Origin of the sequence: Geopseudomonas sagittaria (assembly GCF_900115715.1) — a bacterium.
Lineage (GTDB): Bacteria > Pseudomonadota > Gammaproteobacteria > Pseudomonadales > Pseudomonadaceae > Geopseudomonas > Geopseudomonas sagittaria.
Window position 1 is genome coordinate 1 of record NZ_FOXM01000017.1, and the last position, 97,987, is coordinate 97,987.

Sequence of the window (97,987 nt, forward strand, 5' to 3'; positions counted from 1 at the left end):
GACGGCACCGAGCACCAGGTCGAAGTCACCATCACCGGCGTCAACGACGCCGCCGTGATCGGCGGCGACGCCGAAGGGGCGGTCACCGAAGACGCCAGCTCGCCGAATCTGACCGATTCCGGCAACCTGACCATCGCCGACGCCGACAGCGGCGAGGCCAAGTTCCGCACCGGCGTCGTCGCCGCCCACGGCACCCTCGGCAGCCTGACCATCGACACCAACGGCGCCTGGACCTACAGCGTCGCCAACAGCGCCGTGCAGTACCTCAAGGCCGGCGAGACCAGGGTCGAGACCTTCACCGTCAAGGCCGTCGACGGCACCGAGCACCAGGTCGAAGTCACCATCACCGGCGTCAACGACGCCGCGCTGATCGGCGGCACCAATACCGGCGCGGTCACCGAAGACCTCAACGTCGACGGTAGCGGCAAGCTCAACGCCAGCGGCAGCCTGACCATCAGCGACGCCGACAACGGCGAGGCCAAGTTCCGCACCGGCGTCGTCGCTGCCGACGGCACCCTCGGCAGCCTGACCATCGATGCCAACGGTGCCTGGACCTACAGCGTCGCCAACAGCGTCGTGCAGTACCTCAAGGCCGGCGAGACCAAGGTCGAGACCTTCACCGTCAAGGCCGTGGACGGCACCGAGCACCAGGTGCAGGTCACCATCACCGGCGTCAACGACGCCGCGCTGATTACCGGGAATGCCAGCGGCTCCGTGCAGGAGGACACGACCCTGTCCACCGGCGGCCGGCTCGCGGTCAGCGATGTCGACAGCGGCCAGGCAGCGTTCGTCGCCCAGCAGGGCGTCGTCGGCAGCTACGGCAGCTTCACCATCGATGCCAGCGGCAACTGGAACTATCTGCTGGATAACGACGCGCGCCATGTGCAGCGGCTGACCAGCAGCGAGACCATGGCCGAGCGCTTCACCGTCCAAACGCTCGATGGCACGTCGCGCGTGATCGAGATCGATGTGCGCGGTCTGGATGACGTCCCCCCCACTCCGCCGCAGCCCCCAGCGCCGGCCGTGCCGACGGCCAGTGAGCCGCCTGCCGCGCCCAGCAGCCCGAGCCCGGCCCCCACTGAGGCGCCGGCCATCGGCAACAGTCCGCTGCAGACCGCGCTGGCCGATGCCAGACCGACGATCAGTAGCGGCGGATCGGCAACGGATGCCCTCGACCCGGTGCAGAGCGCGGCACTCAGCGACGTCTACACCAGCAATAGCGGCTTCCGCGTGGTGGTGATGGATGCGCCCGAGCCGACCCTGGCGATCTACCGTGGCATGGGCGACCAGTACGCCGATGCCGGGGCGGCGAGCAGCTTCTCGATCCCCTACGACGCCTTCGTGCACAGCGATCCGCAAGCACGCGTGGTGCTGGCGGCCATGCAAGCCAATGGCGAGCAATTGCCGGACTGGGTGGTCTTCAACCCGCTGACCGGCAAGTTCGAGGTGAGGGCACCTGCCGGCTTCCGTGGTGACGTGGCCGTCAAGGTGGTCGCCCGCGACAGTCAGGGCCGCGAAGTGAGCGCGCTGTTCCGCATCAGCGTCGGCGAGAAACCGAGCACCACCACCGGCAATGGTCGCGCGGGACTCAGCGAGCAGCTGCGCATGGCTGCCAAGCGACCGGCATTCGCTCTCGCCGACCTGTCGGCTGCCAAGACCGCAACCACGGCGCAGGCACTTTGATGGAGCACGTCGGACAGGAAAGCAACCCGTTGGCGATACTGCTCGAGCTGGGGCACCGGGTGCGACATGCCGCATCCGTGCGCGAGCTTGAGTTCATCGCGGTGAACGACAGCCACCAACTGGTGCCCTATCGCCAGGCGGCGCTGTGGTCGTCCAGGCAAGGCATCGCCAGTCTGTCCGGGGTTATCCAGGTCGAGGCCAACGTACCCTATGCCCAATGGCTGGCCAAGGTCTGCCGGCACCTGGCCGACAGCGCACCGATGGTTGCCCGGGTCGATGCCGCCGCGCTGCCCGCACAGCTCGGCGCGGAGTGGGCCGAATGGCTGCCACGCCACGCTCTGTGGCTGGGGTTGGCCGACGACAGCAGCGAGGCCGGACAGGCACCTGCCGACGGCGGATTGCTGCTGGCCCGCGACCTGCCGTGGACGGATCGGGAGCAGGCCCTGCTGGCCGAATGGGCGGACATCTGGCGGCATGCCTGGCAGTCGCGCCGAGCACCGCAGCGCTGGCCATGGGGTCGGCGCAAGGCGCAGACTACCGAAGCCAGGCGGCGCTGGTGGCAGTCGACGGCGTTGCGCTGGGCCGTGGCGGGCGTGCTGATCGCCATGGTGCCGGTGCGCCTGAGCGTGCTCGCTCCCGGCGAGCTGGTCCCGGCACATCCGGCGATGATACGTGCGCCCCTGGAGGGCGTGATCGACACCTTCCATGTCCAGCCCAACCAGGCGGTCAGCCAGGGTCAGCCGCTGTTCGGCTTTGACGAGGCACTGATCCAGTCGCGCCTGGAGGTCGCCCGCCAGTCGCTGGCGACGGCCGAAACCGAGTATCGACAGACCATGCAGCAGGCGCTGCTCGATCCCAAGTCCAAGGCGCAACTCGCCGTGCTTACCGGAAAGATCGAGGAAAAGCGCAGCGAAGTCGTGTTCATCACCGACCAGCTGAGTCGTGCACGGGTACTGGCGCCCCGCGACGGCATCGCGCTGTTCGACGATCCTTCCGAGTGGGTCGGCCGGCCGGTCACCGTGGGCGAGCGCATCATGCGCATCGCCACGCCCGGCGATGTCGAGGTGGAGGCCTGGGTGCCGCTGGCCGACGCCATTCCCCTGGAGGAGGACGCGGCGCTCAGCCTGTACCTGAACGCCAGCCCGCTCGATCCGGTGCAGGCGAACCTGCGCTATCTGGCCCATGACGCCGTGCAACGTCCGGACGGCAGCTATGCCTACCGCCTGCGTGCCCGTCTCGCCGAGCCGACCGGTCACCGCGTCGGCCTCAAGGGCAGCGCCAAGCTGCGTGGCCGCTGGGTGCCGCTGGTCTACTGGATGCTGCGCCGACCACTGGCCAGCATTCGCACGACGATCGGGTGGTAGCCATGGGCTTGCCGCAACTGCGCGAGGAGCTGGACCTGCTGCCCGGTCCCGTCATGGCCGACGGCCAGCCGAGCTGGACGCTGCACGACCCGGTGCGCAATCGCTTCTTCAGCATCGACTGGCCGACCTTCGAGATCCTGCAGCGCTGGTCGTTCGACGATCCCACGGCGATTGCCGAAGCGATCGGGGTGAATACCACCCTGCAGCTGAGCGGCGCGGACGTGCAGCAGGTCGCTCGCTTCCTGCTCGACAACCAGTTGCTCAAGCCCGCCGGCGCAGGCAGTGCGCGCCAGCTGGCCGAACGGCGAGCGCGCCAGGAGGGCAGCCGGCTGAAGTGGCTGCTGCACCACTATCTGTTCTTCCGCGTGCCACTGTGGCGCCCGGATGCCTGGCTCGGTCGCTGGCAGCATCTGGCCGGCCTGTTCTACACCCGCAGCTTCGCTCTGCTGACGCTGCTGGCCCTGACCCTGGGTCTGTCCCAGGTCGTGCGCCAGTGGGACGGCTTCCTCGCATCGCTGGTCGACACCTTCAGCTGGGAAGGCCTCGCGGCCTATGGCGTGGCGCTGGTACTGGTCAAGCTGCTGCATGAGCTGGGACATGCCTTTACCGCCAAGCGATTCGGTTGTCGAGTGCCGACCATGGGTGTGGCCTTCCTGGTCCTGTGGCCGATGGCCTATACCGACACCAACGAAACCTGGCGGCTGACCAGTCGCTGGCAACGCCTGCAGGTCGCCGCGGCCGGCATTCTCACCGAGCTGGTGATCGCCGCCTGGGCTACCTTTGCCTGGGCGCTGCTGCCCGACGGCGAGCTGCGCTCGGCGGCCTTCGTGCTGGCCACCACCAGCTGGGTCGCCACCCTGGCGATCAACGCCAGCCCGTTCATGCGCTTCGACGGCTACTTCATCATCGCCGACTGGCTGGACATGCCCAACCTGCATGAGCGCAGCTTCGCCCTGGCGCGCTGGAAGCTGCGCGAGTGGCTGTTCGCACTCGGCGAGGAGCGCCCCGAACATTTCTCCCGGCAGCGCGAAATCGGGCTGATCGCCTTTGCCTGGGCGACCTGGATTTACCGCCTGGTGGTGTTCCTCGGCATCGCCGTACTGGTCTACCACTTTTTCATCAAGATCGTCGGGATCTTTCTCTTTGTCGTGGAAATCGTCTGGTTCATCGCCATGCCCATCCGTCATGAACTGCAGGCCTGGCAGCAGCGCTGGCCACTCATCCGCAGACGCCGACGCGGCCGGCTCAGCTTCCTGCTGCTGCTCGGCCTGATCGCCCTGCTGCTGGTGCCCTGGCCCGGGCGGGTGCATTCCAGCGGCGTGCTGCGGCCGGTGGAGATCTGGCCATTGTTCGCCCCCGGCCCCGCGCAGGTGGAACGCTTTGCCCTCGGCGAAGGCCAGCCGGTGACCGCAGGAGCGGAGCTGATCCGTCTTGCCGCCCCCGAACTGCAGCTGCGCCGCGAGGGCCTGCTGGCTCGCATCGAGGCGCTGCGCTGGCAGGCCGCCTCGGCCGGTTTCGGCGACGACTCGCGCGCACGCCTGCAAAGCAGCCAGGAAGAACTGGCCACCGCCACGGCAGAGTTGGCCAGCCTCGACGAGGAACTGAGTCGCTACGCCCCCAGGGCGCCCTTCGCCGGCCGCCTGCGTGACGTGGATCCCGATCTGCATGATGGGCAGTGGTTGGCTGCCAAGGAGCCGATTGCTCTGCTGGTCGGCCAGCAAGGCAATCTGGTGGAAACCTATCTGGACGAGTCCTCCGTCAAGCGCATCCGGGACGGCGACCGCGCGCTGTTCATCGCCGATGCCGGAGACGGCCCACTGCTTACCCTGCGGGTCATCAACATCGATACGGATGCCTCGCGGGTGCTGAACACCGGCATGCTCGCAGCCCAGGCCGGCGGGCACATCCTGACCCGTCCGCGCGACGACCAGCTGGTGCCGGAACATGCCGTCTATCGCGTCACGCTGGCCGTCGACTCGCCACTGGGCAGCCTCGCGGGGCAGTCCTGGCGCGGCCACGTGGTGGTGCATGCACGCTGGGAGGCCCCGGCCTGGCATTACCTGCGCAATGCGCTGGCGATTGTGGTGCGCGAGGCCAGCTTCTGAATCGACACAGGCCGCCATGCCGAGAGACATGCGGCCTTTGTGCAGTCGCGCGGCACGGCTACGACAGCTCGTCCTTGTCGCCGATAGTCCTACTCCCCCCATCGAAGAACAAAAACTCATTTGCCCCGCAGCCCGGCAGGCGCGCAAAGCGTCCGGACACACGACAGCGGCCCGTTGCCTAAAGCAAGAACCTATGCGACAAAATCGATTCTGCACAATTACAGCTCGCGAAATCACGGCCGTCCCAACGGGAAAAGCAACATAAAGCGCGTGCCGTGCTCGCCGCTTTCGACCCGCACACTGCCGCCGTGCAGCTGCATGATCGAACGCACGATAGCCAGGCCGAGGCCACCGGTGTCGCCGGGCCGCGCGCGCGAGGGATCGCAGCGGTAGAAGCGCTCGAACAGGTGCGGCAGGTGCTCGGCGCCGATCGGCTCGCCCAGATTATGCACACTGACTTCGAGCCGCCCGTCGCGCAGCTGGCTGGCCACGGTCACCGCGCTGCCCGGCGCGGCATGGCGCAGGGCGTTGGCCAGCAGGTTGGCCAGAGCGCGGCGCAACAGGCCCGGGTCGGCCTGCAGGGTGCCCTCGGCGCGGTTGACCAGCTGCAGTTCGCGCTCCTCGGCCATGCCCTCGAAGTACTCGCACAACTGCTCGACCAGCCCGTGCAGGTCGACCACCTCGCGGTTCACCGAGGCCTGCGGCTGCGCGGTGCGGGCGAGGAACAGCATGCTGTCGATCATCCGCGCCAGCCGCTCGTATTCCTCCTGGTTGGAGGCCAGCAGGTTCTGGTAGTCCTCTACCGAGCGGGGGTGGCGCAGGGTCTGCTGGGTGTGCCCCATCAGGTTGCTCAGTGGCGTGCGCATCTCGTGGGCGAGATCCTCGGAAAAGCGCGACAACTGGGCGAAGCCATCCTCCAGGCGCGCCAGCATCTGGTTCAGCGCCACGCTCAGGCTGCGCAGCTCGCTGACCTCGCGGAGTTCGTCGAGACGCAGGTGCAGGCGCTGCACGTCGATGGCCTGCGCCCGCGCCGCCAGCTCACGCAGCGGACGCAAGCCGCGCAGGCTGACCAGCCAACCGAGCAGGAAGGCCAGCACGGCCCCGGCGGCCAGCGCCAGCCAGAGTTTCAGCCGGTAGGCGGCGAGCATCTGGCTGCGCTCGGCGAGCAGCTTGCCGGCGATCAGGGTCAGGCCGCGGCCTTCGTGTTCGACGTGCAGCCAGGCCAACCGCGCCGGCTCGGCCGCCAGGGCGTCCTGCAGCTGCACCGCCGGCCCGCGCGGCAGCCGCGGCACGGCCAGTGCGGCGGGGTTGATCTCGATCAGCACCTGCCCGCTGTCGCTGACGATCCACAGCAGGCTGTCGCGGTTGCCCAGCATGTTGGCGTACAGCTGCGGCCGCTGGCGCAGCGCCTCGATGCTCGCACTGTCGTCGAGCAGCGTGCGCATGCGTTCCAGGCGCCCGAGCAGGGCCTGGTCGTCGCGCCAGGCGATTTCCCGCTCCAGCGACTGGTACAGGTAGAAGCCGATGGCGCCGAGCAGCAGTACGCCGACCAGGGCGAACAGCAGCGCCAGGCGCAGGCTCAGCGCACGCGGCCACAGGTTCACGGCTGCACTTCCAGCACATAGCCCATGCCGCGCACGGTGTGGATCAGCTTGAGCGAGTAGGGATCGTCGATCTTGGCGCGCAGGCGGCGGATGGCCACGTCGACCACGTTGGTGTCGCTGTCGAAGTTCATCTGCCAGACCTGCGAGGCGATGTAGGCGCGCGACAGCACCTCGCCCTCGCGGCTGAGCAGCAGATGCAGCAGGGCGAACTCCTTGTTGGTCAGGCTGACGCGCTCGCCCGCACGAGTCACCCGGCGGCGCAGCAGATCCAGCTCCAGGTCCGCCACGCGGAACTGCTCGACCTCGCGCGGCGGCCCGCGGCGCAACAGAGTACGCACCCGCGCCAGCAGCTCGGCATAGGAAAACGGCTTGACCAGGTAGTCGTCGGCCCCCAGCTCCAGGCCCTTGACCCGATCCTCCACCGCGTCGCGAGCGGTGAGGAACAGCACCGGGGTCGGCAGCCGGCGGCGGATCACCTGCAGCAGCTGCCAGCCATCCAGCCCCGGCAGCATGACGTCGAGAATGATCAGGTCGAACTCGCCTTCCTGGATCAGGTGCAACCCGTCCAGGCCGTTCAGCGCCACCTCGACCAGATAGCCGGACTCGCCCAGACCCTTGCGCAGGTAGTCCGCGGTCTTCAGCTCGTCTTCCACCACCAGAATGCGCATCGCGGCCTCCCCAAAGTCCCGCATAGGCTAGGCCGTTCCCGGGTTTTCTCCCATTACAAATTGGTAATCCGCCGGCAATCGGTTTGACGGGCGGGCGCAGGCACCATGGCCGCCACTCGCTCCCTGGAGCCCCTTGAAGGAGAAGCCCATGTCCATTCGTACCGCCCGACTACCGCTGCTTGGCCTGGCCCTGTGCGCCGCCAACGCCTTCGCCGCCCCGGCCCAGATCGAGCAGCGCCAGGATGTTTCGCTGGCACTGGCCAACCAGCTGCTCGACGCCACCCTGGCTGCCTGCCATGCCGACGGCCGCTCGGCGGTTGCCGCGGTGGTCGACCGCGGCGGCAACCTGGTGGCGGTGCAGCGCGACGACAACGTCGGCCCGCACAACACCCTCGCCGCCCAGCGCAAGGCCTACACCGCGCTGTCGACCAAGACCGCCACCCGCCTGCTGGCCGAGCGGGCGCGTAGCAACCCGGAAGCGGAAAACCTCAACACCCTCGACGAACTGCTGCTGCTCGGCGGCGGGGTGCCGCTGCAGGTCGACGGCGAAGTAATCGGCGCCATCGGCGTGGCCGGCGCCGGCGGTGCGGCCATCGACGAAGGCTGCGCCCTGCAGGCCATCGCCCAACTGCTACCGCAAACCCACTGAATCAGGAGACCCCCATGAACACGCTCAAGACACTCTTTGCCGGCGCGCTGCTCAGCGGCCTGTCGTCCCTGGCCCTGGCGGCTGGCAACCCCCTCAGCGTGCATGTGCTGAACCTCGAGAACGGCCTGCCCTCGCCGGACGTGACCGTCACCCTGGAGAAGCGGGACGGCCAGCAGTGGACCGCGCTCAACAGCGCCGTCACCAACCAGCAGGGCCGCATCACCGCGCTGTTCCCGGAAGGCCAGGCGCTGGAGAAAGGCACCTACCGGGTGACCTTCAAGACCGGCGAGTGGTTCGCCAAGCACCAGGCCGCGACCTTCTTCCCCGAAGTGCCGGTGATCTTCACTGCCGACGGCAGCGTGCCGCACTATCACATCCCGCTGCTGCTCAGCCCCTACGGCTACTCGACCTACCGCGGCAACTGATCCCTTTCACCACGGTGCCCTGCCCCGTCCGCGACGGCGGCAGGCACCCTGTATTCCACAGGTTCGACCATGAATATGCGCCTCATCGCCCTTCCCCTGCTGCTGGCGGCCGGCCTTGCCCAGGCCAGCGACAACGACGTGCAGCCCTACCGCTACGGCAACCAACTGGATGTCGAGCAGGTACTGCGGATCGATACGCCGGCCAGCCCTCGCTGCGAACTCGTCACCTCGGTAATGACCTACCGCGACTCCAGCGACAGCCTGCGCAAGCTGTCCTACCTCACCACCTCCGAGGCCTGCACACGGCAGAACTGAGTGGCTGCCCCGAAACGACGAAGCCCCGCACATCTGGCGGGGCTTCGTCGTTTCGGGCTATCAGTCCTTGCGATGCGGCGACAGCAGCTCGATCTTGTAGCCGTCCGGGTCCTCGACGAAGGCGAGGATGCTGGAGCCGTGCTTCATCGGCCCCGGCTCGCGGGTGATCTTGCCGCCACGGGCGCGGATGTCCTCGCAGGCCTTGTAGACGTCCTCGACTTCCAGGGCGATGTGGCCGTAGCCGGTGCCCAGCTCGTAGCTGTCCACGCCCCAGTTGTAGGTCAGCTCGATCACGCTGTTGTGCGCCTCGTCGCCGTAGCCGACGAAGGCCAGGGTGAACTGGCCGTCCGGGTAGTCCTTGCGGCGCAGCAGGGTCATGCCCAGCACTTCGGTGTAGAAGGCTATCGACTTGTCCATATCGCCGACGCGCAGCATGGTATGCAGCAGTCTCATCAGGGATCTCCTTGGCTTTTCAGAAGGCACAAAGCATGACCCCGGCACGCGGCCGGGGTCATGGTCAGGCACGGTGCAGACAGCTTATCAGAGCGGGCTGCGACCCTTGCCGGCAGCGATGCGCATGCGCAGCGCGTTGAGCTTGATGAAGCCACCGGCATCGGCCTGGTCGTAGGCGCCGGCATCGTCCTCGAAGGTGGCGATGTTGGCGTCGAACAGCGAGTCGTCGGACTTGCGGCCGACCACGATGACGTTGCCCTTGTACAGCTTCAGGCGCACCACACCGTTCACGTTGACCTGGGAGGCGTCGATCATCTGCTGCAGCATCAGACGCTCCGGGCTCCACCAGTAGCCGTTGTAGATCAGGCTGGCGTATTTCGGCATCAGCTCGTCTTTCAGGTGGGCCACTTCGCGGTCGAGGGTGATCGACTCGATGGCGCGGTGGGCGCGCAGCATAATGGTGCCGCCGGGGGTCTCGTAGCAGCCGCGCGACTTCATGCCGACGTAGCGGTTCTCGACGATGTCCAGACGGCCGATGCCGTTCTCGCCGCCGATCTTGTTCAGGGTGGCCAGCACGGTCGCCGGGGTCATCTCGACGCCGTCGATGGCGACGATGTCGCCGTTGCGGTAGGTCAGCTCGAGGTAGGTCGGCACGTTCGGCGCGGCTTCCGGGGACTTGGTCCAGCGCCACATGTCTTCTTCGTGCTCGGTCCAGGTGTCTTCCAGCACGCCGCCCTCGTAGGAGATGTGCAGCAGGTTGGCGTCCATGGAGTACGGCGACTTCTTCTTGCCGTGGCGCTCGATCGGGATCTCATGCTTGGCGGCGTAGTCCATCAGCTTCTCGCGCGACAGCAGGTCCCACTCGCGCCAGGGAGCGATCACCTTGACGCCCGGCTTCAGCGCGTAGGCGCCCAGCTCGAAGCGCACCTGGTCGTTGCCCTTGCCGGTGGCGCCGTGGGAGATGGCGTCGGCGCCGGTCTCGTTGGCGATCTCGATCAGGCGCTTGGCGATCAGCGGACGGGCGATGGAGGTACCCAGCAGGTACTCGCCTTCGTACACGGTGTTGGCGCGGAACATCGGGAAGACGAAATCGCGGACGAATTCTTCGCGCAGGTCGTCGATGTAGATTTCCTTGACGCCCATCGCCTGTGCCTTGGCACGCGCCGGCTCGACTTCCTCGCCCTGACCCAGGTCAGCGGTGAAGGTCACCACTTCGCAGTTGTAGGTATCCTGCAGCCACTTGAGGATCACCGAGGTATCCAGGCCGCCGGAATAGGCCAGAACTACCTTTTTTACGTCCGCCATTCGTTACTCCACGGGGGGTTGCTACGAAAAAAAGCATTCTAGCCGCCCCTACCGCGAATTTACAGGGGGCGCGCGGCCCCGCACGGCGGCCGGCCGGCGCTGCAGCGTGACCGTCCGGCGGCTTTTCGGTAGCATCACGCCCCACGAGTCACCCCGCCTGGAAATCCCCCGCATGTCCGACCGCCTGACCCTGCTGCGTCCCGACGACTGGCACATCCACCTGCGCGACGGCGCCGCCCTGGCGCACACCGTGCCCGATGCCGCACGCACCTTCGGCCGCGCCATCATCATGCCCAACCTGGTGCCGCCGGTACGCAACGCCGAGCAGGCCGCGGCCTACCGCGAGCGCATCATCAAAGCCCGTCCGGCTGGCAGCCGCTTCGAGCCGCTGATGGTGATCTATCTCACCGACAACACCACGGTCGAGGAGATCCGCGCGGCCAAGGCCGGCGGGCTGGTGCACGCCGCCAAGCTGTACCCGGCCGGCGCCACCACCAACTCGGATTCGGGCGTCACCGCCGTCGACAACATCTTCGCGGTGCTGGAGGCAATGGCCGAGGTCGGCCTGCCGCTGCTGGTGCACGGCGAGGTGACCCACGCCGACATCGACGTGTTCGACCGCGAGAAGCGCTTCATCGACGAGAACCTGCGCCGGGTGGTCGAGCGCTTCCCGACCCTCAAGGTGGTGTTCGAGCACATCACCACCTTTGATGCCGCGCAGTTCGTGCAGGAGGCTTCGGCCAACGTCGGCGCCACCATCACCGCCCACCACCTGCTGTACAACCGCAACCACATGCTGGTCGGCGGCATCCGTCCGCACTTCTATTGCCTGCCGATCCTCAAGCGCAACACCCACCAGGAAGCCCTGCTGGATGCCGCCACCAGCGGCAACCCGAAGTTCTTCCTCGGCACCGACTCGGCGCCGCACGCCCGTCACGTCAAGGAAGCCGCCTGCGGCTGCGCCGGCTGCTACACCGCGTTTGCGGCCATCGAGCTGTACGCCGAGGCCTTCGAGCGCCGCGACGCGCTGGACAAGCTGGAAGGCTTCGCCAGCCAGTTCGGCCCGGACTTCTACGGCCTGCCGCGCAACACCGACACCATCACCCTGATCCGCGAGGACTGGGTCGCCCCGACCGAACTGCATTTCGGCGACCACCAGCTGGTGCCGCTGCGCGCTGGCGAGAAACTGCGCTGGCGCGTACAGGAGAGCAAGGCATGAGCGAGCAGATCGATTACGAAGAGTACGAACAGGAAGTCCACGGCGGCGGCCTGAAGCCACCGATGGCACGCCGCTTCCGCGGCTTCCTGCCGGTGGTGGTGGACGTCGAGACCGGCGGCTTCAACTGCGCCACCGACGCCCTGCTGGAGATCGCCGCGACCACCATCGCCATGGACGACGACGGCCTGCTCTATCCCGAGCACACCTCGTTCTTCCGCGTCGAGCCGTTCGAGGGCGCCAACGTCGAACAGGCCGCGCTGGACTTCACCGGCATCAAGCTCGGCCACCCGCTGCGCATGGCGGTCAGCGAGGAGCAGGCGCTCGGCGAGATCTTCAAGAGCGTGCGCAAGTCGCTGAAGTCCAGCGGCTGCAAGCGCGCGGTACTGGTCGGCCACAACTCGAGCTTCGACCTCGGCTTCCTGAATGCCGCGGTCGCCCGCACCGGCATCAAGCGCAACCCGTTCCACCCGTTCTCCAGCTTCGACACCGCCACCCTCGCCGGCCTCGCCTACGGCCAGACCGTGCTGGCCAAGGCCTGCCAGGCGGCGGACATCCCGTTCGACAACCGCGAGGCGCACAACGCCCGCTACGACACCGAGAAGACCGCCGAGCTGTTCTGCGGCATCGTCAACCGCTGGAAGGAAATGGGCGGCTGGATCGATTTCGACGAGTGACGCCGTCGCGTTGCCACCTCCCGAAAACCCGGCCCCGGCCGGGTTTTTCATGCCTGCAATCCGGGCGCCAACCGCCGCACCCACACGACAAATGGTCATTGCTCGTGTTTGACAATACTTCTCATTAAAACTAGGATCGATGCATCAACCGACTGCTTGCGGGTAGCGCCATGTACGTCTGTCTTTGCCTGGGTGTCACCGACCACCAGATTCGCGATGCCATCTACGAGGGCTGCTGCAGCTATCGCCAGGTGCGCGAGGCCACGGGTGTCGGCACCCAGTGCGGCAAGTGCGCCTGCGAGGCCAAGAACCTGGTGCGCCACACCATCCACGACGTGCATCAGGCCCAACTCGCCCTCGCCCACCCGGCGGCCTTCGCCGCCGCCTGAATCCAGTCCCCCGGCATCCTGGCGCTCCGTTGCACGGAGCCCGCCAAGCTTGCAGCCGCCTGCATTTGACAGCCCCCCAAGCCCGACACAGACTCCTTGTCTATCCATAACCGGCAAGGCGGGCCCCGGCATGAAAGGCGACAAGAAAGTCATCCAGCACCTGAACAAGATCCTCGGCAACGAACTGGTAGCCATCAACCAGTACTTCCTGCACGCGCGCATGTACGAGGACTGGGGCCTGGAGAAGCTCGGCAAGCACGAGTACAAAGAATCCATCGACGAGATGAAGCACGCCGACAAGCTGATCAAGCGCATCCTGTTCCTCGAGGGCCTGCCCAACCTGCAGGATCTCGGCAAGCTGCTGATCGGCGAGAACACCAAGGAAATGCTCGAGTGCGACCTCAAGCTCGAACAGAAGGGCCTGCCCGATTTGAAGGAAGCCATCGCCTATTGCGAGAGCGTCGGCGACTACGGCAGTCGCGAACTGCTGGAAGACATCCTCGAGTCCGAGGAAGAACACATCGACTGGCTGGAAACCCAGCTCGACCTGATCGGCAAGGTCGGCCTGGAGAACTACCTGCAGTCGCAGATGGGCGAGTAAGCGCCCACAACGAAAAAGCCCCTCATGGCGAGGGGCTTTTTCGTATCTTTATATGTAGCGCGCGATCACTCGCCCTTGTTTACCGCCGCCTTGATCAGCGGCTGCAGCTCGCCCTTCTCGTGCATTTCGAGAATGATGTCGCTGCCACCGACCAGCTCGCCGCCCACCCACAGCTGCGGGAAGGTCGGCCAGTTGGCGTACTTCGGCAGGCTGGCGCGGATTTCCGGGTGCTGCAGGATGTCGACATAGGCGAACTTCTCGCCACAGGCCATCACCGCCTGCGAAGCGCGGGCGGAAAAGCCGCACTGCGGCGCGTTGGGCGAGCCCTTCATATACAGCAGCACGGGGTTGCTGGCGATCTGGTCTTTGATGGTTTCGATGATGTCCATGGTCTACCTCAACTGAAGGTTTTCCGGTCCCTGACCGGCGGGATGCGCCGATTGTAACGGAAAGCCAAGCACTGCGCTCGGTCTCTCGAGATGCTTGCCGCGACCACTGCGTGCCCCGACTGGCGGGCAGCGCCGCCCCGTGTGCCGGTTTGCGCAGTCGCATTATTTCCTTATAAGATCGTTTCTTTTTCGAGTACCGCACAGTGCGGTCCCGCCGCAGTTTTCGCCCGTTCCTAATAAAACCGGACATTTCTGCGGCCTGTCTTACAGGTAGTGAATAATGAGTGTACGGCACTTTCTCTCGCTGATGGACTGCACGCCCCAGGAGCTGGCCAGCCTGATCCGCCGCGGCATCGAGCTGAAAGACCTGCGCAAGCGCAGCGTACTCTACGAACCGCTGAAGAACCGCGTACTGGGCATGATCTTCGAGAAGGCCTCGACCCGCACCCGCGTATCCTTCGAAGCCGGCATGATCCAGCTCGGCGGCCAGGCCATCTTTCTCTCGCCGCGCGACACCCAGCTCGGCCGCGGCGAACCGATCAGCGACTCGGCCATCGTCATGTCGAGCATGCTCGACGCGATCATGATCCGCACCTTCGCCCACCAGAACGTGCTCGACTTCGCCGCCAACTCGCAGGTGCCGGTGATCAACGGCCTGACCGACGATCTGCACCCCTGCCAGCTGCTGGCCGACATGCAGACCTTCCACGAGCATCGCGGCTCGATCCAGGGCAAGACCGTGGCCTGGGTCGGCGACGGCAACAACATGTGCAACACCTACGCCCAGGCCGCCGTGCAGTTCGACTTCCAGCTCAAGGTCGCCTGCCCGCAGGGCTACGAGCCCAAGCAGGAATTCCTCGACCTGGCCCAGGGCCGCGTGACCGTGCTGCGCGACCCGCAGGAAGCCGTGGCCGGCGCTCACCTGGTGAGCACCGACGTGTGGGCCTCGATGGGGCAGGAAGAAGAAGCCGCTGCGCGCATGCAGCGCTTCGCGCCCTACCAGGTCAGCCGCGCGCTGCTCGACCACGCCGCCAGCGACGTGCTGTTCATGCACTGCCTGCCGGCCCACCGCGGCGAGGAAATCAGCGTCGACCTGCTCGACGACCCGCGCTCGGTGGCCTGGGACCAGGCGGAAAACCGCCTGCACGCACAGAAGGCTCTGCTGGAGTTCCTCGTCGAACACGCCTACCCCGCATAGGACGCGCCGCCGCCATGAACCACACCCTGCTGCTCAAACTCCGCGACCTCGCCTGCGGCTACCGTGAACAGCGGGTGGTGCAGAACCTCAACCTGCACCTCAACGCCGGCGACATCGGTTGCCTGCTCGGCCCGTCCGGCTGCGGCAAGACCACCACCCTGCGCGCCATCGCCGGCTTCGAGCCGGTCCATGAGGGCTGCATCGAGCTGGCCGGCGAGGCCATCTCCCGCCCCGGCTTCACCCTGGCCCCGGAAAAGCGCCGCATCGGCATGGTCTTCCAGGACTACGCGCTGTTTCCGCACCTGACCGTGGCCGAGAACATCGCCTTCGGCATCCGCCAGCATCCGCAGCGCGAGCGCATCGCCGCCGAGATGCTCGAACTGGTACAGCTCGGCGCGCTGGGCAAGCGCTATCCCCACGAGCTGTCCGGCGGCCAGCAGCAGCGCGTCGCCCTGGCCCGCGCGCTGGCCCCGGAACCGCGGCTGCTGTTGCTCGACGAACCGTTCTCCAATCTCGACGTCGAACTGCGCCGCAGCCTCAGCCAGGAAGTGCGCGAGATTCTCAAGTCGCGCGGTACCAGCGCCATCCTGGTCACCCACGACCAGGAGGAAGCCTTCGCCGTCAGCGACCAGGTCGGCGTGTTCAACCATGGCCACCTCGAGCAGTGGGATACCCCGTTCAATCTCTACCACGAGCCGCTGACCCCCTTCGTCGCCAGCTTCATCGGCCAGGGCTACTTCGTCCGTGGCCAGATGCTCAGCCACGACACGGTGCAGACCGAGCTCGGCGTGATCCGCGGCAACCGCGCCTACCAGTGGGCACCGGGCACCGCGGTGGACATGCTGCTGCGCCCGGACGACATCGTCCATGCGCCGGGCAGCCCGCTCAAGGCGCGCATCGTCGGCAAGTCGTTCCTCGGCGCCGCCACCCTGTACCGCCTGCAACTGCCCACCGGGACCCGCCTCGAATCGCTGTTCGCCAGCCATGACGACCACCTGGTCGGTGAGGAAATCGGCATCCAGGTCGCCGCCGACCATCTGGTCGCCTTCCCCGCCCAGGGCAGCGTCGCCGCCCAGGTGAGCCTCCCGCAAGCCCGCGCGCTCGGCTGATCGCCCACCGGCACTCGCCCGACACACCAACCGCCCACGCACGACAACCGCGCACGCCTTTCAGCGCCGCGGCCTGAGCTGCGCTGCTCCCCGACAAGGCAGCGCGGGCCGAAGCGGTGCAGCGCCCGCGCCGCAACGGCCCCCCTCCGGCGCATAACCCGCGACAAACGGTAGGCCGCCACCCTGGCACGAGTCCTGCTTTAGCAAGCCCCGGTCAGCACAACGGCGTGTCTGCCATCTTCCGACAACGACGTCACAGCATCTCCCTCGTACAGAGCGGCGGAGGCTGTGGCGTTTTTTCGTTTTGGGCCACAAGGAACGCTCGCAATGCGCATGATGAAACTCTCGCTGCTGTCGCTCGCCATCGCCGCCAGCACGACCAGCCACGCCACCTTCGCCGCCGAGGACTTCGGCAACCTGTTCACCGCGGGCAAGGTCGGCATCGATGCCCGCTACCGCTACGAACACGTCGACCAGAACAATGCCCTCGACCACGCCAACGCCCAGACCCTGCGCACCCGCCTGAGCCTGCAGAGCGGCAAGTGGTACGGCCTGTCCGCGCTGGTCGAGGCCGACAACGTCGCGCGCCTGGGCGATGCCGCCTACAACGACACCCGCAATGGTCAGACCGGCCACTCGGTGGTCGCCGACCCGGACGGCAGCGAGATCAACCAGGCCCTGCTGCGCTACGAGCACAATGTGGGCAACGCGGTACTCGGCCGCCAGCGCATCAACCTCGACAACCAGCGCTTCGTCGGCGGCGTCGCCTGGCGGCAGAACGAACAGACCTACGACGCGGTGCTCGGCCAGCTCAAGCCGCTCGACGGCCTGACCCTCACCTACGCCTACCTCGACAACATCAACAGCATCTTCGGCCCGGACAACGGCCGCTTCGCCAATCGCAGCAATCCGGCCAACATCGAGGGCCACAGCCACCTGCTCAACGCCCAGTACGTGCTGCGTCCGGAGCTGACCGTCACCGCCTATCACTACCTGCTCGGCCTCGACAACCTCGCCCTGAGCGCCGCCGGCGCCTACGGCACGCTGTCCAGCCAGACCAGCGGCGTGCGCCTGAACGGCGCGGTGCAGGGCATCTCCTACGCCCTCGAGTACGCCCAGCAGCAGGACTACGCCGACAACCCGCAGGAGCTGGACAGCGACTACTACCTGGCCGAGCTGGGCTACAGCCTCGCCGGCGTGCAGCTCAAGGCCGGCTACGAGGTGCTCGGCGGCGATAACGGCAGCGGCAACCGCGCCTTCCAGACGCCGCTGGCGACCAAGCACGCCTTCCAGGGCTGGGCCGACCAGTTCCTCACCACCCCGGCCGACGGCATCCGGGACGCCTATCTCGGCGCCAGCACCGCGCTGCTCGGCGGCACCCTGCAGGCCTGGTACCACGACTTCCGCGCCGAGGAAGGCAGCAGCCAGTACGGCGAGGAGCTCGACCTGTCCTATGGCCGGGCGATCCCCGGGATCAAGGGGCTGACCGGCCTGGTCAAGTACGCCCGCTACGATGCCGACGAGTTCTCCGTCGACACCGACAAGTTGTGGCTGCAGCTGCAGTACAGCTACTGATTCAGCGGGCTCCGGAGGAGCCCGTCACCCTGCTGGCGGCGCCCTGCGCCGCCACGTCCAACCCAAGGAAAACCGTCATGATCAAATGCCTTGCTCTCCCCCTGCTGCTCGTCCTGGGCCTGTGCAGCCCACTGACCCAAGCCGCCATCGACAACGCCGAAGCGGTCAACCTGTCCGGCATGCAGCGCATGCTCAGCCAGCGCATCGCCAAGAGCTACCTGATGATCGGCACCGAGGTGCGCGCCGACGAGGCCAACGTCCAGCTCGACCAGAGCATGGCCACTTTCGAGAAGAACCATCTGGCGCTGGTCGAATACGCACCCAACGAAGCCATCCGCAGCGAACTGACCAAGGCCGGCGGACTGTGGCAGCGCTATCGCGAGCTGGCCCTGAGCAGCCCGGACAAGCAGCGCGCCGTCGCGCTGCTGGGGCTGAGCGACGAGCTGCTGGCCCAGTGCGAGAAGGTGGTCCAGCTGATCGAGCGCCACACCGGCAACAACAGCGCCTGGCTGGTCAACCGCAGTGGCCGCCAGCGCATGCTCAGCCAGCGCATCGCCAAGCTGTACCTGGCGCGCAGCTGGCACCTGCCGGTCAACGAGCTGGACGAGCAGTTCAAGCAGGCGGTGAACGAGTTCGGCCAGGCCCTGATCGAACTGCAGAACGCCAAGCAGAACACCCGCGAGATCAGCGCGGCGCTGAGCAAGGCCGACGCCCAGTGGCAGTACTCGCGGGTCGGCTTCGAGCTCTCCGCGGAAGGCCGCTACGTGCCGACGGTGATCGCCATCACCACCGAAAGCCTGCTGACCCAAATGCAGGAACTGACCGTGGCCTACACTGCGCACATGCAGAGCGAGTCGTGACCCGCCGCGGGCATGGGCAAGGCGCACGCCCCTGCCCGTACCAGCGCTAGCGGCCGATGGCCGCAAAGCCGGCCTGGGTGTGCTGTGCCAGCACCTCGGCCGCCAGCTCCACCTCCAGGCCACGGCGCCCGGCGCTGACGAACACGCTCGGGAACGCCCGCGCCGACTCGTCGATGAAGGTGCGCAGGCGCTTCTTCTGGCCCAGCGGGCTGATGCCGCCGAGCAGATAGCCGGTGGCGCGCTGCGCCGCGCCGGGGTCGGCCATCTCGGCCTTCTTCACGCCCGCCGCCTGGGCCAGCGCCTTGAGGTCTAGACTGCCGGCCACCGGCACCACCGCTACCAGCAGTTCACCCTTCTCGCTGGCGGCGAGCAGGGTCTTGAACACCCGCTCCGGCGCCAGACCGAGCTTCTCCGCCGCCTCCAGGCCGTAGGACGGCGCCTTGGGATCGTGGCTGTAACTGTGAACTGTGTGGGGGGCGCGAACTTTCTTCAACAGATCTATGGCGGGAGTCATGCTGGCTTCATGAAAACGGACGAGAATGGAGTCAAAGGTAACGCAAAAGCCAACAGTCGGGCAGCCATGCCCAAGCATCTGGCCATGGACCGACAGACAAGAAAAGGCGCCGCCATCATGACAGCATCCTCCCCCTTCACCGCGCCGCTGGCCGAGGTCTACGACCTGGCCGTGATCGGCGGCGGCATCAACGGTTGCGGCATCGCCGCCGACGCGGCAGGACGCGGCCTGGCGGTGTTTCTCTGCGAGCAGCATGACCTGGCCGCGCACACCTCCTCGGCCAGCAGCAAGCTGATCCACGGCGGCCTGCGCTACCTGGAACACCACGAGTTCCGCCTGGTGCGCGAGGCCCTCGGCGAACGCGAGGTGCTGCTCGGCATGGCGCCGCACCTGGTGCGGCCGATGCGCTTCATCCTGCCGCACCGCCCGCACCTGCGCCCGGCGTGGATGATCCGCGCCGGCCTATTTCTCTACGACCATCTGGGCGCCCGCCACAGCCTGCCCGGCTCGCGCCACCTGACCTTCGGCGCCGGCTGCCCGCTGAAGGCGGAGATCAGCGAAGGCTTCGAGTATTCCGACTGCTGGGTCGACGACGCGCGCCTGGTGGTGCTCAACGCCATGAGCGCCCGCGAACACGGCGCGCACATTCACACCCGCACCCGCTGCATCGGCGCGCGGCGCAGCAAGGGCCTCTGGCACCTGCAGCTGGAGCGCGAGGATGGCAGCCGCCTGTCGCTGCGCGCGCGCAGCCTGATCAACGCCGCCGGCCCCTGGGTCGAGCAGGTGCTGCGCGAGGGCCTCCACCAGCCCAGCAGCAGACACATGCGCCTGATCCAGGGCAGCCACATCGTGGTGCCACGCCTGCACGACGGCGAGCAGGCCTACATCCTGCAGAACACCGACGGGCGCATCGTCTTCGTCATTCCCTACCTGCAGCGCTTCAGCCTGATCGGCACCACCGACCGCGAGTACCACGGCGACCCGGCAGCGGTGCAGATCAGCGACGAGGAAATCGATTACCTGCTCGAGGTGGTCAACGCGCACTTCCGCAAACAGATCGAGCGCCGCGACATCGTCAGCCACTTCGCCGGCGTGCGCCCGCTGTACGACGACGCCAGCGGCAATCCCTCGACGATCACCCGCGACTACCACCTCGAACTGTCCGACGAGCGCGGCAGCCCCCCCCTGCTGTCGGTGTTCGGCGGCAAGCTGACCACCTACCGCAAGCTGGCCGAGGCGGCGCTGGAGCAACTGGCGCCGTTCCTGCCGCACATGGGGCCGCCGTGGACGGCGAGCAGCAAGCTGCCCGGCGCCGAGGAGCTGGAGTCGGTGAGCGCGCTGGCCGAAGCGCTGTGCGACGCCCATGGCTGGCTGGCCAGCGACCTGGCCCGGCGCTGGGCGGGCAGCTACGGCACCCGCGCCTGGCAGCTGCTGGAGGACGTGCACTGCCTGATGGACCTGGGCGAGAACTTCGGCGCCGGCCTGTACGCCCGCGAGGTGGACTACCTGTGCGAGGAGGAGTGGGCGCAGAGTGCCGAGGACATCCTCTGGCGACGCAGCAAGCTCGGCCTGCTGCTCGGCCCGATGCAGCAGCAGAAGCTGGTGCGCTACCTGCAAACGCAAAAAACCGGCGGCAGCGAGGCTGCCCCGGTTGTCGTGCACGGTCGGCTGGTGCCGCGCGCGGTGCCGCCGCAGGCGGGCAACGAGGGGGCATCGCCCCGGCCACTGCAGCGTTAGCTGGCCAGCGGCGGCCCCGCACGGGGACCGTCGCTGCGCTGACGATCAGCTCTTGCGCGAGCGCACGAACAGGTAGAACACCGCGATGCCGGCCACCACCAGCCCCGGCGCCGAGGCGGCCATCACCCCGACGGTGCCGGTGCCCAGGGCGAGCATCTTGCCGGCCACCAGCGGGCCACTCATGGCGCCCAGGCGACCGACCGCCACCGCGGTGCCGACGCCGGTGGCGCGCACCTCGGTGCGGTAGAACAGCGGCGCCAGCGCATACAGCACGCCCTGCCCACCGGTGGCGAACATGCCGGCGGCGAAGCCGGCCACCAGCATGCTGGCGAAGCTCTCGGCCATGCCGAGGGCGGCCAGTGCGGCGAGCAGGCCGAGATAGATCAGTCCGGCGATGCCCAGCGGGCGCAGGGTGTTCATCAGCACGCCGAGCATCAGGGTGCCGACGGTGGCGCCGATCTGCAGGGAGAAGATCACCCAACTGGCCTGCACGCCGCTGAAGCCCTGACCGACCAGCAGGCTCGGCAGCCAGCTGATCAGCATGTACACCACCATCAGAGTGAAGAAGTAGGCGACCCACAGCAGCACGGTCGGCAGCGCCGCGCCGTTGTGGAACAGGCCCTCGAGCACCGGGACACGCGGCTCTTCGCTGGTCGACTCCTGGCGGGCCTTGAAGGCCGCCGACTCGGGCAGCCACAGCGCCAGCAGCGGCACCACCAGCAGCGGCAGCACGCCGCCGACGTAGAACGGCACGGTCCAGTCGTCGAAGTAGCCGACGATGCCGATCATCGCCGCCAGCGCGGCGCCCAGCGGCACGCCGCAGTACATCATGCTCACCGCAGTGCCGCGCAGGCGCTCACCGGCGGCTTCCGAGCACAGGGCGATCAGGTTGGGCAGCGCGGCGCCGAGGCCGACACCGGTCAGCAGGCGCGCGACGATCAGGCTGTTCAGGTCCCAGGCGTGGGCGGTGGCAATGGAGAACACGCCGAACAGCGCCACGGAGGCGATCAGCACCTGCTTGCGGCCGATACGGTCGGCCAGCCAGCCGCCGACCAGGGCGCCGGGCAGCAGGCCGAGGATGCCGGCACTGAACACCCAGCCCATCTGCAGCTTGTCCAGTTCGAAGGCGGCGGCCATGCCGCGGGCGGCGATACCCGGCGCCTGGAAGTCGATGCCTTCCAGTACGGCGACGGCAAAGCACAGGGCGATGGTCACCCAGGTGCGACGGCTGTCTTGATTCACGGCAGTGGTCTCTGTGTGTTGCGCAGTGTAGGTCGTCATTATTGTTGTGCCTCTCATTTGGGGGGGACGACGACGACCGGCCGCCTTACGGCAGCCGGGATGGTTCTTTTTTCAGGAATCAGCGCTTGAGCAGGTCCAGGGCGACGTCGACGATCATGTCTTCCTGGCCGCCGACCATGCGGCGCTTGCCCAGTTCGACGAGGATGTCGAGGGTCTTCAGACCGTACTTCTCGGCGGCCACTTCGGCGTGGCGCAGGAAGCTCGAGTAGACGCCGGCGTAGCCGAGGCCGAGGGTCTCGCGGTCGACGCGCACCGGACGGTCCTGCAGCGGACGCACCAGGTCGTCGGCGGCGTCCATCAGGCGATACAGGTCGGTACCGTGGTTCCAGCCCATGCGCTCGGCGGCGGCGATGAACACCTCCAGAGGAGCATTACCGGCACCGGCACCCATGCCGGCCAGGCTGGCGTCGATGCGGTCGCAGCCCTCTTCCACCGCGGTGATCGAGTTGGCCACGCCGAGGCTGAGGTTGTGGTGGGCGTGCATGCCGGTCTGGGTCGCGGCATCCAGCACGGCCTTGAAGGCGCGCATGCGCTCACGGATGTCCTGCATGTTCATCGCGCCACCGGAGTCGGCCATGTAGATGCACTGCGCGCCGTAGCTTTCCATCAGCTTGCCCTGCGCCGCCAGCTGCTCGGCCGGGATCATGTGGCTCATCATCAGGAAGCCGACGGTGTCCATGCCCAGGCTGCGCGCGTACTCGATGTGCTGCTTGGAGACGTCCGCTTCGGTGCAGTGGGTGGCGATGCGCACCGAACGGGCACCGGCATCAAAAGCGGCCTTGAGGTCGTGGACCGTGCCGATGCCGGGCAGCAGCAGCACGGTGATCTTGGCGTGCTTAATGACGTCGGCGGCGGCCTCGATCCACTCCAGGTCGGTGTGCGCGCCGAAGCCGTAGTTGAAGCTGGAACCCTGCAGGCCGTCGCCGTGGGTGACTTCGATGGAATCGACGCGGGCCTCGTCGAGGGCGCGGGCGATGTCCTGCACGTTCTGCAGCGAGTACTGGTGGCGCACCGCGTGGCTGCCGTCGCGCAGGGTGACGTCGGAGATGTACAGCTTCTTGCTCGGGTCGAAGGTCATGGCGCTTCTCCTCAGGCGTTGATCATGGAAAGCGCCATGCGCTCGGCGGTAGCCAGCGCGGCGGAGGTCATGATGTCGAGGTTGCCGGCGTAGGCCGGCAGGTAGTGGGCGGCGCCTTCGACTTCGAGGAACACCGAGGTCTTCAGACCGGAGAAGGTGCCGTGGCCCGGGATGGTCAGCGGCTTGTCTGCGGGGATGACGTCGAACTGCACCTTCTGCTTGAGGCGGTAGCCCGGCACGTAGGCCTGCACGGCCTGGGCCATTTCCTCGACCGAAGCCTCGACCTTGGCCTGGTCGACCGCTTCGGACAGCACGAACACGGTGTCGCGCATGATCAGCGGCGGTTCGGCCGGGTTCATGACGATGATCGCCTTGCCCTTGGCGGCGCCGCCGATCACTTCGATGGCCTGGGTGGTGGTCTCGGTGAACTCGTCGATGTTGGCGCGGGTGCCCGGGCCGGCGGATTTCGAGGCGATCGAGGCGACGATCTCGGCGTAGTGCACCTTGGCCACGCGGGAGACCGCGGCGACCATCGGGATGGTGGCCTGGCCGCCGCAGGTGACCATGTTGACGTTCAGCGCATCCAGGTGCTCTTCCAGGTTGACCACCGGCACGCAGTACGGGCCGATGGCGGCCGGGGTCAGGTCGATCAGGCGGATGTTCGGCTTGAGCGAGCGCAGGAAGGCGTCGTTCTTCACGTGGGCGCCGGCGCTGGTGGCGTCGAAGACGAAGTCGATGTCCTGGAACACCGCCATGCGGGTCAGGCCTTCGACACCCTCGTGGGTGGTGGCCACGCCCATGCGGGCGGCGCGGGCCAGACCGTCGGAGGCCTGGTCGATGCCGACCATGGCGCCCATTTCCAGATTCTGGCCGTGACGCAGGATCTTGATCATCAGGTCGGTACCGATGTTGCCGGAGCCGATGATGGCGACTTTGAGTTTTTTCATGTTTGGTCTCACTGCTGCACCCGGATCGGGCGAGGAAATCACTCGGCGCTGAAGCTGACGCCGACCTGGCCGATGCCGTCGATCTCGGCCTCGAAGCGGTCGCCGGCGGCCACGCCGACCATCGGGCCGAGGGCGCCGGTGAGGATCACGTCGCCGGCCTTGAGCGGCTCGCCGAGGCGGGCCATGGTGCGCGCCAGCCACACCGCGGCATTCAGCGGATGGCCGAGGCACTCGGCGCCGCTGCCGCTGGACACTTCCTCGCCGTTGCGGGTCATGCGCATGGCGGCCTGGCGCAGGTCGACGTCCTGGATGCGCCGCGCCGGGCCACCGAGCACGTAGCAGCCGCTGGAGGCGTTGTCGGCCACGGTGTCGACGAAACGGATGTTCCAGTTCTGCACGCGGCTGCCGACGATCTCCAGCGCCGGCAGCACCCAGCCGGTGGCGTCGAGCAGTTCGGCGAAGGTGGTGTCGGCGCGCGGCAGGTCCTTTTCCAGGATCAGGGCGATCTCGGCCTCGATCTTCGGCTGCAGCACGCGGCCGAACGGCACCACCTCGTTGTCGCCGTAGCCCATGTCGGCGAACAGGGTGCCGAAGTCCGGCTGGTCGACGCCGAGCTGGGCCTGCACCTTGGGATTGGTCAGGCCGATCTTGCGGCCGACCACGCGGCGGCCGTTGGCCACGCCGTGGGCGATGTTGAGGCGCTGGATGGCGTAGGCCGCCGCACCGTTGTCCACGCCGATCAGATCGCGCAGCGGCTCGACGGCCACCCCGCTCGCCTCGGCCTCGCGCAGGGCGGCGGCCAGTTGTTCCAGGGTCTGTTGGGTCACGCTCATGAGTTACCTCGGGGTGCGCGCAAATCGGGTGCCGCCGCTGATCCGCGAATGCGTCGCGGGCGCTTGGCTGTCGGTGGTCCGGCAGCGAGCGACGGTCAGAGCACGGGGCGCTTGACCGTATCTGCACTGGGGCCTTTGTTGTCGCCGCGAGTATAGGAACGGCCGAAAAAGCCCGACAATGAAAAATCACCAACGCGTGCACTGAGTGCACATCGTTGTTTTAAAAGGATTTTTCCAATAAAAAAGCCTGCACCACCCCATCCCCTGGCTTGGCAGAGGACGGGCGGCACAGGCGGAAAGCCCCTGCATCCGCCTGATGCAGGGTTGAACAGAACAGTACCCGCGCAGTGGCGTCAGCCGACGGCGCGGGCAGCGCTCACGACCAGCCGCAACGGCCGGCGGTGACGGCTCAGTGGGTCAGGAAGTCCAGCACCATGCGGTTGAACTTGTCGGCGTGCTCCCACTGCGCCCAGTGGCCGCAACCGTTGAACACGTGCAGCTCCGAGTTGGCGATGCCGGCGATCAGGCGCAGGCCGGTGTCCATCGGCACGAAGCGGTCGTTGCGGCCCCAGATGACCAGGGTCTTGGCCTTGATCTCGCCCAGACGCGGACTGAAGTCGGGGAACTGCTTGGGGTTGGCATCCAGGCTCTTGACGAAGTTTTCCAGGTGATCGCGACGGTTGAGCATGTTGTCGAGACGGGCCTGGAACAGCTCCTCGGTCAGATCGCTGGTGTCGTAGACGAAGATGTTCATCATCTTCTTGAGGTTTTCGATGGTCGGCTCGCGGTACAGGCCCTGCAGCAGCTTGATGCCTTCGCTCGGCATCGGCACGAAGGGACTCATCCCGCCGGTGCCACCACCCATCAGCACCAGCTTGCCGACGCGCTCGGGGTTGGCGAGGGCGAAGGCGACGGCGCTGTGGCCACCCATGGAGTTGCCGAGGATGTGCACGCGATCAAGGTCCAGCGCGTCGACCAGACCCTTGAGCACGCGGGCGTTGAGGTCGGAGCGCGAGCCGGTGCAGACGATCGAGTCGCTCTTGCTCCAGCCCGGGCAGTCCATGAGGATCACCCGGTAGCCGGCCGCCACCAGCGGCTCGATGTTGCGGTTGAAGTTGGCCCAGCCGCTGGCACCGGGACCGGAGCCGTGCAGCATGACCACGGTTTCGGCACCGTCGCCGCAGTCGTTGTAGTGGATGTTCAGGTCGAGTTCGCCGTCCTGGATGCGGACGAACTTGCTGGTGGAGGCTTCGGTCAGCGCTTGTGCGGTCATCAACAATTTCCTCGAATTCAGGCTTGGGGGGCGAGACGGCGGAAGGCGCCGTTCAGGTACAGGAGCGGCTCGCCGCCCGGCTGGCCGCGGGTGGCCAGGACCTCGCACAGGAAGGCGTGGTGGGTGCTCTCGTCGAAGACCTTGACCACGCGGCAATCGAAGTTGGCGACGGCGCCGTCGAGCACCGGCACGCCGCTGGCCAGGTCGCGCCACTGGCCGTGCTGGAAACGCGCCTCGCCGTGCACGCCCTCGACCATGCCGGCGAACACCTTGGCTTCATGCTCCTGCTCGCCGGACAGCACGTTCACGCACAGCGCGCCGCTGTTGAGGATGGCCTCGCTGGCGGCGACCTTCTTGTTGACGAACACCACCAGGCGCGGCGGCTCGGCGGTCACCGAGCACACCGCGGTGGCGGTCAGGCCGAGATGGGTGTCGCCATCGCGGGCGGTGATGATGGTCACCGCGGCGGCCAGGTTGCGCATGCCGACACGGTGGTCGTCGGCGCTGACCACCGGCAGGGCGGCCAGGTCGGCGTTGGGGATCCAGTCCAGCAGCTGGTTGATCTCTTTGCTCATGGCTTTGTTTCTCACGCAGCGGGCAGATGTGGGCGGGCTCTTTGGCCCGCCCATCGGTTCCGACTCGGGGTCAGGCCTTGACGCCGAACGGGTTGGCCGCCGGCATCGGATTGCCGAGCAGCTGGCCACCGAGCAGGTCGCCGATGTTGTCCTGGTTCTGGGTGATGTGGTTGGCACCGACCAGGATGTCGCGCATCTGCCGCTGCATCGGGCTGCTCAGCCACACGCCACGGGTGGCGGTCTTCTTGAAGATCATGTGCGCCGCATCGAAGCACTCGCCGCCGGTGAACTGGTTGGTGGCGAAGTGGCGCACGCGCACGTCCAGCGGTACCAGCTGGCCCTGGGAGGCGTAGCTCCAGGCTTCGTCGGTGTTGTGCAGCACGCGGGTGGTGGCGCCGAGGATCTTGGCGTAGGCCTCGCCCAGACGGCTCTTGATGAACGGATCGTTGACCGCGGCACCCACCGCCTGGTTGAGGTTCTGGCGCGGCTTCATGTGGTCGACGTACAGGTCGACCATGCCGCGCGCCATGCCGATGATCACCGAGGACACCGCGGCGTAGAACACGTAGAAGAACGGCATCTTGAACAGGTTCTCGACGTGGCCGTGGGAGTGCTGGTCGTAGTCGCCGATCACGTGGCTGCGGTAGGACGGCACGAAGACTTCCTTGATCAGCAGCTTCTTGCTGCCGGTGCCGGCCAGGCCGACCACGTGCCAATCGTCCTCGATCTCGAAGTCGCTGCGCTGCACCCAGAATGAACGGAATTCCATCTGGCCCTGGTCATTGGCCACGCGGCCGCCGAGGAAGGCGCCGCCGGCGGCGTGATCGCAACCGCTGGAGGTCAGCCACTCGCCGTTGAGCAGGTAGCCGCCGTCGACGCGGGTGACGGTACCGAAGGGCGCGTAGGAGGAGGACACCAGACGGGTGTTGTCTTCGCCCCACAGCTCGTCGCCGCAGCGCGGGTCGAGCAGACCGATCTCGAAGGGATGCACACCGAGCACCATCACGTTCCAGGCGCTGGACGGGCAACCGCGGGCCAGCTCCATCAGCACCTTGTTGAGCACGTTGGGGTGCATCTCGTAGCCGCCCCAGCGCTTGGGCTGCAGGATCTTGAAGAAGCCGGCTTCCTGGAAGGCCTGGATGGTCTCACGGGAAACCATGCGCGCCTTCTCGCAGGACTCGGCCTTCTCGCGCAGCCAGGGGATCATCGCCTCGGCACGGGCGACGATTTCGGCTTCGCTGGGGATCTGGGTATCGGTGTGGTTCATGTCTCTGACCTCTTTGTCATCGCCGCGGCACGCGCTGCGGCTGACGCACTCTTGTTGTGGATGGCTGCAACCCCGAAGCAGGGCTCAGTTCTGCTCGGCGCTCACCACGCCATAGCCGGCAATCCATTCGTTGATCGCCCGGTAGTAGTCCTGGCGGGCGGTGTAGGCGCCAGTGGCAGCCAGCGCCGCGAAGGCGGCGACCCAGGTGCGCACTTCGTGGGCCGAACGGCCGGCGGCCTTGGAGATCTCCTCGATCTTGAACTCGTCGATCTCGTCGAGGCGGCCCTGCACCAGCAGGTCGATGAAGGCCAGGTCCCAGTCGGCGTTGAGCGGGGTCTGCAGCGACTCCGCGGTGCCGTAGATCTTGCCGGCGGCGATGGTGCGTGCCTGGCGGGCAGCGCGCGCTTCCGGGGTCGGGTTGCGCCCGGCGATGAGGAATTCGCTGATCGCTTCGGGGGCGTCGGCCAGCAGCGGTACCGGCGGCTCGTGGGACAGGCCGCCGGTGCCGAGGATCAGCACGCGCTTGTCGAGCTTGGCGATGAAGCGGCCGACCGCCTCGCCCAGCTTGCGCACCCGGCGATAGGGGGCGAACGGCGGCGCCACCGAGTTGATGATGATCGGGATCACCGGGTAGCGGTTGATGCTGCCGGTCAGCTCTTCCAGGGTCTGGGTGCAGCCGTGGTCCACCTGCAGGCGGTGCGACAGGGCGATATCGACGTCGCTGTCGAGCACATGACGGGTCAGCTCGAGGGCCAGGTCCTTCTCTACCGACAGCGGGCCGGGCTGGGTCAGGTAGTCGCCCACCGACTCGGCGGCGGTGGCGATCACGAACGGAGGCATCAGGTCGTAGAACAGGCCGTTGTAGTGGTCCGGCGCGAAGATCACGATCAGCTCGGGATCGAAGGCCTCGACTTCGGCGCGTGCCTTGGCCAGTGCGGCATCGACTTCGGCGACGACATTGGCGCCCGGGTCATTGAGGCCACGCAGGGGGGTATGCGACAGGCATTTGAGTTTTACAGTCATGAAACCTCCGTGATCGTTGGAGACCACCCGTCTCCGTCAACCAAAGCGCAACGTGTCAGGAAATTTGCCGTGGATTGCCGGTGTCGCCGCTCATGCGGCCCTGCCATCCCTTCGCCCTCGGGCCGGCCACTGCCTGGTTGTTTTTTGTTCAGAACCTACGCTGGCCATTCTAGGGGCGTGACTCGGGAAGGAAAAAAACTATCTGCCACTTCGTGCACTTAGTGCACACTACTGTTTTTAAAGGTTTTTTTGCTTGCGCCGCTGTGTCTCCCGGGGCCAGCGCGCGCGTTCGGCCGCTCTGGAGCGCGCCAGCTGACGCGCCGACGGGGCTCGGCAGGCGCTGAGCGGGCCGCCACGGGCAGGCGCTCCACAGGGGCGCGAGCAGGGCTTTCCCATCTGGGCTGGCAGGCGCCAGCCATGCTTGAATACGCTGAAAGCGGAGTTGACCCGGTGACTGACAGATGAGCAGCACGCGCGAAACCGAATACAAGACCGTGCGCGGCCTGACCCGTGGCCTGCAGATCCTCAACGCCCTCAACCGCGTGGACGGCGGCGCCAGCCCGGCGCAACTGGCCGAGCTGACCGGTCTGCACCGCACCACGGTGCGCCGCCTGCTGGAGACCCTGCAGAACGAGGGCTACGTGCGGCGCAGCGAGTCGGACGACAGCTTCCGCCTCAACCTCAAGGTGCGCGAACTGAGCGAGGGCTTTCGCGACGAGCAGTGGATTTCCGAGCTGGGCGCGCCGCTGCTGGCCGAGCTGCTGCAGGAGGTGCACTGGCCGACCGACCTGTGCACCCTCGACGTCGACGCCATGGTGGTGCGCGAGACCACCCACCGCTTCAGCCGCCTGTCGTTCCACCGCTCGATGGTCGGCCGCCGCCTGCCGATGCTGATCACCGCCACCGGTCTGGCCTACCTGGCGTTCTGCCCGGAGGACGAACGCGAGCGGATCGTCGAACTGCTGGCCAAGCGCGACGACGAGGAGAGTCGCCTGGCGCGCAACCCGGTGGCGCTGGACAACCTGCTGCGCCGCACCCGCCACCGCGGCTACGGCGAGAACTACGGCAGCTGGAACACCGAGGAGCGCATCGCCTCCATCGCCGTGCCGATCCGCGGCGAAAGCCGCGTGTACGGCTGCGTCAACCTGGTCTACGTGCTCAAGGCAATGACCATCGAGCAGGCCGCCCAGCGCTACCTGCCGGCGCTGCAGCGCTTCGCCGCCACCGTCGAGCAGGGCATCCGCGAGCGCGAGCAGGCTGGGCCGGTGCTGTCCTGAGCCCTGCGCTGGAGACTGGTAGAAGATTGCAGCGCAATCCCTCTACCCTACGATTCGGTGTGAGGCGTAGGGTGGACAACCGCGCAGCGTTGTCCACCGCCAGCCGAGGCGTGGGAAGCGGTAGAAGATCGCTGCGGGAGTCTTCTACCCTACGGAGTCACGCCGCGGCGCGCGCCTTGTCGCGCAACTGGCGCGCCGCGGCGACCATGTTGCCCAGCGCCGCCAGGGTCTCCGGCCAACCGCGAGTCTTCAGGCCGCAGTCGGGGTTGACCCACAGCCGCTCGGCCGGGATACGCTCCGCCGCCTTCTCGATCAGCGCGACCATTTCCGCCACGCTCGGCACCCGCGGCGAGTGGATGTCGTAGACGCCCGGACCGATCTCGTTGGGATACTCGAACGCCTCGAAGGCCTCCAGCAGCTCCATCTGCGAGCGCGAGGTCTCGATGGTGATCACGTCGGCATCCATGGCGGCGATCGCCTCGATCACGTCGTTGAACTCGCTGTAGCACATGTGGGTGTGGATCTGCGTCGCGTCGGCCACGCCGCTGGAACACAGGCGGAAGGCGTCCACCGCCCAGTCCAGGTAGTGCTGCCAGGCCGCGCGGCGCAGCGGCAGGCCCTCGCGGAACGCCGCCTCGTCGATCTGCACGATGCCGATACCGGCCGCCTCCAAGTCCGCCACCTCGTCGCGGATCGCCAGCGCCAGCTGGCGCGCCTGCACCTCGCGGCTGACGTCCTCGCGCGGGAACGACCACATCAGCATGGTCACCGGCCCGGTGAGCATGCCCTTCATGGGCTTGTCGGTGAGGCTCTGCGCGTAGCGGCTCCACGCCACGGTCATCGCCTGCGGGCGGCTCAGATCGCCGACGATCACCGCCGGCTTGACGCAGCGCGAGCCGTAGCTCTGCACCCAGCCGAAGCGGGTGAAGGCGTAGCCGTCGAGCTGCTCGGCGAAGTACTCGACCATGTCGTTGCGCTCGGCTTCGCCGTGCACCAGCACGTCCAGGCCGAGCTTCTCCTGCACGCTCAGCGCATGACGGATCTCGGCCTGCATCGCCTCCACATAGTCGGTCTCGCTCAGCTTGCCGAGCCGGTACGCCTGGCGCGCCAGGCGGATCGCCGCGGTCTGCGGGAAGGAGCCGATGGTGGTGGTGGGAAACGCCGGCAGGTCGAGACGGGCACGCTGCTGCGCGATGCGCGCGGCGAACGGCGACGCGCGGCGGCTGTCGGCCGGCGTCACCGCGGCCAGGCGCTGCTGCACGTGCGGGTTGTGGATGCGCGGCGAGCGGGCGCGCGCCTGCTGCACGGCGCGGCTGGCGGCCCGCGCGGCCTGCACCTCGGGAGCGTCCGGCTGGTTGAGGGCGCGGGCGAGCGTCGCCACCTCCGCGCACTTCTGCACGGCGAAGGCCAGCCAGCCCTGCAGTTCGTCATCCAGCTGATCCTCGCGCTCGAGATCCACCGGGCTGTGCAGCAGCGAGCAGCTGGGTGCCACCCACAGGCGCGCGCCGAGGCGCTCGTGGGCGTGGCGCAGCACGTCCAGGGCCTGCTCCAGGTCGCAGCGCCAGACGTTGCGGCCGTTGACCACGCCCAGGGAGAGCACCTTGTAGGCCGGCAGGCGGTCGAGGATGGTCGGATACTGCTCGGGGGCACGCACCAGGTCGATGTGCAGGCCGTCCACCGGCAGGTTGGCGGCGAGACCGAGGTTGTCCTCCAGACCGGCGAAGTAGGTGGTCAGCAGCTTCTTGGGCAGCGGCTGCTGCAGCAGGTTGTAGGCGCGCTCGAAGGCATTCTTCCACTCCGCCGGCAGGTCGAGACCGAGGATCGGCTCGTCGATCTGCACCCACTCGACGCCCAGCGCCGCCAGGCGGCCGAGCACCTCGCCATACACCGGCAGCAGGCGCTCGAGCAGCTCCAGCTTGTCGAAGCCCTCGGTTTCAGCAGCAGCGCCCCTGACCTTGCCCAGCCACAGGTAGGTCAGCGGGCCGATCAGCACCGGCTTGACCGCATGGCCGAGCGCGCGGGCCTCCGCGACCTCCTCGAACAGCTGTTCCCAGCTCAGGCGGAACTGCTGGTCGCGGCTGAACTCGGGGACCAGGTAGTGGTAGTTGCTGTCGAACCACTTGGTCATCTCCTGCGCCTGGGTGCCGGCATTGCCGCAGCAAGCGCCGGACACGCCGCGAGCCATGGCGAACAGGGTGTCGAGGGTGACGCGGCCCTCGGCGGTGCGGAAGCGCTCGGGCACCACGCCGAACATCAGCGAGTGGCTGAGCACCTGGTCGTACCAGGCGAAGTCGCCCACCGGCAGCAGCTCGATGCCGGCGTCCTGCTGCAGCTGCCAGTGGTCGGCGCGCAACTGACGGCCGACCGCACGCAGGCCGGCCTCGTCCAGTTCGCCCTTCCAGTAGGCTTCGAGGGCTTTCTTCAGCTCGCGGTCGCGGCCGATGCGGGGGAATCCGAGGGAATGGGCCAGGGCCATCTGTCTGTCTCCTTGTGGGCAATGGCGTTTCGATGGGCGCCATTGTCGACAGCCGGGCTATCATGAGACAAACTCAATAAATTCGTGATGATCTGTATTTTCATTCACCATGCAGTGTGGGAGACCCGGCCTCGGGTGAAGCCTGGTTGCCGGCGAGGCTGCAGCCCGCATCGCCGCGAGAGCACGCCTCCCACACGCACAAAACCTGCACCGGACATCCCGCCATGATCGAACTGCGCTATCTGAAGACCCTGCACGCCCTGCGCGAATCCGACAGCCTGGTCGAGGCCGCCGAGCGCCTGCACCTGACCCAGTCCGCCCTCTCCCACCAGTTCAAGGAACTGGAGGAGCGCCTCGGCCTGTCGCTGTTCGTGCGCAAGACCAAGCCGGTGCGCTTCACCAGCGCCGGCCTGCGCCTGCTGCAGCTGGCCGACGCGATCCTGCCGCAGCTGCGCAGCGCCGAGCGCGACCTGGCGCGCCTGGCCGGCGGCACGGCGGGTCGCCTGCACATGGCCATCGAATGCCACAGCTGCTTCCAGTGGCTGATGCCGACCATCGACCAGTTCCGCGACGCCTGGCCGGAGGTGGAGCTGGACCTGGCCTCGGGCTTCTCCTTCGCCCCGCTGCCGGCGCTGGCGCGCGGCGACCTCGACCTGGTGGTGACCTCCGACCCGGTCGAGCTGGCCGGCATCACCTACGTGCCGCTGTTCACCTACGAGGCGCAGCTGGCGGTGGCCAACCAGCACCCGCTGGCCAGCAGGCCCTGGGTCAGCGCCGAGGACCTGGCCGGCGAGACGCTGATCCACTATCCGGTGGAGCGCGACCGCCTGGACATCTTCACCCGCTTCCTCGACCCGGCCGACGTCGAGCCGGCCGGGACGCGCACCGCCGAGCTGACGGTGATGATGCTGCAGCTGGTGGCCAGCGGCCGCGGGGTGAGCTGCCTACCCAACTGGGCGTTGCACGAATACAGCTCGCGCGGCTACGTCACGGCGAAGAAGCTCGGCGAAAAAGGCCTGTACGCCACGCTCTACGCCGGCATCCGCGCCGACATGCTCGATGCGCCGTTCATGCGCGACTTCCTGCTCACCGCCAAGGACACCTCGTTCGCCACCCTCGAGGGGGTGAGCGCGGCGCGCGGCTGAGAGTCCGCGCCGCAGCCCCTCACATGCCCACTATCTAGGGCAGCCAGGTCAACTGCAGCCGGTGGCGCCGCTGGAATGATCGGCCTGCCGCAGAGGCGCGTCAGCGCGAGTGTCGCACCCTGCGGACAAGCGTTGCCGCAGTCACAAAGCCACGGCGGCGCGCCACGCGGCAGGGCAATTTCGCGCTAAGCTGTTGTCAGTATGTGACCAATGTTTCACATGGATAGCGACAGCATGGGCACCCCCGAGAAGACCTCAACCGTGATCGATCGAAAAGCCCTGTCGGCCACTGCCCAAGCCGCCGCCAAACGCAGCCGGCGCCGGATGTGGAAGGTACGTGCGGGGTTTGCCGGCGCGCTGCTGTTGCTCGCCGCGGCAGGCGCGGTGCTGGCCGCCCGCGAGGCACAAACTTCCGAGTGGCAGTCACGTCTAATCAGCGACTGGTCGGCCAAGCTGAAGTTTCGCGTCGAACCCGGCCCCAGTGACGCCATCCACTATCCGCAGCACGGACCGTTCGACCAGCGTCTGGGCTATGTCGGCCTCCCGGAGTTCATCCGCAAGCTGAACGCCCAGGGCTTCGTGGTTGAACGCCAGGCACGCTTTTCCCCGCCGCTGCTCGAATACACCGGTTACGGCCTCAATCCGCCCTACCGGGAGAAGACCCTCGCCGGCCTGGACATCAGCGACTGCCGCGGCACCTCGATGTTCAACTTCCGTCATCCGCAGCGCCATTACGGCAGCTTCGCCGAGATTCCCCCGCTGATGGTGGCCAGCCTGCTGTTCATCGAGAACCGCCACCTGCTCGACACCGAGCAGGTGCAGCAGAACCCGGCCGTCGACTGGCCGCGCTTCCTCGTGGCCGCCTGGACCCAACTGGCCAGCAAGCTGGACGCCGAAACCGACACGGCCGGCGGCAGCACCCTGGCCACCCAGATCGAGAAATTCCGTCACTCGCCGGAGGGACGCACCACGGGGGCCACGGAGAAGCTGCGGCAGATGCTGTCGGCCAGCGTTCGCGCCTACCACGAGGGTCGCGAGACCCTGCCCCTGCGCCAGAAGGTCGTCCACGACTACATCAACAGCGTGCCGCTGTCCGCCGCGCCCGGCTACGGCGAGGTACATGGCGTGGGTGACGGCCTGTGGGTATGGTTCGGCGCCGACTTCGCGCAGAGCAACCGGGCGCTGGCCGGCGGAGAGGGCATCAGCCTGGCCGAGCAAGGCCTGGCGCTGCGCCAGGTGCTGGCGCTGATGATCGCCCAGCGCCGACCGTCCTGGTACCTGACCGGCGGCCGTGCCGAACTGGCCGAACTGACCGACAGCCACCTGCGCGTGCTGGCCGGTGCCGGGGTGATCAGCGAGCCGCTGCGCGACGCCGCGCTGGCCCGCCAGCTGACGTTCCGCAACCCGGCCACCGATCCGGCGCTGCCGCCGGTGGCCAGCGACAAGGGCATCAACGCCATCCGCACGCGCCTGGTGCGGCATCTGGGCATGCCGCTGTACGACCTCGACCGCCTGGATCTGTCGGTCGATGCCACCCTCAACCAGCCCCTGCAGCAGGCGGTCAGCGACTACCTGGCGAAGCTGGCCGACCCGGCGTTCGCCGAGCAGGTCGGCCTGTTCGGCGAACGCCTGCTCAGCCCGCAACTGACCGGCGACGTGCGCTACAGCTTCACCCTGTTCGAGCGCGGCGCCAACGGCAACCGCGTGCGCGTGCAGACCGACACCACCGGCCAGCCGTTCGACATCAACGAGGGCAGCAAGCTGGAGCTGGGCTCCACCGCCAAGCTGCGGGTGCTGGCCACCTACCTGGAGATGGTCGCCGAGCTGTACCAACGCCATGCCGGCAAGACCCCGACCGAGCTGCGCGAGCTGTACCATCAGACCAACGAGCGCGACAACCTCAGCCGCTGGGCGCTCGACTACCTGCGGGTGACTCCGCAGGCCAGCCTGGAACAGATGCTCGATGCGGCGCTGGAGCGCAAGTATTCGGCCAGCCCCGGCGAAACCTTCTTCACCGGCGGCGGCGCGCACACCTTCAACAACTTCCGCAAGGAGGACAACAATCGCCGGGCCACCGTCCGCGAGTCGCTGCGCGAATCGCTCAACCTGCCGTTCGTGCGCATCCTGCGCGATGTGGTGCGCTACAGCACCTACCAGATGCCCAACAGCGTGCAGATGCTCACCGACGACAAGGATCCGCGCCGCCTCGAGTACCTGACCCGCTTCGCCGACAAGGAAGGCACGGTGTTCCTGCAGCGTTTCTGGCGCAAGTACCGCGACAAGGCCCCGCAGGAGATGTTCGACAGCCTGCTCGAAGGCCTGCGCCTGAGTCAGTCGCGCCTGGCTGCCATCCATCGCTACCTGTACCCGCAGGCCAGCCTGGAGGAGTTCAGCCAGGTCATGGAGGCGCGCCTGGGCAAGAAACTGTTGCCGACACCGAAGAGACTCGAGGACTACTACCACCGCTACGGTCCGGACGCCTTCAACCTGCCGGACCAGGGCTACATCGCCCGCGTGCACCCGCTGGAGCTGTGGCTGATCAGCTACCGCATGCAGAACCCGCAGGCCACGTTCAGCGAGGTGGTCGAGGCCAGCCGCGACGAACGCCAGGAGGTCTATGGATGGCTGTTCAAGAGCCGTCACCGCAGCGCCCGCGACAGCCGCATGCGCACCATGATCGAGGTCGAGGCCTTCACCGACCTGCACCAGCGCTGGGCGCGCCTGGGCTTTCCCTTTGAACACATGGTGCCGTCGCTGGCCAGCGCACTGGGCAGCTCGGGCGATCGCCCGGCGGCGCTGGCCGAACTGATGGGGATCATCATCAACAACGGCGTGCGCCTGCCCACCGTGCGCATCGACAACCTGCACTTCGCCCTCGGCACCCCCTACGAAACCCGCCTGCAGCGCGAGCGCACCAGCGGCGAACGGGTGATGTTGCCCGAGGTCGCCACCGCCCTGCGCAGCGCGGTCGCCGACGTGGTCGAGAACGGCACCGCGCGCCGCCTCAAGGGCGTGCTGCTGCAGGCCGACGGTCAGCCGCTGGTGGTCGGCGGCAAGACCGGCACCGGCGACAACCGCATCGAGACGGTGACCCGCAGCGGCTGGGTGTCCAGCTCGACGGCGCGCAACCGCACCGCCACCTTCGTGTTCTTCCTCGGCCCGCGGCATTTCGGCACTCTCACCGCCTATGTCGCCGGCGAGCAGTCGGAGCGTTTCAGCTTCACCTCGGCGTTGCCGGTGCAGACGCTCAAGGGCATGATGCCGCTGCTGCAGCCCTACCTGCTGGCCGAGGCCACCGCCTGCCAGCCACCCGCGAAGGGAGCCCAGGCGCAGCCGCAGATGCATGCTTCGCTGAATCCGCACAAGGAATAAGCCGTGATCCCGCGTCACCCCTGGCTGCAGCGCTGCGCGCTCGGCCTGAGCGTCACCCTGCTGCTCACTGCCTGCGCCCGCGACCGTGAACCGACCCTGGAAATCCGCCCGATCCAGCCGGAGGCTGCCAGCGGCTACCAGGCCAAACCCGGCTGGCAGCTGCAGCGCTACGCGGTGGCCGCCGCCAACCCGCTGGCCGCCGAGGCCGGCCGGCAGATCCTGCAGGCCGGCGGCAGCGCGGTGGATGCGGCGATTGCCGTGCAGATGGTGCTCGGCCTGGTCGAACCGCAGTCCAGCGGGATCGGTGGCGGCGCCTTCCTGCTGCACTGGAACGGCCAACGCCTGGACGCCTGGGACGGTCGCGAAACCGCACCGGCCGACGCCGACGAAGAGATGTTCCTCAACAGCGACGGCCAGCCGATGGCGTTCATCGACGCGGTGGTCGGTGGCCGCGCGGTCGGCGTGCCCGGCCTGGTGAAGATGCTCGAGGCGGCGCACCGCAGCCACGGCCGGCTGCCGTGGGCGGTGCTGTTCGTGCCGGCCATCGAGCTGGCCGAGCAGGGCTTCGCGGTCAGTCCGCGCCTGCACCAGTTGCTCGCCGCCGACGCCCACCTGCGCCGCGACCCGGCTGCCGCCAGCTTCTACTACCGCGCCGACGGCTCGGCGCTGCCGGTCGGCCATCGGCTGCGCAACCCGGCGCTGGCCCAGGTGCTGCGGGGCATCGCCCGCCACGGCAGCGCCGCCTTCTACACGGGAGCGGTGGCGCAGGCGATGGTCGGCAAGGTGCGCCAGCACCCGGACAACCCCGGCCGCCTGCAACTGGCCGACCTGCAGCGCTACCAGCCGCTGCGCCGCGAGGCGCTGTGCCAGCTGTGGCTGGCGCAGTACCGGGTGTGCGGCTTCCCGCCGCCCTCCTCCGGGCAGCTGACGCAGATGCAGATCCTCGGCCTGCTGGAGCAGCTGCCGGTCCTCGAGCAGCCGCTGGAGGACAGTCGCCCCTCGGCCGAATTCCTCCATCGCTACAGCGAGGCCGCCAAGCTGGCGTTTGCCGACCGCGCCCAGTACATCGCCGACCCGGCTTTCGTGGCACCGCCGGCCGGCGACTGGCGCAGCCTGCTGGCGCCCGCCTACCTCAAGCAGCGCGCCGCGCTGATCGGCGACAGGAGCATGGGCACGGCGCGCCACGGCGTGCCCGGTGGCGTGCCGCTGGCCTGGGCGCCGCAGGCGGCTCAGGAAGAGTACGGCACCAGCCACATCAGCATCGTCGATGCCGCGGGCAACGCCCTGGCGATGACCAGCAGCGTCGAACAGGCCTTCGGTGCCCGTCTGCTCAGCGACGGCGGCAGCGGCCTGCCCGGCGGCTTCCTGCTCAACAACCAGCTTACCGACTTCGCCCTCGCGCCACGCGACAGCGAGGGCCGGCCGGTGGCCAACCGCGTCGAGTCGGGCAAGCGACCGCGCTCGAGCATGAGTCCGACCCTGGTATTCGATGGCATGAACGGCGGCCTGCTGGCCAGCCTGGGCTCGCCGGGCGGTGCGGGGATCATTCACTTCACCGGCAAGACCCTGCTCGGCCTGTACCCATGGCAGCTCGATGCCCAGCGCGCCATCGACCTGCCCAACTTCACCAACTTCAACGGCCCCACCGTGTTGGAAAAGGACCGCTTCCCGCCGTCCACCCTCGAGGCGCTGCGCGCGCAGGGCCACGAGGTCGGCGAAAGCGAGCTGCCCAGCGGCCTGCAGGCCATCCAGCGCACGCCCGAGGGACTGTTCGGCGGCGCCGATCCGCGCCGCGAAGGGGTGGTGGTCGGCGAGTAGCGGCTGCCGCAGACCGGCCATGATTCACTCGATCAGGGCTCATCGCCGCTTGCCAAAACGCCAGCGGTCACGGCCCTGGCGGTCCAGAGGCGTGCTCAAGCACGCCGGGCCTGGCGCGCTGCCAGAGCCCCAAGCCGGCTCACCCGCACTTTTCGTGGAAATAATTTCCGCTTCCCGAATTACCGCGCCAGCTCTTTCAAATTCAAAGACTTGCGCGTTCCTGATAAAAACAAACCGCTCAAATAATTGCCTTATTCCAGCCCTTGCAAAGACCACAGGAAAAATAAAGCTATACATCCCCAATAAAGCGAGTACATTGATCTCACTGCTTTGCAATTGTCACTTCGATACTCGGCTTGATGCTTCTTCGCTTCATCTCCTTGGTTCGTCTTGCTTTTAGCGTCTCAGTCTCGGCCTGAATACTTCAGCGTCGCAGCCTTATTACACCTTGGAGATACATCATGTCTGGTCGTCAAAATGGCACCGTAAAATGGTTCAACGATGAAAAAGGTTTCGGCTTCATTACGCCGACTGACGGCAGTGCCGACCTTTTCGTCCACTACCGCTCAATCGAAAGCGCAGGCTTCAAAAGCCTGAGCGAAGGCCAAGCTGTCTCCTTCCTGCCTGCCAAGGGCCAGAAAGGGATGCAGGCTGATCAGGTTCAAGTCATCTAAGACGCCTGATCCAAAAAAGCCCCGCGTTGCGGGGCTTTTTTTCGTCTGCAATATTCCTTATCTCCGCAGCGCAACCCAATCAGCATCTGTCCCGAAGTTTCGTCGCCACACTCATGAATTATGAGTACAGCGCCCAGGTGCACTTTCGAAGTCCAGGGGGCCGAACAGCGTAAGGCTGCAACCGGTCAGCTACTCGCAGCACCACCCATCGCAACCGGCGATCAGCCCCTCTTGCTCAGAACATCATCAGCACGGCAGCACCCGCCAGCAGCAGGGCTCCGCCGGCGATCAGGCCGACATGCAGCGGACTCAGACCACCGGCGGGCGCCGTTGCAGCCGCCGGCTGGGCCGCAGCCCGCAGCGGATTGGCGGTGGGCCGCGAGCTGGCCGTCTTCGGTTTGTCCAGCTTGGGCAGATCCAGAGCACGGACGAACTGGGTGGCGTCGGCATCGTCAGCCGCCTCGGCCTCGATCGGCGTGTCGATCCTGGGGCCGATCACCAACAGGCTCACCGAACCCATGCGCACCTCGTCACCGGGCTTGAGCGTGGCGGTGCCGACCTTGCGCTGGTTGACGTACACGCCATTGGCCGACGCCAGGTCCTTGACCTCCAAGACGTCGTCCTTGAGGAAGAACTCGCAGTGACGGCGCGACAGTTCGGGGTCGCTGAAGCATAGTTCGCTCTTCGGCGAACGACCAAAGCCCATGCTGCCCGGCTGGATCTGGAACTTCTTGCCGATCTGCTCGCCGCTGGCCACCTGCAGGAACCAGCGCACCGTGGCGTCGGGGCGGATCGGCGCCTTACTCGGCTCGAGCAGCAGCAGCTCGACGCTGCCGAAGCGCAGCCGATCATCGGGGCGCAGTTGGTAGGCTGCGGTGATGCGGGTGTCGTTGACGAAGGTGCCGGTGGCGCTGTCGCAATCGCTGAGGAAGTAGTGGCCATCCTGCTGGCGAATCTCGGCGTGCAGGGCACTGATGCCGGGATCGCCAAGCACCAACTGGTTGCGCCGGTCCTGACCGATGGTGAAGCGCTCCTCGACCAGCCAGACGGGAGCCTGGCGGCCGTCCTTGAAGTGCAGTTTGAGCATATGTGCCTTGAACCCTGTCCCGTGTGCGCCGCCAGCATGGCGACGACTCCCTGTCAGTTGCCGAATAGATTGTTCCACACCCGCTTGACCGGGTTGCTGGTTTCCGTGCTGCTAGTAGTAGCCGGCGCCGTTGCCTGCTGCGGGGCCGGGCGACTGGTCGACGCCCTTCTCGCCGCACGGGCCGAACTCACCAGCTGCTGGTGCTCACCGTGCATCGCCAGCAGCTGCGCATCGTCCGGCTGCGCCTGCAGGCCGCGCTCGATCATAGCCAGGGCGGCGGGAAAGTCGCCGCGCCGGTAGGCGCCATTGGCCATGTCGCGGTACAGCGCGGCAACCCGCGCAAGGCCGGCCAGAGCCTGCTCGTTGTCGGGAGCCCAGTCGAGGATCTGTCGGTAGTAGTGCACCGCACTGTCGTCCGCGGGCAGCAGCAGGCGCTGATCGGCAATGCTCTGCTCGGCGCGCGCCAGCTGCTGGGCAATCCGCGCGGCCAGCACCCGGCGCAGACCGTCGAGGGCGCCGGCATGCCCGCTGTCCAGGGCCAGGGCCTGATGGAAATGGTACTCGGCGCTGTCCTCGGCAGGCGTCACCAGCTGTCCCGCGGCCAGACGCTGCTCGGCGAGTTCGAGGAAACCTTCGATGCGCTTCGCCCTGACCCGCTCGAGACCGGCCTGGGCGGCCTGGTTGCGCGCGTCGATCGCCAGCACTTCGCGGAAGTAGTGTTCGGCGCTGCCACCAGCCGGCGCCACCAGCTGTCCCGCGGCCAGACGTTGCTCGGCCTGGGCCAGCAGGTCATCGATCTGCGCCTGCTGACGCCAGTACAGGCCGCCGGCGGTCAGGGTGACGATCAGCGCCACGCTGGTGAACAGCAGCACCAGCCACGACTTGCGCGGCGTGCCTGCGCGGGCCGGCTTGCCCGCAGCGACCGGAGCACGCTCGCGGGCGGCACTCACCGCCACGGCCGGACCGATGCGGGTGACATCCGGGTCGCTCAGGTCGACCTCGTCCAGCGCCGCCAGCAGCTCGCGGCAGTCGTAGAAGCGCTGCTGCGGCTGCTTGGCCAGCATGCGATCGAGCAGACTCTGGCAACCCGCCAGGGCGGCCGGCAACGGCGGCGGCACCAGCTGCACGTGGTTCATCACCGTCTGCGTGTAGTTGCCCGCGCGGAACGGATTGCTGCCGGTAAGCATCTCCAGCAGGATCACGCCGAGGCTGTAGATGTCGCTGCGCGCGTCCAGCGGCTGGCACTGCGCCTGCTCCGGGCTGCTGTAGGCCGGGCTGCCGACGGCGATGCCGAACTGGGTCAGCTCGCTGTCGAGGTCGAGGTCCTTGGCCACGCCGAAGTCGGTGAGCACCGCCGTGCCATCGCCACGGAACAGGATGTTGGCCGGCTTGACGTCGCGATGCACCAGGCCCTGGTCATGCACCACGGCCAGGCCGCTGGCGATCTGGCGGACGATCGCCAGCGCGCGCTGCGGCGCGAACAGTTCGCCCTTGTGCCGGGCCAGGTCGCCGCCGGGAAGGAACTCCATGGCCAGGTAGTGACGGCCGTCGGCCAGTTGGTCGATGTCGTAGATGGTGATGATCGAGGGGTGATGCAGGGAGGCAACCAGGTGGCCTTCCTTGATGAAGCGCTGGATGTACTCCTGGCTCTCGGACTTGCTGAGGATCTTGATCGCCACCTTGCGCTGCAGCGACTGCTGGGTGGCCAGGTGGACCTCGGCCATGCCGCCCTTGCCCAGTGGGCCATGCAGGGTGTAGCCGGGGATTTGCAGTGCGCTGTCACTCATGGGATAGGTGCCGGATCAGGATTTTGCGGGTTTCAACAGTTTTTCGAAAAAGCCGCGCGGCCGCTCTTCGGCGGGTGGCGCTGCCGGCCCGCTCAGGCCGAGCACGATACAGCTGATGTTGTCCTTGCCGCCCTCGCGGTTGGCCGCCTCGACCAGCTCGCTGACCATCGCCTCGAGGGTGCCGGCGTGGGTGCAGATCTGCTGGATCTGCGCATCGCCGAGTTCGCCGGTCAGGCCATCGCTGCACAGCAGCAGCAGCTCGCCGCTGCCCAGGCGCCCCTGCAGCTGATCGACCTGGAGTTCCTGGTCGGCCTGGCCGAGACACTGGGTGACGATATTGCGCCGTGGATGGCTGCCGGCCTGCTCGGGCGTCAGCTGCCCGGCATCGACCATCGCCTGCACCCAGCTGTGGTCGCGGCTCAGCTGCTCGATGCCCGTGGCGCCGAGCCGATAGGCCCGACTGTCACCGACCCAGGCCAGCTGGAAGTCCGCGCCGCTGAAGCGCACCGCCACCAGGGTGGTGCCCATGCCACGGCTGCCCTGCTCCTGCTCGGCCTCGGCGAGAATCGCCGCATGCGCGCCCCGGATGGCGCCGACCAGATCCTCACCGCGCTGGGTCAGGCTGCGCAGGGTCTTCAGGGCCAGCGCGCTGGCGACTTCGCCGCGCTGATGGCCGCCCATGCCGTCGGCCACGGCCCACAGGTTCAGCGGTGGGCAGCACAGCAGGGCATCCTCGTTGTGCTCGCGCACCCGGCCGACGGCCGTCAGCGCCGCGTATTCCGGTCGTGGATCGGTAAGCGTCATGAACATGCTCGGGAGGCAATCTCGATGGGAACGTGAGAGCTGGCCGGCCGCGAAAAAGCGGCCGCTGGCCAGTGGCCACAGGATACCCGCGAGCCCCCTGCCACGATGTCGATTGCTTGGCACAACGCATGAGAACCCGTACCGGGCTGACGCGGCAGGCAACGCAGCCGCGTCCTCAGCCACGCCCCTGGCGCAGGCGCACGTACAGTGCCTCGACCTTCTCCCGCGCCCAGGGCGTCTTGCGCAGGAAGGTCAGGCTCGACTTGATGCTGGGATCGCTCTTGAAGCAGCGGATATCGATGCGCTGGGCCAGCCCGTCCCAGCCATAGTGCGCCACCAGTTCGGTGAGCAGCGCTTCGAGGGTGACGCCGTGCAGCGGATTCTTCGGAGTGTCGGTCATGGTCGGCCTGTGCAGGGGAGAAAACAGCCGCGCAGCATAGCGCAGGCACCCGGCCGTCGATAAAAAAACGGCCCGCGTCTGCCATGACGAGGGCCGTAAAACACGGACTGCTCCGTGCCTGGTTGACGCTACCGACCGCGCCATACGGCGCGGTCGGATCAATCGGTGATCAGAGATGGGCGTCCTGGTATTCCTTCTCGGCTTCGTCGAAGCGCTTGAGCATGGCGGCCGACGGAGCGTTGCCGATGCGGCTGAAGACCAGGATGCCGAGGGTGCAGAGGATGAAGCCCGGAATGATCTCGTACAGGCCGGTCCAGCCGAAGAAGTTCTTCCACAGGATCACGGTGACCGCACCGAGCAGCATGCCGGCCAGGGCGCCGTTGCGGGTCATGCCCTTCCACAGCAGGGAGAGGATCACCACCGGACCGAAGGCGGCGCCGAAGCCGGCCCAGGCGTAGGACACCAGGCCGAGGACCTTGCTGTCCGGGTTGGAGGCGATGGCGATGGCGATCACGGCGACCAGCAGCACCATGGCGCGGCCGACCCAGACCAGCTCGGTCTGGCTGGCGCCCTTGCGGAAGAACGCCTTGTAGAAGTCCTCGGTCAGGGCGCTGGAGCACACCAGCAGCTGGCAGCTCAGGGTCGACATCACCGCGGCGAGGATGGCGGACAGCAGCACGCCGGCGACCCACGGATTGAAGAGGATCTTGGCCAGTTCGATGAACACGCGCTCGGGGTTCTCGTTGACCGCCACGCCCAGCTCCGGATGCGCGGAGAAGTAGGCGATGCCGAAGAAGCCCACGGAGACCGCGCCGGCCAGGCAGAAGATCATCCAGGCCATGGAGATGCGGCGGGCATTGGGGATCGACTTGACCGAGTCGGCCGCCATGAAGCGGGCGAGGATGTGCGGCTGGCCGAAGTAGCCCAGACCCCAGGCCATCAGCGAGATCACGCCGATGAAGCTGGCGCCCTTGAGCATGTCGAAGTGGGCGGCATCCTTCAGCTCGATGGCGGCGAAGGTCGGGTCCATGCCGCCGGTGGCGACCATCACGATGATCGGGGTGAGGATCAGGGCGAAGATCATCAGGCTGGCCTGCACGGTGTCGGTCCAGCTCACCGCGAGGAAGCCGCCGACGAAGGTGTAGGCGATGGTGGCGGCGGCGCCGGCCCACAGCGCGGTCTCGTAGGAGATGCCGAAGGTGCTCTCGAACAGGCGCGCACCGGCGACCACGCCGGAGGCGCAGTAGATGGTGAAGAACACCAGGATCACCAGCGCGGAGAAGATGCGCAGGATGCGGCTGTTGTCCTCGAAGCGGTTGGTGAAGTAGTCCGGCAGGGTCAGCGCGTTGCCGTTGTGCTCGGTCTGCACGCGCAGGCGGCCGGCGACGAACAGCCAGTTGAGGTAGGCGCCGACGATCAGGCCGATGGCGATCCAGCTCTCGGACAGGCCGGACAGGTAGACGGCGCCGGGCAGGCCCATCAGCAGCCAGCCGCTCATGTCGGAAGCGCCGGCGGACAGCGCGGTGACGAAGCTGCCGAGGCTGCGCCCGCCGAGGATGTAGTCGGAAAGGTTGTTGGTGGAGCGATAGGCGATGAAGCCGATCAGCACCATCGCCGCAATGTAGATCACGAAGGTGATCAGGGTCGGGTTAGTCATGCTCATGAGGGGGGATCCCATGCGATTGTTATTGAGGAGCTCTTTCGACTGCTGCGCCCGGACCACCCGGTTGCACCTTCGATGCCATTAATCTAGGCAAACCCAAACAGAAGGTGCAACCCATTTCCGGCAAAAGGTTTCACTTTTTTGTCACTTACCGGCATGAAAACCTTAAATGCTTCTTTTTGTAGCATTTTTTCCTGAATTTCACGCCTCCCGCACCACGCCAGTGCAGAAAGGTAACACCCACAAAACACCCCCGCATCACGCCCGTCGCCCCCAAAGAATTTATGGGTTGCACCCGGTTGCACCTTGCGGTTTTTCGTGTTTAATCTTCAGGGTGCTTTGCAGCGCCACACCCAAATATTAGGACAAGCCATGGCCACCACCACTCTCGGCGTGAAACTTGACGACGCCACCCGCGAACGCCTCAAGCAGGCCGCCCAGCAGATTGACCGCACCCCGCACTGGCTGATCAAGCAGGCGATCTTCAACTACCTCGAACAGATCGAGAGCGGCATGACCCCGGCCGAGCACAACGGCCTGGCGGTGGCCGCCGGCGAGGAACCGCTGGAGTCGCTGAGCGAGCAGGGCCTGCAGGTGTTCCTCGACTTCGCCGAGAGCATCCTGCCGCAGTCGGTGCTGCGCGCCTCGATCACCGCCGCCTACCGCCGCCCGGAAACCGAGGCGGTGCCGATGCTGCTCGAGCAGGCGCGCATGCCGAGGGAGCTGGCCGAAGCCAGCCAGAAGCTGGCGCTGGGCATCGCCGAGAAGCTGCGCAACCAGAAGAGCGCCAGCGGCCGCCAGGGTCTGGTGCAGGGTCTGCTACAGGAGTTCTCGCTGTCCTCCCAGGAAGGCGTGGCGCTGATGTGCCTGGCCGAAGCCCTGCTGCGCATCCCCGACAAGGCCACCCGCGATGCGCTGATCCGCGACAAGATCAGCAACGGCAACTGGAGCCAGCACCTCGGCCAGAGTTCGTCGATGTTCGTCAACGCCGCCTCCTGGGGCCTGCTGATCACCGGCAAGCTGGTCTCCACCCACAACGAGAGCGGCCTGAGTTCCTCGCTCAACCGTCTGATCGGCAAGAGCGGCGAGCCGGTGATCCGCAAGGGCGTGGACATGGCCATGCGCCTGATGGGCGAGCAGTTCGTCACCGGCGAGACCATCGCCGAGGCGCTGGCCAACGCCACCCCCCTGGAAAGCAAGGGCTTCCGCTACTCCTACGACATGCTCGGCGAAGCCGCGCTGACCGACGAGGACGCCAAGCGCTACCTGGCGTCCTACGAGCAGGCCATCCACGCCATCGGCAAGGCCTCCCACGGCCGCGGCATCTACGAGGGCCCGGGCATCTCGATCAAGCTGTCCGCCCTGCATCCGCGCTACAGCCGCGCCCAGCACGAGCGGGTGATGGACGAGCTGTACCCGACCCTGCTCGGCCTGACCCTGCTGGCCAAGCAGTACGACATCGGCATCAACATCGACGCCGAGGAAGCCGACCGCCTGGAAATCTCCCTCGACCTGCTCGAGCGCCTGTGCTTCGAGCCTAAGCTGGCCGGCTGGAACGGCATCGGCTTCGTCATCCAGGCCTACCAGAAGCGCTGCCCGTACGTGATCGACTACGTCATCGACCTGGCCAAGCGCAGCCGCCACCGCCTGATGATCCGCCTGGTGAAGGGCGCCTACTGGGACAGCGAGATCAAGCGCGCCCAGGTCGAGGGCCTGGAAGGCTACCCGGTGTACACCCGCAAGCCATACACCGACCTGTCCTACATCGCCTGCGCACGCAAGCTGCTGGCGGTGCCGGAAGCCATCTACCCGCAGTTCGCCACCCACAACGCCCACTCGCTGTCGGCCATCTACCAGCTGGCCGGGCAGAACTACTACCCCGGCCAGTACGAGTTCCAGTGCCTGCACGGCATGGGCGAGCCGCTGTACGAGCAGGTGGTCGGCAAGGTCGCCGACGGCAAGCTGAACCGCCCGTGCCGCATCTACGCCCCGGTCGGCAGCCATGAGACCCTGCTGGCCTACCTGGTGCGCCGCCTGCTGGAGAACGGCGCCAACACCTCGTTCGTCAACCGCATCGCCGACCACAGCATCTCGCTGAAGGATCTGGTGGAAGATCCGGTGGTGCAGGTCGAGCAGATGGCCGCCCAGGAAGGCACCCTCGGCCTGCCGCACCCGCGCATCCCGCTGCCGCGCGAGCTGTACGGCGCAGCGCGGCTCAACTCCAGCGGCATCGACCTGGCCAACGAGCATCGCCTCGGCTCGCTGTCCTCGGCGCTGCTGGTCAGCACCAACAACGCCTACCAGGCGATGCCGATGCTGGGTTGCGACAGCCCGGCGCCCGGCGAGCCGCAGGCGCTGAAGAACCCCGCCGACCACCGCGACCTCGTCGGCCAGGTGTTCGAGGCCAGCGTGCAGGACGTGCGCAACGCCACCCTGTGCGCGGTGTCCAGCGGGCAGATCTGGCAGTCCACCCTGCCGGCCGAGCGCGCCGCCGTGCTGGAGCGCGCCGCCGACCAGATGGAAGCCGAGATCCAGCAGCTGATGGGCCTGCTGGTCCGCGAGTCCGGCAAGACCTTCGCCAACGCCATCGCCGAAGTGCGCGAGGCGGTCGACTTCCTGCGCTACTACGCGGCGCAGGCACGCAACCACTTCGCCAACGACAGCCACCGCCCGCTGGGCCCGGTGGTGTGCATCAGCCCGTGGAACTTCCCGCTGGCGATCTTCAGCGGCCAGGTCGCCGCCGCGCTGGCCGCCGGCAACACCGTGCTGGCCAAGCCGGCCGAGCAGACTCCGCTGATCGCCGCCCAGGCGGTGCGCATCCTCCTCGAGGCCGGCGTGCCGGCCGGCGCGGTGCAGCTACTGCCGGGCCGCGGCGAGACCGTCGGCGCCGCGCTGATCGCCGACGAGCGCATCCGTGGCGTGATGTTCACCGGCTCCACCGAGGTCGCCGGGATCATCCAGCGCAACCTCGCCGGTCGCCTCGACGCCCAGGGCCGCCCGCTGCCGCTGATCGCCGAGACCGGCGGGCAGAACGCGATGATCGTCGACTCCTCGGCGCTCACCGAGCAGGTGGTGGTCGACGTGATCGCCTCCGCCTTCGACAGCGCCGGCCAGCGCTGCTCGGCCCTGCGCGTGCTGTGCGTGCAGGAAGACGTCGCCGACCGCGTGCTGGCGATGCTCAAGGGCGCCATGGCCGAATACACCCTGGGCAGCCCGGAGCGCTTCAGCACCGACATCGGCCCGGTGATCGACGAGGAAGCCAAGGGCAACATCGAGCGCCACATCCAGGCCATGCGCGACAAGGGCCGCAAGGTACACCAGCTGTCGCGCGCCAGGGGCGAGGAAATCAAGCGCGGCACCTTCGTGATGCCGACCCTGATCGAGCTGGACAGCTTCGACGAGCTCAAGCGCGAGATCTTCGGCCCGGTGCTGCACCTGGTGCGCTACCGTCGCGAGGAGCTGAGCACCCTGCTCGAGCAGATCAACGCCAGCGGCTACGGCCTGACTCTCGGCGTGCACACCCGCATCGACGAGACCATCGCCCAGGTCGTGGACAGCGCCAAGGTCGGCAACCTCTACGTCAACCGCAACATGGTCGGCGCGGTGGTCGGCGTGCAGCCGTTCGGCGGCGAGGGCCTGTCCGGCACCGGTCCGAAGGCCGGCGGCCCGCTGTACCAGTACCGCCTGCTCGCCACCCGCCCGCAGGACGCGGTGGCCCGCCAGTTGCTGGACGGCGAGGCGCAGCGCAGCGATGTCAGGGGCCCGGCCTTCCAGGCCCTGCTGGAGTGGGCGCGCAAGCAGCAGCCCGAGCTGGCCGCACTGGCCGAGCGCTACGCGGCGCTGTCCGTGAGCGGCCTCACCCAGGTGCTGGCCGGCCCGACCGGCGAGCGCAACACCTACAGCCTGCTGCCGCGCGAGCGGGTGCTGTGCCTGGCCGACGATGCCCAGGACCAGCTCGCCCAGCTGGCCGCGGTGCTCGCCGTGGGCTGCCAGGTGCTGTGGCCGGACAACGCGGCCAGCCGCAAGCTGCTCGGCCAGCTGCCCAGTGCTGTCCAGCAAGGCATCCAGCTGATCGGCGACTGGGCCACCAGCGATGTCATGTTCGACGCCATCATCCACCACGGCGACTCCGACCAGCTGCGTGAAGTCTGCCAGCTGGCCGCCAAGCGCCCCGGTGCGATCGTCGGCGTCAACGGCCTGAGCCACGGCGACTCCGACATCCCGCTGGAACGCCTGCTGATCGAGCACGCCCTCAGCGTCAACACCGCCGCCGCCGGCGGCAACGCCAGCCTGATGACCATCGGCTGACCTGCAGACGCAACGAAACCGCCGGCCATGCGCCGGCGGTTTCGTTTATGGGGTCAGAAATTCACCCGCATGCCGACGGTGAAGTTGCGGCCCGGCAGCAGCACCTCGTCCTTGATCAGGGAAGTGTGCTGGCGCGCTTCGGCGTCGAGCAGGTTGTCGGCCTTGAGGTACAGCTGGTAGTCGGTCTGGCTCAGGCTGCCGTGGTAGCTGAGCCCGGCGCCGAGCATGTTGTAGCCGGCGGTCTCGGTTTCGAAGTCGGCCAGCTCGTCCTGGCGCTGCACGCGGTAGAACTCCAGCTGGCCGTCCAGCGAACTGGTGAAGCGCTGCTCCAGACGCACGCCGAGGCGGTCGGCGGGGATGCGCGGCAGGTCGCCGCCGTCCTTCAGCCGGCCGCGCACCGAGTCGCCGAACAGGCTGGCGGCGAAGCTGTCGGTGAACTGGTGGCGCACCTCGCCCTCGACGCCGGTCAGCACCGCGTCGGCCTGGCGGTACTCGACCACCCGGAAGTCGCTCTCGGTATCGAGGCCGAGGTCGGCGGCGTAGATGAAGTCGTCGACCTGGTTGTGGAAGGCGCTGAGCGTGAAGGTGGTCGCCCCGGCGAACTTGCGCAGGGTCAGCTCGACATTGTGCGAGGTTTCCTCCTCCAGCTCCGGGTTGCCCTGCTCGATGGTGCGGCTGGCGGCATGCGGGCCGAAGGCGTACAGCTCCTCGGCGCTGGGCAGGCGCTGCGCACGCGACAGCGACAGGCCCAGCGAGTACTCGGGAGCGAAGGTCCACACCGCGCCGGCCGACAGCGAGGTGCCGGCGTGGTCGCTGTCCGGCGCGCCGGAGTCGGCGTCGATGTCCTGCCACTCGTGGCGCGCGCCCAGCTCGTAGCGCCAGGCGCCGGCGCGGTACTCCTCGAGGAGGAACAGCGCATGGTTGCGGGTCAGGGTCTGCGGCATGGGGTGTTCTGCGGTGAAGCGGGCGAAATCGCGCTGAGTGGTCTGCCCGCCGAGCACGCCGTGCCAGCCGAGCAGCGGCCGGTGGGTCAGCTCCAGGCGCGCCTCGCTGGCGCGGCTCTCGAACACCGCGGCCTTCTCGCCCCCCTCGATCTCGGCGTGCCGGTAGTCGCTGTGGCCGACGCGCAGGCGCGCCAGCTCGAAGCCCGGCAGTGGCTCGCTCAGCTCGCCGCGCAGATCCCAGCGGTCTTGCTGCAGGCTGATGTAGGGCACCGCGCCGCCCTCGTCGTGGTGCTCCTCCTCGTCTTCGTGCTCCTCCTCGTCGTGGCCGTGCTCGCCGCAGTGCCACAGGGCGGCGTCCTGATGGCAGTCGACGTGCTCGTGGGCCAGCAGGCCGTAGCGGTTCTCCTGGCGGCTGTAGGCCAGGCCGAGGTAGCCGCGTGAACCGATGAAGCTGCCGCCCAGGCTGTAGCTGTCGGTGTCGTTGTAGGAGCCGGCCTGCTTGTTGCTGCGCGGTTCGCCCGCGGCACCGGGGATCTCGTAGTCGTCGGCCTGGCGCTTGACGCCTTCGACACGCACCGCGAGGTTGCCGCTGCCGGCGGTCAATCCGAACAGCCCGGCGCCCTCGTTGGCTACGCTGTTGGCGCGCAGCTCCAGCTCGCCCTCGACGCCGTTCTCCGGCACGTAGGTGGGCACCCGCTTGTCGATCACGTTGACCACCCCGCCGATGGCGCCGCCGCCGTAGAGCAGGGTCGCCGGCCCCTTGAGCACCTCGATGCGCTCGGCCAGCAGCGGCTCGACGCCCACCGCATGGTCCTGGCTGGCGGTGGAGGCATCCAGCACGTCGACGCCGTCGCTGAGCACCTTGACCCGCCCGCCGTCCAGGCCGCGGATCACCGGGCGGCTGGCGCCGGCGCCGAAGCTCGCCGCACGCACGCCAGGCAGGCCCTCGAGAGTCTCGCCGAGGGTCGCGCCGCGACGCAGCACCAGCTGGTCGCCTTCCAGCACTTCGGCGGGGGTGGTCATCTCCTGCACGCTGCTGGCCAGGGCGCTGGCGCTGACCACGCTGTAGCCGAGTTCGAGTGGCGGGACTTCGGCGGCCATGACGACGGTCGACGGCAGGGTAAGGGCGATGGCCAGGGCGAGCGGATGGCGAAGCGGTGTCATGCAGTACCTCGGAGACGGGCGGGCGCACTCCCTGGCGGCCGCGCGGGTGAAGAAGATTCGCGCTACCTGCAGCAGGTCCCTGGCCGCGCGGCGGGCACGTTAAGATGTAATAACATAACAATCAAGCACTAATCGTGACTGCCTGCAGCCCTACCCGGCCGGGACGTCGCTTGAAATGCCCATCGCCCCGCCCCATCTAGACTCAAACCACCCGACGGCGCAGGAGCCCCTTCATGAGCGAGCAGGACATCCCTCACGAGATCGTCGACGACGACAGCGCGGCCAACACCGGCGTGGTGCTGCAGGGCCAGGTGCTGCCCAACCAGCTGTACATCATGCCGGTGCACAACCGGCCGTTCTTCCCCGCCCAGGTGCTGCCCATCGTGGTCAACCCGCAGCACTGGGCGCAGACCCTCGCCCGCGTGGCCAAGACCGAGCACCACTGCGTAGCGCTGTTCTACATGGACAACCCGCCGGAGAGCGCCGAAGACTTCGACCCCGAGAGCCTGCCCGAGCACGGCACCGTGGTGCGCGTGCACCACGCCAGCCAGCAGGACGACAGCCTGCAGTTCGTCGCCCAGGGCCTGGCCCGGGTGCGCATCCGCAGCTGGCTAAGCCGCACCCCGCCGTACCTGGTCGAGGTCGACTACCCGCGCACCCCGGCCGACCCCAGCGACGAGGTGAAGGCCTACGGTATGGCGCTGATCAACGCGATCAAGGAGCTGCTGCCGCTCAACCCGCTGTACAGCGAGGAGCTGAAGAACTACCTGAACCGCTTCAGCCCCAACGATCCCTCGCCCTTGACCGACTTCGCCGCGGCGCTGACCAGCGCGCCGGGCAGCGACCTGCAGGCGGTGCTGGACACCGTGCCGGTGCTCAAGCGCATGGAGAAGGTGCTGCCGCTGCTGCGCCGCGAGGTGGAGGTGGCGCGCCTGCAGACCGAGATCAGCGCCGAGGTCAACAGCACCATCGGCAAGCGCCAGCGCGAGTTCTTCCTGCGCGAGCAGCTCAAGGTGATCCAGAAGGAACTGGGCATCACCAAGGACGACCGCAGTGCCGACGCCGAGGAGTTCCAGAAGCGCCTGGAAGGCAAGACGCTGCCGGCGGCGGCGCAGAAACGCATCGACGAGGAACTGCACAAGCTGTCGGTACTGGAGACCGGCTCGCCGGAGTACGCGGTCACCCGCAACTACCTGGACTGGGCCACCAGCGTGCCCTGGGGCGTGCTGGGCAAGGACAAGCTCGACCTCACCCGGGCACGCAAGGTGCTCGACAAGCACCACGCCGGCATGGACGACATCAAGCAGCGCATCGTCGAATTCCTCGCCGTCGGCGCCTTCAAGGGCGAGATCGCCGGCTCCATCGTCCTGCTGGTCGGCCCGCCCGGGGTGGGCAAGACCAGCATCGGCAAGTCGATCGCCGAGGCGCTGGGCCGGCCGTTCTACCGCTTCAGCGTCGGCGGCATGCGCGACGAGGCGGAGATCAAGGGCCACCGGCGCACCTACATCGGCGCCCTGCCCGGCAAGCTGGTGCAGGCGCTCAAGGAGGTCGAGGTGATGAACCCGGTGATCATGCTCGACGAGATCGACAAGATGGGCGCCAGCTTCCAGGGTGATCCGGCCTCGGCGCTGCTGGAGACCCTCGATCCGGAGCAGAACGTCGAGTTCCTCGACCACTACCTCGACCTGCGCCTGGACCTGTCCAAGGTGCTGTTCGTCTGCACTGCCAACACCCTCGACTCGATCCCCGGGCCACTGCTCGACCGCATGGAGGTGATCCGCCTGTCCGGCTACATCGCCGAGGAGAAGCTGGCCATCGCCAAGCGCCACCTGTGGCCCAAGCAACTGGACAAGGCGGGCGTGCCCAGGGCGCGCCTGTCGATCAGCGACGGCGCGCTGAAGGCGGTGATCGAGGGCTATGCCCGCGAGGCCGGGGTGCGCCAGCTGGAGAAGCAGCTGGGCCGGATCGTGCGCAAGGCGGTGGTCCGCCTGCTCGGCGACCCCGAAGCCAAGGTGAAAGTCGCTCCCAAGGACCTCGAGGACTACCTGGGCATGCCGCCGTTTCGCAAGGAGCGCCTGCTCGAGGGCGTCGGCATCGTCACCGGTCTGGCCTGGACCAGCCTGGGCGGCGCCACCCTGCCGATCGAGGCGACGCGCATCCACACCCTCAACCGCGGCTTCAAGCTGACCGGCAAGCTCGGCGAGGTGATGAAGGAATCGGCGGAGATCGCCTACAGCTACATCAGCTCGCACCTGAAGAAGTACAAGGGCGACCCGACCTTCTTCGACCAGGCCTTCGTCCACCTGCACGTGCCGGAGGGCGCCACCCCCAAGGACGGCCCCAGTGCCGGCATCAGCATGGCCAGCGCCCTGCTCTCGCTGGCCCGCAACCAGGCACCGAAGAAGGACGTGGCGATGACCGGCGAGCTGACCCTCACCGGCCAGGTGCTGGCCATCGGCGGGGTGCGCGAGAAGGTGATCGCCGCGCGCCGGCAGAAGATCTTCGAGCTGATCCTGCCGGAAGCCAACCGCGGCGACTTCGAGGAGCTGCCGGACTACCTGAAGGAGGGTCTGACGGTGCACTTCGCCAGTCGCTACGCCGACGTGGCCAAGGTGCTGTTTCACGCCGGGTGAGTGCCGGCGCGCACGGCGGCGGATGGCGGCCGTGCGTGCGCGCCAGTGCCGATCTGATTCGGCGAGAAATACCCACCGCTCGTCTCCACGACCGGCAGCGCGCCCGTAAATCGCCTATAGAAGTAGAGACAGGCTTCGCTATGTGGGGGTGCGATATGGACCTGCTCTACGGGCGACACGCGCTGCTCGGCCTGCTCGTTCTGCTCTCTGGCTGCGGCAGTCTGCTTCCCAGCGAACGCGCGGAAATCCTCTCGCCGTTTCGCGACTACATGGATGCCGAAGGTCGTTACCAGCAGGCCGTTCCCGGCGTGACCAGCCGGCCCGAGCTGTTTTCCCTCGGCTTCGATCCGGTGATCAACGGCAATGGCCGCATGCTGTCGTTCCTCGACGTGCGCATGATGTTCGTCCAGCCGAACATCCCCATCGACTATCTGCCGGACAGCCTGGTGACCTGCCTGCAGGCCAAGGAGCGCTGCACCGGCTATGCCTTCGAGTTCAACCAGACCGATACCCAGCGTACCGGCAGCTTCTGGGCCGACGTGCTCAACTTCCGCAAGAACCGCGAGGTCAATGGCTGGGCATTCCGCGCGGTGTTCGTGCTGGTCGACGACAAGCTGGTGCACAAGGTCAGCAACGGCGAACCGCAGATCCGCCGCATGCAGGTCGAACGCAATCCGCTCGGCCCGCTGCAGGGCGCCGGCGAGTTCCTTTCCGACCAGCTGAGGTGAGGAAGCTGCGAGGCGGCCCGCCACTCGGCTAGAATGCGCGGTTTCCCCAGCCGGAAGCGCGCCGTGAAGCAGATCCCCGACCGCATCTATGCCACTCCCCAGGAGCAGGTTGCCGACTTCGTGTTCAACGAGGCGGTGGTGCGGGTATTCCCCGACATGATCAAGCGCTCGGTGCCGGGCTACCCGACCATCGTCGAGAACATCGGGGTGATCGCCAGCCAGTTCGCCCGACCGCACAGTGCCCTCTACGATCTGGGCTGCTCGCTGGGTGCGGTCAGCCAGGCGCTGCGTCGCCACGTGCAGGCCGAGGACTGCCGGGTGGTCGCGGTGGACAACTCCAGCGCCATGGTCGAACGCTGCCGCGAGTACCTGCACGCCCAGGACTCGATGTTCCAGGAACTGCTACCGGTCGAGGTGCTCGAGGCCGACATCTGCCAGCTCGAGTTCCAGCCGGCCTCGGTGGTGGCGCTGAACTTCACCCTGCAGTTCATCCCGCGCGAGCAGCGTCTGCAGCTGCTCGGCCGCATCCGCCAGGCGCTGCTGCCCGGCGGCGCGCTGATCCTCTCGGAGAAGCTGCGCTTCGCGGATGCCGAGGAGCAGGAGCTGCTCACCGACCTGCACATCGCCTTCAAGCGGGCCAACGGCTACAGCGAACTGGAAATCGCCCAGAAGCGCAGCGCCATCGAGCACGTGATGAAGCCGGACAGCCTCGAGGAGCACCGCGAGCGCCTGCTGGCGGCCGGCTTCTCGAAAGTCATTCCCTGGTTCCAATGCCTCAACTTCGCCTCGCTGATCGCCCTGCCATGACCGACCTCGCCACCCGCGCCAATCTCCCCGCCCTGCTCGACCGTCTGCGCGGCTCGTCGCTGACCGCCTGGGCGGGCAGCCTGCCCGAGCTGCTCGCCGCCAAGCTGGCCCGCGGCCACGGCGACCTGACCCGCTGGCAGGCGGCGGTGGACGCGCTGCCGCCGCTGGCCGTCGAGCAGCGCGAGCTGGCCGAATGCTTCGCCCTCGCCGGAGCCTGCACTGCCGAGCAACGCACGGCGCTGGAGCAGGCGCTCAGGGGCCTGATCCCCTGGCGCAAGGGTCCCTTCGAACTGTTCGGCGTGCATGTCGACACCGAGTGGCACTCGGACTGGAAGTGGGCGCGGGTCGCTCCCCATCTGGATCTGCGCGGCAAGCGCGTGCTGGATGTCGGCTGCGGCAACGGCTACTACCAGTGGCGCATGCTCGGCGCCGGCGCCGACTGCGTGGTCGGCGTCGATCCCAACTGGCTGTTCTTCTGCCAGTTCCTGGCGATGAAGAACTACCTGCCCGACCTGCCGGCCTGGCACCTGCCGCTGGCCCTGGAGGAACTGCCGGAAAAGCTGGAAGGCTTCGACACGGTATTCTCCATGGGCGTGCTCTACCACCGCCGCTCGCCCATCGACCACCTGCTGGCGCTGAAGGACTGCCTGATCAAGGACGGCGAACTGGTCTTGGAAACCCTGGTGGTGGACGGCGACCTGAATACCGTGCTGGTGCCGGAAGACCGCTACGCGCAGATGCGCAACGTCTGGTTCCTGCCCTCGGTGCCAGCACTGGAGCTGTGGCTGCGCCGCGCCGGCTTCGTCGACGTGCGCTGCGTGGACGTCAGCGTCACCAGTGTCGAGGAGCAGCGCTCCACCGAGTGGATGAAGTTCCAGTCGCTGCCGGAGTTCCTCGACCCGCAGGACCCCAGCCGCACCGTGGAAGGCCTGCCGTCGCCGATGCGCGCCGTGCTGGTGGCGCGCAAGCCGTAAGGACCGAGGACGTTTACGGAGGAACGTGAGCACGCCCTTGTGGGAGGCCCGCCCTCGGGACGACGCGGACCGTAGGGCCGCCAAGGGCAAGGGTATCGCCGCGAGGGCGCGCCTCCTACAAGTCGGAGCGGCCCGCCGAGTCAGCGTGCCGCCGCAGCGACGATCAGCGCCTTCATCTCCGCTACCGCCTGCTTGAAGCCGACGAACAGCGCGTGGGCGACGATGGCGTGGCCGATGTTCAGCTCGTTGATGCCGCGGATCGCCGCCACCGCCTCGGCGTTGTGGTAGTGCAGGCCGTGGCCGGCATTGACGATCAGGCCGTGGCTCAGGCCGCACTCGACGCCGTCGCGGATGCGCGCCAGCTCGCAGGCCATTTCCGCCGGGGTGTGGACGTCGGCGTAGCGCCCGGTGTGCAGCTCGATGGCCGGTGCGCCGACGCGGGCGGCGGCCTCGATCTGCCGCGGGTCGGCGTCGATGAACAACGATACCTCGCAGCCGATGGCGGCCAGGCGTGCGACCGCGGCGCGGATGCGCGCCTCCTGGCCAGCCACGTCGAGGCCGCCCTCGGTGGTCAGCTCCTGACGGGTTTCCGGCACGAAGCAGGCATGCGCCGGGCGGATCTGCTCGGCGAAGGCGAGCATCTCCTCGGTGACGCCCATCTCGAAGTTCATTCGCGTCTGCAGCACTTCCTTGAGCACGCGCACGTCGCGATCCTGGATATGCCGGCGATCCTCGCGCAGGTGCACGGTGATGCCGTCGGCACCGGCTTCCTCGGCGTCCAGCGCCGCCTTGACCGGGTCCGGGTAGCGGGTGCCGCGCGCCTGGCGCAGGGTGGCGATGTGGTCGATGTTGACACCCAGCAGGATGCGGTTGGCTTCAGTCACGATGGGACTCCTTGCGATTCATGAACAGCTCGCGGCTGACCAGCGGCCGGCCACCCAGGTGCGGCGCCAGCGCCTGGCGCATCAACCGCTTGGCGGCTGCCAGTGCCCCGGGCACCGCCCAGTCCGCCTCAGCCAGCGCCAGCAACTCGCGGCCGTGAAACAGTCCGGGCTGCAGCTGGCTGACCGGCTCGAAGCCGAGGTCGGGCAGCCACCGGTACAGCCCCAGCGGATCGACCGGCCGCCCTTGGCAGTCGCGGTCGAGGGCGAAACCATAGCCCAGATCGCTCAGCAGACGCCATTCGAAGGCACGCAGCAACGGCTCCAGCGCCCGACCGGCCGCCAGCGCGGCCAGCGTCGCGGCATAGTGGTCGAACAGCTGTGGATGCGGGTCCTGCGCCGGCAGCAGGCGAATCAGCAGCTCGTTGAGGTAGAGACCGCTGAACAGCGCCAGGCCACCGAGCAGAGGGGGGATGCCGGCACTCTCCAGGCGGGCGACGTTCTTCAGTTCGCCGCGCCCGCGCACTTCCAGCTCCAGCGGCACGAACGGTCGCGCCAGCGTGCCGGCCTTGCCGCGCGCACCGCGCAGGACGGCGCACAGCCGTCCCTCCGGAGTCAGGAAATCCACCAGGGCGCTGGTTTCCTTGTACGGGCGGGAATGCAGGACGAAGGCGGGATGGGCGGCAGCGATCATGTCAACCGTGGGGTGCGCTATGCGCGGCGGCGAAAGCCGGGACAGCGGTGCGGGTGCGCAGCGCACACCCTACCGCAGCGATTGCAGTCGCCGGTCAGATGTCGCCGTAGCCCAGCGAACGCAGGGCGCGCTCGTCGTCGGACCAGCCGCCCTTCACCTTGACCCACAGGTTGAGCATGACCTTGCTGCCGAACAGCTCTTCCATGTCGCGGCGCGCTTCCTGGCCGATGCGCTTGATGCGCTCGCCCTTGTCGCCAATGATGATCTTCTTCTGTCCGTCGCGCTCGACCAGGATCAGCGCGTGGATGTGCAGCACGCGGCCCTGCTGCTGGAACTGCTCGATCTCCACGGCGACCTGATAGGGCACCTCGGCACCCAGCTGGCGCATGACCTTCTCGCGCACCAGTTCGGCGGCGAGGAAGCGCGAGCTGCGGTCGGTGAGCTGGTCTTCCTCGAAGAAGTGCTCGCCTTCGGGCAGGTGCTTGGCCACCTGGGCCTCGAGGGTATCGAGGTTCTGCCCGTGCTGCGCGGAGATCGGCACGATTTCGGCATTCGGCAGCTGCTCGGCCAGCCACTTCAGGTGCGGCAGCAGTTCGGCCTTGTCCTCGAGGCGATCGATCTTGTTGACCACCACCAGCAGCGGGCCTTCGACGTACTTGACCCGGTCGAGGACCATCTGGTCCTCCTCGGTCCAGCGCGTGCGGTCGACGACGAAGATCACCACGTCGACGTCCTTGAGTGCCGCGCTGGCGCTGCGGTTCATGTAGCGGTTGAGCGCCTTGTCGTTGTCCTTGTGCATGCCGGGGGTGTCGACGTAGATCGCCTGCACCGGCCCTTCGGTCTTGATGCCGAGCAGGGTGTGCCGGGTGGTCTGCGGCTTGCGCGAGGTGATCGCCAGCTTCTGGCCGAGGATATGGTTGAGCAGGGTCGACTTGCCGACATTCGGCCGGCCGACGATGGCCACGTAGCCGCAACGGCTCGGCAGGGATTCAGTCATTGCCATTCTCCACGCCCAGGGCCACCAGTGCTGCAGCCGCCGCCACCTGTTCGGCGATACGACGGCTGGCACCCTGGCCACGGGTCTTTTGATTGAGCAGGGCAATTTCGCATTCGACGAAGAAGGTCCGGCAATGCGGCTCACCCTGGATATCCACCACATCGTAGCGCGGCAGTTCGCAGCCGCGCGATTGCAGGAATTCCTGCAGGCGGGTTTTCGGATCCTTGTTGGTGTCGACCAGGGTCAGCTCGTCGAAATAGGGTGCCAGCCAGGCCAGCACGCGATCGCGCGCCGCCTCCATGCCGGTGTCCAGGTAGATGGCGCCGATCAGCGCTTCGGTGGCGTCGGCGAGGATCGACTCGCGGCGGAAACCGCCGCTCTTCAGCTCGCCGGAACCGAGGCGCAGGTATTCGCCGAGTTCGAAGACCAGCGCCAGGCGGGCCAGGGTCTCACCCTTCACCAGCCGCGCGCGCAGGCGCGACAACTGGCCTTCGCGGGCCTGCGGGAAGCGCTTGAACAGCGCCTCGCCGACCACGAAGTTGAGAATGGCATCGCCGAGGAACTCCAGCCGCTCATTGTTGCGACCGGCGAAGCTGCGGTGGGTCAGGGCCAGGATCATCAGATCCGGGTCCTGGAATTTGTAGCCGAGCTGGCGCTCGAGACGTTGCAGAGGATTACTCACGGGGCACGGACACGATATTCACGGTCAAAATGGACAACCAGGTCGAGGTTTTCGATCAGCGGCTCGCGCTTCTCGTATTTGAGATGGACATAGAACTCGTTGTTTTCCATGCGCACGTCCATCACCTTGCGCATGTCGAGATCACGGATATTGTTGACCATCACGCCGCGATCGATATGCGCGTAAAACTCAGCCGGGGAGCGCAGCTCGAGGGCCTTCTCGGTCTCGACCGAGGTGACGATCTTCTGCAGCGAGAAGAAGTCCAGATAATGCGGCAGGACCTTGAATGCCGTGCTGGCCAGGAACGCCACCACGATCAGGACCACCAGCCAGCTCAACATCGACAAGCCTTTCTGCCCACGCGCAAACTTCATGATCAACCTCGTATCCGTAAACTGTTCAGTGCATCAATGGATCAGCCCGACACGCTCGAAGGTCGGCAGGTGGCTGAGCTTTGGCGCAGGCCAGCTCAGCCACACGGCAAACGCCTTGCCGACGATGTTGCGGTCGGGAACCATGCCCTGCAGCTCGGGAGCGATGGCCGGATCATCCCAATAACGGCTGTCGTTGGAGTTGTCGCGGTTGTCGCCCACCATGAAATAGTGCCCGGCGGGCACCTTCCACTCGCGATCCGGTTCGATACGGTAGCGGCGCATTTCCTTGCGGATCAGGTGCTCCGCCTCGCCCAGCTTCTCGCTGAACAGGCGGGCACTGCCGAGGCTGCCCGGCTCGTCGCCGATCAGCTGCTCGGCCACCGGCTGGCCGTTGACGAACAGACGCTTGTCGCTGCTGTAGCGCACATGGTCGCCCGGCAGGCCGACGACGCGCTTGATGTAGTTCACGGTGGGCTCACTGGGAAAGCGGAACACCATCACATCGCCGCGCTGCGGTTCACCGACCTCGATCACCTTGGTGTCCACCACCGGCAGACGGATGCCGTAGGAGAACTTGTTGACCAGGATGAAGTCGCCGACCTCGAGGGTCGGCTTCATCGAGCCGGAGGGAATCTGGAACGGCTCGACGAGGAACGAGCGCAGCACCAGCACCAGCGCCAGCACCGGGAAGAACGACTTGCCGTACTCCACCAGCACCGGCTCGCGCGCCAGCTTCTGCAGCACCTGCGGATCGACCTGACTCACGCTGCCCTGGTAGGCGGCGATGGCTGTGCGCCGGCGCGGGGCGAGGAACAGCAGGTCGATCAGCGCCAGCACGCCGCACACGGCGACGGCGATCACCAGCAACAACGGAAAGTTCAGAGTCATGGGCCTTAGCTATCCACCTTGAGCACGGCAAGGAAGGCTTCCTGGGGAATTTCCACACTGCCTACCTGCTTCATCCTTTTCTTGCCGGCCTTCTGCTTCTCCAGCAGCTTGCGTTTGCGGCTGACGTCGCCGCCGTAGCACTTGGCCAGCACGTTCTTCCTGAGTGCCTTGACGGTCGAGCGGGCCACGACCTGGCCGCCGATGGCCGCCTGGATCGCCACGTCGAACATCTGCCGCGGGATCAGCTCCTTCATCTTCTCCACCAGCTGACGACCCTTGTAGGCCGCGTTGTCGCGGTGGACGATCAGCGCCAGGGCATCGACCCGCTCGCCGTTGATCAGCACGTCCAGACGCACCAGGTTGGCGGCCTGGAAGCGGTCGAAACCGTAGTCCAGCGAGGCATAGCCACGGCTGGCCGACTTCAGGCGGTCGAAGAAGTCGAGCACCACCTCGTTCATCGGCAGATCATAGCTGACCTGCACCTGGGTGCCGAGGAAGTGCATGTCGCGCTGCACGCCGCGCTTCTCGATGCACAGGGTGATCACGCTGCCCAGGTGGGTCTGCGGCACCAGGATGTTGGCCCGGCAGATCGGCTCGCGCATCTCCTCGATCGACGACAGGTCCGGCAGCTTGGACGGGTTGTCGACATACACGGTGTCGCCGTTCTTCAGCACCACCTCGAACACCACGGTCGGCGCGGTGGTGATCAGGTCCAGGTCGTACTCGCGCTCGAGGCGCTCCTGGATGATCTCCATGTGCAGCATGCCGAGGAAGCCGATGCGGAAGCCGAAGCCCAGCGCATCAGAGCTTTCCGGCTCGTACTGCAGCGCGGCGTCGTTGAGGGTGAGCTTCTCGAGGGCGTCGCGGAAGTTCTCGAAGTCGTCCGAGCTGACCGGGAACAGGCCGGCGTAGACCTGCGGCTTGACCCGCTTGAAGCCGGGCAGCACGTCGACGTCCGGGGTATTCGACAGGGTCAGGGTATCGCCGACCGGCGCGCCCTGGATTTCCTTGATGCCGGCGATGATGAAGCCCACTTCGCCGGCCTTGAGGTCGGCGGTGGTGGTGTGCTTGGGCGTGTACACGCCGACGCTGTCGACCTGGTGGACCTTGCCGGTCGACTTGACGAGGATCTTGTCGCCCTTCTTGACCCGGCCGTGGCGCACGCGCACCAGCGAGACCACGCCCAGGTAGTTGTCGAACCAGGAGTCGATGATCAGCGCCTGCAGCGGCGCCTCGATCTCGCCGGTCGGCGGCGGAATGACCTCGACCAGACGCTCGAGGACGTCGATCACGCCCATGCCGCTCTTGGCGCTGCAGGCCACGGCGTCGGTGGCGTCGATGCCGATGATGTGCTCGATCTCTTCCTTGACCCGCTCCGGCTCGGCCTGGGGCAGGTCCATCTTGTTGAGTACCGGCATCACCTCGAGGCCCTGCTCGATGGCGGTGTAGCAGTTGGCCACCGACTGCGCCTCGACGCCCTGGCCGGCGTCCACCACCAGCAGCGCGCCCTCGCAGGCGGCCAGCGAGCGGCTGACCTCATAGGTGAAGTCGACGTGACCGGGGGTATCGATGAAGTTCAGCTGGTAGGTTTTGCCGTCCTGCGCGTTGTAGTGCAGGGTCACGCTGTGCGCCTTGATGGTGATGCCGCGCTCGCGCTCGAGATCCATGGAGTCCAGCACCTGGGCCTCCATCTCGCGATCGGCCAGGCCGCCGCAGATCTGGATGAACCGGTCGGCCAGGGTCGACTTGCCATGGTCGATGTGGGCAATGATGGAGAAGTTGCGGATATGACTCAGATCACTCACGGGCTCAACACTCAAAAGGAGAGCGCGGGCTGGGCCCGCCGAAAATAGCCGTGAATTCTAGCCTATCGCCTCGACGGGCGTAACCCACGGCTTGACACCCGGCAGCCAATACGCAATGGGGGCGCCGAAGCGCCCCCGTGTCCGCCAAGCTGTCGATCACTCGGCCAGCCTGAAGGTGATGAAGCTGGCGCGCCCCTGGCGCAGCACTCGCATCGACACGCTGCGGTTCTTCGGCAGCGCCTCGGCGACCTTGCCGAAGGTCTTCGCCGAATCGATCGACTGGTTGTTCAGGTGGGTGATCACGTCGCCCGGACGCAGGCCGATCAGCGCCGCCGGACCGTTCTGCACCTCGCGGATCAGCGCACCGCCCTCCACTTCCAGGGCCTTCTTCTGCTCCGCGGTGAGGTCGACCACGGTCACACCCAGACGGTTGCTGCTGCGCTCCGCACCACCCTTGGCGCCGGCCGCAGCGACGGTCTCGCCGTCCTCCGGCAGCGCGCCGATGGCCAGTGCCAGCTGCTGGCGGGCGCCGTCGCGCACCACATCCAGGGTCACCTTGGTGCCCGGTTTGAGGCCGCCGACCAGATGCGGCAGATCGGCCGACGCGACGATCGGCTTGCCGTCGAGGGCAAGGATCACGTCGCCGACCCGCAGGCCGCCCTTGGCGCCCGGGCTGTCCTCCAGCACCTGGGCCACCAGCGCGCCGGCCGGCTTGTCCAGACCGAAGGTTTCCGCCAGATCCTTGCTGACTTCCTGGATCACCACGCCCAGCCAGCCGCGATTGACCTTGCCGTCCGCCTTGAGCTGCTCGGCCACGTTCATCGCCACGTCGATCGGAATGGCGAACGACAGGCCCATGAAGCCGCCCGAGCGGGTGAAGATCTGCGAGTTGATGCCGACCACCTCGCCATCCAGGTTGAACAGCGGACCGCCGGAGTTGCCGGGGTTGATCGCCACGTCGGTCTGGATGAACGGCACGTAGTTCTCGTCGGGCAGGCTGCGGCCCTTGGCGCTGACGATGCCCGCGGTGACCGAATGATCGAAGCCGAACGGCGAGCCGATGGCCACCACCCACTCGCCGACCTTGAGGCTTTCCGACTGGCCGAGTTTGACGTGCGGCAGGCCCTTGCCCTCGACCTTGAGCAGCGCCACGTCGGTGCGCGGATCGGCGCCGACCAGCTTGGCCTCCAGCTCGCTGCGGTCGGACAGGCGCACGATGATCTCGTCGGCGTCGGCCACCACGTGGTTGTTGGTCAGCACATAGCCGTCGGCGGAAATGATGAAGCCCGAGCCCAGCGACTGCGCCTGGCGCTTGCGCGGCGCCTGCCCCGGCGGCACCTGCGGGATGCTGCGCTCGAAGAACTCGCGGAACATCGGCGGCAGACCTTCCAGATCGGGCATCATCTGCGGCGGCATGCCGGCAGGCTGCGCCGGCATGGTTTGCCGGGTGCTGATGTTGACCACGGCCGGCGAAGCCTGCTCGACCAGTTCGGTGAATTCCGGCAGCTGGGCGTGGGCCACCAGCACCTGGGCCATCGCCAGCACGGCGGCCAGCGACAGCATGGCGCGTTTCAGGGTACGCATGAATCTTCGACTCCCTTTGAGATCAACCTTCAGGATCAACGGTTTTCCGTGGGCATGGCCTGCACGGCCAGCTCCGCCCGCAGCACCACCGGCTGCAGGGCCGGGTCGGCCTCGCTGCGCCGGCTCCGCCAGCGTACCAGCCACCACACCGCGAGGAATCCGCCGAGTCCGCTCAGAATGACAAAAGACTCGGCCAGCGCCAACCACTGTGCCAGCATTGCACCGGCAAACAGGCCCAGCAACGGCAGCAGGTAGACCCGCAGGGAGCTGCTCACCAGCAGATCCTCGCGGATGCCGATGACCACGCCATCACCCACCGCCAACTGCAGATCGGTCAGCGCCCGCACGTAGCCGCGCTTCTGGCCGACACCCAGCTTCTCCATCAACCCCTGGCCGCAACCGGCATTCGCCGAGCAGGCCGAACAGGTGCTGCGGCGCAGGGTCTCCACCCACACCGCACCATCCTCGATCGCGACGACCCGCCCCGGCTCTTCGATCATGCCGCGCTCACTATCATGTCGTGGTCACTTCGCCTGGCCGCCTGCGGCGTCCACGGCCGGCTTGGCGGCATCGACCGGCAGCTCGCGCAGCAGCTCGTCCGCCTCGGCGGGAGCAGCCGACTGCGCCTCGACCGGCGCGGCCGGGAAGCTGGCCAGTACGGCGGGGCCTTGCGGAGCGACGACCGGGCGCAGCTCCTGCTGCGGCAGGGTCGGTTGCTGGGCCAGCTGCGGCGCGAGGGCTGCGCTATCGTCCTGACCGTTGTAGAAGCGCACACCGGCCAGCACTGCCAGGGTCACCGAGGCAGCCACGGCAATACGCCCGAACTGGCTCCACGAGGAGCGCGGCGGCTTCGACGCTGCAACTACCGCCGGCGCTTCCTCGGCGGCAATCGCCGCGGACACCGCGGCGGCAAGATCCAGTCCCGGAGCCACGGTCTGCTTGTGCATCACCGCGCGGGCCAGTTGGTAACGCGCCCAGCGCTCGCGAACCGCGGCGTCCTCTCCGGCAGCCGTCAGCACACGGCGCAGCTCCAGCTCATCAGCTTCGCCGTCCATGACGGCGGATACCGACTCATCCAGGACTTCACGACTCATGGTATTCCTCTCTTGGCTTTCGCCGGGTTTCAGCCTTCGTGCAGCAGCGGCTGCAAGGCCTTGTCGATCGCTTCACGCGCCCGGAAGATCCGCGAGCGCACCGTACCTACCGGACACTGCATGGCCGTGGCAATGTCCTCGTAACTCAGCCCCTCGAACTCGCGCAGGGTCAGGGCCGTGCGCAGATCCTCGGGCAGCTGCTGGATGGTCCGGTGCACGGTGGCCTCGATCTCATCGCGCAGCAGGGCGCGCTCCGGCGTTTCGAGATCCTTGAGGGCGTGATCCCCCTCGAAGAACTCGGCATCCTCGGCACTCACATCGCTGTCCGGCGGACGCCGACCGCGCGCCACCAGATGATTCTTCGCCGTGTTCACGGCGATCCGGTACAGCCAGGTGTAGAAGGCGCTGTCACCGCGAAAATTGCCCAGCGCCCGGTAGGCCTTGATGAAAGCCTCCTGCGCCACATCCTGGGCTTCCTGGGGATCGTGCACGAAGCGCACGATCAGCCCGAGAATCTTGTGCTGATACTTGAGTACCAGCAGATCGAACGCGCGCTTGTCACCACGCTGGACCCGCTCGACCAGCAGCTGATCCGGTTCCTGGGTTTGCATTCATGCTCCTTCAAACGCCCGGAGAGAACTGCGCAGCCCAGTTGATTCGGTCTGGTTGAATAGACCCGGGGCCTGCGCAAAAGTTCGTCTCTACGGACACCTTCTCCCACAGCCGCACGGACCGGGGTACGAAAAATCAGACGAGGCGCACCAGGCACCTCGCATTGTCGAGTCTGCAGCGCAACAGTCGCGCAACACCGGCCCAATCGCCGGGCGGCCGCCTGCAGGACAACCTCGCTAAGAACGCAGACACCTGCTCAAGTTCATTTATATTGTGCCGACTGGCCCTTCTATATACTAGGGCGCGACCTACAGCGGAACGGCGCACATGAGCCAACACTATCAGCACGACGTACTGATCATCGGCAGCGGCGGCGCCGGCCTGTCCCTCGCACTCAACCTGCCGGCGCACCTGCGCGTGGCCGTGCTGAGCAAGGGCGACCTCGCCGGCGGCTCCACCTACTGGGCCCAGGGCGGCGTGGCGGCGGTACTCGACGACAGCGACGACATCGAATCGCACGTGCAGGACACCCTCACCGCCGGCGCTGGCCTGTGCCGCGAGGATGCCGTGCGCTTCACCGTCGAGCACAGCCGCGAGGCGATCCAGTGGCTGATCGACCAGGGCGTGCCCTTCACCCGCGACGACGAGCACCACGACGGCGAGCGCGGCTTCGCCTTCCACCTGACCCGCGAGGGCGGCCACAGCCATCGGCGCATCATCCATGCCGCCGACGCCACCGGCACGGCGATCTTCAATACCCTGCTGGCGCGCGCCCGGCAATGCCCGAACATCGAACTGCTCGAGCAGCGCGTGGCGGTCGACCTGATCACCGAGCGCAAGCTCGGCGGCAAGGGCCAGCGCTGCCTCGGCGCCTACGTGCTGAATCGCAACAGCGGCGAAGTGGACACCTTCACCGCGCGCTTCGTGGTGCTGGCCACCGGCGGCGCCGCCAAGGTCTACCTGTACACCAGCAACCCGGACGGCACCTGCGGCGACGGCATCGCCATGGCCTGGCGCGCCGGCTGCCGGGTCGGCAACCTGGAGTTCAACCAGTTCCACCCGACCTGCCTGTACCACCCGCAGGCGAAGAACTTCCTGATCACCGAGGCGGTGCGCGGCGAAGGCGGCCTGCTCAAGCTGCCCAATGGCGAACGCTTCATGGAGCGCTTCGACCCGCGCGCCGAACTGGCCCCGCGCGACATAGTCGCCCGCGCCATCGACCACGAGATGAAGCGCCTGGGCATCGACTGCGTGTACCTGGACATCAGCCACAAGCCGGCCGAGTTCATCAAGAACCACTTCCCCACCGTCTACGAACGCTGCCTGCAGTACGGCATCGACATCACCCGCCAACCGATTCCGGTGGTGCCGGCGGCGCACTACACCTGCGGCGGCGTGGTGGTCGACAGCCGCGGCCACAGCGACGTGCCGGGCCTGTACGCCATCGGCGAAACCAGCTTCACCGGCCTGCACGGCGCCAATCGCCTGGCCAGCAACTCGCTGCTGGAGTGCTTCGTCTATGCCCGCTCGGCGGCCGCCGACATCGTCAGCCAGCTGGACCGGGTCAGCATGCCGCAGCAGCTGCCGACCTGGGACGCCAGCCAGGTCACCGACTCCGACGAGGACGTGATCATCGCGCACAACTGGGACGAGCTGCGGCGCTTCATGTGGGACTACGTCGGCATCGTGCGCACCAACAAGCGCCTGCAGCGCGCCCAGCACCGCGTGCGCCTGCTGCTCAGCGAGATCGATGAGTTCTACAGCAACTACAAAGTCAGTCGCGACCTGATCGAACTGCGCAACCTGGCCCAGGTCGCCGACCTGATGATCCAGTCGGCGATGCTGCGCAAGGAGAGCCGCGGCCTGCACTTCACCCTGGACTATCCCGGCCAGCTGCCCAAAGCCGGCGATACCATCCTGGTGCCACCGGGCTACTGCGCCGAGTGAGTCACCGGCGCCCAGCGCCGGCGGCTGAACTTCAGGCGCACGCGCAGGCGGCGGTGCATGTCCCGGCTCAGGCTGTCGGCAGGGATGCACAGACCGCGGGCGAACCACTGTCCCGGGCGACGAAACTGCAGGATGACCGCCGGCGGCAGGGCCAGGCTGCCGGGGCGCAACTGCACCGCGACCCAGCCCTCGGCAGCATTGCGCAGCTGCCAGCCTTGGGCGTCATGGCGCAGACCGGTGAACGAGCGGGGATGCGTCAGCAGGATGGCGCGCGGCAGATTCCACATGGCATGCAGCGCGCAGAGGAGAAGCCCGGCGTCACGCGCCCAGCCGGGCAATGCGGCGAGCAGCAGGGCCAGCAACGCCAGCCCCAGCGCAGTCAGATAGAGTGCCAGCAGGCGCCGCGACGGCCGCCAGTGGCACTCGAACGGCTCACTTCGGCTGGACACGGTCCAGGATCATGCGCACCAGGCGCATGTGATCGGCATTGTCGGATACGCTGTAGCCCATGAACCAGCTGAACAGGTCCGGGTCCTCGCACTTGAGCAGGTTGCGAAAGCGCTCCTGATCGGCCGCTTCCAGCTGCCCATAGGCCTCGTCCAGAAACGGCTTGAACAGCACGTCCAGCTCCAGCATGCCGCGCCGGCACTCCCATTGCAGTCGCTTCAGTTCGATGTTTTCTTCGGTCATCTCGGCCTCCTCGGCAATGCCGCGCATTATAACCATGCCCCCTGCCACCGCCAGTACGGCTGACAAGCGTCGGCGGGGCGCTCTATCATGGCCGCCCCCGATTCCCGTTCCGGCGACCGACATGCCCGCATCCGCTTTCTTCTGCCAGCTCGACCACGAAGGCGTCCTCGCCGTCCGCGGCGTGGACGCCGCCAAGTTCCTCCAGGGCCAGCTGACCTGCAACCTCAACTACCTGAACCCTGAAACCAGCAGCCTCGGCGCCCGCTGCACGCCCAAGGGGCGCATGCTGTCGAGCTTTCGCATCGTGCCGCTGGCCGACGGCTTCGCCCTGGCCATGGCCCGCGACCTGCTGGAGGCACAGCTGGCCGACCTGAAGAAATACGCGGTGTTCTTCAAGGCCCAGCTGAGCGACGAGAGCGCCGACTGGGTGCGCTTCGGCCTCAGCGAGGGCGACGGCGTGCTGCTGGCCCTCGGCCTCGACCTGCCGGCGCAGGCGGGCAGCGTGGCCCGCAGCGGCGCGCTGCTGGCCGTGCGCCTGGAGGAGGGGCGCTGCGAACTGTGGGCGCCGGCCGGCGAAGCCGCCAGCCTGCGCCCGCGCCTGGCCGCCCAGTTGCGCGAGGGCAGCCTCAACGACTGGCTGCTGGCCCAGGTGCGCGCCGGCGTCGGCCAGGTATTCGGCGCCACCCGCGAGCTGTTCATCCCGCAGATGCTCAACCTGCAGAGCCTCGGCGGGGTCAGCTTCAAGAAGGGCTGCTACACCGGCCAGGAGATCGTCGCGCGCATGCAGTACCTCGGCCGCCTCAAGCGCCGCCTGTACCGCCTGCAGATGGCGGACGGCGAGCTGCCGGCGCCCGGCGCCGAACTGTTCTCCCCGGTGCACGGCTCCTCGGTGGGCGAAGTGGCGCTGGCCGCGCGCAGCGCGGACGGCATCGAACTGCTCGCCGTGCTGCAGGACAACGCCGCCGAGGACGGCCGCCTGCACCTGGGCAGCCTCGAAGGCTCGGCGCTGCAGCTGCTCGAACTGCCCTACACGATCGACGGCGACCGCGACATCCAGCGCTGAATCGACAATCGGGACATGGTGGGAACGCCGCCCTCGGCGCGATGACGGAGCCCGCATCGCCGTGAGGGCGCGCCTCCCACAGCTGCGGAGATGGCCCAGCTCCCCTACCCCGCCGGAGGAAACTCCACCTGCACGCGCAAACCGCCGGCGGCACCGTCGAGCAGGCTGATGCGCGCGCGGTGGGCGCGGCAGATCTCGCCGACGATCGCCAGGCCCAGCCCCGCCCCCGTACCGCCGGGGTTGCGCCGATAGAAGCGCTCGAACACCTTTTCCCGCTCTTCGGGCGGAATGCCCGGGCCGTCGTCCTCCACCTCGAGAATGCCCGGCGCCATCACGCGCAGGATCACGTTGCCGCCGGCCGGCGTGTGCGCCAGGGCGTTGTCCAGCAGGTTGTACAACAGCTCGCTGAGCAGGGTCGGCTCGCCGTCGATCCACACCGTCTCCTCCGCCTCCAGGGCCAGGGCCACGCCGCGGCCGTGGGCCAGCGGGGCCAGCGCCAGGCCCAGCTCGCGGGCCAGCGCGCCCAACTCCAGGCGCTGCGCGCCCCCCTCGGCGATGGCCCGCGCACCGCTCTCGATGCGCGCCAGCGACAGCAGCTGGTTGGCCAACTGGGTCAGCCGCTCGGTGCTGTCGGCCGCCTCGTCGAGGGTCTGCCGCCACAGCCGGGCCTCCTCCGCCCTCCGCCCCAGCTCCAGGCGTGCCTTGAGCGCGGCCAGCGGCGTGCGCAGTTCGTGGGCAGCCTCGGCGATGAACTGCGCCTGGCGCTCGAACAGCCCGCGCAGGCGGGCATTGAACTGGTTGAGGGCATCCACCAGCGGGCGCAACTCGCGCGGCAGGTCGGCCTCCGGCAGCGGCTGCAGGTCGTCGCTGGTCCGCACCGCCACCGCCTGGCGCAGCTGCTCCAGCGGGCGCAGGGCCAGGCTCACCGCCAGCCACACCAGGCCCAGCGCGGTGAGCGCCAGCAGGCCCATGCGCCACAGGGTGCCGACCAGCAGTTCGCGGGCCAGGCGCTCGCGCGCACCGCGGGTCTCGGCCACGCGGATCTCGGCCATACCCTCCAGATCCGCTTCGCTGACCGGCTGCAGCAGGCTGACCACGCGCACCTCCTGGTCGCGGTAGACGCCGTCGTAGAAGCGCGCCAGCGCCGGATAGTCGTCGGTGCGCCTGACCTTCGGCCCCGCTGCCGGCAGCGCCTCGTAGCCGGAGACCAGCGCGCCGAGCGGATCCAGCACCTGGTAGTAGATGCGCCCGGCGCTGTCGTAGGCGAAGGTATCCAGCGCCACGTAGGGCACGTTGGCCTTGAGCTGGCCGTCGCTGCTGTACAGGCCGTCGGCCACCGCCCGCGCCGAGGCCAGCAGGGTACGGTCGTAGGCGGTATCGGCGGCGCGGCGCGCGCTCCAGTAGCCGCTCAGGCCGCCGAGCAGCAGGATCAGCGCCAGCAGCAGGGCCAGGCGGCGCAGCAGCCGGCCGCGCAGACTGCTGCCGCGCAGCTCAGCCATCGCTGGCCTCCAGCAGGTAGCCGAGGCCGCGGAAGGTGACGATGCGCACGCCACGCCCTTCCAGCTTCTTGCGCAGGCGATGGACGTAGATCTCGATGGCATCCGGACTGGCCTCCTCGTCGAGGCCGAACACCTGGGCGGCCAGCTGCTCCTTGCTCATCACCCGCCCCGGGCGGGCGATCAGCGCCTGCAGCACGGCCTGCTCGCGCGAGGTCAGGGCGAGCACCTCGTCGCCGAGGCTGAAGCGCCGGGTGCCGAGATCGTAGACCAGCGCGCCGCAGCGCTGTTGCTGCTCGCCTCCCTGCACGCTGCGGCGCAGCAGGGCCTTGACCCGCGCCTCCAGCTCGGCCAGCTCGAAGGGCTTGGCCAGGTAGTCGTCGGCGCCGAGGTTGAGGCCGTGCACGCGGTCGGCCACCTCGCCGCGCGCGGTGAGCATCAGCACCGGCAGGGTCTTGCCGCGATCGCGCAGACGCGCCAGCACCTGGAAGCCGTCGAGACGCGGCAGGCCGACGTCGAGGATGGCCAGCGCATAGTCCTCGCTGGCCAGCGCCAGGTCGGCGGCCACGCCGTCGGTGAGCAGGTCCACGCTCCAGCCGGCGCCGCGCAGCGCCTGGGCCACGCTGGCGGCCAGCGGGGGATGGTCTTCGACCAGCAGGATTCGCACGGGGAAAGTCTCCACAGCCTTGTTGTTGTCCGCCGAGTGTAACGGCAGGCGGGCCAGGTCGAATGCCTCGGCGACTTTCTTTGCGCCTGAAAGCCAGGCGAAAGCTTCGCTGCCTAGCATCCGTCATGGGCGCTCCCAGCCCACGCGGCAATAGCACTGCCGACGACAACAACAATGACTGGAGATACCGCGATGCCGACTGCCGCCTGGCAGGCCCTGCCGCCTGTTCGCCGCCTGGCCCTGGCCATCACCGCCTGCACTCTCGCCCCGCTGGCCCACGCCGGTTTCGTCGAGGACAGCAGCGCCACCCTGACCACCACCAACATCTACCTGAACCGCGACTTCCGCGAAGGCGACGGGCAGAACAAGCGCGAGGAGTGGGGGCAGGGCTTTCTCCTCGACATCCAGTCCGGCTACACCGACGGCAGCGTCGGCGTTGGCCTCGACGCCCTCGGCATGCTCGGCGTCAAGCTCGACTCGGGTGGCGGGCGCACCGGCACCGACCTGCTGCCGGTGCAGGACGACGGCGGCACCCCGGACCAGTTCGGCCGTCTGGGCCTGACCGCCAAGGTCAAGGTCTCCGCAACCGAGCTGCGCTACGGCTCGCACGTTCCCGAACTGCCGGTGGTCAAGGCCAGCGACAGCCGCCTGCTGCCGCAGGTGTTCGAGGGCGGCCTGCTGACCTCGAAGGAAATCGCCGGCCTGACCTTCACCGGGGGGCGCCTGAGCCAGGTGATCGACCGCGCCTCGACCAACTCCGAGGATCTGATCCTCAATAGCAAGAACAGGCGTTTTCCCGGCGGCGTGACCAGCGACCACCTCGACCTCGCCGGCCTCGATTACCAGTTCAGCAAGAGCCTGAGCGGGCGCTACTACTTCGCCGACCTCGACGACGTCTACCGCCAGCACTACTTCGGCCTGCTCGCCAAGCAGCCGCTGGGCGCCGGCACCCTGAGCGCCGATCTGCGCCTGATGCTCAGCGACGACAGCGGCGCCGCCAACGCCGGCGAGATCGACAACCGCGCGCTCAACGGCATGCTCGGCTACGGCCTGGGCGCCCACAAGTTCAGCCTCGGCTACCAGCAGATGAGCGGCGACACCGGCTATGCCTACATCGATGGCAGCGACCCGTTCCTGGTCAACTTCGTGCAGATCAACGATTTCGCCAACGCCGACGAGCGCTCCTGGCAGGCCCGCTACGAGTACGACTTCGCCGGCCTCGGCGTGCCCGGGCTGGGCTTCCTCGCCCGCTACGTCAAGGGCGACAACGCCGAGGTCGCCGGCAGCAGCGCGGAGGGCCGCGAGTGGGAGCGCGACCTCGAACTCAAGTACGTGGTACAGAGCGGCCCGCTCAAGGATCTCTACGTGCGCCTGCGCAACGCCAGCTTCCGCTCCAGCTTCGCCAGCGATGCGGACGAGAACCGGGTAATCGTCGGCTACAGCCTGCCGATCTGGTAAGCCCTGCCCCACAATAAGAATCTGTCGGAGAAACTGCCATGAACACTGCTTTCACCCGCATCGCCCTCGCCGCCGCCAGCCTGGCCTTCGCCGGCCAGTTGCTCGCCGCCGAACCCCGGCGCCCGGAATGCATCGCCCCGGCCAAGCCCGGCGGCGGCTTCGACCTGACCTGCAAGCTGGCGCAGAGCGGCCTCAAGGACGGCGACCTGCTCAAGGCGCCGATGCGCGTCACCTACATGCCCGGCGGTGTCGGCGCGGTCGCCTACAACGCGGTGATCGCCCAGCGGGCCGATGACCCGGGCACCATCACCGCGTTCTCCTCGGGCTCCCTGCTCAACCTGGCGCAGGGCAAGTTCGGCCGCTACGACGAGAACGCCGTGCGCTGGCTGGCCGCCATCGGCACCGACTACGGCGCCATCACCGTGCGCGCCGACGCGCCCTGGCAGAACCTCGGCGAGCTGGTCGAGGCGGTGAAGAAGGATCCGAGCAAGGTGGTGTTCGGCGCCGGCGCCACCATCGGCGGCCAGGACTGGATGCAGACCGCACTGATCGCCCGCGCCGCCGGCATCGATCCAAAGGGGCTGCGCTACGTGGCCTTCGAAGGCGGTGGCGAGACCCTCACCGCCATGCTCGGCGGCCACGTGCAGGTCACCTCCAGCGGTCTCGGCGAGGTCACCCCGCAACTGGCCGCTGGCAAGGTGCGCATCCTCGCCGTGCTGTCCGACCAGCGCCTGCCCGGCAAACTGGCCGACATCCCCACCGCCAAAGAGCAGGGCTTCGACATCAGCTGGCCGGTGATCCGCGGCTTCTACATGGGGCCGGAGGTCAAGGACGAGGAGTTCGCCTGGTGGAAAGGCCAGTTCGACAAGATGCTGGCCAGCGAGGACTTCGCCCGGCTGCGCGAACAGCGTGACCTGTTCCCGCTGGCGATGAGCGGCGATGAGCTGCACGAGTTCGTGCTCAAGCAGGTCGCCCAGTACAAGCAGCTGGCCGGCGAGTTCGGACTGGTCCAGTAAGCGACACGGCCGCAGCGGCCCCCGCGCTGCGGCCGACCCTCTCCCCCGCGGGAGAGACCTCCTCCCCCCACCCAGGTACTTCGCCATGTATGACCGCCTGTTCGGCTCGGTCTGGTTGCTGCTGTGCGCCGGCCTTGCCGTGATCGCCTGGGGCTTCCAGCCCCCCTTCTCCTACGACCCGGTGGGACCGCGCGCCTACCCGCTGCTGCTGCTCGGCCTGCTCGGCGCCGGCGCGCTGTGGCTGGTGATCCGCCCGGCGCTGCACAAGCACCTGCTGGGCGCCACACAGAGCCTGCGCGCCCTGCTGTGCATCGCCGGCCTGCTGGCCTTCGCCCTGCTGTTCGAGCCGCTGGGCTTCGTCCCGGCCACCGCCCTGGCCGCCACCGGCCTCGGCCTGCTGTTCGGCGGCCGCCCGCTGCCCTGCGCGCTGTCCGGGGTGCTGATGGGCGTGCTGCTCTACGTGCTGTTCGATCTGCTGCTGGACGTGCCCCTGCCGCTGGGCGTGTTCGAATTCCTCGTGGAGTGACGCCATGGAAACCTTGAACTTCCTCCTGCAGGGCTTCGACGTCGCCCTGCGCCCGACCAACCTGCTGATGGCGCTGTTCGGCGCCTTCGTCGGCACCGTGGTCGGCATGCTGCCGGGCCTCGGCCCGATCAACGGCGTGGCCCTGCTGCTGCCGCTGGCCTTCGCCCTCGGCCTGCCGCCGGAAACCGCGCTGATCCTGCTCGCCGCCGTGTACCTGGGCTGCGAGTACGGCGGGCGCATCTCCGCCATCCTGCTCAACGTGCCGGGCTGCGCCGCCTCGGTGATGACCACCCTGGACGGCAACCCGCTGAGCCGCCAGGGCAAGGCCGGCATCGCCCTGTCGCTGTCGGCGATGAGCTCCTTCGTCGGCAGTTTCATCGCCATCTGCGGCGTGGTGCTGTTCGCCCCGCTGCTGGCCAAGTGGGCGGTGGCCTTCGGACCGGCCGAGTACTTCGTGCTGATGGTGTTCGCCATCGCCTGCCTGGGCGGCATGGTCGGCGACAAGCCGGTGAAGACGCTGATGGCGGCGCTGATCGGCCTGGGCCTGGCGACGGTTGGGGTGGACTCCACCACCGGCGTGTACCGCTTCACCTTCGACAGCGTCAGCCTGTCCGACGGCATCCAGTTCATCATCGTGGTGATCGGCTTCTTCAGCGTCAGCGAGATCCTGATCATGCTGGAGAAGACCCAGGGCGGCCAGCAGGTGGCCAAGGCCGGCGAACGCCTGCTGTTCAACTTCAAGGAGTTCTGCTTCACCTTCGCCAGCATGGTGCGCAGCGGCCTGGCCGGCTTCGTTATCGGCACCCTGCCCGGCGCCGGGGCGACCATCGCCAGCGCCATGACCTACATGAGCGAGAAGCGCCTGGCCGGTGCCAGCGGCCGCTTCGGCGAGGGCGACCTGCGCGGCCTGGCTTCCCCGGAGGCGGCCAACAACGCCTCGGCCTGCGGCTCGCTGATCCCCATGCTGACCCTCGGCGTACCCGGCTCGGGTACCACCGCGGTGATGATCGGCGCGCTGGCGCTGTACAACATCACCCCGGGCCCGCTGCTGTTCGAGCAGCAGCCGGACGTGGTCTGGGGGCTGATTGCCTCGCTGTTCATCGGCAACGTCATCCTGCTGGTGATGAACATCCCGCTGGTCGGCCTGTTCTCGCGCATGCTCAGCGTGCCCAACTGGATCCTCGTGCCGGCCATCACCACGATCAGCATGGTCGGCGTCTACGCCGTGCACAGCACCACCTTCGACCTGGTGCTGATGATCGCCCTCGGCGTGTTCGGCTACATCCTGCGCAAGCTTGACTTCCCGCTGTCGGCGGTGATCCTCGGCTTCGTCCTCGGCGAGCTGATGGAGGACAACCTGCGCCGCGCCCTGTCCATCTCCAGCGGCGAACTGGGCATCCTCTGGTCCAGCCCGATCACCCTGGCGCTCTGGGCGCTGGTGGCGCTGATGCTGGCGCTGCCCGGCATCCGCTGGTGGCGTGCGCGCGGCAAGGCGCCGAACGCCGATGGGCCGGGCACCGATGGGCCGGGCGCCGATGCGCCAGCCGCCTGATGCACCGGGCATCCTGAGCGGCGTCCTGGCCGGACTGGCGGGGGGCTACCTCGCCAGCCTGGCCGGCTGGCCGCTGCCGTGGATGATCGGCTCGCTGCTCGGCGTGGCGCTGGCGCGCTGCGCCGGCCTGGCGACCACGCCGCTGCCCGCCGGCCGCCAGGCCGGCCAGTGGCTGGTGGCCAGCGCCGTCGGCCTGCATGTCTCCCGCGAGGCCGCCCTCGCCCTCCTCCACCACCTCCCCCTGCTGCTCGCCGGCGCCGTCGCCACCCTGCTGCTGACCCTGATCGGCATCGCCGTGCTGCGCCGCGGCGGCGTCGATCCGGCCACTGCCTTCTTCGCCAGCCTGCCCGGCGGCGCCAGCGAGATGGTCAACCTGGCGCGCCGCCACCAGGCCCAGCCGGCCCAGGTCGCCGCGGCGCACAGCCTGCGCCTGCTGCTGGTCCTGCTGCTGGTACCGGCGCTGTTCGGCTGGGGCCTGCCCCGTCTGCCCGCGCTCTCCGCACCTCACCCCGACTGGCCCGCCCTGGCCCTGCTGCTGCCCGCCGGCCTGCTCGCCGCGCTGCTCTGGCGCCGCCTCGGCCAAGCCAACCCGTGGATGCTCGGCCCGCTGCTGCTGTGCGCGATCGCCAGCGCCAGCCTCGACCTGCAGCTGGCCCTGCCGGGCGGCCTGGGCCAGCTCGGCCAGTGGCTGCTCGGCTGCGCCCTCGGCGCGCACTTCGACCGGGCGTTCTTCCGCCGCGCGCCGGACTTCATCGTCCGGGTGCTGATCTTCAGCCTGCTGGCCATGCTCGCCGCCGCCGGCCTCGGCGCCCTGCTCGGCCTGCTGGCCGGCGGCCATGGCCGGGCGCTGATGCTCGGCAGCATGCCCGGCGGCATCACCGAGCTGGGCCTGACCGCCGCCAGCCTGCAGCTGTCGGTGGCGCTGGTCAGCGCCCAGCAGCTGCTGCGCCTGCTGCTGGTGATGCTGCTGGCGGAGCCGCTGTACCTGGGCTGGCGGCGCCTGGCGAGCCAACGGAGCCGGCGGGACTAGTTGCAGAGCGGGCGTCGGGCAAGGTCCGCCCCCCTGGCTTATCCTCAAGCCAGTCCGGACTGCCGCTGGAGGGCCCATGCCCCGCCTCGCCGTTTCCGCCAGGTCGCTCGGCCTGCTGCTCGTCCTGCTGGTGCTGGCGGCCTGCAGCCGCCTGGAGCTGGTCTACCACAACCTCGACTGGCTGATCCCCTGGAAGCTGGACGACTACCTGAGCCTCGACGCCCGGCAGAGCGCCTGGCTGGATGCGCGGCTGGACGAGCACCTGCGCTGGCACTGCCGCAGCGAGCTGCCGCGCTATCTCGACTGGTTGGAGCGCCAGCGCGGCCTGCTCGCCGGCAGCCCCGACGCCGAGACACTGAAGGGGCCGATGGGCGAGGCCCGCCAACTGCTGCAAGCGAGCCTGCGCCACGTGACTCCGGACACCGCCCGGCTGCTGGCCGGGCTCAGCGCCGCGCAGGTCGACGAGCTGGACCTGCGTCTGGCCGCGGAGCGGGCCAGGCTGAACGAGCAGCAGCTGGGCGGCAGCCCGGAGCAGCGCCTGCAGCGCCGGGCGACCCGCGCGCAGCGGCGACTGGAAGACTGGCTCGGCCCGCTGCATCCGCAGCAGCGCGCCTACCTGCGCCTGTGGGCGGCGCGCCACGAAGCCAACGTGCAGCCCTGGCTGGCCAATCGCGAACGCTGGCAGGCGCAGTTGCTGGACGACCTGCGCCGGCCGCCAAAGGAGAGTCTGAGCGCCCGTCTCGAGCCCCTGCTGGGCCAACCCGAACGGTACTGGAGCGAGGACTACCGGCGCGCGGTGGCCCGCGCCGAGCGGAGCCTCGCCGAACTGCTCAGCGAGCTGTGGGCCAGCAGCACACCCGGCCAGCGCGCGCACCTGCAGGCCCGTCTGGTTGCCCTGCGCAGCGATCTCGAACGCCTGGAGTGTCGCGGCTGAGTCCAGTCCTCAGAGATTCGGCAGCGCCCAGTCCACCGTCCCCAGCCCGTGCTGCTCGAGGAACTTGTTGGTGCGACCGAAATGGCCGTTGCCGATGTAGCCGCGGTGCGCCGACAGCGGCGAGGGATGCGGCGAGCGCAGGATCAGATGCTTGGTCGGATCGATCAGGCGCTCCTTGCTCTGCGCGTGGGCGCCCCACAGCAGGAACACCAGGTGCGGGCGCTCGCGACTGACCACCTCGATCACCTTGTCGGTGAACGGCTGCCAGCCGGCGCTGGCGTGGGAACCGGCCTTGCCCTGCTCGACGGTCAGCGAGGTATTGAGCAGCAGTACGCCCTGCTCGGCCCAGTGCTGCAGGCAGCCGTGATTGGGCGGATCGATGTTCAGGTCGCGCTTGAGCTCCTTGAAGATGTTCTGCAGCGACGGCGGCACCGGCACGCCCGGCAGCACCGAGAAGCACAGGCCGTGGGCCTGGCCCGGGCCGTGGTAGGGATCCTGGCCGATGATCACCACCCTGACCCGCTCCAGCGGCGTCGAGTTCAGCGCATTGAAGATCAGCCCGCCGGGCGGGAAGACCTCCTTGCCGGCCGCCTTCTCGCGACGCAGGAACTCGCCCAGCGCCTGCATGTAGGGCTTGTCGAACTCCTCGCCGAGCACGGCCTTCCAGCCCGGTTCGAGTTTGATGCGATCCTGCGCGGCGCTCATGGCAAACCTCTGCGTACAAACGAAAGCGGCACCCTAGAGAGGCACTTCCGGCAAGTCAAGGCACGACCTTCGGCGCGTAGGGATGACGACCGAAGTCGCGGCCCGGCCACCTTAAAAGCGCATGGGCCACCCCGGCACGCCGGCGTACAACAACGCCCTCCCCCCATCACAAGGAAAGGTGTCCATGCGCCGATTCGTCTGCCTCAGCCTGCTGCTGCTCGGTTTCGCCGTTCACGCCGCGCCGACCGTCGATCCCCTGCGGATCGGCCTCAGCTACCCCCGCACCGGCAATGACAAGGCCGAGGGCCTCGAGCAGATGCGCGGCGCCCTGCTGGCGATCGACGAGATCAATGCCGGCGGCGGGGTGCTCGGCCGTCCGCTGCACCTGGAAACCGCCAACAGCGCCTCGCGGGCGGAAACCGCGGTGAAGACTGTCGACCGCCTGCAGGCGCGCGGCGTGGCCATGGTCTTCGGCGGCGCCACCAGCGAGGAAGTGCTCGCCGCCAGCCAGCGCGCCCGCGAGCACGGCCTGCTGTACTTCGCCACCCTCGCCTATGCCAACGAAGTGACCGGCCAGCACGGCCACCGCTACCTGTTCCGCGAGTCGGGCAGCGCGCACATGAGCGCCCGGGTCCTCGGCGAGTACCTGGCCATCCACCAGCCGCGCCGGCGCTATTTCCATATCACCCGCGACGATGCCTGGGGCAACAGCATGGAGCGCGCGCTGCGCGACAGCACCGCCACCCAGGACAAGGCCCGTCATGGCCGGCGCAGCCTGGCGGCCAACGCCGCACGCCTGGCGGACATGCGCAAGGCCCTGGAGGCTGCCAGCAAGAGCGAGGCGGACATGCTGGTGCTCAACCTGCTCGGCAACGACCTGGTGAAGATGCTGCGCCTGGTCGAGCAGCAGGGCCTCAACCGGCGCCTGCAGATCATCGTGCCGCACCTGACCAAGCCGCTGGTCGAGCAGGCCGGCCCCGCCCTGATGGCCGGCGTGATCGGCACCGAAACCTGGACCTGGCGGGTCGCCGAGATGGAGAAAAGCACGGCCGGGGCGAACTTCGTCAAGACCTTCATCGCCCAGCATCAGGAGTACCCCGGCAGCACCGCCGCCTCCACCTACGCCATCGTCCGCCAGTGGGCCGCCGCCGTGGAGCGCGCCGGCAGCAGCGACAGCCAAGCGGTGATCCAGGCGCTCGAGGGCCACCAGTACCAGTTGCTCAAGGGCCCGCAGGAATGGCGCGCCTTCGATCACCAGAACCTGCAGGACATCTATGCCGTACGCGTGCGACCACGCGACGAGATCATGAAGGGACAGCTGAAACAGGATTATTTCGAGATCATCTACCGCATGAAGGGTGAACAGGCCGCGGTTTCCCTCGAGGACTGGGAGCAGGAACGCGACAGCCTGACCCTCGAGTAAGCCCCTGATTCCCCGAAGAAAAGGCTCTGGAATAGGGGCTTCAAAGCGAATCCCGTCCATCGCCGCGCAGTCGATCGGCTGCGCGGCACAGCCGCCCCGCAGCGGGCGTGACCGGGATCACAAAACACCCCATACCCGCGCTAGACCATCATCTAATGCCCCGCTTCCGCACCGCCGCGTAAAAGACGCTTGGGCATATATAACAACGACCAGGAGGCCCCATGAAGCGCACTCTTACCGCTCTAGCCCTGTGGGCCGGACTTTGCACCACTGCCAGTGCTGTAGATCCGATCACCCTCGGGCTGAACTACCCCCGCACCGGCAGCTACAAGGAAGAAGGCCTCGCGCAGATGCGCGGCGCCCTGCTGGCGATCGACGAACTGAATGCCAAGGGCGGCGTACTTGGCCGGCCGCTGCGCATGATCAGCCGCGATACCGCCTCACGCCCGGAAAAGGCGGTGAACAACGTCAACCGGCTGATCGATGACGGCGCGGCGATGCTGTTCGGCGGCGCGTCCAGCGCCGTGGCCATCGCCGCCAGCAAGCGTGCCAAGGAACGCGGCATCCTGTACTTCGGCACCCTCACCTACTCCAACGACACCACCGGCAAGAACGGCCACCGCTACATGTTCCGCGAGTGCAACAACGCGTGGATGAGCGCCCGGGTGCTCGGCCAGTACCTGACCAAGACCCTGCCGAACAAGCGCTACTTCTACATCACCTCGGACTACACCTGGGGCACCACCACGGAAAGCTCGCTGCGCCAGACCACCGGCAGCGCCGACACCAGCAAGCACCCCGGCCTCAAGGTACCGTTCCCCGGCGCCCGTCTGGCCGACTATCGCGACGCCCTGACCCAGGCCGCGAGCAGCGATGCCGACGTACTCGCCCTGGTACTGTTCGGTGACGACCTGGTGCGCGCCATGCGCATCGCCGAGGACCTCGGCCTGACCCAGCGCATGCAGATCGTCGCCCCCAACCTGACCCAGAGCATCGTCGAACAGGCCGGCCCCGGCCTGATGCAGGGCGTGATCGGCACCGAGCCGTGGACCTGGCGCGTACCGGAGATGGAAAAGTCCGAGGCCGGCATGGCCTTCGTCAAGAACTTCACCGAACGCTACGACCTCTACCCGTCCAGCTCGGCCGCCTCGGCCTACAGCATCGTGCACCAGTGGGCCGACGCGGCGACCCGCGCGCGCAGCCTGGACAGCGAAAGCCTGATCAAGGCCCTGGAAGGCCACAAGTACCAGCTGCTCAAGGGACCGCAGGAGTGGCGTGCGCTGGACCACCAGAACCTGCAGACCGTCTATGCGGTGAAGGTGAAGTCGCGTGACGAGATCATGAAGGACCGCTCCAGGCAGGACTACTTCGAGATCGTCGGCCGCATGGACGGCGCCCTCGCCGCCCAGACCGCGGAAGAATGGAAGCAGGAGCGCACCGCGGCCGGTCAGCCGCCGCAGCTGCAGTAACCCCGCCCCGCCTGCCGTCGCTGGCCACGCCCGTGGCAGCGCCGGCAGGCGGTCATCCCGGCACTGGACACTCCGAGCCGGGACAGCTAAAAGAAGCACAACCCTTGCAGTTGCAAGCCAGACTGAACATCCGCCTGCAGGATGGCCTGCGCAGCTGGAAAGCCCGGCGCCGCAAACGGCTACCTGCCTGAAGCAGAGACCTGTCATGAGCAACGCCGTCGAGCCCTACAAGTCCGCCCCCTTCGACCTGACCCACAAGCTGACCGTGGAAAAGCACGGCCACACCGCCCTGGTCACCATCAACAACCCGCCCGCCAACACCTGGGACCGCGACTCGCTGATCGGCCTGCGCCAGCTGGTCGAGCACCTCAACCGCGACGACGACATCTACGCCCTGGTGATCAGCGGCCAGGGCGGCAAGTTCTTCAGCGCCGGTGCCGACCTCAAGCTGTTCGCCGACGGCGACAAGGCCCGCGCGCGCAGCATGGCGCGCCTGTTCGGCGAAGCCTTCGAGGCGCTGCGCGATTTTCGCGGCGTCAGCATCGCCGCGATCAACGGCTACGCCATGGGTGGCGGCCTGGAGTGCGCGCTGGCCTGCGACATCCGCATCGCCGAGCGCCAGGCGCAACTGGCCCTGCCGGAAGCCGGCGTCGGCCTGCTGCCCTGCGCCGGCGGCACCCAGCACCTGGCCTGGCTGGTCGGCGAAGGCTGGGCCAAGCGCATGATCCTCTGCGGCGAGCGCCTGGATGCCGAAACCGCCCTGCGCATCGGCCTGGTCGAGCAGGTGGTCGACAGCGGCGAGGCCCGCGGCCATGCCCTGCTGCTCGCCGCACGGGTGGCCCGGCAGAGCCCGGTGGCGGTGCGCACCATCAAGCCACTGATCCAGGGCGCCCGCCAGCGTGGCCCGAGCAGTTGGCTGGCCGAGGAGCGCGAGCGCTTCGTCGACCTGTTCGACGCCGACGACACCCGCGAAGGGGTCAACGCCTTCCTGGAAAAACGCGACCCGCACTGGCGCAATCGCTGACACGCGCGGCATGCGCGGGAGACGCTGCAATGAATGTGATTTTCGAAGAGCGCCCCAGCCGTCACGGCTATCGCATCGGCATCGCCACCCTGGATGCCGAGAAGAGCCTCAACGCCGTGTCGCTGCCGATGATCGAGGCCCTCGACCATCGCCTGCATGCCTGGCAGGACGATGCCGAGATCGCCTGCGTGGTGCTACGCGCCCGCGGCGGCAAGGCCTTCAGCGCCGGCGGCGATGTCCGCCACCTGGCCGAAGCCTGCTGCGCCCACCCCGGAGAGGTGCCGCCGCTGGCGCGGCGCTTCTTCGCCGACGAATACCGCCTGTACCAGCGCCTGCACCACTACCGCAAGCCGCTGCTGTGCTGGGGCCACGGCTACGTGATGGGCGGCGGCCTGGGTCTGATGCAGAGCGCCAGCCTGCGCATCGTCACACCCTCGAGCCGCCTGGCCATGCCGGAAATCAACATCGGCCTGTACCCGGACGTCGGCGCCAGCTGGTTTCTCAACCGCCTGCTCGGCCGCCTCGGCCTGTTCCTCGGCCTCAGCGCCTGCCAGCTCAACGCCCGCGACGCCCTCGATCTCGACCTGGCCGACCGCTTCCTGCTCGACGGCCAGCAGGACGCCCTGCTGCACGGCCTGGTCCAGCTGAACTGGAGCGCGCAGGCCGACAGCCAGCTGCACAGCCTGCTGCAGGCGCTGGAAAACGAGGCGCTGGCACAGCTGCCCAGCGCCCAGCTGCTGCCGCGGCGCGAACGCATCGACCGCCTGCTCGACGTCAGCGACCTGCCGGCGGCCTGGCAGGCGCTGACTGCGCTCAAGGACGACAGCGACCCGCTGCTGGCCCGCGCCGGTGCGACCCTGGCTGCCGGCTGCCCGCTCACCGCCCATCTGGTCTGGGAGCAGCTGCGTCGCGCGCCCTATCTCTCGCTGGCCGACGTGTTCCGCATGGAGTACGCGATGAGCCTGAACTGCTGCCGCCACCCGGAATTCGCCGAAGGCGTGCGCGCACGTTTGATCGACAAGGACAACCAGCCGCGCTGGCACTGGCCGGACGTGGCCGCCATCCCCGCCGCCGCCATCGAGGCCCACTTCGCCCCGACCTGGGAAGGCGAGCACCCGCTGGCCGACCTCCGCGATCACTGAATAAGCTCGAGGCCGGAAAGCACAACGGGGCGCCAAGGCGCCCCGCTGTCGAACATCCCAAGCCCGGAATCTACCGAGCCCGGGGGCTCGGCAAGTCGCGGTCAGTCATCGCGGTCGTGGTGACGACGGCGGCCATCGTGGCGGTCATCCCGGTCATGCTTGCGGCGACCATCCCAGCGATCATGGCGATAATCACGCCCTTCCCAATGACGGTGGTGGCGATCACCGCCATCCCAATGGCCATGCCCACCCCGGTAGCCATGGTCATGGTCATCGTCGTAAATCACACACCCCGACAGTCCGAGCACCATCCCCAACAGCAATACGGCAAGACCACGCATGATCGGCTCCTCTGCAGCCGTTATCCTGCCTATTGAGATTCGCAGTCGTCCCCGGAGTTCAAAGCGGGCACGCCGAATTCAATGGCCAAAAGCACAACGGGGCGCCAAGGCGCCCCGTTGCAGATCTGCGGCAGCGGCTATCAGCAGTTGCCCTTCTTGGCCTGGCCCGGCGGGCAGAAGCGACCGCCACCATGGCCACCGCCGCCGCCACCGATGTCGACATGCACGCCGTCACCCACATCGGCACTCACTCCCGGCACACGCACGCTGCAACCTGCCAGCACGACCACCAGCCCCAGCATCAACACGGAGAGACCGCGCATGTAAGCTCCTGCAATTCAGTTGGTTGGTTTAAATACAAGACCGCTATTATCGGCATTTGGTTCATCGACCGGTAGCATGGCACCCGGCCAGCTTTGCCAATCCAGTCACCAAACCGACAGGTAGCCTGCACTTTCCCCGCCGGCCACCCACCGAACAAGAGCCCCACCATGCGCCTGGACCGCTTCCTCAGCAAGCATCCCGAATTCAACCGCCAGGATGTCCGCCACCTGCTGCTCGCCGGCCGGGTGCGGGTCGACGGCCAGGTGGTTGGCGACGGCCGCCGCGCGGTCAACGACTTCAATCGCATCGAACTGGACGAGCGGCTGCTGCAGCCAGGCTACCCGGCGCGCTACCTGATGCTGCACAAGCCCGCAGGCGTCGTCAGCGCCACCCGTGATCCGCAGCACCGCACCGTGCTCGACCTGCTGCCAGAGAGCGAGCGCGCGGACCTGCACATCGCCGGACGCCTCGACGGCAACACCACCGGCCTGCTCCTGCTGACCAACGACGGCCAGTGGTCGCGCCGCCTGACCCTGCCGGGCAGCAAGTTGCCCAAGGTCTACCAGGTGGAAACCGCCGAGCCGATCGGCCCCGAATACGTGGCAACCTTCGCCCGCGGCATCTACTTCGCCTTCGAGGACCTCACCACCCAACCCGCCCACCTGGAGCTCCTCGGCAGTTGCCTCGCCCGCCTGACCCTGACCGAGGGCCGCTACCATCAGGTCAAGCGCATGTTCGGCCACTTCCGCAACCGGGTCACCGCCCTGCACCGCGAAAGCATCGGTCCGATCCGCCTCGACCCGGCCCTGCAACCCGGCCAGTACCGCCCGCTGCGCAGCGAGGAAATCGCCTGTTGCTGAACGGGCCGGGCGATTAATGCCGCTTCGGCATAAAACGCACTTCACCCCAGGCGCATCTTCTGGTAAAAAGACGGCCTGCCAAGCGGGCGTCGTATAATGGTAATACCCTAGCTTCCCAAGCTAGAGCCGTGGGTTCGATTCCCATCGCCCGCTCCAGACACTGTTTCCCGCATGCCCTGCATGTTGCGGAAACCCAGAAAAACCGGCCCTTGCGCCGGTTTTTTTGTGCCCGCCATTTCCCGCAGCGGCCGTGCAGACCAGCCTCCCGCGCCGTCGCCGGCCTCCTCGCCAAGCCCCTGCCGTTTTGCGACGCCGGCACCGGCTCTGGCATCATCAACCGCATTCGTCTATTCAGGACCGCCAGCATGTCAGCCAGCACACAACCCGTATTTGGCGTCGGCGATGCCTCGTTCCAGGCCGCCGGCGGCGTAGAGGGCATCCAGCGCCTGGTCGACGACTTCTACCGGATCATGGAGGAGTCCAGCGAGGCCGCGACCATCCGCGGCATGCACCCGCAAGACCTAGCCCCGGCACGCGACAAGCTCACGCGCTTTCTCTGCGGCTGGCTGGGCGGCCCGAAGCTGTACGCCGAGAAATACGGCAGCATCGTCATCCCGCAGTTCCACGCCCGCTGGCCCATCGGCGCGGCCGACAGCGAGGCCTGGCTGCTGTGCATGGAAAGGGCCATCGCCCGCCAGCCCTATAGCGCGGACTTTGCCCACTACCTGCTCAAGCAGCTGCGCGTGCCGGCCGAACGCATCGTGCAGGTGTGCCAGCACGCCCAGCGCCAGCCGGGAGACTGAAGCACCACCCGCTTGACCTTGCCACCGCGGCAAGCCTTAGGGTGGTCGGCAAGCCGCGACTTCACGGCGCAACCCCGCACCAGGAGGCAGACATGGATACCCCCAGCCCCACCCGCAGCCAGGACGCCGCCGCGCCGCTCAGCCTCGCCATCGACGGCATGACCTGCGCCTCCTGTGTCCGCCGCGTCGAGCGCGCGCTGCAGGCCGTGCCGGGGGTCAGCGCAGCGCACGTCAACCTGGCCACCGAGCGAGCGGAGGTTGCCTTCGCCGGTCCGCCGGATGTCCCCGCCGCCATCGCCGCGATCCACCAGGCCGGCTACGCGGTGGCCGAGGAAAGCCTCGACCTGAGCGTCGCCGGCATGACCTGCGCCTCCTGCGTCGGCCGCGTCGAGCGCGCCCTGGGCAAGGTGCCCGGGGTGCTCGCCGCCAGCGTCAACCTCGCCAGCGAACGCGCCCAGGTCCGCGTGCTGCGCGGCGTGGCGGCCGGCGAGCTGGTCCGCGCCATCGAGCGTGCCGGCTACGAGGCGCGTCTCGACAGCGGCGCGCGCAGCGCCGAGGACGCTGACGAGACGCGCCGCGCCGCCGAACGGGCCGCGCTCAAGCGCGCACTGGGCTGGGCCGCCGTCTTCACCCTGCCGGTGTTCCTGCTGGAGATGGGCGCCCACCTGATTCCCGCCCTGCACCACCTGATCCAGCACACCCTCGGCCAGCAGGCCAACTGGGTGGTGCAGGGCGTGCTGACCACGCTGGTGCTGTTCGGCCCCGGCCTGCGCTTCTTCCGCATCGGCGTCCCGGCCCTGCTGCGCGCCGTGCCGGACATGAACTCGCTGGTCGCGGTCGGCACCAGCGCCGCCTACCTCTATTCGCTGGTCGCCACCTTCGCCCCCGGCCTGTTGCCGGCCGGCACGGTCAATGTCTACTACGAGGCGGCGGCGGTGATCGTCACCCTGATCCTGCTCGGCCGCTTCCTCGAGGCGCGCGCCAAGGGGCGCACCTCGGAGGCGATCAGGCGCCTGATCGGCCTGCAGGCGAAGACCGCCCGCGTGCGCCGCTCCGGCCAGACGCTGGAAGTGGCCATCGAGGAGGTGCGCAGCGGCGAGCTGGTCGAGGTGCGCCCCGGCGAGCGCCTGCCGGTGGACGGCGAGGTGGTCGAAGGCAGCAGCTTCGTCGACGAGTCGATGATCAGCGGCGAACCGGTGCCGGTGGAAAAGTTTCCCGGCGTCGCCGTGGTCGGCGGCACCGTCAACCAGAACGGCGCGCTGACTCTGCGCGCCACCCGCATCGGCAGCGACACCGTGCTGGCGCAGATCATCCGCATGGTCGAGCAGGCGCAGGGCGCCAAGCTGCCGATCCAGGCGCTGGTCGACCGGGTCACCCTGTGGTTCGTGCCGGCGGTGATGCTTGCCGCGCTGCTGACCTTCGCCGTGTGGATGGTCTTCGGCCCTCAGCCGGCTCTGACCTTCGCCCTGGTCAACGCGGTGGCCGTGCTGATCATCGCCTGCCCCTGCGCCATGGGCCTGGCCACGCCGACCTCGATCATGGTCGGCACCGGCCGCGCCGCCGAGCTGGGCGTGCTGTTCCGCAAGGGCGAGGCGCTGCAGCTGCTCAAGGACGCCCGGGTGGTGGCGGTGGACAAGACCGGCACGCTGACCCGCGGCAGGCCCGAACTGACCGACCTGCTCGTCGCGCCCGGCTTCGCGCGCGACATCGTGCTGGGCAAGGTGGCCGCCGTCGAAGACAAGTCGGAGCACCCCATCGCCCGCGCCATCGTCGCCGCGGCGCAGGCGCAAGGCCTCGCCCTCGGCCAGCTGGAGCACTTCGCGGCGGTCACCGGCTACGGCGTGCGCGCGACGGTGGACGGCACCCGCGTGGAGATCGGCGCCGACCGCTTCATGGCCCGGCTGGGCCTCGATGTGGAAGTCTTCGCCGCCGACGCCCGGCGCCTCGGCGACGAGGCCAAGACCCCGCTGTACGCGGCCCTCGACGGTCGCCTGGCGGCCATGCTCGCGGTGGCCGACCCGATCAAGGACGGCACCCCGGCGGCGATCCGCGCCCTGCACGCGCTCGGCCTCAAGGTGGCGATGATCACCGGCGACAACCGCCGCACCGCCGAGGCCATCGCCCGCCAGTTGGGCATCGACGAGGTGGTCGCCGAGGTGCTGCCGGACGGCAAGGTGGCCGCGGTCGAACGTCTCAAGGCCGAGCATGGCCGCCTGGCCTACGTCGGCGACGGCATCAACGATGCACCGGCGCTGGCCGCCGCGGATGTCGGCCTGGCCATCGGTGGCGGCACCGACATCGCCATCGAGGCCGCCGACGTGGTGCTGATGTCCGGCGACCTGGGCGGCGTGCCCAACGCCATCGCCCTGTCCAAGGCGACCCTGGGCAACATCCGCCAGAACCTGTTCTGGGCCTTCGCCTACAACACCGCACTGATCCCGCTGGCCGCCGGCCTGCTCTACCCGCTCAACGGCATGCTGCTGTCGCCGATCTTCGCCGCCGGCGCCATGGCCCTGTCCAGCGTGTTCGTGCTCGGCAACGCCCTGCGCCTCAAGCGCTTCGTGGCGCCGTTTCGTCCCGCGCCTGCCGCCGAGTGCTCCACTGCGCCCGCCTGAGCCTCGCGCGCCACACGTCGCGCGGCTCACACCGGGGGATTGCGCGGGGCGTCGCGGCTGCGCTGGCAGGTGCCTGCTAAGATGAATTTCACTTCCTGCCACTGGATAGCCCCCATGCGCCGCCTCACCGCCCTGTTCGCCGGTCTCCTGCTGACCGTCAATGCCTTCGCGCTTTCCCTCAGCGACCTCAGCCAGCAGGACGCCAGCGGCGGTCTCAAGGACGCCCTCAGTCAGGGCGCGAAGATCGCCGTGCAGCAGCTCGGCAAGCCTGGCGGCTTCAGCGACGACCCCGAGGTGCGCATCGGCCTGCCGGGCAACCTCGGCAAGGTTGCCCGCACCATGAAGATGATGGGCATGGGCGCTCAGGTCGAGCAGCTCGAACTGACCATGAACAAGGCCGCCGAGGCGGCGGTGCCGGAGGCGCAGGCGCTGCTGCTGGACGCGGTGAAGAAGATGACCATCAGCGACGCCAAGGGCATCCTCAGCGGCCCGCCGGATGCGGCGACCCAGTACCTGAACCGCACCAGCCGCGAGCAGATCCGCGCGCGCTTCCTGCCCATCGTCAAGCAGGCCACCGACAAGGTCGGCCTGGCCCAGCAGTACAACGCCTTCGCCGGCACCGCCGCCAGCTTCGGCGTGGTCGACGCCAAGAGCGCCAACCTCGAAGGCTACGTAGCCGAGCAGGCGCTCGACGGCCTGTTCGAAGTGATCGCCAACCAGGAAGCCAGCATCCGCGAGAACCCGGCCGGCGCGGCAACCAGCCTGGCGAAGAAGGTGTTCGGCGTGCTCTGAACCAACCCGCCGCTCGGCAACCGCCCAGCGCGGATCGCTTCACGTCCACCTCTCCCGCCCACAGCAGGAAGCCCGCCCCAAGCGGATTTCCTGCTGTCTGACCCTTTGTCCTTCGCCATCCACCTCGACTACGCTTTGGTTGCGCCCCGCGCCAGATCCATGCCGCCCCAACCACGCCTTGCCAAGTGGATGAACCGTGTTGCCTGCATCGTCTGCGTCTCCCTGGATCCTCGCCTGCCTGCTGGCAACCCAAGCCGGCACGACCACCGCAGTACTGGCCGCGACGCCCGACGAGAGCGGTGCACGAACCCTGGAAACGCCGAACTACTGGACCCGCGAGCGCAAGGCCAAGGCACTCAACCTGGGCATCGTCGGCGGTGTCACGGCCTACGGCTTCGCCACCTGGGACTGGGGAGAGTCCGAGTTCAGGAGCGAGAGTGAAGGCTGGTTCGGCCGCGACACCGACAGCGGCGGTGCCGACAAGCTCGGGCACGCCTACACGGGCGCGGTGACCACCGCGCTCGCCAGCAGCCTCTATCGCCACTGGGGCTACGACGAGGCCGAGGCGGCACGCTTCGGTGCGCTCAGTGGCCTGTTGCTGACCACCTCGGTGGAAGTGGGCGACGGCTTCTCGCCCGACCACGGCTTCAGCTGGGAGGACCAGATCGCCAACATGGCCGGCGTCGGGCTGGAGTATCTGCGCCTGCGCAATCCCACATGGCGGGCACGCGTGCAGTTTCGCTGGGAGTACTTCCCCTCACCCGCAATGCGCCACGGCAAGCAGAACGACATCACCACCGACTATTCCGGCTCACGCTGGATGCTCGCCTTTCCCCTGCGCGCCTGGGGCGTGCAGGACTCGACGCTCGGGCACTTCGATCTGCTGGTGGGTTACGGCACCCGCGGCTATGCCAAGGACGACCGGGAGTTCTTCGACGAAACCGAACGGCACCCCTTCATCGGCGTCGGCATCAACATCCCCTTGCTGCTCGATGTCCTGAGCGCCTCGCCCCGCACGCAACGCGTGTTCGAGTACCTGCAGATCCCCGGGACCGCCCTGCCCCTACCGCCGTAAGGCCAGCACCTGGCTCAGCAGCCCCTCCCGCCCGCAGGTCGGCGAGCCTCAAGCGGCGCATCGCAACAGCTTCGCCGCTGCGTGCGGCTCAGCCCTGCTGCGGGCAAGCCGGGCGAAGCCGACCGGCTGGACGCGCGCCATCCCCCGCCGCGTCCCAGCAGGTCGGCGCGCCGATATGGCCGGTCTTCACGTAGAGCAAGGCGCCTTCGGCGGAATGGCGGCGGTAGCGGCTGCCGCGCGGGTTGCGCAGCCAGGTGCCGGCCGGATAGTCGCCGGCCTCGTCGCTCAGCCCGCCTTCCAGCACGAACAGCTCCTCGCCGCCCGGAAAACTCTGCGCCTGACAGCGGGTGCCCGGCTGCAGCCGCAGCAGCGCCACCTGCTCGCTGCCGTGTTCGTGCAACGACAGCAGCGCCAGTCCCTCGACCTCGCCGGCGGAATGCCAGGGCAGGCGCCTGGTATCCAGACGCAGCTCGGTATGGTCGTCGGGGGCGAACTGCCAGAGCTTGACCAGCAGGGTGCAGCCCTCGGCCGAGCCCGGAGTGTGCCGGCTGCCCGGCGGATTGCGCAGGTAGCTGCCGGCCGGATAGTCGCCGGACTCGTCGCTGAACACGCCGTCCAGCACCAGGATTTCCTCGCCACCGCCGTGCACATGTTCGGGAAAACTACTGCCGGGGATGAACCGCACCAGGCTGGTGGCGCGCGCCACCTCGTCACCGACACGGTCCAGCGGGATACGCTGCACGCCCGGCTGCGGCGAGTCCTGCCAACGCGCAGTGGCGGTGTGCAGCACCACACGCTGTTCGAAATCGGCATTCAGATTCATCGTACCCACCTCACCCACCACATCAAGGGCAATGTCCGCGCGCACCGTGCGCCGGCATGGGAAGCACATCATACGTCCGCCATCGTTTGCCGGCGACCACCGCTCGGCCCCGCGCCCGCCGCCGCGGTCTAGACTGGATAGGTTACAAAACCAGCAGCGCGGGGCCCACACCATGCAGCAGATCCCATCCTGTGCGACGTCGTCGGCGTGGCGAACCCGCGCATGATCCATCCGGCTCGTATCCTCACCATCGGCATCGACCGGCCGCTGCGCCAGGTGGCGGACTTCCTCGCCGAGCCGCACAACTTCCCGCGCTGGGCCAGTGGCCTGGCCAGCGGCCTGACGCCGCGAGCGGACAGCGCCCTCGGCGCCGCGGACGGCAGCGAATGGCTGGCCGCGACGCCCCAGGGGCCGCTGCTGATCCGCTTCAGCCCGGCCAATACCTACGGCGTCGCCGATCACTGGGTCCAGCTGGACGATGGCCGTGTCATCTATGTGCCCTTGCGCGTGGTGGCCAACGGTGACGGCTGCGAGGTGTCGCTCACCCTGTTCCGCCAGCCGGACATGGACGAGGCACGCTTCGCCGCCGACGGCGACTGGGTCATGCGCGACCTGCAGGCGCTGCGCCGGTTGCTGGAGAGCGATAAACAAGCCTGAAGGGCGCTGCTCAGCGCCCGCCTTCCAGCAGGAAATTGCCCTTGCCGCCGCCGTCCAGGCTCGGCACCTCGGCCTCGTCCTTGAGGTCCACCCCCGACAGCTGGCGGCGGCAGGCTTCGCGCATCAGGTACAGCAGGCGGAAGGCGGCCATGCCGTAGCTGAGGCCTTCCAGGCGCACGTTGGAGATGCAGTTGCGGTAGGCGTCGGTCAGGCCGACCTTCGGCCCCCAGGTGAAGTACAGACCGAGGCTGTCCGGCGAGCTGAGGCCGGGGCGCTCGCCGATCAGGATCACCGTCATCTTCGCGCCGAGCAGCTCGCCCACCTCGTCGGCCACCGCCACCCGGCCCTGTTCGACCAGGCTCACCGGCGCCAGCGTCCAGCCTTCGGCCTGCACCTGCTCAAGCAGGCGGTCGAGAAACGGCAGGCTGTGGCGCTGCACCGCCAGCGCGGACAGGCCGTCGGCGATGACGATGGCCAGATCGCAGCCGCCGCCGTGCGTGGCCGCATGCTCGCGCAGGAGCTGCGCGGAGTCGGCGTGCAGGCGCCGACCGAGGTCGGGGCGCTGCAGGTAGGTGTCGCGGTCCCTGGCGGCGCTGCGCAGGTGCAGGCAGTCGAAACCGAGCGAGCCGAGCGATTCGGCCAGCGCCGCGACGTCGAGCGGGGTATGCACGGCGTCGCGGGCCTGGGCGTGGGCGAACTGGAAATCGAGCTGCGCGGCAGTCGGCAGGCTGGTGCCGGCGCGGCCGAGGGCGATGCGCGCCGGGGTCAGGCCACGCAGCTGCTGCCAGGGGTTCTCGGTGGCGGGGGATTTGTCGGACATCGGTGACCTCGCAATCGGTGGTTACGACAACTGCGCCAGCGCCTGGCGGAACGCCGGCGGCAGCTCGTCGCCCAGGCGCACACGGCCGCCCTGCTGGTGCAGGATGCCCATGCGCGCCAGCCAGTCCTCGAACTCCGGCGCGGCGCGCAGGCCGAGCACCTGGCGGGCGTACAGCGCATCGTGGAACGAGGTGGTCTGGTAGTTGAGCATCACGTCGTCGGAGCCGGGGATGCCCATGATGAAGTTGATCCCCGCCGCGCCGAGCAGGGTCAGCAGCATGTCCATGTCGTCCTGGTCGGCCTCGGCATGGTTGGTGTAGCAGATGTCGCAGCCCATCGGCACGCCGAGCAGCTTGCCGCAGAAGTGGTCCTCGAGACCGGCGCGGATGATCTGCTTGCCGTTGTACAGGTACTCCGGGCCGATGAAGCCGACCACGGTGTTGACCAGGAACGGCTTGAAGTGGCGGGCCACCGCGTAGGCGCGGGTCTCGCAGGTCTGCTGGTCGACGCCGTGGTGGGCGTTGGCCGACAGCGCGCTGCCCTGGCCGGTCTCGAAGTACATCAGGTTGTTGCCGAGGGTGCCGCGCTTGAGGCTGAGGCCGGCCTCGTAGCCTTCCTGCAGCACCTTGAGGTTGATGCCGAAGCTGGCGTTGGCCGCCTCGGTGCCGGCGATCGACTGGAACACCAGGTCGAGCGGCGCGCCGCGCTCGATGGCGGCGATCGAGCTGGTGACGTGGGTCAGCACGCAGGACTGGGTGGGGATCTCGTAGCGCTGGATCACCGCATCGAGCATCTCCAGCAGGGTGCAGATCGAGCCCATGCTGTCGGTGGCCGGGTTGATGCCGATCATCGCGTCGCCGTTGCCGTAGAGCAGGCCGTCGAGGGTGCTGGCGGCGATGCCGGCCGGATCGTCGGTCGGGTGGTTGGGCTGCAGGCGGGTCGACATGCGCCCGCGCAGGCCCAGGGTGTTGCGAAAGCGGGTGACCACGCGGATCTTCTGCGCCACCAGGATCAGGTCCTGCACGCGCATGATCTTCGATACCGCGGCGGCCATCTCCGGGGTCAGGCCGGGGGCAAGGGCGGCCAGTGCCGCCTCGTCGGCCGCATCGCCGAGCAGCCAGTCGCGCAGGCCGCCGACGGTGAGGTGGCTGACCGGGGCGAAGGCCAGGGCGTCGTGGCTGTCGATGATAAGCCGGGTGACCTCGTCCTCTTCGTAGGGAATCAGCGCCTCGATGAGGAAGTGCTTGAGCGGCACCTCGGCCAGCGCCATCTGCGCCGCCACCCGCTCGGCGGCGCTGCCCGCGGCGACCCCGGCCAGGTAGTCGCCGGAGCGCGCCGGGGTGGCCTTGGCCATCAGCTCGCGCAGGCTGTCGAAGCGCCAGGTCTGGCCGCCGACGGTGTGGACGAATTGAGCCATCTGTTCGTTCTCCTCGCGGCGACCGCCGGCTGGCGGCCGCCGTCTCCTTCAAGCGTTAGCGCAGGGCTTTCTCGGCGGCCTGGATCGCCGCGAACTCTTCCTCGGGCGTGCCGGACACCAGGTGGTGGCGGCTGTACAGGGCGAAGTAGGCGATGAACAAGGCATAGATCGCCGCGGCGCCGATCACCACCCGCGGGTCGACCAGGAAGCCGGCGACCAGCGCCACCGCCGCCAGCAGCATGGCCACCGACGAGGTGACGATGCCGCCGGGGGTGCGGTACGGACGCGGCATCTCCGGACGACGCAGGCGCAGGGTGATGTGTGCGGCCATCATCAGCACGTAGGACAGGGTCGCGCCGAACACCGCCACCAGGATCAGCAGGTCGCCCTGGCCGGTCAGCGACAGGCCGAAGCCGACGATCCCCGGCACCACCAGCGCAGCCACCGGCGCCTTGTTGCGGTTAGTCACCGACAGGCCGCGCGGCAGGTAGCCGGCGCGCGACAGGGCGAAGATCTGCCGCGAATAGGCGTAGATGATCGAGAAGAAGCTGGCGATCAGCCCGGCCAGACCGACCAGGTTGACGAACTGGCTCATCCAGGTCGAACCCTGGTAGGCCGCCTCCAGCGCCTCGACCAGCGGGTTGCCGGAGCCCATCAGCGCCTTGGCGCCGGCGGCACCGGGTCCGACCAGCAGGATCAGGCTGGCGAAGGCCAGCAGCACCAGCATGGCGCCGATCAGCCCGCGCGGCAGGTCGCGCTTGGGATTCTTGGTTTCCTCGGCGGCCAGCGGCACGCCCTCGACGGCGAGGAAGAACCACATGGCGTAGGGAATCGCCGCCCAGATGCCGACGTAGCCGAACGGCAGGAAGGCGCTGGCGCCGGCGGCCTCGCCGACCGGGATGTCGAACAGGTTGGCGGCGTCGAAGTGCGGCACCATCGCGACGATGAACACGCCGAGGGCGATGGCCGCCACCGCGGTGATGGCGAACATCAGCTTGAGCGCCTCGCCGGCACCGAGCACATGGATGCCGATGAACACCACGTAGAAGGCCAGGTAGATCATCCAGCCGCCGACGCCGAACAGCGACTCGCAGTAGGCGCCGATGAAGCAGGCGATGGCCGCCGGGGCGATGGCGTACTCGATGAGGATCGCCGTGCCGGTGAGGAAACCGCCCCACGGGCCGAAGGCGGTGCGGGTGAAGCCGTAGCCGCCACCGGCGGTGGGGATCATCGACGACAGTTCGGCCAGCGAGAAGCACTTGCACAGGTACATGGTGGCCATCAGCAGGGTGGCGACGAACATGCCGCCCCAGCCGCCCTGGGCCAGGCCGAAGTTCCAGCCGGCGTAGTCGCCGGAGATCACGTAGGCGACGCCGAGGCCGATCAGCAGCACCCAGCCGGCCGCGCCCTGCTTGAGCTGACGGTGGGCGAAGTAGTCGGCATCGACGCTTTCCGTTTCCACGCCCTGGGCGTGGGAAACGATGTGGGATTGTTGTGTGGACATGCGCAAGGCCCCTTTCCCCGCCCAGCCTGCCAACGCAGACCGGGCGTCATGTGGATGGAATCATTTATGGCAGATCAGAAGAAGCCCAGCGGCTGGATGTCGTAGCTGATCAGCAGGTTCTTGGTCTGCTGGTAGTGGTCGAGCATCATCTTGTGGGTCTCGCGGCCGACGCCGGACTTCTTGTAGCCACCGAAGGCGGCGTGCGCCGGGGACAGGTGGTAGCAGTTGGTCCACACGCGACCGGCCTTGATGCCGCGGCCCATGCGGTAGGCGCGGTTGATGTCGCGGGTCCACACGCCGGCGCCCAGGCCGAACTCGGTGTCGTTGGCGATCGCCAGGGCTTCGGCTTCGTCCTTGAAGGTGGTCACGCTGACCACCGGGCCGAAGATTTCCTCCTGGAACACGCGCATGTCGTTGGTGCCCTTGAGCAGGGTCGGCTGGATGTAGTAGCCGCTGGACAGGCTGCCCTCGAGCTTCTCCGCACCGCCACCGGTGAGGATCTCGGCGCCTTCGGCGCGGGCCACGTCGAAGTAGGAGAGGATCTTCTCGAACTGCTGGTCGGACGCCTGCGCGCCGACCATGGTCTCGGTGTCCAGCGGGTTGCCGCGCTTGATCTGGCCGATCTTCTTCATCACCGCAGCCATGAAGTTGTCGTAGATCGACTCCTGGACCAGCGCGCGCGACGGGCAGGTGCACACCTCGCCCTGGTTGAAGAACGCCAGCACCAGGCCTTCGGCGGCCTTCTCGATGAAGGCCGGCTCGGCCTGCATGATGTCTTCGAAGAAGATGTTCGGCGACTTGCCGCCCAGCTCGACGGTGCTCGGGATGATGTTCTCGGCGGCGCACTTGAGGATGTGCGAGCCCACCGGGGTGGAACCGGTGAAGGCGATCTTGGCGATGCGCTTGCTGGTGGCCAGCGCCTCGCCGGCCTCGCGACCGAAGCCCTGCACCACGTTGAGCACGCCCTTGGGCAGCAGGTCGCCGATGATTTCCATCAGCACGGTGATCG

At 68.0% G+C, this 97,987-nt stretch carries 88 protein-coding genes and 1 tRNA gene; 44 read left to right on the top strand and 45 right to left on the bottom strand.

Annotated features, from left to right (window positions below):
• The 3 genes from BM297_RS17575 to BM297_RS17585 all read left to right on the top strand — a co-directional run.
• A partial coding sequence (locus BM297_RS17575) for a VCBS domain-containing protein (RefSeq protein ID WP_217648283.1) occupies positions 1 to 1,683 on the top strand: 1,683 nt, incomplete at its 5' end.
• On the top strand, positions 1,683 to 3,047 hold the full coding sequence (locus BM297_RS17580; protein WP_092433876.1) for an efflux RND transporter periplasmic adaptor subunit: 1,365 nt from the start codon (positions 1,683 to 1,685) through the stop codon (positions 3,045 to 3,047). The genes BM297_RS17575 and BM297_RS17580, both read left to right, overlap by 1 nt.
• Before the next feature lie 2 nt (positions 3,048 to 3,049).
• Positions 3,050 to 5,152 (top strand): site-2 protease family protein, encoded by a 2,103-nt coding sequence (locus tag BM297_RS17585; RefSeq protein WP_092433879.1) that lies wholly within the window; start codon positions 3,050 to 3,052, stop codon positions 5,150 to 5,152.
• 233 nt (positions 5,153 to 5,385) lie between these two features.
• On the opposite strand, the gene BM297_RS17590 is transcribed toward BM297_RS17585, so the two are convergent.
• On the bottom strand, positions 5,386 to 6,756 hold the full coding sequence (locus tag BM297_RS17590; RefSeq protein WP_092433882.1) for a heavy metal sensor histidine kinase: 1,371 nt from the start codon (positions 6,754 to 6,756) through the stop codon (positions 5,386 to 5,388).
• Positions 6,753 to 7,424: a heavy metal response regulator transcription factor gene (locus BM297_RS17595; RefSeq protein ID WP_092433884.1), complete on the bottom strand. Its 672-nt coding sequence runs from the start codon at positions 7,422 to 7,424 to the stop codon at positions 6,753 to 6,755. The genes BM297_RS17590 and BM297_RS17595 overlap by 4 nt, the downstream gene beginning before the upstream one ends.
• Before the next feature lie 148 nt (positions 7,425 to 7,572).
• Here BM297_RS17595 and BM297_RS17600 point away from each other — a divergent pair, with 148 nt between their 5' ends.
• From BM297_RS17600 to BM297_RS17610, 3 genes are all read left to right on the top strand, one after another.
• Positions 7,573 to 8,073 (top strand): GlcG/HbpS family heme-binding protein, encoded by a 501-nt coding sequence (locus tag BM297_RS17600; RefSeq protein WP_092433886.1) that lies wholly within the window; start codon positions 7,573 to 7,575, stop codon positions 8,071 to 8,073.
• Between the two features lie 14 nt (positions 8,074 to 8,087).
• Positions 8,088 to 8,498, top strand: a complete 411-nt coding sequence (gene uraH, locus BM297_RS17605; RefSeq protein WP_092433888.1) for a hydroxyisourate hydrolase — start codon at positions 8,088 to 8,090, stop codon at positions 8,496 to 8,498.
• Positions 8,499 to 8,567: 69 nt separating this feature from the next.
• Positions 8,568 to 8,813 carry a DUF2790 domain-containing protein gene (locus BM297_RS17610; RefSeq protein ID WP_092433891.1) on the top strand — a complete coding sequence of 82 codons (246 nt, stop codon included), beginning with the start codon at positions 8,568 to 8,570 and terminating at the stop codon, positions 8,811 to 8,813.
• 60 nt (positions 8,814 to 8,873) lie between these two features.
• Here the strand turns inward: BM297_RS17610 and gloA are convergent, their stop codons facing one another.
• The gene (gloA, locus tag BM297_RS17615; protein ID WP_090313597.1) at positions 8,874 to 9,266 is read right to left on the bottom strand and encodes a lactoylglutathione lyase; all 393 of its coding nucleotides are present in this window, start codon (positions 9,264 to 9,266) and stop codon (positions 8,874 to 8,876) included.
• An 87-nt stretch (positions 9,267 to 9,353) separates the two neighbouring features.
• Positions 9,354 to 10,571, bottom strand: coding sequence for an argininosuccinate synthase (locus BM297_RS17620; RefSeq protein WP_090313595.1), 1,218 nt, complete (start codon positions 10,569 to 10,571; stop codon positions 9,354 to 9,356).
• Positions 10,572 to 10,743: 172 nt separating this feature from the next.
• On the opposite strand from BM297_RS17620, the gene pyrC reads away from it, so the two are divergent.
• From pyrC to bfr, 4 genes are all read left to right on the top strand, one after another.
• Positions 10,744 to 11,790 carry a dihydroorotase gene (gene pyrC / locus BM297_RS17625; RefSeq protein WP_092433894.1) on the top strand — a complete coding sequence of 349 codons (1,047 nt, stop codon included), beginning with the start codon at positions 10,744 to 10,746 and terminating at the stop codon, positions 11,788 to 11,790.
• Positions 11,787 to 12,464, top strand: a complete 678-nt coding sequence (gene rnt, locus BM297_RS17630) for a ribonuclease T (protein ID WP_092433897.1) — start codon at positions 11,787 to 11,789, stop codon at positions 12,462 to 12,464. Before pyrC ends, rnt begins: the two co-directional genes overlap by 4 nt.
• Before the next feature lie 170 nt (positions 12,465 to 12,634).
• Entirely contained in the window at positions 12,635 to 12,853 is a 219-nt protein-coding gene (locus BM297_RS17635) for a bacterioferritin-associated ferredoxin (protein WP_092433905.1), read from the top strand.
• A 130-nt stretch (positions 12,854 to 12,983) separates the two neighbouring features.
• Positions 12,984 to 13,454, top strand: coding sequence for a bacterioferritin (bfr, locus tag BM297_RS17640; RefSeq protein WP_092433910.1), 471 nt, complete (start codon positions 12,984 to 12,986; stop codon positions 13,452 to 13,454).
• A gap of 65 nt (positions 13,455 to 13,519) precedes the next feature.
• Here bfr and grxD read toward each other — a convergent pair whose 3' ends face one another.
• Positions 13,520 to 13,843, bottom strand: coding sequence for a Grx4 family monothiol glutaredoxin (gene grxD / locus BM297_RS17645; protein WP_092433913.1), 324 nt, complete (start codon positions 13,841 to 13,843; stop codon positions 13,520 to 13,522).
• Between the two features lie 280 nt (positions 13,844 to 14,123).
• On the opposite strand from grxD, the gene argF reads away from it, so the two are divergent.
• The 4 genes from argF to BM297_RS17665 all read left to right on the top strand — a co-directional run bounded on the left by argF (position 14,124) and on the right by BM297_RS17665 (position 18,585).
• The gene (gene argF / locus BM297_RS17650) at positions 14,124 to 15,041 is read left to right on the top strand and encodes an ornithine carbamoyltransferase (RefSeq protein ID WP_092433916.1); all 918 of its coding nucleotides are present in this window, start codon (positions 14,124 to 14,126) and stop codon (positions 15,039 to 15,041) included.
• A gap of 14 nt (positions 15,042 to 15,055) precedes the next feature.
• Positions 15,056 to 16,150 carry an ABC transporter ATP-binding protein gene (locus BM297_RS17655; RefSeq protein ID WP_092433918.1) on the top strand — a complete coding sequence of 365 codons (1,095 nt, stop codon included), beginning with the start codon at positions 15,056 to 15,058 and terminating at the stop codon, positions 16,148 to 16,150.
• A gap of 327 nt (positions 16,151 to 16,477) precedes the next feature.
• Positions 16,478 to 17,725 (top strand): alginate export family protein, encoded by a 1,248-nt coding sequence (locus BM297_RS17660; protein ID WP_092433921.1) that lies wholly within the window; start codon positions 16,478 to 16,480, stop codon positions 17,723 to 17,725.
• A 77-nt stretch (positions 17,726 to 17,802) separates the two neighbouring features.
• Entirely contained in the window at positions 17,803 to 18,585 is a 783-nt protein-coding gene (locus BM297_RS17665; RefSeq protein WP_092433924.1) for a type IV pili methyl-accepting chemotaxis transducer N-terminal domain-containing protein, read from the top strand.
• Between the two features lie 46 nt (positions 18,586 to 18,631).
• Here BM297_RS17665 and ybaK read toward each other — a convergent pair whose 3' ends face one another.
• Positions 18,632 to 19,099, bottom strand: coding sequence for a Cys-tRNA(Pro) deacylase (gene ybaK / locus BM297_RS17670; protein ID WP_092433929.1), 468 nt, complete (start codon positions 19,097 to 19,099; stop codon positions 18,632 to 18,634).
• Positions 19,100 to 19,216: 117 nt separating this feature from the next.
• On the opposite strand from ybaK, the gene glpD reads away from it, so the two are divergent.
• On the top strand, positions 19,217 to 20,836 hold the full coding sequence (gene glpD / locus BM297_RS17675; protein WP_092433932.1) for a glycerol-3-phosphate dehydrogenase: 1,620 nt from the start codon (positions 19,217 to 19,219) through the stop codon (positions 20,834 to 20,836).
• Positions 20,837 to 20,881: 45 nt separating this feature from the next.
• Here glpD and mhpT read toward each other — a convergent pair whose 3' ends face one another.
• From mhpT to BM297_RS17715, 8 genes are all read right to left on the bottom strand, one after another.
• Complete coding sequence (mhpT, locus tag BM297_RS17680; protein ID WP_092433936.1) at positions 20,882 to 22,117, bottom strand: 3-(3-hydroxy-phenyl)propionate transporter MhpT; 1,236 nt, start codon at positions 22,115 to 22,117, stop codon at positions 20,882 to 20,884.
• Positions 22,118 to 22,196: 79 nt separating this feature from the next.
• Entirely contained in the window at positions 22,197 to 23,216 is a 1,020-nt protein-coding gene (gene dmpG / locus BM297_RS17685) for a 4-hydroxy-2-oxovalerate aldolase (RefSeq protein WP_092433939.1), read from the bottom strand.
• 11 nt (positions 23,217 to 23,227) lie between these two features.
• Positions 23,228 to 24,163, bottom strand: a complete 936-nt coding sequence (locus BM297_RS17690; protein WP_092433941.1) for an acetaldehyde dehydrogenase (acetylating) — start codon at positions 24,161 to 24,163, stop codon at positions 23,228 to 23,230.
• A 38-nt stretch (positions 24,164 to 24,201) separates the two neighbouring features.
• A complete protein-coding gene (gene mhpD, locus BM297_RS17695; RefSeq protein ID WP_092433943.1) occupies positions 24,202 to 24,996 on the bottom strand; it encodes a 2-keto-4-pentenoate hydratase in 795 nt (264 codons plus the stop codon).
• Between the two features lie 409 nt (positions 24,997 to 25,405).
• A complete protein-coding gene (locus BM297_RS17700; RefSeq protein WP_092433946.1) occupies positions 25,406 to 26,269 on the bottom strand; it encodes an alpha/beta fold hydrolase in 864 nt (287 codons plus the stop codon).
• A gap of 17 nt (positions 26,270 to 26,286) precedes the next feature.
• Positions 26,287 to 26,844 (bottom strand): flavin reductase family protein, encoded by a 558-nt coding sequence (locus tag BM297_RS17705; protein ID WP_092433947.1) that lies wholly within the window; start codon positions 26,842 to 26,844, stop codon positions 26,287 to 26,289.
• 70 nt (positions 26,845 to 26,914) lie between these two features.
• Complete coding sequence (locus BM297_RS17710) at positions 26,915 to 28,111, bottom strand: acyl-CoA dehydrogenase family protein (RefSeq protein ID WP_092433951.1); 1,197 nt, start codon at positions 28,109 to 28,111, stop codon at positions 26,915 to 26,917.
• Positions 28,112 to 28,195: 84 nt separating this feature from the next.
• Positions 28,196 to 29,134 (bottom strand): 3-carboxyethylcatechol 2,3-dioxygenase, encoded by a 939-nt coding sequence (locus BM297_RS17715; protein WP_092433954.1) that lies wholly within the window; start codon positions 29,132 to 29,134, stop codon positions 28,196 to 28,198.
• A 461-nt stretch (positions 29,135 to 29,595) separates the two neighbouring features.
• On the opposite strand from BM297_RS17715, the gene BM297_RS17720 reads away from it, so the two are divergent.
• A complete protein-coding gene (locus tag BM297_RS17720; protein WP_092433957.1) occupies positions 29,596 to 30,411 on the top strand; it encodes a DNA-binding transcriptional regulator in 816 nt (271 codons plus the stop codon).
• 157 nt (positions 30,412 to 30,568) lie between these two features.
• Here BM297_RS17720 and metE read toward each other — a convergent pair whose 3' ends face one another.
• On the bottom strand, positions 30,569 to 32,887 hold the full coding sequence (gene metE, locus BM297_RS17725) for a 5-methyltetrahydropteroyltriglutamate--homocysteine S-methyltransferase (protein WP_092433960.1): 2,319 nt from the start codon (positions 32,885 to 32,887) through the stop codon (positions 30,569 to 30,571).
• Positions 32,888 to 33,111: 224 nt separating this feature from the next.
• On the opposite strand from metE, the gene metR reads away from it, so the two are divergent.
• The 3 genes from metR (at position 33,112) to BM297_RS17740 (ending at position 39,222) form a co-directional block, all read left to right on the top strand.
• Positions 33,112 to 34,032 carry a transcriptional regulator MetR gene (metR, locus tag BM297_RS17730; protein WP_092433963.1) on the top strand — a complete coding sequence of 307 codons (921 nt, stop codon included), beginning with the start codon at positions 33,112 to 33,114 and terminating at the stop codon, positions 34,030 to 34,032.
• Positions 34,033 to 34,266: 234 nt separating this feature from the next.
• A complete protein-coding gene (locus BM297_RS17735) occupies positions 34,267 to 37,404 on the top strand; it encodes a transglycosylase domain-containing protein (protein ID WP_175526686.1) in 3,138 nt (1,045 codons plus the stop codon).
• Positions 37,405 to 37,407: 3 nt separating this feature from the next.
• On the top strand, positions 37,408 to 39,222 hold the full coding sequence (locus tag BM297_RS17740; protein ID WP_217648284.1) for a gamma-glutamyltransferase family protein: 1,815 nt from the start codon (positions 37,408 to 37,410) through the stop codon (positions 39,220 to 39,222).
• Between the two features lie 39 nt (positions 39,223 to 39,261).
• Here the strand turns inward: BM297_RS17740 and BM297_RS21660 are convergent, their stop codons facing one another.
• Positions 39,262 to 39,558, bottom strand: coding sequence for a hypothetical protein (locus BM297_RS21660; RefSeq protein ID WP_139231080.1), 297 nt, complete (start codon positions 39,556 to 39,558; stop codon positions 39,262 to 39,264).
• 125 nt (positions 39,559 to 39,683) lie between these two features.
• On the opposite strand from BM297_RS21660, the gene BM297_RS17745 reads away from it, so the two are divergent.
• Positions 39,684 to 39,896 (top strand): cold-shock protein, encoded by a 213-nt coding sequence (locus BM297_RS17745; RefSeq protein WP_090313280.1) that lies wholly within the window; start codon positions 39,684 to 39,686, stop codon positions 39,894 to 39,896.
• Between the two features lie 235 nt (positions 39,897 to 40,131).
• Here the strand turns inward: BM297_RS17745 and BM297_RS17750 are convergent, their stop codons facing one another.
• The 5 genes from BM297_RS17750 to putP all read right to left on the bottom strand — a co-directional run bounded on the left by BM297_RS17750 (position 40,132) and on the right by putP (position 45,637).
• Positions 40,132 to 40,983 carry an FHA domain-containing protein gene (locus tag BM297_RS17750; RefSeq protein WP_092433966.1) on the bottom strand — a complete coding sequence of 284 codons (852 nt, stop codon included), beginning with the start codon at positions 40,981 to 40,983 and terminating at the stop codon, positions 40,132 to 40,134.
• A gap of 53 nt (positions 40,984 to 41,036) precedes the next feature.
• Positions 41,037 to 42,770: a serine/threonine-protein kinase gene (locus BM297_RS17755; protein ID WP_092433969.1), complete on the bottom strand. Its 1,734-nt coding sequence runs from the start codon at positions 42,768 to 42,770 to the stop codon at positions 41,037 to 41,039.
• Between the two features lie 15 nt (positions 42,771 to 42,785).
• Entirely contained in the window at positions 42,786 to 43,574 is a 789-nt protein-coding gene (locus BM297_RS17760) for a PP2C family protein-serine/threonine phosphatase (protein WP_394328025.1), read from the bottom strand.
• A 175-nt stretch (positions 43,575 to 43,749) separates the two neighbouring features.
• The gene (locus tag BM297_RS17765) at positions 43,750 to 43,974 is read right to left on the bottom strand and encodes a VF530 family protein (RefSeq protein WP_092433975.1); all 225 of its coding nucleotides are present in this window, start codon (positions 43,972 to 43,974) and stop codon (positions 43,750 to 43,752) included.
• A 169-nt stretch (positions 43,975 to 44,143) separates the two neighbouring features.
• Positions 44,144 to 45,637 (bottom strand): sodium/proline symporter PutP, encoded by a 1,494-nt coding sequence (gene putP / locus BM297_RS17770; RefSeq protein WP_092433977.1) that lies wholly within the window; start codon positions 45,635 to 45,637, stop codon positions 44,144 to 44,146.
• 372 nt (positions 45,638 to 46,009) lie between these two features.
• Here putP and putA point away from each other — a divergent pair, with 372 nt between their 5' ends.
• Complete coding sequence (putA, locus tag BM297_RS17775; RefSeq protein ID WP_092433980.1) at positions 46,010 to 49,945, top strand: trifunctional transcriptional regulator/proline dehydrogenase/L-glutamate gamma-semialdehyde dehydrogenase; 3,936 nt, start codon at positions 46,010 to 46,012, stop codon at positions 49,943 to 49,945.
• 53 nt (positions 49,946 to 49,998) lie between these two features.
• On the opposite strand, the gene BM297_RS17780 is transcribed toward putA, so the two are convergent.
• Positions 49,999 to 52,053 (bottom strand): TonB-dependent receptor, encoded by a 2,055-nt coding sequence (locus tag BM297_RS17780; RefSeq protein ID WP_092433983.1) that lies wholly within the window; start codon positions 52,051 to 52,053, stop codon positions 49,999 to 50,001.
• A 233-nt stretch (positions 52,054 to 52,286) separates the two neighbouring features.
• On the opposite strand from BM297_RS17780, the gene lon reads away from it, so the two are divergent.
• The 4 genes from lon to cmoB all read left to right on the top strand — a co-directional run bounded on the left by lon (position 52,287) and on the right by cmoB (position 57,195).
• Positions 52,287 to 54,686, top strand: coding sequence for an endopeptidase La (gene lon, locus BM297_RS17785; protein ID WP_092433986.1), 2,400 nt, complete (start codon positions 52,287 to 52,289; stop codon positions 54,684 to 54,686).
• Positions 54,687 to 54,841: 155 nt separating this feature from the next.
• Positions 54,842 to 55,414: a hypothetical protein gene (locus BM297_RS17790; RefSeq protein ID WP_092433988.1), complete on the top strand. Its 573-nt coding sequence runs from the start codon at positions 54,842 to 54,844 to the stop codon at positions 55,412 to 55,414.
• 63 nt (positions 55,415 to 55,477) lie between these two features.
• Positions 55,478 to 56,221: a carboxy-S-adenosyl-L-methionine synthase CmoA gene (gene cmoA / locus BM297_RS17795; RefSeq protein ID WP_092434122.1), complete on the top strand. Its 744-nt coding sequence runs from the start codon at positions 55,478 to 55,480 to the stop codon at positions 56,219 to 56,221.
• On the top strand, positions 56,218 to 57,195 hold the full coding sequence (cmoB, locus tag BM297_RS17800) for a tRNA 5-methoxyuridine(34)/uridine 5-oxyacetic acid(34) synthase CmoB (protein WP_092433991.1): 978 nt from the start codon (positions 56,218 to 56,220) through the stop codon (positions 57,193 to 57,195). The genes cmoA and cmoB overlap by 4 nt, the downstream gene beginning before the upstream one ends.
• A 140-nt stretch (positions 57,196 to 57,335) precedes the next feature.
• On the opposite strand, the gene pdxJ is transcribed toward cmoB, so the two are convergent.
• The 11 genes from pdxJ to rpoE form a co-directional block, all read right to left on the bottom strand.
• Positions 57,336 to 58,079: a pyridoxine 5'-phosphate synthase gene (gene pdxJ / locus BM297_RS17805; protein WP_092433997.1), complete on the bottom strand. Its 744-nt coding sequence runs from the start codon at positions 58,077 to 58,079 to the stop codon at positions 57,336 to 57,338.
• Positions 58,072 to 58,770: a DNA repair protein RecO gene (gene recO, locus BM297_RS17810; RefSeq protein WP_092434000.1), complete on the bottom strand. Its 699-nt coding sequence runs from the start codon at positions 58,768 to 58,770 to the stop codon at positions 58,072 to 58,074. The genes pdxJ and recO overlap by 8 nt, the downstream gene beginning before the upstream one ends.
• Before the next feature lie 94 nt (positions 58,771 to 58,864).
• Positions 58,865 to 59,767 (bottom strand): GTPase Era, encoded by a 903-nt coding sequence (gene era / locus BM297_RS17815; protein WP_092434005.1) that lies wholly within the window; start codon positions 59,765 to 59,767, stop codon positions 58,865 to 58,867.
• A complete protein-coding gene (gene rnc, locus BM297_RS17820) occupies positions 59,760 to 60,449 on the bottom strand; it encodes a ribonuclease III (RefSeq protein WP_092434008.1) in 690 nt (229 codons plus the stop codon). The genes era and rnc overlap by 8 nt, the downstream gene beginning before the upstream one ends.
• On the bottom strand, positions 60,446 to 60,823 hold the full coding sequence (locus tag BM297_RS17825) for a DUF4845 domain-containing protein (RefSeq protein ID WP_092434124.1): 378 nt from the start codon (positions 60,821 to 60,823) through the stop codon (positions 60,446 to 60,448). The genes rnc and BM297_RS17825 overlap by 4 nt, the downstream gene beginning before the upstream one ends.
• Before the next feature lie 33 nt (positions 60,824 to 60,856).
• Positions 60,857 to 61,711 (bottom strand): signal peptidase I, encoded by an 855-nt coding sequence (lepB, locus tag BM297_RS17830; protein WP_092434010.1) that lies wholly within the window; start codon positions 61,709 to 61,711, stop codon positions 60,857 to 60,859.
• Positions 61,712 to 61,716: 5 nt separating this feature from the next.
• Complete coding sequence (gene lepA / locus BM297_RS17835; RefSeq protein WP_092434013.1) at positions 61,717 to 63,516, bottom strand: translation elongation factor 4; 1,800 nt, start codon at positions 63,514 to 63,516, stop codon at positions 61,717 to 61,719.
• 156 nt (positions 63,517 to 63,672) lie between these two features.
• On the bottom strand, positions 63,673 to 65,100 hold the full coding sequence (locus BM297_RS17840) for a DegQ family serine endoprotease (protein ID WP_092434016.1): 1,428 nt from the start codon (positions 65,098 to 65,100) through the stop codon (positions 63,673 to 63,675).
• Between the two features lie 35 nt (positions 65,101 to 65,135).
• The gene (locus tag BM297_RS17845) at positions 65,136 to 65,600 is read right to left on the bottom strand and encodes a SoxR reducing system RseC family protein (RefSeq protein ID WP_092434019.1); all 465 of its coding nucleotides are present in this window, start codon (positions 65,598 to 65,600) and stop codon (positions 65,136 to 65,138) included.
• Positions 65,601 to 65,624: 24 nt separating this feature from the next.
• Positions 65,625 to 66,194 carry a sigma-E factor negative regulatory protein gene (locus BM297_RS17850; protein WP_092434021.1) on the bottom strand — a complete coding sequence of 190 codons (570 nt, stop codon included), beginning with the start codon at positions 66,192 to 66,194 and terminating at the stop codon, positions 65,625 to 65,627.
• A gap of 29 nt (positions 66,195 to 66,223) precedes the next feature.
• Positions 66,224 to 66,805, bottom strand: a complete 582-nt coding sequence (rpoE, locus tag BM297_RS17855) for an RNA polymerase sigma factor RpoE/AlgU (protein ID WP_092434024.1) — start codon at positions 66,803 to 66,805, stop codon at positions 66,224 to 66,226.
• A 328-nt stretch (positions 66,806 to 67,133) separates the two neighbouring features.
• Here rpoE and nadB point away from each other — a divergent pair, with 328 nt between their 5' ends.
• Positions 67,134 to 68,753, top strand: a complete 1,620-nt coding sequence (nadB, locus tag BM297_RS17860) for an L-aspartate oxidase (protein ID WP_092434028.1) — start codon at positions 67,134 to 67,136, stop codon at positions 68,751 to 68,753.
• On the opposite strand, the gene BM297_RS17865 is transcribed toward nadB, so the two are convergent.
• Both BM297_RS17865 and BM297_RS17870 read right to left on the bottom strand, forming a co-directional pair.
• Entirely contained in the window at positions 68,738 to 69,202 is a 465-nt protein-coding gene (locus tag BM297_RS17865) for a protein YgfX (RefSeq protein WP_092434038.1), read from the bottom strand. The genes nadB and BM297_RS17865 overlap by 16 nt on opposite strands.
• Positions 69,186 to 69,443, bottom strand: a complete 258-nt coding sequence (locus tag BM297_RS17870) for an FAD assembly factor SdhE (protein ID WP_092434126.1) — start codon at positions 69,441 to 69,443, stop codon at positions 69,186 to 69,188. The genes BM297_RS17865 and BM297_RS17870 overlap by 17 nt, the downstream gene beginning before the upstream one ends.
• Positions 69,444 to 69,564: 121 nt before the next feature.
• On the opposite strand from BM297_RS17870, the gene ygfZ reads away from it, so the two are divergent.
• On the top strand, positions 69,565 to 70,506 hold the full coding sequence (gene ygfZ, locus BM297_RS17875; RefSeq protein ID WP_092434045.1) for a CAF17-like 4Fe-4S cluster assembly/insertion protein YgfZ: 942 nt from the start codon (positions 69,565 to 69,567) through the stop codon (positions 70,504 to 70,506).
• A gap of 104 nt (positions 70,507 to 70,610) precedes the next feature.
• Here ygfZ and BM297_RS17880 read toward each other — a convergent pair whose 3' ends face one another.
• Both BM297_RS17880 and BM297_RS17885 read right to left on the bottom strand, forming a co-directional pair.
• The gene (locus BM297_RS17880; RefSeq protein WP_092434050.1) at positions 70,611 to 72,005 is read right to left on the bottom strand and encodes a sensor histidine kinase; all 1,395 of its coding nucleotides are present in this window, start codon (positions 72,003 to 72,005) and stop codon (positions 70,611 to 70,613) included.
• Entirely contained in the window at positions 71,998 to 72,669 is a 672-nt protein-coding gene (locus tag BM297_RS17885; protein WP_092434129.1) for a response regulator, read from the bottom strand. Before BM297_RS17885 ends, BM297_RS17880 begins: the two co-directional genes overlap by 8 nt.
• Positions 72,670 to 72,861: 192 nt before the next feature.
• Here BM297_RS17885 and BM297_RS17890 point away from each other — a divergent pair, with 192 nt between their 5' ends.
• The 6 genes from BM297_RS17890 to BM297_RS17915 all read left to right on the top strand — a co-directional run bounded on the left by BM297_RS17890 (position 72,862) and on the right by BM297_RS17915 (position 79,185).
• Positions 72,862 to 74,127, top strand: coding sequence for an OprD family porin (locus BM297_RS17890; RefSeq protein ID WP_092434053.1), 1,266 nt, complete (start codon positions 72,862 to 72,864; stop codon positions 74,125 to 74,127).
• Positions 74,128 to 74,165: 38 nt separating this feature from the next.
• Entirely contained in the window at positions 74,166 to 75,143 is a 978-nt protein-coding gene (locus BM297_RS17895; protein WP_092434056.1) for a Bug family tripartite tricarboxylate transporter substrate binding protein, read from the top strand.
• A gap of 85 nt (positions 75,144 to 75,228) precedes the next feature.
• Entirely contained in the window at positions 75,229 to 75,669 is a 441-nt protein-coding gene (locus BM297_RS17900; RefSeq protein WP_092434059.1) for a tripartite tricarboxylate transporter TctB family protein, read from the top strand.
• Between the two features lie 4 nt (positions 75,670 to 75,673).
• Positions 75,674 to 77,221, top strand: a complete 1,548-nt coding sequence (locus BM297_RS17905; protein WP_092434062.1) for a tripartite tricarboxylate transporter permease — start codon at positions 75,674 to 75,676, stop codon at positions 77,219 to 77,221.
• Positions 77,205 to 78,251, top strand: coding sequence for an AbrB family transcriptional regulator (locus BM297_RS17910; protein WP_092434132.1), 1,047 nt, complete (start codon positions 77,205 to 77,207; stop codon positions 78,249 to 78,251). Before BM297_RS17905 ends, BM297_RS17910 begins: the two co-directional genes overlap by 17 nt.
• A 76-nt stretch (positions 78,252 to 78,327) precedes the next feature.
• The gene (locus tag BM297_RS17915; RefSeq protein WP_092434065.1) at positions 78,328 to 79,185 is read left to right on the top strand and encodes a DUF6279 family lipoprotein; all 858 of its coding nucleotides are present in this window, start codon (positions 78,328 to 78,330) and stop codon (positions 79,183 to 79,185) included.
• A gap of 9 nt (positions 79,186 to 79,194) precedes the next feature.
• Here BM297_RS17915 and ung read toward each other — a convergent pair whose 3' ends face one another.
• Positions 79,195 to 79,890, bottom strand: coding sequence for a uracil-DNA glycosylase (gene ung / locus BM297_RS17920; RefSeq protein WP_092434067.1), 696 nt, complete (start codon positions 79,888 to 79,890; stop codon positions 79,195 to 79,197).
• A gap of 184 nt (positions 79,891 to 80,074) precedes the next feature.
• Here ung and BM297_RS17925 point away from each other — a divergent pair, with 184 nt between their 5' ends.
• The 4 genes from BM297_RS17925 to BM297_RS17940 all read left to right on the top strand — a co-directional run bounded on the left by BM297_RS17925 (position 80,075) and on the right by BM297_RS17940 (position 84,948).
• Positions 80,075 to 81,313, top strand: a complete 1,239-nt coding sequence (locus BM297_RS17925; protein ID WP_092434073.1) for an ABC transporter substrate-binding protein — start codon at positions 80,075 to 80,077, stop codon at positions 81,311 to 81,313.
• A gap of 221 nt (positions 81,314 to 81,534) precedes the next feature.
• Complete coding sequence (locus BM297_RS17930; RefSeq protein WP_092434077.1) at positions 81,535 to 82,782, top strand: ABC transporter substrate-binding protein; 1,248 nt, start codon at positions 81,535 to 81,537, stop codon at positions 82,780 to 82,782.
• Between the two features lie 205 nt (positions 82,783 to 82,987).
• Entirely contained in the window at positions 82,988 to 83,806 is an 819-nt protein-coding gene (locus BM297_RS17935; protein ID WP_090313319.1) for an enoyl-CoA hydratase, read from the top strand.
• 29 nt (positions 83,807 to 83,835) lie between these two features.
• On the top strand, positions 83,836 to 84,948 hold the full coding sequence (locus tag BM297_RS17940) for an enoyl-CoA hydratase/isomerase family protein (protein ID WP_092434085.1): 1,113 nt from the start codon (positions 83,836 to 83,838) through the stop codon (positions 84,946 to 84,948).
• A 101-nt stretch (positions 84,949 to 85,049) separates the two neighbouring features.
• Here the strand turns inward: BM297_RS17940 and BM297_RS17945 are convergent, their stop codons facing one another.
• Complete coding sequence (locus BM297_RS17945) at positions 85,050 to 85,289, bottom strand: hypothetical protein (protein ID WP_092434088.1); 240 nt, start codon at positions 85,287 to 85,289, stop codon at positions 85,050 to 85,052.
• A 140-nt stretch (positions 85,290 to 85,429) separates the two neighbouring features.
• Entirely contained in the window at positions 85,430 to 85,612 is a 183-nt protein-coding gene (locus BM297_RS17950; RefSeq protein WP_092434091.1) for a hypothetical protein, read from the bottom strand.
• A gap of 168 nt (positions 85,613 to 85,780) precedes the next feature.
• Here BM297_RS17950 and BM297_RS17955 point away from each other — a divergent pair, with 168 nt between their 5' ends.
• The 6 genes from BM297_RS17955 (at position 85,781) to BM297_RS17980 (ending at position 91,758) form a co-directional block, all read left to right on the top strand.
• Entirely contained in the window at positions 85,781 to 86,473 is a 693-nt protein-coding gene (locus BM297_RS17955; protein ID WP_092434095.1) for a pseudouridine synthase, read from the top strand.
• Positions 86,474 to 86,555: 82 nt separating this feature from the next.
• Positions 86,556 to 86,629: transfer RNA gene (locus BM297_RS17960), tRNA-Gly, on the top strand.
• 209 nt (positions 86,630 to 86,838) lie between these two features.
• Positions 86,839 to 87,276 (top strand): group II truncated hemoglobin, encoded by a 438-nt coding sequence (locus tag BM297_RS17965; RefSeq protein WP_092434097.1) that lies wholly within the window; start codon positions 86,839 to 86,841, stop codon positions 87,274 to 87,276.
• Between the two features lie 92 nt (positions 87,277 to 87,368).
• Positions 87,369 to 89,891: a heavy metal translocating P-type ATPase gene (locus BM297_RS17970; protein WP_245768294.1), complete on the top strand. Its 2,523-nt coding sequence runs from the start codon at positions 87,369 to 87,371 to the stop codon at positions 89,889 to 89,891.
• A gap of 114 nt (positions 89,892 to 90,005) precedes the next feature.
• The gene (locus tag BM297_RS17975; RefSeq protein ID WP_092434099.1) at positions 90,006 to 90,683 is read left to right on the top strand and encodes a DUF4197 domain-containing protein; all 678 of its coding nucleotides are present in this window, start codon (positions 90,006 to 90,008) and stop codon (positions 90,681 to 90,683) included.
• Positions 90,684 to 90,882: 199 nt separating this feature from the next.
• Positions 90,883 to 91,758, top strand: a complete 876-nt coding sequence (locus tag BM297_RS17980) for a DUF2279 domain-containing protein (RefSeq protein ID WP_175526685.1) — start codon at positions 90,883 to 90,885, stop codon at positions 91,756 to 91,758.
• An 88-nt stretch (positions 91,759 to 91,846) separates the two neighbouring features.
• On the opposite strand, the gene BM297_RS17985 is transcribed toward BM297_RS17980, so the two are convergent.
• Positions 91,847 to 92,581, bottom strand: coding sequence for a cupin domain-containing protein (locus BM297_RS17985; protein ID WP_092434105.1), 735 nt, complete (start codon positions 92,579 to 92,581; stop codon positions 91,847 to 91,849).
• 222 nt (positions 92,582 to 92,803) lie between these two features.
• Here BM297_RS17985 and BM297_RS17990 point away from each other — a divergent pair, with 222 nt between their 5' ends.
• Positions 92,804 to 93,238 carry an SRPBCC family protein gene (locus BM297_RS17990; protein ID WP_092434137.1) on the top strand — a complete coding sequence of 145 codons (435 nt, stop codon included), beginning with the start codon at positions 92,804 to 92,806 and terminating at the stop codon, positions 93,236 to 93,238.
• 10 nt (positions 93,239 to 93,248) lie between these two features.
• Here the strand turns inward: BM297_RS17990 and eutC are convergent, their stop codons facing one another.
• The 4 genes from eutC to BM297_RS18010 all read right to left on the bottom strand — a co-directional run.
• A complete protein-coding gene (gene eutC, locus BM297_RS17995) occupies positions 93,249 to 94,058 on the bottom strand; it encodes an ethanolamine ammonia-lyase subunit EutC (protein WP_092434108.1) in 810 nt (269 codons plus the stop codon).
• Between the two features lie 21 nt (positions 94,059 to 94,079).
• The gene (locus BM297_RS18000) at positions 94,080 to 95,474 is read right to left on the bottom strand and encodes an ethanolamine ammonia-lyase subunit EutB (protein WP_092434110.1); all 1,395 of its coding nucleotides are present in this window, start codon (positions 95,472 to 95,474) and stop codon (positions 94,080 to 94,082) included.
• Positions 95,475 to 95,529: 55 nt separating this feature from the next.
• Entirely contained in the window at positions 95,530 to 96,978 is a 1,449-nt protein-coding gene (gene eat, locus BM297_RS18005) for an ethanolamine permease (RefSeq protein WP_092434114.1), read from the bottom strand.
• A 74-nt stretch (positions 96,979 to 97,052) separates the two neighbouring features.
• Positions 97,053 to 97,987 (bottom strand): aldehyde dehydrogenase family protein (locus tag BM297_RS18010; protein ID WP_139231081.1); only part of this gene is annotated, 935 nt, incomplete at its 5' end.

What these genes read in the sequence shown, in the direction of transcription:
- BM297_RS17580 (WP_092433876.1), top strand. Translation starts at nt 1,683, where the DNA reads ATGGAGCACGTCGGACAGGAAAGCAACCCGTTGGCGATACTGCTCGAG.
- BM297_RS17585 (WP_092433879.1), top strand. Translation starts at nt 3,050, where the DNA reads ATGGGCTTGCCGCAACTGCGCGAGGAGCTGGACCTGCTGCCCGGTCCC.
- BM297_RS17595 (WP_092433884.1), bottom strand. Translation starts at nt 7,424, where the DNA reads ATGCGCATTCTGGTGGTGGAAGACGAGCTGAAGACCGCGGACTACCTG.
- BM297_RS17600 (WP_092433886.1), top strand. Translation starts at nt 7,573, where the DNA reads ATGTCCATTCGTACCGCCCGACTACCGCTGCTTGGCCTGGCCCTGTGC.
- uraH (WP_092433888.1), top strand. Translation starts at nt 8,088, where the DNA reads ATGAACACGCTCAAGACACTCTTTGCCGGCGCGCTGCTCAGCGGCCTG.
- BM297_RS17610 (WP_092433891.1), top strand. Translation starts at nt 8,568, where the DNA reads ATGAATATGCGCCTCATCGCCCTTCCCCTGCTGCTGGCGGCCGGCCTT.
- gloA (WP_090313597.1), bottom strand. Translation starts at nt 9,266, where the DNA reads ATGAGACTGCTGCATACCATGCTGCGCGTCGGCGATATGGACAAGTCG.
- BM297_RS17620 (WP_090313595.1), bottom strand. Translation starts at nt 10,571, where the DNA reads ATGGCGGACGTAAAAAAGGTAGTTCTGGCCTATTCCGGCGGCCTGGAT.
- pyrC (WP_092433894.1), top strand. Translation starts at nt 10,744, where the DNA reads ATGTCCGACCGCCTGACCCTGCTGCGTCCCGACGACTGGCACATCCAC.
- rnt (WP_092433897.1), top strand. Translation starts at nt 11,787, where the DNA reads ATGAGCGAGCAGATCGATTACGAAGAGTACGAACAGGAAGTCCACGGC.
- BM297_RS17635 (WP_092433905.1), top strand. Translation starts at nt 12,635, where the DNA reads ATGTACGTCTGTCTTTGCCTGGGTGTCACCGACCACCAGATTCGCGAT.
- bfr (WP_092433910.1), top strand. Translation starts at nt 12,984, where the DNA reads ATGAAAGGCGACAAGAAAGTCATCCAGCACCTGAACAAGATCCTCGGC.
- grxD (WP_092433913.1), bottom strand. Translation starts at nt 13,843, where the DNA reads ATGGACATCATCGAAACCATCAAAGACCAGATCGCCAGCAACCCCGTG.
- argF (WP_092433916.1), top strand. Translation starts at nt 14,124, where the DNA reads ATGAGTGTACGGCACTTTCTCTCGCTGATGGACTGCACGCCCCAGGAG.
- BM297_RS17655 (WP_092433918.1), top strand. Translation starts at nt 15,056, where the DNA reads ATGAACCACACCCTGCTGCTCAAACTCCGCGACCTCGCCTGCGGCTAC.
- BM297_RS17660 (WP_092433921.1), top strand. Translation starts at nt 16,478, where the DNA reads ATGCGCATGATGAAACTCTCGCTGCTGTCGCTCGCCATCGCCGCCAGC.
- BM297_RS17665 (WP_092433924.1), top strand. Translation starts at nt 17,803, where the DNA reads ATGATCAAATGCCTTGCTCTCCCCCTGCTGCTCGTCCTGGGCCTGTGC.
- ybaK (WP_092433929.1), bottom strand. Translation starts at nt 19,099, where the DNA reads ATGACTCCCGCCATAGATCTGTTGAAGAAAGTTCGCGCCCCCCACACA.
- glpD (WP_092433932.1), top strand. Translation starts at nt 19,217, where the DNA reads ATGACAGCATCCTCCCCCTTCACCGCGCCGCTGGCCGAGGTCTACGAC.
- mhpT (WP_092433936.1), bottom strand. Translation starts at nt 22,117, where the DNA reads ATGACGACCTACACTGCGCAACACACAGAGACCACTGCCGTGAATCAA.
- dmpG (WP_092433939.1), bottom strand. Translation starts at nt 23,216, where the DNA reads ATGACCTTCGACCCGAGCAAGAAGCTGTACATCTCCGACGTCACCCTG.
- BM297_RS17690 (WP_092433941.1), bottom strand. Translation starts at nt 24,163, where the DNA reads ATGAAAAAACTCAAAGTCGCCATCATCGGCTCCGGCAACATCGGTACC.
- mhpD (WP_092433943.1), bottom strand. Translation starts at nt 24,996, where the DNA reads ATGAGCGTGACCCAACAGACCCTGGAACAACTGGCCGCCGCCCTGCGC.
- BM297_RS17700 (WP_092433946.1), bottom strand. Translation starts at nt 26,269, where the DNA reads ATGACCGCACAAGCGCTGACCGAAGCCTCCACCAGCAAGTTCGTCCGC.
- BM297_RS17705 (WP_092433947.1), bottom strand. Translation starts at nt 26,844, where the DNA reads ATGAGCAAAGAGATCAACCAGCTGCTGGACTGGATCCCCAACGCCGAC.
- BM297_RS17710 (WP_092433951.1), bottom strand. Translation starts at nt 28,111, where the DNA reads ATGAACCACACCGATACCCAGATCCCCAGCGAAGCCGAAATCGTCGCC.
- BM297_RS17715 (WP_092433954.1), bottom strand. Translation starts at nt 29,134, where the DNA reads ATGACTGTAAAACTCAAATGCCTGTCGCATACCCCCCTGCGTGGCCTC.
- BM297_RS17720 (WP_092433957.1), top strand. Translation starts at nt 29,596, where the DNA reads ATGAGCAGCACGCGCGAAACCGAATACAAGACCGTGCGCGGCCTGACC.
- metE (WP_092433960.1), bottom strand. Translation starts at nt 32,887, where the DNA reads ATGGCCCTGGCCCATTCCCTCGGATTCCCCCGCATCGGCCGCGACCGC.
- metR (WP_092433963.1), top strand. Translation starts at nt 33,112, where the DNA reads ATGATCGAACTGCGCTATCTGAAGACCCTGCACGCCCTGCGCGAATCC.
- BM297_RS17735 (WP_175526686.1), top strand. Translation starts at nt 34,267, where the DNA reads ATGGGCACCCCCGAGAAGACCTCAACCGTGATCGATCGAAAAGCCCTG.
- BM297_RS17745 (WP_090313280.1), top strand. Translation starts at nt 39,684, where the DNA reads ATGTCTGGTCGTCAAAATGGCACCGTAAAATGGTTCAACGATGAAAAA.
- BM297_RS17750 (WP_092433966.1), bottom strand. Translation starts at nt 40,983, where the DNA reads ATGCTCAAACTGCACTTCAAGGACGGCCGCCAGGCTCCCGTCTGGCTG.
- BM297_RS17755 (WP_092433969.1), bottom strand. Translation starts at nt 42,770, where the DNA reads ATGAGTGACAGCGCACTGCAAATCCCCGGCTACACCCTGCATGGCCCA.
- BM297_RS17760 (WP_394328025.1), bottom strand. Translation starts at nt 43,574, where the DNA reads ATGACGCTTACCGATCCACGACCGGAATACGCGGCGCTGACGGCCGTC.
- BM297_RS17765 (WP_092433975.1), bottom strand. Translation starts at nt 43,974, where the DNA reads ATGACCGACACTCCGAAGAATCCGCTGCACGGCGTCACCCTCGAAGCG.
- putP (WP_092433977.1), bottom strand. Translation starts at nt 45,637, where the DNA reads ATGAGCATGACTAACCCGACCCTGATCACCTTCGTGATCTACATTGCG.
- putA (WP_092433980.1), top strand. Translation starts at nt 46,010, where the DNA reads ATGGCCACCACCACTCTCGGCGTGAAACTTGACGACGCCACCCGCGAA.
- BM297_RS17780 (WP_092433983.1), bottom strand. Translation starts at nt 52,053, where the DNA reads ATGACACCGCTTCGCCATCCGCTCGCCCTGGCCATCGCCCTTACCCTG.
- lon (WP_092433986.1), top strand. Translation starts at nt 52,287, where the DNA reads ATGAGCGAGCAGGACATCCCTCACGAGATCGTCGACGACGACAGCGCG.
- BM297_RS17790 (WP_092433988.1), top strand. Translation starts at nt 54,842, where the DNA reads ATGGACCTGCTCTACGGGCGACACGCGCTGCTCGGCCTGCTCGTTCTG.
- cmoB (WP_092433991.1), top strand. Translation starts at nt 56,218, where the DNA reads ATGACCGACCTCGCCACCCGCGCCAATCTCCCCGCCCTGCTCGACCGT.
- recO (WP_092434000.1), bottom strand. Translation starts at nt 58,770, where the DNA reads ATGATCGCTGCCGCCCATCCCGCCTTCGTCCTGCATTCCCGCCCGTAC.
- era (WP_092434005.1), bottom strand. Translation starts at nt 59,767, where the DNA reads ATGACTGAATCCCTGCCGAGCCGTTGCGGCTACGTGGCCATCGTCGGC.
- BM297_RS17825 (WP_092434124.1), bottom strand. Translation starts at nt 60,823, where the DNA reads ATGAAGTTTGCGCGTGGGCAGAAAGGCTTGTCGATGTTGAGCTGGCTG.
- lepB (WP_092434010.1), bottom strand. Translation starts at nt 61,711, where the DNA reads ATGACTCTGAACTTTCCGTTGTTGCTGGTGATCGCCGTCGCCGTGTGC.
- BM297_RS17840 (WP_092434016.1), bottom strand. Translation starts at nt 65,100, where the DNA reads ATGCGTACCCTGAAACGCGCCATGCTGTCGCTGGCCGCCGTGCTGGCG.
- BM297_RS17845 (WP_092434019.1), bottom strand. Translation starts at nt 65,600, where the DNA reads ATGATCGAAGAGCCGGGGCGGGTCGTCGCGATCGAGGATGGTGCGGTG.
- BM297_RS17850 (WP_092434021.1), bottom strand. Translation starts at nt 66,194, where the DNA reads ATGAGTCGTGAAGTCCTGGATGAGTCGGTATCCGCCGTCATGGACGGC.
- rpoE (WP_092434024.1), bottom strand. Translation starts at nt 66,805, where the DNA reads ATGCAAACCCAGGAACCGGATCAGCTGCTGGTCGAGCGGGTCCAGCGT.
- nadB (WP_092434028.1), top strand. Translation starts at nt 67,134, where the DNA reads ATGAGCCAACACTATCAGCACGACGTACTGATCATCGGCAGCGGCGGC.
- BM297_RS17870 (WP_092434126.1), bottom strand. Translation starts at nt 69,443, where the DNA reads ATGACCGAAGAAAACATCGAACTGAAGCGACTGCAATGGGAGTGCCGG.
- ygfZ (WP_092434045.1), top strand. Translation starts at nt 69,565, where the DNA reads ATGCCCGCATCCGCTTTCTTCTGCCAGCTCGACCACGAAGGCGTCCTC.
- BM297_RS17880 (WP_092434050.1), bottom strand. Translation starts at nt 72,005, where the DNA reads ATGGCTGAGCTGCGCGGCAGCAGTCTGCGCGGCCGGCTGCTGCGCCGC.
- BM297_RS17890 (WP_092434053.1), top strand. Translation starts at nt 72,862, where the DNA reads ATGCCGACTGCCGCCTGGCAGGCCCTGCCGCCTGTTCGCCGCCTGGCC.
- BM297_RS17895 (WP_092434056.1), top strand. Translation starts at nt 74,166, where the DNA reads ATGAACACTGCTTTCACCCGCATCGCCCTCGCCGCCGCCAGCCTGGCC.
- BM297_RS17900 (WP_092434059.1), top strand. Translation starts at nt 75,229, where the DNA reads ATGTATGACCGCCTGTTCGGCTCGGTCTGGTTGCTGCTGTGCGCCGGC.
- BM297_RS17905 (WP_092434062.1), top strand. Translation starts at nt 75,674, where the DNA reads ATGGAAACCTTGAACTTCCTCCTGCAGGGCTTCGACGTCGCCCTGCGC.
- BM297_RS17910 (WP_092434132.1), top strand. Translation starts at nt 77,205, where the DNA reads ATGCGCCAGCCGCCTGATGCACCGGGCATCCTGAGCGGCGTCCTGGCC.
- BM297_RS17915 (WP_092434065.1), top strand. Translation starts at nt 78,328, where the DNA reads ATGCCCCGCCTCGCCGTTTCCGCCAGGTCGCTCGGCCTGCTGCTCGTC.
- ung (WP_092434067.1), bottom strand. Translation starts at nt 79,890, where the DNA reads ATGAGCGCCGCGCAGGATCGCATCAAACTCGAACCGGGCTGGAAGGCC.
- BM297_RS17925 (WP_092434073.1), top strand. Translation starts at nt 80,075, where the DNA reads ATGCGCCGATTCGTCTGCCTCAGCCTGCTGCTGCTCGGTTTCGCCGTT.
- BM297_RS17930 (WP_092434077.1), top strand. Translation starts at nt 81,535, where the DNA reads ATGAAGCGCACTCTTACCGCTCTAGCCCTGTGGGCCGGACTTTGCACC.
- BM297_RS17935 (WP_090313319.1), top strand. Translation starts at nt 82,988, where the DNA reads ATGAGCAACGCCGTCGAGCCCTACAAGTCCGCCCCCTTCGACCTGACC.
- BM297_RS17940 (WP_092434085.1), top strand. Translation starts at nt 83,836, where the DNA reads ATGAATGTGATTTTCGAAGAGCGCCCCAGCCGTCACGGCTATCGCATC.
- BM297_RS17945 (WP_092434088.1), bottom strand. Translation starts at nt 85,289, where the DNA reads ATGCGTGGTCTTGCCGTATTGCTGTTGGGGATGGTGCTCGGACTGTCG.
- BM297_RS17950 (WP_092434091.1), bottom strand. Translation starts at nt 85,612, where the DNA reads ATGCGCGGTCTCTCCGTGTTGATGCTGGGGCTGGTGGTCGTGCTGGCA.
- BM297_RS17955 (WP_092434095.1), top strand. Translation starts at nt 85,781, where the DNA reads ATGCGCCTGGACCGCTTCCTCAGCAAGCATCCCGAATTCAACCGCCAG.
- BM297_RS17965 (WP_092434097.1), top strand. Translation starts at nt 86,839, where the DNA reads ATGTCAGCCAGCACACAACCCGTATTTGGCGTCGGCGATGCCTCGTTC.
- BM297_RS17970 (WP_245768294.1), top strand. Translation starts at nt 87,369, where the DNA reads ATGGATACCCCCAGCCCCACCCGCAGCCAGGACGCCGCCGCGCCGCTC.
- BM297_RS17975 (WP_092434099.1), top strand. Translation starts at nt 90,006, where the DNA reads ATGCGCCGCCTCACCGCCCTGTTCGCCGGTCTCCTGCTGACCGTCAAT.
- BM297_RS17985 (WP_092434105.1), bottom strand. Translation starts at nt 92,581, where the DNA reads ATGAATCTGAATGCCGATTTCGAACAGCGTGTGGTGCTGCACACCGCC.
- BM297_RS17990 (WP_092434137.1), top strand. Translation starts at nt 92,804, where the DNA reads ATGATCCATCCGGCTCGTATCCTCACCATCGGCATCGACCGGCCGCTG.
- eutC (WP_092434108.1), bottom strand. Translation starts at nt 94,058, where the DNA reads ATGTCCGACAAATCCCCCGCCACCGAGAACCCCTGGCAGCAGCTGCGT.
- BM297_RS18000 (WP_092434110.1), bottom strand. Translation starts at nt 95,474, where the DNA reads ATGGCTCAATTCGTCCACACCGTCGGCGGCCAGACCTGGCGCTTCGAC.
- eat (WP_092434114.1), bottom strand. Translation starts at nt 96,978, where the DNA reads ATGTCCACACAACAATCCCACATCGTTTCCCACGCCCAGGGCGTGGAA.